The organism is Legionella lansingensis (assembly GCF_900187355.1).
Lineage (GTDB): Bacteria > Pseudomonadota > Gammaproteobacteria > Legionellales > Legionellaceae > Tatlockia > Tatlockia lansingensis.
Genome location: NZ_LT906451.1, coordinates 372,501 through 487,843, shown reverse-complemented (window position 1 = coordinate 487,843; position 115,343 = coordinate 372,501). Strand labels below are relative to the sequence as shown.

The following is a 115,343-nucleotide window of genomic DNA, read 5'->3' as shown; positions in this document are numbered from 1 at the left end:
ATAGATAGATGTCCATGACGATTGAGAATCAATCGAGACTCAGGATGTTTTTCAACGTAACCTTCTACGAAGGTAGCTTCAGGAGGAACAATAGCATCTTCTTCAACAGCCACAAAAAAATAGTTATTTTCTGATTGTGAAATTTTTTTATTCAGTCTAGCTAGAAACGAGCTATTAATTTGCATCTCTTCTACTGAAGTTGAAAATAATGATAACGGTTGTATGGCCAATGGAGAGCCACCATGAGGTGCGCAGATAGAGACAACACCATGCACCTTAATCCCTTCTGCTGCTGCGCGATATTCTGTGGCGTCGGCAATAATTATCCCCCCTCGTGAATGCCCCATAAAAATGACATGGCTATGGCCATTTGTCTTTATCTTTTCTATTAATTTTTTAGAGAAATAACGAATCCCTTTACCCTGATATCGGTGATCAAAAGCCACAAGATGGATTTCTGAGACATAATCAGGCACCCCTTCTGCCAGCAGACGGCTTGCAATGCGAGCAAATGAGCCAGGTTGGTCTGCAGTGCCATAAACGCAATAAATAACAATACCCTGTTTAAGAGAAGGATCCTCAGTTTCAGGTGGTTTAAAGTTTGGATTCTTATAAACAAAGTCACCGGATCCGAGCCATGTAAGCCAATAGTAGGTATGAGCCAAGACCCCTGTTGTGCTAACTGGCTGATAATCCTTTAACATTTTCCAAAAAGCAGAACGCATAGCACCTCCATGCAGCCAAATGCCCATTGCCATTAAGTTAAGCGTTCTCGAATCCCCGCTCCCGGACTCGCTCCGGGAGCAGTAATTCGAGAATAGAAAAATCGTTAACTTAACGCCTACTCTCAGAACCAAGTGCCTATCTACTTTGCTTTAACTCAAAAGGATCGCGCAAGATGACAGTAGAATCTCGTTCTGGTCCAGTTGAGAGCATGTCAACGGGTACCCCAAGCAAATTTTCGATACGCTTAATGTAAGCGATGGCATTTGCAGGCAACAGCTTCATATCGGTAACATCAGCTGTGGACTCAGACCACCCTGGCATTTCTTCATAGATAGGTTCCAACCCTTCGAAATCTTCTGCCGCCTGTGGAGGACGAGAAAGCAATTGTCCACTAGAATCCCGGTACGCTACAGCGATTTTGACGGTGGCCAAACCATCTAAAACATCAAGTTTTGTCATGCATAAACCAGTAATGCTATTGAGCTCAATAGAGCGTCGTAGCAAAACTGCATCCAACCACCCACAGCGACGAGGCCGACCAGTAACTGCACCAAATTCATTGCCGCGTGCTGCTAAGCCTTTACCTATCTCATCTTGGAGTTCAGTAGGAAAAGGCCCACCACCTACTCTCGTGGTATAGGCTTTAGTAATACCCAGGACATAGTCAATGTATCGAGGACCAAAGCCTGCGCCGTTCACTACACTACCTACACAAGTATTAGAGGAAGTCACAAAGGGATAAGTACCATGATCAATATCAAGATAAACCCCTTGAGCACCTTCAAATAGGATAGCATCACCTTTTTCCCTGTGCTCATGCAAACAAGTGGTGACATCACAGATCATGTCTTTTAATTCATCTGCCCAAATCCTAGCGTCATCTAATAATTGCTGTAAATCAACCTCGGGTTGCTTGTAATATTCCTTCAAGACAAAATTATGGTACTGCAATAGTTCAGTAAGCTTGTTATGGAAGCGTTCGGGGTAGAGCAAATCCCTAACTTTCAGTGCCCGTCTTGCAACCTTATCTTCATAAGCGGGACCAATACCACGACCTGTTGTGCCAATGGCTGCCGTTCCCTTTTGATTTTCGCGCGCCTTATCCAAAGCAATATGATAAGGTAAAATTAGGGGACAAGCTTGGCTGATGCGCAAACGATTACGAACATGAATGCCTTTTTGTTCCAGTTCCTTGATTTCATCCAACAAAGCTTGAGGTGATAACACGACCCCATTGCCGATATAACACTTGACATGAGGTCGCAACATTCCCGAAGGAATCAAGCGCAACACAGTCTTTTCACCCTTAATTTTGAGCGTATGACCAGCATTATGTCCACCCTGATAGCGGACAACCACCTGTGCATCATGAGTTAACAAATCAACAATTTTACCTTTACCTTCGTCACCCCATTGTGTTCCAATGACGACTACATTTTTACCCATAATGGACTCTTTATTCTGCAAATTGATGAACAATGGCGAGCAAAATAGCTCCCACCAGCATGCTGATAAACCCGGTTATACGCAAAGTCCTTTCATCCTGTTCAATAACTTTGCGCAATAGTTCCTTCCATTTCGCGGGCGAAGAAAATGGCATTAAACCCTCAAACACAAGCATTAATGCAAATGCCGAGAGGAAATTAATGATCACCAAACAGCCTCCAACAAAAAAGGGTTAAGCGTATTACTTAACCCAATTTAGAAAAAATTGGGCATTATAATGTCTTTTCTGGCTTAGTGCCATTACCCTTTGTCAATGCATTCCTAAAGTAATCAAAAAAAGCACTGCTTTGATCCAACACAAGGACAGATTGTTTACTATTGAAACTACCTTCATAAGCTTTCAGACTACGATAAAAAACAAAGAAATCTGGATTTTTATTAAAAGCGTCTGCATAAATTTTAGCCGCCGTAGCTTGACCTCGCGCTCTAATTTTTTGACCCTCACTCTGTGCTTGCGCCAACAAAATCGTTACCTTTGCATCAGCAGCCGCTTTAATAGCCTCTGCGGCTGCACTGCCATCAGCACGATGACTATTTGCTATCCTCTGCATATTTGCTCGCATGAACTGAAAGATGTTATTACTCGTGGTTTCAGGAAACTCAATTCCTTTGATCCGCACATCAACGATTTGAATTCCCAATTGATTTGCTTGCTGCTCTGCTTTATCACGGAGCTTTTCTGTAAGATCTTCGCGTCCACCAGACACTTCAGAAATCAAACGCTTACCAAATTCTGCTCGCAAAGAGGTATTCAATTGTTGCTCGAGCAACGTTTCCGCTTTGAACTCATTACCCCCCGTGGACTTATAGTATTTGGCCAAGTCAGCAATACGCCATTTGACATAATAGTCAGCGATAACGTCTTTTTTCTCCTTAGTAACGATACGGGAGGATTTTATATCCAAAGTTTGAATGCGAGTATCAAAAATCCGCACACTTTCGATAAACGGTGTTTTTATATGTAACCCTGGACCCAAAATTTTAACTTTTTGCGTGTTAGCATCAACGACTAAACGTCCGAGACGAAGCAAAATTCCATGCTGTCCTTGGGTAATCGTAAAAACGCTCGCGAACACCACCATTAAGATGACAAACGCAAGAATGCCTAGTGTTGTTTTTGCTGCATTCATTTAGTCATTCCTCCCCGGTCGATAAGTGCGTCTACCGATGTTGCGATCAGTGACTATCGTGCCTTCTGCTTCATTACTAACTGTACCTTCTTTAGCCACTCCTGCCTGCATAGGAGTAGCTAAAGCAGTTTTAGTGCCTACTAATTTATCCAAAGGTAAATAAAGCAAATTCCCTGCTTTATTATCAACGATAATTTTGCTGCTCTTATTTAAGACGTACTGCATGGTTTCCAAATACATTCGCTGGGAAGTAACGAAGGGCGCCAAGACATACTCAGGGAGTAACGCTAAAAATTCTGCGACTTCCCCTTGCGCACGAAAAGTTACTTGTTGTGCAAAAGCCTGTGCCTCTGCAAGAATACGCTTCGCATTACCTTCCGCTATGGGGACAACGCGTGCTTGATAAGCCAAGGCTTGCTCTTTAAAACGCTTCTCATCTTCTCTTGCTTTGATAGCATCATCAAAAGCATCTTGAACATTTTCAGGAGCACGGGCAGGTTGTGGGGATACATTCACAATAACAATACCCGCTTTATATTGGTTAAGGATTTTAACTAAAGTGTCTTGAACATTGGTTCCCCAAGCTTCACGACCTTCGGTGATAATTTGATCAAACGTAGTGGTTCCAACGACCTGTCTTAGCGCACTTGAAGTGGCCTGCTGCAAACTTTCTTGCGGATCGGAGACATTAAATAAATATTCTTCAAGATCGCCAATACGATACTGCACCACGACAGAGACCGAAACAAGGTTCTCATCCTTGGTTAGCATTTGCGCAGAGTACGAATAATCCGAAACTCGATCGACGTTTTTTACAATTTTGGAAGAAATGATACGCGGAATCCAATGAGGTCCTGGACCTACTGTTTCGACATATTTGCCAAAGCGTAATATGACAGCCTGCTCAGCGGGATCGACAATGAAAATTCCGGATAAAGCCCATAAAACAAAAACAAGTAGGGCAATCATTAGGGCTAGTAGACCACCACTTTTAGTACCAGAAGAACCGCCTTCAGGTTGATTGGAGCCGCCAAAAAAGGTTTTCTTGAGTTTTTCTTGAAAACGCTTCAGTGCCTCATCCAAATCGGGTGGCTGATTTTTACCACTCCATGGATCCTTGCCCTTATCCGGCTCATTCCAACTCATCTATATCTCCCGCCTTAACACAGAAAATTAGAATTCTATGGGGTATACTCGCTTTAAGCAAGCAAATGACGGGAGTCTTCTCAATAGATTAAGTCTTAAGGATTGCACCATTCTCCTCTCTAGCATTAAAATCCTCATGAAGAGCCTCTGTCGATTTCATCATTTGTTTAACTATCTTATCAGTACGTGTATCAGGATGTGTTTCAGCGTGGTTAACTACATGCTGCCAACAAGTGACCTTTCCTTCCGCAATTAAATGAAGCATCTCACTCCAGGGATTAAATAGGGTCCATTTCCATATCTTCATACGATCATTAATTGATTTTTTATATTCCTTTACGAACTGTGCAAAGAGAATTTCATCTCTCTCAAATAGCGTTTCATCTTCCCGGTGGTGTTGCTCTTTGGGTTCCTGGGTTTGTTTTGGAGAATTTTCATCAGGCAGCGGTATCAGCGCTTCCATCTCAAAGGCCAAGTCATCTGCTCTACCAAATAAATGTCTTAAAGCTTGGCTCCAGGAATTCTTGGCATACATAATCTCATGCAAGGGGTCTTTTTTATTATGACAACGACGCAGAAAAGCAGCAGCTAATTTGGGATCCCCTTTAGTGTACTCTTTTACTTCCTTAAATAACGCTTTGCGATTATCCATGAGCAAAGAGTGAAGCAGAGGTTCGGCAGGTACATTGGCTCCATTACACAATAGCACAGCTATACCACGTATGGCTTCCTGTGGTTCTTCCTCGTCATGCAACCGCATACATAGAAAACCAATAGCAGTATATTGCTTATTATTTGACTTGTTTAAGAAGATTTGATCCTGTTGTTCTGGAGGCAATCGCCGCCAAAAAGCAAGTATTTCCTCGATGACTTTGACTGCTCCCGTACGTGCAGCTAGCAAGAGTGCATTGTCGTTTGCAAAACCAAAGGGATTATTAAGCTGTGCTCCTACCCGCAGTAATGCTGCAACAGCCTCTGGTAAATTATGAATAACTGCTTGATGCAACGGTTGCAGCTCCACAGATTGGGTAAAAAGGCTGGGCTGATTAACATCAATGCCCTTGTCAATCACGATTGTGAGAGATTCAAGATCCCCTGCCTGAAGAATCCTATAAATCAGGGTCTTCCCTTCGTGATCACGAGAATCAAGATCTAGCTTTTTTCCGGGCTCTTTTACAGACTCGACAACACACTTTTGCAGAATAAGACGTACCAAATCTAATTTTTCAAGTTTTAGTGCAAGATGCAGTGGTTGATTTAAATTAATATTTACATCGTGCTGCAAAAGCCATGCAATAGCCTCTTGTAAATTAAGCTCATCGCTATGCAAATCAATAAGGTAATTCAGAATTGTTTGCTGCTTACCGTCTCGGCAAAAACAGTTCTTTAAAAGGTTTCTATCTAATTTTAATTTTTCTTCAAGTAAACGAAGGCAAGCTTGTACGCTTTCTCTAATCGCCTGATTAATTTCATCAAATAGATCCATAATTTTAATCCCTTAAAAATTGAAAAGCTGATAATTGTTGCACGACCCATTTTTACATATTGGGCAAATGAAGATCAAAATTGTTTTATTCATAGCCTCATATCTTTTTAAAAATCAAATCCCATACCCCGTGCCCGAGCTTATGACCACGTTGCTCAAATTTGGTTAACGGCCTAGTCTTTGGCCTTGGGGAAAAACCACCCTTCTCGTCCATATTTCTTAGTTCAGGTTCCACAGACAATACAGCAAGCATATGTTCAGCATATTCTTGCCAATCCGTGGCACAATGAACGAATCCACCAGACTTGATGCTCGCAATTAACAACTTAATAAATTCCGCTTGTATTAATCGACGCTTGTGGTGACGCTTTTTGGGCCAAGGGTCAGGAAAAAAAATTTGCACGCCAGCCAAAGTCTCTTTTGGCAAACAATGTTTAAAGACTTCTACCGCATCATGAAGAATAATTCTTACGTTCTTGATTCCCTTTTCATGCAAACCTGCTGTTAGACTACCAACACCTGCCCGATGAACTTCAATACCTATAAAATTAAATTCAGGATGTTCTTCTGCCATCGCTTGTAGGGAGGCGCCCATACCGAAACCAATTTCGACGATAGTATCGGCCTGCCTACCAAATATTTGCTCGAGATTCCAAGGTATCTCTTGCAAAGAAAGCTCGTAATCCTTTAACCAATGGTCTAAAGCGTATTGCTGACGTTTACTGATACGTCCACCGCGGACCACAAAGCTTTTAATTGTTCGCATTCACATTACACCTTCATTTAAAAGGAGCGAATTATAGCCTTTACTGACAAGTTTGTGACCATGTGATAAGATAAGATATAGTTTTTTGTTCTACTTACACCGTTGTAACTTCTTGAGAAGCTATGGGTGTGATCATAAGAGCATTGCATAATGAGCCTTTTTTTGCTATAAAACCGCTCTTGTATTTTGCACCCGGCCGATTCGCCTGGCGAATGCCTTGAATTTATACAGAACTGAATTATAATTTATCGAATTTGGAGTCACCACCATGTCAAGAGTATGTCAGGTTACTGGCAAGCGACCAACCACAGGTAACAATGTGTCGCACGCCAACAACAAAACAAAGCGACGCTTTTTGCCCAACATTAAACTTCATCGCTTTTGGGTCGAAGAAGAAAATCGTTTCGTAACACTTAAAGTTAGCACCAAGGGTATGCGAATTATCGATAAATTAGGCATCAAAGCTGTTCTGGATAAACTCAGAGCTAAAGGCGAAAAGGTTTAATTGAGAGGAAAATACCATGGCAGCCGTTACTATCAAAGTAAAACTGGAATCAAGCGCAGGAACTGGATATTACTTAACCACAACCAAAAATCCGCGCAATAACCCTGAAAAGCTTGAGTTGAAAAAATATGATCCTGTTGTGCGTAAGCACGTGATTTTTAAAGAGAAGAAAATTAAGTGATGGAAGAAGGCCTGTAGCGGCCTTTTTTTTCCCAACGCTGGTAAATACTGCGATTTTTTGAGCGTGTTTACCAACCCGTGTCATCCCACGTAGGCGGGGATCCATTCCTGATTAAAGTCTCAGCCATTCCCGGAAATGGATTCCCGCCTTCGCGGGAATGACACAGAATAGTCTCGATTTCTCTACTGGATAATCCTCTTGAATCAGTTAAACTTAGTAAATAGTGTTGAGAGACAAAGAGGATTTGCATGAAACCATCGTTGCAGCTGAGCATCAGTCAACAATTGACCCTTACACCACAACTCCAACAAGCTATTCGTTTGTTGCAACTGTCTACCTTGGATTTGCAGCAAGAGATCCAGCAAGTTGTTGAATCCAACCCGATGCTTGAAATCCTCTCCAATGAAGAAAAAGAAGAAAAGGAGGAGCCACGTGTTGAAGAAGCAAAGCAAAATCAGGAAGAATTTGTTGATTTTCAATGGGCACAACTCTACTCCAGTCAAAACAAAAGAAGCAGTTTTGATGATTTAGATTTCAACTATGAGAACCTGTATTGTACAACGACTAATTTACAGGATCATTTACGCTGGCAATTAGATTTAACGCCAATGAGTGATGTGGATCATGTGATTGCCACAGCCATCATTGATGCCATTGATGATGATGGGTTTTTGACCTTACCAATGACAGAATTACATGCAAGTTTAGACAGTGAAGCTCATCCTCTGGATATTGAAGAAATTGAAGCTGTTCGTCATCGCATTCAGCATTTTGATCCAGTGGGCTGTGCTTCCATCAATTTAGCAGAGACGTTATTAGTACAGCTTGATCAACTGCCCGATGGTAACGGTGATATAGCCTTGGCCAAACACATCATTAGTGAGAATATTGACTTGCTTGGACAACATAACTATCGACAGTTAATGAAAAATCACCAAGTAAACGAAGCCACTCTTGATAGAGTTTTACAAATTATCCAACGCTTAAATCCAAAACCTGGCAATTTAATTCAACAAAACACTACAGAGTACATCATTCCAGACGTGATTGTTAAAAAAATTGATGGCGTCTGGGAAGTAGCATTGAACCAAAATACATTGCCGCGTCTGAGCATTAACACACATTATGCTTCCCTTATCCAACGAGCGGATAATAGCGCAGATAACCAGTTTTTAAAGAATAATTTGCAAGAGGCAAGATGGTTTCTGAAAAGCATTCAAAGCCGTCAAGAGACGCTACTAAAAGTAGCTCAGTGTATCGTGGAATATCAGCAAGATTTTCTGGAGCATGGTGAAGAAGCCATGAAACCTCTTATCCTCAATGATGTAGCTCTTGCCCTCGATATGCATGAATCAACGATTTCCCGTGTTACCACGCAAAAATTCATGCACACGCCACGGGGCGTCTTTGAATTGAAGTATTTCTTCTCAAGTCACGTGGCAACGGTTACAGGTGGTGAATGCTCATCTACGGCTATTCGCGCAGTCATTAAGAAATTAATTGCAGCAGAAAATCGTAAGAAACCTTTAAGTGATAGTAAGATTGCGCAGTTAATTGGAGAGCAGGGTATTCAGGTTGCTCGGCGGACTGTTGCGAAATACCGCGAAGCAATGGGAATTGCCCCATCCAATGAACGCAAAACGATTCGTAGTTAGTAAATCATAGGAGAACGTTATGCAAATCAGTTTCACAGGCCATAATGTGGATGTTACACCTGCCCTGAGGGCTTTTACTGTGGATAAATTCAACAAGCTCGAAAGGCATTTTGACAAAATCACTTCTATTCATGTGGTTTTTGATATCGAAAAGTTAAATCAGATCGCTGAGGCTTCTATTCAAGTAGCTAAAGGGGAATTACATGCCCGAGCCGAATCTGACGATTTGTACTCAGCAATCGATGCTTTAATAGACAAACTTGATCGACAGTTAATCAAACATAAAGAAAAGCTTCGCGAACATCGCGATTAGGTGTGTGTCGGGCCCCATGGCCCGACGTTCATTCTCCCTACTCCCCCAACCAAAATTTTGTCTTTGCAGGCTTCAATGTGAAGATTTTCTTGTCATCCTGTTATTGAAAAAGTACAATTCCGGCAAACTTAATGTGGCATTTTGGGAATAACAACCAGTGACTGCCTCTAACAAGTGCGCCAAAGAACATCAAAAACCTAACTATCTATATCAACTTGCTAAAAATACGGATGCTGCAGGCCGCGAACTCGCAAAAAAATTTTATTTTCACTCCCTTTGTGTGGCGATAGACAGTGGCAAACTGTCTGTGAGCATGATTAGATATTCTTTTGACGTCTTTCTTGCCGATAGTGATTTAGCTGCAAAAGCGATGCAAGAGTGGTTGAAAACCACTATTGGCATCACAACCACAGCGTCAAGTGCTCTTGCTCTTATCACTTTCTCGATACTCGCTAATCATTGGAAAACTGAGAATAGTAATCTTTTTAAACATTATGTAGCCATCACGTGGCCCTATGTTCGTGATTCAATGAAAGGCTTCAGAAATACCTATCGCGGTGTCAGCAGTTACCTCACTTTACTTCACTTGCTTAATATTCAAGATCTACGTCAGCTGACTGTTCCTCTTGCTTTAGTGCTAGGTGGTTCATCGGTGCTTAATCGCATATGGTTCCGACATATGTCTGAAAGACGCCAAACCATATTGGCAGAGCATAAAAGTCTACTTGCAGATATTCAGGCAATGACAGTACCAACATCAGAACAAATTGCCGCTATACGCATCAAGAGAAATGTAGAGTATGGGCAAATGAACATCCCCGCATTACTCTCCTCGGCGTGCAGCGGTGTAATTGATGGTCTTAATCCTTACATTGGCGCCCTGACAATGCTTACATTGACGCAATCCATGCTGATGTTCATAACAGCTTTTTGCGCGATTTACTTCCTCACCTATTTGACGATGCGCATTTATGAAGAAATCAATTTACAACGCCAGTTAAAGAATCTGCAAACAGAAATCGAGGTAACATTATGTCAAAAAGAAATTAACGTTATCCTTTCTAAATTAGTAGGGGCTAAAGAGGTCCCCGAAAACCTGCGCAACCAGCTTCACCAAAAAAGAAATTTTCTGATACAAAATGCTCAATCATTAAAGAAACCAGAGATACCACCCTTTTTTACTGGAATAAAAAATGGCTTAGCTGCTTACAAATATATCATGTTGACGATAAGCACCTTTCTATTCTTATCACCGATAAAATTCAAACCCCTATCGCCTACCAATCGCGCTCTTTTAGGAACAACAGCACTGACAACCTTTCTTACTCACGCGTTCATTACATCTTACAAATGCCAAACCAAACAGGAGAAAAATTCCAGTCAAACTCATAAGAAGAAAACAGCGCGAGGAAAACCAACTTCGCCAGTAAGAAACACTCATGCGTTTTGGTCAACTAAAATTCACCATTCGCAACGCTATGGTAAGTGCACTAACAAAGAAAGACTGTTTTTAATCCATCAGCAACGCCCAGGCCATCCTATATAAGATAGATTCCCTACCACAAAAGAGATCCTGCTGTTGCACCGCAAGTAAGTGACTCAGAATCTCCAGTCTAATCAAATGTCATACAAAATGGCATTTATATATCTATACTCAAAGTATATGTATCGATGTGAGATGTATTCATGCCTAGCTATGGAGAAATTACTTCAAAGCTTAAGAAAGGACCTCGATTAAAAAGTGATGCTACAAAGGATTTAGAAGACGTTGTAAGAATTTTCTTAGATACCAGTCAGAAATCAATATGTCAATTTAATCATTATGGCGAACTCGAAGTGAGGGCCAATGGTAAAATTTTTAATTTAACGCAAATATTACTGCATCAACCTGATTTTGAGCATTTTCAATTTACTGAACAAGAACTGAAAAAATATGAACCCTTTGTGAAAACGGCTAAGCATCTTCCATCACTAGCTGGCTCCCCTACCTTGCCCAAAGAACAAGATTATGACCATGCTGATCGTGAGAAAAAAATACACGCAACTCACTTATGCAGAAAAACTGGCCATCACCTTATACACGTCGCAATTTTATGAAGAAATAAATAATTTTCTCCGCTCAAATGGTCAACATAAGGATTTTCAAAAATTGGATCCCGTTGAATTAACAAAAATAGTCAAAGAAATTATCTTAGGTACATGCATAGCCTCCCATGGTTTAACTAGACTTGACGCCTTTAAACCTAGCAGAGATGAGGAAATTCCATTTGAAGAATTGTATCGTGCTGAAAGTAGTTATCGTATACCTGAACAAATACTAAAAGAACGAATACGCAGAGCTACTAAAGGGGATTTCACACCATTAAAACAACAGGGGTTTACCAGTACCTCGCAAACACCACAGGCAATGAAAGTAGGAGGAACTGATACCACTGTTCGCATTTTGCAACCTGCAAATAATCCTATGGGTAAAGATGTCAGTCATATTTCTTACAAGAAAGATGAGGAAGAATCGCTATTTGTTCCAGGAGTACAATTCGTATATAGCGAGTACAAGAGCGAAGGGAGAAAAACATTCCAGGCTGTTCCTGTGAGAAGCCTCGATGATATTCATCCCCGTTCGTACTCTTCCAAAGACGCTGCTATCAGGAATCATTTGATCGAAGCAAATGAAATGTTAAATAAAACGCTTGAGAACACACCTAAAAAATCTTCGTTTTTTAAGATTAAAAAAAGCAATGAGGAAAAATTATTTCTCTTAAATGTAAAACTTCGAAAACTAATAGAACTTTTCGAAAACAGTCATCCAAATCTTGCAGCCGATAAGAAACAAGCTTTAGTTTCTTTTTATGATGAAGTGTACAAACTGCAAAAGAGCTTTAAGGGTTCTCCGACACCCGTTGATGATCTGCTAACAATTGTTAATAAATTGGGTGTTGAACAAGAACTTGGTGATCAATCTGCATTGATTAATCACGCAATTTATGTCTACACGCACTACTTATCTAAGCCCTATAAGGAAACTCACTTAGATCCCACAGATGACAAGATAACCATTGATGGAAAGGATATTTATCGCCCGAATCATGGGTTGGCTCATTCTCTACGCGTCGCAACCTATGTTCCTGCCGTAGTTGATTATTTTTAACATTTTGCCAACCCAGAATTAAAACGATTTTGCGAACACTTAAGCGCAGAACAAATTAAAAATCTGCAACTTTGCATGCTGTTTAGCGTTTCAGGAAGAGAGTCGGATCTTGGTTTTAGCTCAAATCCAGATAAATATCGCGAGTACAGAAAAAAATGCGCCGAACAATTCATCCAATATGCCAAAGAATTAAAAATGAATGCAACTGACATAAAGAACTATTCTCAATTGATACTTTATATGGGAAACCCAGATTTTCTAAAGGAGTATAGTCATTCTCCGGAAATGATTAATCTTTATCATATAATGAACCTGGCTCACAAATTGGATTTGATGCGTTGCTATCATTTGCCACAATATGAACGTGCTCTTAAAGCAGGTCATGATCCCTTGGTAGTACCCTCAGAAGAACAACAACAGGGTTTCAACAATGTACTGAAGATGGTTAGCGATCGAATTACCGCAACAGGAGACAGACAATATTGCGTTTTTGATAAAGATAAAGGCAGAGTTATACAAAGCACTAGGGATTATGATAAGAAAGTTTTTGTTAAAGCGAACACCGACCCCGAGGAATGCTTGCGCTTATGCATAGAGGCCAGCAACACTGCTACCTTGGCGGCCGAAGCAAAAGAGCAGCAAGTAACTTCTTTACCCATCATACCAACTGAAGAATTGCAATATTATTTCCTACCCATTTTGGACCACCTGAATAGGAATCTTGGTAAGCTTGGCATTAAAGAACTTGATAATCTAGACAGTAGCTATTCAGTATCAAAAATCACACAACAGGGTGAAACATTCACGGTTATTGCCGAGACTAACTATAATGATAAACCGACTAAAAATATTACTATTACATCAGTTCAACTGAATGAAATCATTCGCAAGATTGACCCTGCAAAATTACCACTTATCTTTGATCCAATTAGCGTTGCAGAGTACATCAGTAAAAATATAGGCCATCTTAACATCTCAGCATTGGATAAAATTGATAGCTCGTATCTAATCCAAAAGATTGAAACGACAAGTAATCCTAACGAATTTAAACTTACTGCCGAAAGTCCTTATATGAACAGTGGTAGGGTAGAAGTTACCCTTTCAATAAGCGAATTGCGGCAAACAGTCCAAAGAATCCATAACAATGCAGCCATATATGTAGTACAGACCACTCATAGCTTTGACGAAAAGCAAACGCTCACCTATACTTTCTGATCAAAAATATTCATTTTGATTTGGTAGCTATCTGACATCAAGTTTTTTGTTGAAAAAATTATCCTCTACAGAACTCAATCGCCAAAAAATAACGCCGATCCCTAGTGAAATTAATGGCGTGCCGACCGATGTTATTAAAATGTCACCTATTCGTCCGGCACAGCAACCACAGTAGGCATTCCCAGTGGTATTGCGTGAACCTGTATTTCCTCAAAAGAATCAATTTTTCCAGGACCTACTTACTATCGTTAAAAAACGTGATGATCAAGAATTATTAGAACGTGTATTCGTTCTTGTCCGTTATGGCTGTCTCTATACAGGTACTTTTAAAGCCAACAATGTTCCTATTGGATCTTGGAAACATTTCTTCTTTGTGCAAACCGTTAATATTGCACCGTCAGGAATGAATCCGCTTCTTGCTGCCCAAATTATTGGTGGCTTAACCGTTTCACAGAATGCCCAGGCGGATTTAGATATCGCTTGCGGTCCACTTATTTGGGAAGACGGCGAATTTGATATTGAATTGATTTAGCCTCCTGTTGAGAGGTAGAATACAAGGCGTTTTACTTTCGATCTGTCGTCATGCAACTTGCTCATGTCCTTAACGCACGAACTGTCTGTATTGATTCAACCTGTCAAAGCAGGACGGCGGTGCTTTTGAAAATTAGTCAATTAATTAGCAATAGTTACCCAGAGCTTGATGCGCAGCAACTATTTGATGCCTATTGGAGAAGAGAAAACTTAGGAAGCACCACCATTGGGCAGGGAGTTACTATCCCCCATATTCGCACTGGTAATATTAGCACAGCTAAAGCCTGTGTGCTTAAATTATTAAATCCTATTGATTTCGGAGCTGAAGATAAACAACCTGTGGATTTGGTCATTGCCCTTGTGGTGCCAGAGGATAAAATTGATGAACATTTGCAATTATTACGCACCATTATCAAGCAATTTAGTGACGCACCCTTTCGCGAGCAATGCCGCCATACCGCTTCTGATGAACACCTCTATAAACTATTGATAGGACGTTCGATAGGAATGGAATTAGCCTAGCTCTGATTCAGCCCATTTGCACTTCTTGGGATTTGCTCCTATACAATAAGTGAAATCGCTAATAGGAATGACGTAGCGTTTAATACCATGACTAACATTGCTTCTTTAAGGTGGTTAACCAGGGGACATCATAAACCACCCCTTATCCAATATATGTTGTTGGATAAACACCTAGAGTATCTGATTTCGCCTAAAGAGATTGTGGTTACCGATCTTAAAAAAAATCTTAATGATATTTTTTTAAATATTCAAAAATTTTCCAGAAGCTATCCGCTTGAAATTCGTTATAAATCAATTACCCATAGCTATGGTGGGCATAGAAAAGATTCAGAGCAATTTCATTTTCTGCTTAACAAGATTTTAGAGAAAAAAAATCTCCTGCAACCCAATTGTAGAATGGCATCTTTATTGAAAAAAGAAGACCTAACGTTATTCAAGAATGCTTTATACCTTCTTGATATTGATAGTAAAACAAGAGGTCGCGCTTTCGTGGCTCATCTATGGGCTATCGCCCTGAAAGCGACAAAGAGTCGCATTATCCCAGTAATCAAAAAGATATGGAAAATTAGACATGGAATAACGAGATTAAATAAAGCCTCTACTGCCAAATTTTCTGAATTTTATTCTCATCTTTAATGAACTTTTAATGACAGTCGTAGAGTATACGGGCATTGTAGAAAATTGCAGCACATGATACATTCTACCAATATGATTAGAACTAAAGTTACAATTATCAATAAATTGGGTTTGCACGCTCGAGCTTCTGCGAAATTTGTCTCAACCACATCGAGATTTCAAAGCCACATTGATATCATCAAAGACACTCAAACCATCAATGGAAAAAGCATCATGGGGGTGATGATGCTCGCCGCCAATAAAGGGACAGAATTAACGCTACAGATCGAAGGTCCTGATGAAGTTGAAATGGAACGAGCCATTGTTAATTTAATCAATGATCGTTTTGGTGAAGTGGAGTAAACATACTGCTTACCCTTTATGATTCTCATTGATTGAACGCTTGCGTTGTTTACGCAGCCGTCGTAAAGCAAACAGTGTTTGTACCGGTCCCGATAAAGCATATATAACAAAACCAGTAAATAAGACAACGGAAGGATTTGCCGCGATGGCAACAAATAATATCACCATAACCAAAAGGTAAAGAAAAGGTACTTTACCTTTAAAATCAATTTCCTTAAAACTATAGTAGCGAACATTACTGACCATGAGAATCGCAGCAAATATGGCGATAATGGCTGTAACAACGGCTACAAGGTAATGATTTAGATCATTTTGATAACAAAACCACACAAGTGCTGAGACAATAGCAGCAGAAGGTGGGCAAGCCAAGCCTTGGAAATACCGTTTATCTGCCGTTTCAACCTGGACATTAAAACGGGCTAAGCGCAAAGCAACAGCAGCGGTGTATATAAAGGCAACTAACCATCCCACTTTGCCTAGCTTGTGGAGATTCCAGCTATATAATAATAAGGCTGGTGCCACTCCAAAGGTAACCATATCTGATAAGCTATCATACTGTGCTCCAAAGGCAGTCTGCGTCTTCGTTAAACGCGCGATCCGACCATCAAGACCATCAGCAAGCATACCAATAAAGATAGCGATGACCGCTACCTCATATTGCGCTTTTAGGGAGGCGACAATTGAATAAAATGCAGCAAACAAACTAGCTGTAGTAAATAAGTTCGGCAGCAAATAAATCCCGGAATGACTCTCTTTTTGATCCACAATCTGTGCTCAATTTAAATAAATCGCTAACATGCTACCATAATCCTTCTCTCGCTTGCTATGCCTCGGGATGTGATTAAAACTACAGTTTCTGTCAGATCTCTCAGGAAGGTATAGAATTTGTGACGTGTTTAGAAAAAACGTTGAAGGCCAGGGACGGCCTTCATCGAGCCACAGGGATGTTTTTGGCGTTTTTTTCTAAACACGTCACAAATCCTATACCTTCCCCCATTGCAGTTTCAATCACACCCTATGCCTCGTGGTTTTTACAAGATGATGCTATACTAGGCATACTGTTTTTAAAGTGTAACCTTTCAAAGTATCAAGCATGACCGACTCGAAGAGTAAAAAAATTGTCATCGAAGGGATTACGGAACAAGGTAAACCTTTCCGCCCAAGCGATTGGGCAGAACGGATGAGCGGCACCTTAGCAAGTTTCAAAAACAGACGTATTCACTACTCCCCTCTTTTACAACCAAGTATTAACAGCGATGGCTTTAAATGCGTTTTACTTGACCCAAAACTCAAAGAATCAAGCCCACAGGTCTACCAAACTATTCTTGATTTCGCGAAGGCTAATAATCTTAAGATTTGCGGTGAGGATGATTAATCTTTCTGCTTGCTGCATACAATACGGGTATAAACTAAAATCCTGGAAAATTTCGTATACTCAAACTCACACTTTGCAACCAACCCATTGCTGCAGCTACCATATTGACAGTATTCTGGTAATTCATAGCCAAGATCCCAGCACAGAGAAACACGAGACCCTTAGGTCCCCATTGAACGCCTGGCTCACTCGCATGCACCAATAAAACACAACCGCGGATGAACCAAATTAAGCCCGCTGTTTGAATTAGGTAGCCCATTGAATTATAAATATCATAAGGATTATATTGGCTATATTGCAGAATGTTACCCGTGCCGAAGGTGGAGTTGGCAAGAACACTTACTGCAGAGGGTAGATAAAGTAACGCACCCGCACCAAGCAAATAAACCAAAGGAACAAATACACGCTCGGAAGATCGACGACCGCCGGATTCGCCAATTTTTTTTAGTTTGAATATGGCAGTAATAAATAAAAGAATTCCAAGCACATAAGCACCGCCACTGAGAAGGTACTGTATGGGGAAGAGAGATCGGCTTACATTGCCGATTATTGTGACTAAATCAGGGCTACTCATAGTCTAATTATATACCAATTCATCTTTTGCTCTTGCAATGTACGATTTTTCGCCTAATATTAGCAATTTCATATATTAAGTAACCCATGATGCAAATTAAAACCTTTCAAATTACTCTAGAAGAGACCTTTATGCTCTCTCCGAAAGTAAAACACTTTATTTTTCGGACAGAACAGTCTCCTCCTTTTCATTATCTCCCGGGACAATTTATTACCATTCATTTTGAACGAAATGAAAAAATACTTAAACGAAGCTACAGTATCGCTAATGTGCCTTCCCAAGACAATCGCATTGAATTTGCAGCAGGTTATGTCGAAGGCGGTCCAGGAACGGAGTTACTTTTTAATTTAAAACCGGGTGATCATCTTGATATTACTGGCCCCTTTGGTCGCTTGATCTTAAAAGACGAATTGCCTAAGCGCTATATTTTGGTAGCTACAAGTACTGGCGTCACACCCTATCGTGCTATGATAGAAGAATTGAAACGTCGTTTGCAAAATAATCCAGAATTGAAGGTGGTTATCTTACAAGGTGTGCAAAAGCATGAAGAAATTCTATACCCCGAAGAGTTCCTTATTTTTGCACAAGAATACCCCCAAGTTACTTTCCGCGCTCATTTAAGCCGCCAAACTACAAATTTACAACATTATGAACATCACGGTTATGTACAGCTTGCCTTCCCTGATCTTTCCTTGGATCCGGCAAATGATGTAGTTTATTTATGCGGGAATCCCGGTATGATCGATGAGTCTTTCAGTTATTTGAAGGAACAAGGCTTTAGCATGCAACAAATTATTCGAGAAAAATACATATCAGGCAAATAGGGGCTGCCATTAACAGGAGAAAAAAATACTATGTCTTATGATGAATTATCAACCACCATGGAAAAATTACTGCAAGATGGGAAAGGCATTTTAGCAGCGGATGAAAGCACCAGTACTATCGGGAAACGATTTGATTCCATTGGAATAGAAAACACAGAAGAAAATCGTCGCGATTATCGATTATTACTCGCTACAACTCCTGAGCTGGAGCAATATATTCATGGCGTTATCCTTTATGAAGAAACATTCTCCCAGAAAGATGACAAAGGTAGGAGCATTGCCGATTTGTTCGCTGATAAAGGAATTCTTCCTGGTATTAAGGTAGATAAAGGTTTAACAATTCTGCCCAACACAGATGATGAAAAAGTAACTCAAGGCCTAGATGGTCTAATTGAACGCCTGGAGCATTTTAAAAAGTTAGGCGCAAAATTTGCCAAATGGCGAAATGTTTATTCCATCACAGAATTTACCCCAAGCCTCACTGCAATAAAGGCAGGTGCAGAACTTCTTGCACGCTATGCTGCAAGTTGCCAATCAGTGGGCATTGTTCCCATTGTTGAGCCCGAGGTATTAATGGATGGCGATCATTCTATTGAACATTGTGCTGAAGCCTCGGAAATGGTACTCCACGAACTCTTCCATGCCTTATTTATTCATCAAGTTGAGTTAGAGAACATCATACTGAAACCCAGCATGGTGACTTCAGGAAAAAGCGCAAAACCGTTTAGCACCCCAGAAGACGTTGCCGATTACACGATTAGTGTTTTCCGTAATAATGTCCCTGCTGCCGTTCCAACAATTAATTTTCTTTCTGGTGGACAATCCCCACAACAAGCCACAGCAAACCTGAATGCTATTAATAGCACCGGTTATCAACCATGGATGTTAAGCTTTTCTTATGGAAGAGCACTGCAAGAAGATTGCTTGCAAATCTGGGCTGGCAAGAAGGCTAACATCAGCGCTGCACAAGATGCTCTTTTAAAGCGGGCTCGATTAAATAGTGCCGCCTGTTTTGGTGAGTACCACAGCGACATGGAATAAAAGAGCTCACTACGTGATTCTCGCCTACGCGGGGATGACACAGAAAAAGTAGGTTGGGCCTTGGCCCAACATTAAATGGTACAATGTTTTAGAATTTGTTGGCGCCCAAGGCCCAACCTACAAAATTATCCCATCGAAGTGTTTGTAAATTGAACTATGATGAAATCGCCCTACTTCTTTACACTAAATTCAAAACGGGCTAGTAAAGGTACATGGTCAGATAAAAGCCGCCATGGTTTTCCCCGCAAACATTTGACATCCGCCACTTCCATGCCACGAAAATAAATACGATCAACACAAAAAGCAGGGCTTATTGCAGGGAAAGAACGTGCATGCTGACCCTCTAAACGATAAAATGCTTCATGAATACCAAGTTCTTCAGCCAGCGGTTTGGATAAATGATGACGCCAATCATTGAAATCACCAGCCATAATTAGAGGCTCGTTTTCAGGCACTGCAGCACTGATTCGATGCATTAACGCTTTACATTGTGAAGCACGTTCTGCCTTGAATAAACCCAAATGTACGCACAATAAATGAATGGTTGTGGGAGATTGCTCCCCTATTTTGATTTGCCCATGCAAAATGCTGCGAGACGCTCGATTCATTAACGATAAATTAATATTTTCAAAATCTTCAAAAGCAAATTTGCTTAAGATGGCATTACCGTGATGACCAGACTGATAAACTGCATTTTTAGCATAGAGATAATGAGGCCAAATTTTTTCAGCAATATATTCGAATTGGGGTAGGTCAGGCCAGGCATCAATCCGTTTTTCCCGTCGTCTATGTTCCCCTTGGACTTCTTGGAGGAAAACAAAATCAGGATTTAATGCGGATAATGCCTCCCGCATTTTTGGTAATAAAAATCGAATTCTGCCTAAGCTAAATCCTTTATGAATATTGTAAGTGATCAAGGATAGGCTGCGCTTTTTTTGCACCATATATTTAAAAAAAGATCAGTCTCTTATCTACATCATATACTAAATAACGTGAGTTCGACATAAAAGGCATAAAATGACTTTTATACCACTAAACGAACGTTATCCCGTAAAATGCGCAGCATTTGTAGGGGATCCGACTCTAAACATTTAAAGGTCGACATCAATTCAGATAACCAGCTTGTAGATCAAGCTTAAAACTTTCTTCAATTGTTATTTACTGTAACATATAGACTATTATATGAGAACGTTGAGAGTGTTTACCGAACCGTGTCATCCCCGCCTACGCGGGAATGACACAAGTCTCGAAAAGTTTGGGTGACTTATGACATCATTCACCGTTTCAATTCCTGGTTTTACAATCGCTGGCAAAGCATGGGGAAAACCTGATTGCGCCCCCATGCTCGCCCTTCATGGTTGGTTAGATAACGCTAATTCTTTTGATTTATTAGCTCCCTATTTAGCAGATAAGTTCTATTTATTAGCCATCGATTTGCCAGGACATGGCTATTCTTCTCATTTACCCGAGGGCTGCCATTATCATTTTACAGATGGCATTTTTACAATTTTAGAGATTATTAATGCGCTAAAACTGAAACAGGTTCACTTGCTAGGTCACTCTATGGGCGCCTGTCTTGCAAGTCTTGTTGCAGGAGTTGCACCGGAAAAAATACTTTCAATGGCTTTAATCGAGGGTTTAGGCCCTTTTTCTAAACCTGAGGAAACTTGCCGTAATCAACTCGCACAGTACTCGCAACATCTGTTTAAAGCGCAATCCAAAAGCGCGAAGCCCTACCCATCAATTACTTCAGCAGCACAAGCACGAGCTAAGCGTGGCTACTTATCGCTTCAGCATGCAGAAATCCTTTGTCAAAGAGGAACCCACGAACAACATGGAAGGATTTACTGGCGCCATGATAAACGACTTTTAACCCCAACATCAATGCGGATGACAGAAGGACAGATTCTTTCTTGCTTGAGAAATATAACAGCCAAAAGTTGTCTTATCTGGGCAGAAAATACCTCTGTTTTTGACGGCTATGATATGAACACACGCATAAAAGCAGTTGCTAATTTGAAAACACATTACTTAAAAGGTGGTCATCATTTGCACATGGAAGAACCAGGCGCTGTTGCACAGTGCCTGGCTGAGTTTTATGAACGTTAATTAGCAGAGGCCATCTCGCATGCATCATACTTGATAGCAACCTCACTCAGAGATGCTTTTATATCCTCTAAAGGATACTTGCCTCCGGCATTATTAAAGTCTCTAGCAGCGTAAAGCACTCCGCAACCACCTTCATCAAAGGTGGACGTGGGAGTCCAATAATCTATATTAGCTTTCACCATAACATCAAAGGCTTTACGAGTATTCCAATCGGGTTTATGAGCCAAAATGTAAAATAAATGGTTGTAAACACCGCTGGAATAATGAACATCCAGTCCACCATAATACTCATCTGCTCGATCAATAGACATACCATCACGACTTGGCTTATCCATATAACGCAAGGCCTCCCAACCACTATCTTCTTTCATGATCTCAGGACCGATTTGCCAACTATTTGAGCCAGTAGAATAAAATTCCGCGGCCTGCGCAGCCATGTCGGAGAAAGCCTCGTTCATGCCCCCTGATTGACCATAATAAGCAAGATCTGAATGTTGTTCAGTAAAGCCATGGCTAATTTCGTGTCCACCAACACCTAAGGACACCAAAGGATACATCATGCTTTCACCATCGCCAAAAGTCATCTGCTCACCATCCCAATAGGCATTTTCATAGCCCTGACCGTAATGAACTCGCATTACCAGCTGCATTGGTGAACCATCCGGGTTCTTCAATGCTTCAACGCCATACCAGTCATGATACATATGCTTAATCACATGACCAGCATAAAGTGCATCATTCGTGGGAGAGTAAGCGCCGTTGTCTCTGTCATAACCATCCCCTTTATAACCTGTCCAGAAGGTCATAGGGTCACCACCATTCACCGCTTTCTTACAGTCAAATTTCATGGGCTTATTGTTGGAAAAGTACTCATGTTCCATGTCGACTACCTTAACATCGGTGTTTTCCATGAAGCAGGTTGCTGTTCTTTTCTCACGGGTAATCTCTAACAGCGGATAATTCTTACCATAAGCATATTCACCAATCTTGTGATTACCACCGAAGCCCATTCCTTTTGCGGCAGCACGTCTTGTCTTGATATCATTCCATTGCACAAAAGGTTTATAGGACTTGGCATCAACAATCGCAGTGGGTCTTTCAGGAATTTTGTCAGTATGACGAACAAAAATACTCACTTTATAGGCCCAATGTGCCTGATGTTGTTCATCAATATAAACGACAGGGGTTACTTGTTCTGCACTAATATCTTTCCCTTGATATTGCTCTTTAAATACTTTCAGCGCAGCTTCCCCATTTTTTGCAAAATCGGCACTAGGCTGCCCTAGTTCTTTTTGCAAACCTCGATAAACAACACCATTCATCATCACAGTCTGTGATGAATTTAACAGCCCTTTCCCGGCGCTGCTGCTATGAAGAATCGCATAACCACCAATCACAGGGAATCCCGCATACTGTTGCTGTAAACGGATGTGATTGATGTGATTTTTATCCGTGTGCTGCTGAAGAAATTGCAGACTGTCAACAGACACGTTGGCGGCTGGCTTGACGCCAGGAAGCGCAAGGTGAAATTGGTGCTGCAAGCTTTTGAATGATTCCTTTTGTAAGGGAAGCGGTTCGGCTGCTTTAACAGAAGAAGCCATTGTTAGTGCCAGACAAGCCACCAACGGGGACAAATAGACATTTGGATGCATTAATCTACTCCTTAATTATAGAGGCAATCTCATCCGGGAGTGCCCAGGTTGTTAACAATTTCCATGCTCACTAACGAATAAACATCCTTTGTTATGAGAAGCGTGGTAACAACTAATCCGCTAAAAGCGAATCCCATTGAATTGAATTTTCGAATTCTAGATTAAGCAAAAATTTCCTGAGGTTGGCCTAGCTAAAATCCGAATATCAATCTTAACAGGTACCAGTCAAACTAACATAGTTTTTTTTATTTTAAAATTGAGAATTTTTCTCAACAAAGAAAAGACTAATGGACAAGCTGCCGTTTTTTTATTGCTGCACAGATATATAAGTGTTTGCTCAATGGCCGTTATCGGTGATAATTCGTTATCAATCCTTGAGCAAACAATAAACCATTTTATGAGCACGATTACCACAAACATCGATCTGGCTCTTGTCTACCTAAGACGGGGTGAGATTGTGGCCATTCCAACAGAGACAGTATACGGCCTGGCAGGAAACGCAGAAGATGAGAGCGCCGTTCGCAAAATTTTTGCTCTGAAAAACCGCCCTCTTAACCACCCTCTTATCATGCATGTGGCCGAGGGTTGGGATTTGTCAAAATGGGTGTCTTTTATACCTGACTACGTTCCAATCTTAACAGCCAAATTTTGGCCTGGCCCGCTGACATTGGTCATGCGGTGTAACCCAAAGGAGGTTAGCCCGCTAATAACGGGGGGGCAGGATACCGTTGCCTTGCGTTGCCCCAAGCATCCTATGGCCCAAGACTTATTGAAAACATTCGGTTCGCCTTTGGTTGCTCCATCGGCTAATCCCTTTGGCAAAATCAGTCCCACCACGGCTGAACATGTTCGCGATAGTTTTAAAGAAGCTGATTTGCTCATCCTTGATGGCGGACGTTGTGAGGTAGGCATAGAATCAACCATACTTGCAGCAACAGAGCCAAGCAGTTATCAAATGTTGCGTCATGGGACGATTGATGAGGTAGTCATCGCTGCCATCCTGCCCAACATCAACACATTCGATGAAAGTTCAATCAGAGTACCGGGGAAATTAGCAAGCCATTATCAACCTGAGAAGCCTTTATACTGTTTTGCGGATGTGAAAGGTATTGAACAATTTTGTCAGGAAGCGAACACTTCTGTGTACGTTATTTCTTTTGCTGATTTAAAGGACTTTCCTTCGCACCTTTACTACAGGCTACCAGCATCGCCAGCTAAGGCAGCTTTTGAATTATACTATCAGCTTCGCCGTGCTGATCAGTCGGTCGCTTCCGCTATCGCCATTGAATTACCTCCTGACAATGATGCCTGGCAAGGGATTAGAGAAAGAATTTTAAAAGCTGGGCAGCGTTGACAAGCTTCGCAAAGCTTGAGTCTTTTCAAGAATATTCCTTGCAGCAGAGTATCTGACAACGGCTATTACACCTTTGCTGTAGTAAATTCTTGTTTGGGCTCTTTCTCCTTTAAGGCTCCATCTTCGCCTATGTCGAACTTCTCTTTGAACTTCTCAGGGTCAGCCTTGTACTCTGCGATCTGTGCTTTAGTTCCTTGCACGAAATTTCCTTTACCATCAGAATACATGCAGTGGTCCACGTCTTTATTGGCATTGTAGACCTCAAAGGCACGACCTTTTTTAGCTTGGTCTTGAAAAAAGCTGACGGCTTCTTCCTTGCTTTTAAATTTAAAAACAATTCCTTCTTCCGTTTTCTCAACCTTTCTACCCTCACTTTCGAATTGCTTTTCATATTCGCGCTGCATTAGATCAATATGGATAGTTTGAACAACATAACTAACTTCTTTCTCTTCTTTTTTCACTGTTTTCAGGAGATCTGGATTTTTAATTATTTCGTCACCATATTGAGCCAAAAGTTTTTGATATGCCTCTTCTTCCTGTGCATTTCTTTTACGATTCTCTTGCAGTAAAACAAACTGTTGAAGCGCTTCTTCTTTTTCTTTTTGTTGCTTTTCTAAATCTTCTTTTACATCTTTTTTTGCATCTTCTTTCTTAGTGCTCATCTCTAATCTCCAATTCATACAATTATCTATATAAATAGCATAGTCTATTTTCAATAAGCTCCGACTCCATCGAAATTTTACTCAATTTTTTCAATCGGGATGGTTCAATGGAGAGCGTTTACCGAACTGTGTCATCTCCGCGTAGGCGGGGATCCATCCTGATTAAAGCCTCGTCCCACCCAGAATGGATTCCCGCCTACGCGGGAATGACACAGCTAAATGAACAGTTTCATTCAAAACGAGCCCGCACAGGGATAAGTTTTAAAGTGTTATTGCTTCATGCAAGCTTACTCTTGTTCCGGCGAAAATGGAACGTAAGGAGTTACTATTTCTGGAATACATAGTTCCCTGGAGCCGAAGGAAGCTTGCTATCAATGTGAGGTGCTGACACACGCCTTGGGCTATCATATTTTACCAGCCATTCATGCCAACCGCGCCACCATGAACCCTCTTGCTTTTCGGCCACCTCTAACCACTTAGATGTATTTAGATAGGCCGAACCTTTCTTGTGTTCATGGACTAAGTAAGAACGATCCGGATGTCCTGGTTCACTGATAATGCCAGCATTATGTCCACCAACAGTCAGTATAAATGTAATGTCACTGTTTGCCATCAAATGGATTTTGTAAACAGACTTCCAGGGCGCCACGTGGTCTTTTTCAGTACTTACAGCAAAAATGGGGATCTTAATATTCTCTACAGCAATAGGTTTTCCTTCAACCGTGTAATGTCCTTTGGCAAGATCATTATTCAAAAACAATTTTTCTAGATATTCACTATGCATTTTGTATGGCATACGCGTGGCATCAGCATTCCAAGCCGTCAAATCAATCATGCCGCGATGTAGACCATGCATATAGTCTTGAACCATTTTAGACCAGATAAGATCATAAGACCGCAGCATTTGAAATGAACCCGCCATTTGTTTGGTATCAAGATAACCTTGGTCCCACATCATATTTTTGAGGAAAGAGACTTCGCTATCAGTAACAAACAGCATCAATTCCCCTGCATCGGTAAAATCCCCTTGTGCAGCCAATAAGGTTAGGGTATTTAAACGGTCATCATTCTCTTCTGCCATGGCTGATGCAGCAATTAGCGCCAGTGTTCCACCTATACAATATCCCATGAGATTAATTTTGGTTTTAGGAAATCGACAAGAGACTTCATCGATGGCTGCCATGGCACCAAGACGAAAATAATCGTCCATCCCTAAATGACGATCGTCGTGGGAAGGATTGCGCCAAGAAACAATAAACACCGTGTGCCCTTGCTCTACCAGCCATCTAACAAGAGAGTTATTGGGAGATAAATCCAGAATGTAGTACTTCATAATCCAGGCTGGCAATATGAGCACAGGTTCTTTATAAACTGTTTTTGTCTTAGGTTTGTATTGAATGAGCTCAATTAAGTGATTCGTATAAACCACTTTTCCTGGTGTAACAGCAACATGTTTACCAGGAATAAAATTATTTACCTCTTCAGGCAGCATGCCACTTACACGAGCCATCACATCTTTTATGGCAAGTTCGGTGCCACGAATAAGGTTATACCCACCTGTTCGCATCGTTTCATAAAAAAGATCAGGATTGGTAAAAATAAAATTGGAAGGAGAAATAGCATCCAGAATTTGACGCACACAAAACGAAACGGTGCGCTTTACGGGTCGCGGCAATCCCGGAACATCTGTTGTGGCTCTTCGCCACCAATCCTCTAGCTGGAGAAACCCCTCAGCCCAAAGACGCCAAGGCATCGCCTGCCAACTGTCCTTATGGAAGCGAACATCTTCACCTTTAGCAACACGCTCCAGGCATACGATGTTATTCACACAATCCTGAGCATGAACAAAGGGGTAACAAGCCAATTCTAACAAAAGTCCGGGGGATTGTTGTAGGTGAACAAACCAGGAGAAAAAAGAGGCTCTAACAGCCGCAGGACTAATACCAGCCGTTATTTTTGCCAGATTGGCTTGATAAAGCTTATTGAGAAAACGAAAAAAATGATCTACCTCATTCATAGAACCAGGCTCATGCCAATAAGTAGACGCATCAGAGGTTTTTTCCTTTTTACTCATTTTTTTGGCTCGTCCATTCATTGTTGATATCCTTAGGGTCTAGTCGCTATTTGGCTAACTGCATTAATATTTGTCCCGGCATAACTTTATCACCTTTCTGACAAAATACCTCTTTCACAATACCAGCAAAAGGTGCCTGGATCTCTGTTTCCATTTTCATGGCCTCAAGGACCAATAATGCCTGTCCAGCCATAACTTGTTCTCCGACGGTCACGTTAACATTAACTATATTACCAGGCATCGCCACGGTAATATCACCGAAACCGGGGCTTCTTTTTTTGTTGTTCATCCCATTCGCAACAATAGCCTCCTCCTGAGGTTCTTCTTCAACATTTATGATGACTTCTTCGGGAACACCGTCCACCCATAAAAAACAAGCTTGCTGTCCCCTTTCTCGCTCGCCATATCCAGCAACTTTAATGTGATAATTTTCACCGTGTAGAGTAATATTGAATTCAGAAAAATTATTTCCCTTCGTTACAGCTGGGGTTGTCATTAATGGTTCTGGCCGCAGTGCATTACTTTTTCGCTCAGCCAAAAATTGCTTACCAATTTCAGGAAACATGGCATAAGAAAGAACATCTTCATCGGTTTCTGCTAACTCGCCAATTTCATCACGTAAACGGTGTAATTCATTGGGAATCAAATCTGCCGGTCTTACGTCAATGACTTCAGTATGGCCTATAGCTTTTTTACGCAAGCGCGGGCTAATTTTTCCCGGCGCGGCACCATATTTCCCCTGACAATAAAGTTTGACTTCATTGGTTATTGTTTTATAACGTTCGCCAGTTAAAACGTTTAACACTGCCTGGGTTCCTACAATCTGCGATGTAGGTGTCACCAAGGGTGGGTAACCTAAATCATGACGTACACGAGGGATCTCTGCGTGTACAGCACTCATTTTATTTAATGCTTGTTGCTCCTTTAATTGACTATATAGGTTGGAAATCATCCCTCCGGGCACTTGATAGACCTGGACACGTGGGTCAATCTCACGTGCTTCACCTTCAAATTGCTGATATTTTTTGCGAACTTCCTTGAAATATTCACCAATATCAAGCAACAAATTCAAATTAAGACCTGTGTCAAATTCAGTCTCGACCAAGGCAGCTACTAAAGCTTCAGTGGCAGGATGAGAAGCACCACCTGAGAAAGAAGAGATTGCCGTATCAACATGATTACAACCTGCGAGAATTGCTTGATAAAGGCTTATGCTTGCCAGTCCTGCCGTTGCATGACTATGGAGATGAATTGGCAATCCGGTTGCATCCACTAAAGCCTTATATAAAGACACCGCTGCCATTGGTGTCAGCAAACCAGCCATATCTTTTATGGCGATACTGTCGCAACCCATATCAGCCAATTTCTTACCCAGATCGACAAAGCTTTCTAAGGTATGTACTGGGCTTGTGGTATAACAAATAGCCCCTTGAGCATGTTTTTTTTGGCGCTTAACTTCCTCCAAAGCCACACGTAAATTGCGAACATCATTTAGCGCATCAAAAACACGGAATACATCAACCCCGTTTTTTGCAGCAAGTTTTATAAAACCCCGGACCACATCATCGGCATAATGACGATAACCCAAGAGATTTTGGCCACGCAATAACATTGACAAGCGGGTGTTCGGTATGGCTTTTCTTAATAGACGCAAACGAACCCAGGGGTCTTCTTTTAAAAAACGCAAACAGGCATCGAATGTAGCTCCTCCCCAAACCTCCATCGCCCAAAAACCGGCTTTATCCATTTTTTGACAAGCCGGTAGCATATCTTCCGTGCGCATTCGGGTTGCAATCAAACATTGGTGTGCATCACGCAAAGTTACATCAGTTATGTATGTTTTAGCCATAATCAATCCATTGCTTAAGAAGCTCTTTCAAGAGTGTTTACCAAACTGTGTCATCCCAAAATGGATTCCCGCCTACGCGGGAATGACACCGTTTAATGAACAATCTCCTTTTCACTAACTTATTTTAAAGCTTGACTGAAGTACAGCTTTTACAAATCTTTAGGGGCTATTAACATTTTAAATCTCCGTTAATTTAAAATGTTCAGTATCCAAATAGGGTGAAGTACCGTAATATCCACACAATGCTTCCCTAAACAGTCGCGCTCGCGAAGCCAAGCCTCGTTCACAATAATTTAGCACATGTTGATAGATAGCTTGTTTAAATGCCTCAGTATCCAAAGGTGGACCATTTAGGTTATCAATACTGATACGAAAACGATATCCTGCCGCTATGGAAAGTATCCATTCCAAAGCTTGAGGTTTTGCCTCAACCTTCTGAAAAAATTGTTGCTGTTCGGCTGTACGACCATCAGGAGCATACCAATAACCATAATCAATCTGTTTCCTGCGTTCTTTACCAGCAATTAACCAGTGCGCACACTCATGAAGAGCGCTGCTAAAAAAACCATGAGCAAAAAAGATAGCATGATAAGAACGTTCCTCATCTGCAGGAAGATAAATGGGCTCCTCATCACCTTTAAGCAGTCTTGTATTGTATCGGGCTGCAAAGCAGTGATTAAAAAGTACAATTAAATCGTTATAGTCGTGTTTTTGATTGCTCAATATAAACCCCATAAAAGCAGAGATTTTAATTTGAACCCGCTAGAATGACCAGATTTAGTTTCTATTAAAACTCGCCATTATGCCGACATCATGCCGATATCCTCTTATATCTGGACATTATTGCAAAGATCAGGCAGAATCCACTTCAATTTTGCCGAATCATCTTGACAATGAAGAAAATACTTGTACTACATGGTCCAAATTTAAATAGACTGGGGTTACGAGAACCTGATATTTATGGCTCAACAACATTAAAAGAACTTAACGCATTGTTAGCACAACAAGCGCAAGCGGCTGGTATCTCGCTAACCAGTAAGCAAAGCAACAATGAAGCAGAACTGATCGAAATCATTCACCAAGCCACTGATGATAAAATAGATTACCTGATTATCAATCCAGCTGCCTTCACTCATACGAGCATTGCACTTCGCGATGCCTTGTTGGCTGGGAAACTTCCCTTTATTGAGGTTCACATTAGCAATATTTATTCACGAGAAGCATTTCGTCATCATTCTTATTTTTCCGACATTGCAACAGGTGTCATTAGCGGACTAGGAATTAACGGTTATTCCCTAGCCCTGCAAGCCATTATTGATGAATTAATTTAAATTAGAGAGTAATCAATGGATATTCGTAAAATCAAAAAGTTGATCGAGTTATTAGAGGAAACGGGTATTTCTGAAATCGAAATTAAGGAAGGTGAAGAATCCGTTCGTCTAAGTCGTCATTATCCGGAACTACCACCGCAGGTGCGTTACATTACTTCACAGCCACAAACGCCCCAAGCACCTGCGCCAGTAGCGCCCACTGTAGTAACCAATGAAAGCGGCAAAACAACCACTCCACCTAGTGCTGGTCATAAGATCCGTTCTCCTATGGTTGGAACCATGTATACCTCACCTTCTCCTGATGCCGCTCCTTTCGTTACTATTGGGCAGTCTGTTAAAGTCGGAGATACACTTTGTATTGTTGAAGCGATGAAGATGTTCAATGAAATTGAAGCTGATCGCGCCGGTAAAATCGTTGACATTTTAGTAGCTAATGGTGAACCCGTTGAGTATGACCAACCTTTGTTTGTCATTGAAGAATAATCATAGAGAGTCGATTGATGCTCAGTAAAATTGTGATCGCCAATCGTGGCGAAATTGCCCTTCGTATTTTACGTGCCTGTAAAGAACTTGGCATTCAAACCGTTGCCGTGCATTCTGATGTTGATAAAGATTTACTCCACGTACGTCTCGCCGATGAAACGGTTTGCATAGGACCAGCCAATTCACAAAAAAGTTATTTAAACATACCTGCTATTATATCTGCGGCTGAAATTACTGATGCTGTGGCTATTCATCCGGGCTACGGTTTTCTGTCAGAAAATGCAGATTTCGCTGACATCGTTGAACAAAGTGGTTTCCGTTTTATCGGCCCTCGAGGAGACACCATCCGTTTAATGGGAGATAAAGTATCAGCCATTGCTGCAATGAAAAAAGCAGGAGTCCCCTGTGTGCCTGGCTCTGATGGCCCCTTGCTTGAGGATGATCAACACAATCTGGGATTAGCCCACAACATTGGTTACCCGATCATTATTAAAGCAGCTGGAGGTGGTGGCGGCCGCGGCATGCGTGTTGTGCATAGCGAAGCAAACTTGTTAAATGCCATCGCTTTAACGCGTAGTGAAGCGAAAGCTGCCTTCAATAACCCCACCGTTTACATGGAAAAATTTCTGGAAAATCCGCGACATATTGAATTTCAAGTGTTGGGTGATGGTAAGGGCAACGCTATTCATTTAGGTGAACGTGATTGTTCCATGCAACGCCGACATCAAAAAGTGGTAGAAGAAGCGCCTGCTCCTGGCATTAGTCCTGAATTGCGCGCGAAAATTGGAGAATCAGTGGTCAAAGCTTGCCGTGAATTAAACTATCGCGGCGCAGGAACGTTTGAATTCTTATATCAAGACGGTTGTTTTTATTTTATTGAAATGAATACACGTGTTCAGGTTGAACATCCCGTTACTGAAATGATTACCGGCATTGATATTGTTAAAGAACAAATAAAAATCGCCAGTGAAATACCTTTTACCTTGCGTCAAGAAGATATTACATTGCGTGGTCATGCCGTTGAATGTCGGATTAACGCCGAAGATGCCAAAACCTTCATGCCTTGTCCTGGAACAATAAGATTACTTCATCAACCAGGTGGACCAGGTATCCGCTTCGATTCTCACATCTATAGTAGTTATACCGTCCCCCCTCACTACGATTCCATGATAGGTAAATTAATTAGCTATGGAGAAAACCGCGCTGAAGCATTTGCAAGAATGCGTAATGCCCTGGATGAAATCATCATCGATGGCATAAAAACAAATATTGAATTACATCAGCGTATTCTTCGCGATAAAGCATTCAAACAAGGTGGCACAAATATTCATTACTTAGAAAAAATGCTGAAGGAATAAGTTAGTGTGGTATCAGTTACAAATTGATCATTGTCATCGCGATGAAGCGGAGCAGTTAAGTGAAGCACTAGAAGAAACTGGCGCCTTATCTGTCACGTTTGCAGATAAAAACGACGTACCCGTGCTTGAACCTGAACCTGGAACAACCCCACTTTGGCCGGACGTCATAGTCACTGCGCTTTATGATGTAGAAGATACTGCAACCAAGGCCTTGGAGTCACTTCGTCTGCAATATACACATTTACAGTTCTCTATGGATGAATTGGCCGACGAAGACTGGGAGCGTGTCTGGATGAAAGACTTCAGACCTCAGCGCTTTGGTAAAAACTTATGGATTTGTCCCTCATGGATTGAACCACCGGAACCAGAAGCGGTTAATTTAATTCTTGACCCAGGATTGGCTTTTGGTACCGGGACACACCCAACAACCGCACTTTGCTTAACTTGGCTTGATCAAGCTGAATTAAAGAACAAAACAGTCATTGATTATGGTTGTGGTTCAGGTATCCTTGCCTTGGCTTCTTTAAAACTGGGTGCTTCTAAAGCATATGCGGTGGATATTGATGAGCAAGCGTTACAGGCAACACAAAATAATGCCATAAGTAACCATATAACTCTTCAACTAGAAATAGGCTTCCCTGACAGTTTAACCACTCAAGTTGACTTGATTATTGCCAATATTTTGCTTGCGCCCTTATTAAATTTACGAACCAAATTTAAAGATTTGCTGAAAAAGGAAGGTACCTTGATAATTTCCGGAATTTTGGATAACCAGGCTCAATCACTGATTGAAGATTACCAAGCTGATTTCCATCACAAAATTTCGAATACTATGGAAGGATGGTCTTTGCTGGTTTTCACTCGTCGCTGAGTGATTTTTTATATAGAGTCTAATAATGACAGATCAAGAATTTATTCCCTTTGCACCTAAAAGAGCACTCATCAGTGTTTCTGATAAAAGAGGAATCGTTGAATTAGCAAAAGCGCTTGCAAAGCAGGGTGTGGAGATCGTCGCGACAGGTAACACTGGCGCACTTTTAAGCAGCAATAATATAACAGTAACCGATGTTAGTGCTTGCACCAAGTTCCCTGAAATGCTTGATGGCAGAGTCAAAACCCTACATCCTGCTATTCATGCAGGCTTATTAGCCAGAGGTAAAGAGGATGATAGCATTTTAAGAGAGCATCAGATTAGCCGTTTTGATTTATTGATTGTTAATTTATACCCCTTTGAACAGGTCATTAGTACGCATGATTGTGATTTTCAAACCGCCATTGAAAATATTGATATAGGCGGGCCTGCGATGATTCGTTCCGCAGCAAAGAATCATGCACATGTGTTTGTAGTTGTAACCCCAGACGACTATCAATTGCTTGAAAACTATCTTAAGACAAAAAAAATACCCAAAAACTGGGGGTTTTCATTAGCTAAAAAAGCCTTTGCTCACACTGCTGCTTATGATGCAGCTATTGCCAATTATTTAGGAATGCTTGACGATTCTAGGGAACCTGCAGGTTTCCCCTCCGTTTTTACTTGCCAGTTCAACAAACAATATGAGTTACGCTATGGGGAGAACCCTCACCAACAAGCCATTTTTTATAGTGACAAAAATCCATCCCATACCTCTTTAGCAACTGCAAAAACAATACAAGGGAAGCAACTTTCTTATAACAATTTACTCGATGCTGATGCCGCGTTTGATTGTGTAAAATCATTCCCTCTTACCATCGCCACATGCGTTATCGTAAAGCATGGTAATCCTTGCGGGATCGCCATAGGAGATGATCCCACTCATGCCTATTTACGAGCTTTTCAAGCTGATCCAATATCTGCCTATGGTGGAATTTTGGCTTTTAATCAACCTATCGATGAAGAAACAGCCAAAACTATTCTTGAAAAGCAATTTGCTGAAGTCATTATTGCCCCAGGTTTAACCCAGAAAGCTGAAGCCGTTTTTGCCACCAAACCAGCTATTCGTGTGTTAAGCATAGGAGAATGGGCAACAAATAACTCGCCTAGATTGGATATGCGCACTGTCCATGGAGGCTTACTTGTGCAAGAACATGATGACATTTTACTCATTGAGCAAAAATTGCAATTCGTCACTGAACAAAAACCATCCCCACAAGAAATGCAAGATCTAATGTTTGCCTGGCTTGCTGCCAAGCACGTTAAATCCAATGCCATTGTTTTGGCTCAAAACGGAGCAACAATAGGTATAGGTGCAGGACAAACTAGCCGTGTTATGAGTACTCGAATCGCATTATGGCAAGCAAAGGAAGCAGGCTTTCCTACAACGGGTGCCAGCATGGCATCAGATGCTTTCTTTCCTTTTGCGGATAATATCGCCATGGCTGCTGAGGCGGGCATTTCAGCCATTATTCAACCTGGTGGGTCGATACGTGATGAGCAAGTCATCACTGCTGCCAATGAAGCGGGAATTAAAATGGTATTTACCGGTTATCGACATTTTAGACATTAAGTTTTCATAAATCTTTCAGTAGGTTCACTAATAGATTAACAGAATTTGCCAGAACAATTTGTTCTTCTTCGCTTAAAGCCTGAAGGTTTTCATTTAACCGATTATGAAGAAGATAGGGGGATGCAAAAACAAACTCTCTCCCCTTTTCCGTTATATCAATGAAAATGATTCTACGATCTTTACTGTCTCTAACACGATTTACGAATGTCTTTTCTTCTAATCGGTCAATGATACCTACAAGCGTGCTCATGGATAAATAAACTCTTTTAGACAACGATGAGATCGTAATGGCTCCATTTTCGTAAATTTCATATAAACAGATAATCTGTGGAATGGTTAATCCATAGGTTTTGTTCAGCCGCCTGGAATGAAAATCCATGTGTTGCATAATTTTTCGTAAAGCAAGAACTATCTTTTTAGAGCGCTGTTCTGACTGCACATCACTAGATTTTTTCTCTTCTATCTGGGTTTTGTCGGTATTACTCATGGATACTCATCTAAACATTAGAGTTGCAATACATTTTTGAAACCGTTAGTATCAAAAATATTTTGTGTACGAAATATTTCTATAGGTAGAAATCAAATTCACATTAAAAGCCTCTAGATTGTATCTGACTATTCAATGCACCAATAGAAGGGGCAACAAAAATCCCTAGGAATTGGCCGCTCCTCTGGAACAATTCCCAAATAATAACAAGTAGGGAGAATCGACATGCAAAACCATCAAATCACTTCACCGTGCGAATCTTTTTTTGAGGGAAATGAAACCAATTTTATAAGTAATGGAGTACTTACTTTGGGTGTGGAGCTTGAACTTCAGTTGATTGATGCCACAAATTATAATTTATGCTCACGAGCACAAGAAATTTTAGACGCTACAACTCATTTAAAAAAGATCGTACCTGAATTTTACTTAAGCACAATAGAAATTAACACAGATAAATGTGATACCGCTCAACAAATTGAAAATGACATCTCCCAAACATTATCCGAATTGCAACTGGCGACAAAAAATCTGGGCATTCTATTCTCTACAACAGGCACACATCCTTTCTCTAAATACTCGGATTGGGTCATTTCTCCAACAGCCCGTTATTTGGACTTAATCGATCGAAATCAATGGCTGACACGTCGAATGAGTGTTTATGGCCTGCATGTTCATTTAGGCATGTCAAGCGGAGAAGAGTGCATTCGATTTAACAATTTTTTTATGTACTTTTTACCGCATTTATTAGCTCTATCTTCAAGCTCACCTTTTTGGCAAGGCATTGATACAGGCCTTGCTTCATGTCGTCCAACGACCTATGAATCGCTTCCAACCGCAGGTCAACCTTATAATGTACGTTCTTGGCATGACTTTGAACAACTTTACCGAACGTTAAAAACGTGTGGTTCAATTAAATCACTTAAAGATTTATGGTGGGATTTGCGGCCAAGTCCTGGTTTTGGGACATTAGAAATTCGGGTTTGTGACGGTACAGCCACTTTGGCAGAGACAATGGCCTTGGTTGCTTTTATTCACACTCTGGCTAATTGGTTCATTGATAATGGAAGTTGGCTTGAATCAGTAGCTTATCCGCCCTATTGGCTTTCCCGAGAAAACAAATGGCGCGCTATTCGTTATGGTTTAGATGCCGAATTGTTAATGAATACTGAAGGTAAAACCAAATTAATGCGAGAAGACATTAACGAATGGATTGAAAAATTAAAACCATACATCGAACAACTTGATTACCAAACATATTTTGCCACACTAAAAACCATGATGGAATTTGGAACAAGTTCTGAGAGACAAAGAAAAATATATCAAAACCGTTCTTCTTTTGAGGATGTAGTGAAATACAATGTCAGTGAATTTTTAGCGAGAGCTCCTCTCTATAGACACGAAAGTGATTGTCTCATCGCATAAATCTATCTTTTTCCTCAACCTCGAGAACAATATACAATTAAATTCTCCACAACTGATTTTCATCGGAGGAAATCTGAGTTATTTTACGAGTGAAAACGCCCTCTTAAAACTCAGAACGATTATGCAAATTAACTACATCGAAGGTTTTAAAAAAATAATCATCATTTTTTGGATGCTATGGTGGTTTATTGCATTATGGACAGATATTGTAGGCGCGATGGCACATGCTGGATTACTCACAAAAAGTTGGGCGCAAGACCTCAATTATCCTTTTCTGGTTCAATCTTTAAAAATTTATCCTATCCCTGATTGGCTTCCTGTCTTGCTGTTCTTAGGCATTCTTCTGTGGTCATTTGTTGCCACTATTGCTTTTTTTTGGGCATGTATGAGCTTGCACAAAAATTCTGCTATTTGGATGAAACGAGCAGATATAGCTTTTGTCATTTCCATTACCTATTGGCTTGCTTTTTTTCTGTCAGATCAAATTGTTATGAAATTTGATCTGGAAGAAAATCATATGGTACAAGGCGGATTCCAGTTACTAACCTATTTGACACTATATCTACTGCCCTCTGAAAAGAGGACCAGCGTAGCCTAGGTGGCAGTCCGAAGGGCTGAAACCCGGGTTTTCACTTCGTTTCACCCAGACTACTTGCTAGTATATACTACCCTCTAAAAAGAGGGTTGTGTTAATAGCGATCACGGTCGAGAACTTTATAAATATCCATAAAGGTTGAAACCTTCGTGATATCGAGTGGGACGTGCAAGCGACGAGCAATATCACTTGCAGAGATGATGCCACGAATACGCTTACCTTGTTCATCAACAACGAGAAAATGTTGACTGCCCTCATTCCTGAGGGCCTCCACCACGTCTTTTACCTTTGCTCGTTTAAGATCATCAAACCGAATAGCCTTTAACCGGTCCTTGGGAGTCATGATGTCACTGACTAAAATTTGACTTCTGGGCGTATGATGAGAAAGAGCCATCATCTTTTCGCCAACCAAATCCGCATAGGCAAGTGTACCCACAAAGTGCCCATCACTCATAACGAGTTTTAATCTGACGTGTGTTTTTTTCATTAAATCTTCAGCAGTAACCACATCGAGCGACTCATCAATAACCAAGGGCTCCGTTTTTTGAAAATCCGTGAAGATATCCAAGGCTTGTGAATCCAAAGTTATCTCCCTGCATGCTTCAGGTGTTGCTATATAATCTATCTCGTCCACTTCATATGTAGTTAAAATCATGATTGCTTCCTTAATACACATCTTTCATTTCTAAGTATTTCATAAAATGACTTTTTTGTCTTTTCAGGGTAGCCAATTCTTGACTAAAGTTGAAGTTAAGCATATACCCTACAATGGATAGGTATCTTATGAAACACAACTCTATGGATAAATCATCAAAACACAAAGAACACAGCTGCCATGTGCATCACGCGCCAGAGAAAGCCAGAATCGATGCTAGCAAGGCGTCTGGTCCTATGATTTACACCTGTCCCATGCATCCAGAAATCCGCCAAGATAAACTGGGCAATTGTCCCATTTGCGGGATGGCTCTGGAACCGCAAGCAATCACTCTTGAAGAGGCGGAGAATCCTGAGTATGTTAACATGCGTCGGCGCTTTTGGGTGGCATTGATTTTAACTTTACCTGTATTCATCCTTGCGATGAGCGAGCACTTGATAACCTATCGTCCAGCAGCACAAATATCGTCATGGATACAACTTGTTTTAGCAACACCCGTTGTTCTATGGGGTGGTTGGCCTTTCTTTGAGCGCGCTCGACACTCGCTGAAAACAGGCCATTTAAACATGTTTACCTTGATTGCTATCGGCACAGGTGTAGCTTGGATCTATAGTGTTATCGCCACCCTATTTCCAGGACTCTTTCCTGAACATTTTCGCAATGAGGCAGGGCTCGTTGCTGTGTATTTTGAGGCCGCAGCAGTCATTACCACGTTGGTGTTGTTAGGCCAAGTACTGGAGCTTAAGGCTCGAGAAAAAACAGGCGGTGCTATTCGCGCACTACTAAGATTAGCACCCGATACAGCTCATAGACTTGATAAAGATAACAATGAAAGTGAAATAAACTTAGATGAGATAACTGTAGGCGATCACTTACGCGTCCGCCCGGGAGAAAAAGTACCAATAGATGGTGAAATCGTTGAGGGACATAGTAGCATTGACGAATCCATGATCACTGGAGAACCTATCCCGGAGAGGAAAGAAATAGGATCTCGCGTTATTGGCGGTACCATTAATCAAACGGGAAGCTTTATCATGAAAGCCACTCATGTGGGTGGGGATACCATGTTACAACGCATTGTACAGATGGTCAGTGAGGCTCAACGTAGCCGAGCCCCTATCCAACGTCTGGCTGATGCCGTTTCCTCCTGGTTTGTTCCAGCAGTCATCTTGATTGCCATTGTGGCCTTTGGACTGTGGTTTATGATAGGCCCGCCACCAGCTTTTAGCTTTGCTTTGATTGCGGCCGTTTCCGTGCTTATCATTGCTTGTCCTTGTGCACTAGGATTGGCTACACCTATGTCAATTATGGTTGGCGTCGGTAAAGGAGCAGGGAATGGAGTATTGATTAAAAACGCAGAAGCTTTGGAGCGTATGGAGAAAATTAATACGCTAGTGGTAGATAAAACAGGCACGTTAACCGAAGGGCATCCCAAACTAACCCAAATCATTACTCTCAACACTTCGGAAAATGAGATATTACGTGATGCTGCAGCTATTGAAAATCAGAGTGAGCATCCTCTTGCCCATGCAATCGTTTTGGCAGCCAAAGAGAAAAATTTAACCCTACCCTCAGTTGGTGATTTTGATGCACCTACTGGAAAAGGGGTGCGCGGTGTCATAGAAGGCCGGCGGGTTGCCATAGGGAATATCAAATTAATGGAAGAGGAACAAGCTGACCTCACTGAGGTCAAGACTAAAGCAGATGAATTACGCGCAAATGGGGCATCCGTCATGTTTGTGGCAATTGATAAAAAAATGGCTGCCATTTTAGTTATCGAGGATCCAATCAAAAGTACCACGCCTGCAGCGATTAAAGCACTTCAACAAGAAGATATTGAGATTGTCATGCTCACCGGAGACAGTAAGAAAACAGCAGAAGCTGTAGCTGCAAAACTTGGTATCAACAATGTCGTTGCTGAAGTATTGCCTGCTGACAAAAGTCAAATTGTTGCATCCTTGCAACAGAAAAAAAGAATCGTCGCGATGGCTGGCGACGGTGTAAATGATGCTCCGGCCCTAGCAAAAGCAGACATTGGCATTGCAATGGGTACGGGCACAGATGTTGCCATAGAAAGTGCGGGTATTACCTTGCTCCACGGAGATTTACATGGCATCGTTAAAGCTCGACATCTTTCTAAAGCAACCATGCGCAACATTCGTCAAAACCTTTTTTTTGCCTTTATTTATAATGCCTTAGGCGTCCCAATAGCTGCTGGCATCTTATACCCTGTCATTGGTTTATTATTAAATCCCATGATCGCAGCTCTAGCGATGTCTTTAAGTTCAATATCAGTTATTGTTAATGCATTGCGCTTGCGATGGATTAAATTATGAAGATGAGAAATTTTTCTCGCGAGGCTGTTTTTTGTTTTTTTATACTGATGAATTGCATTTCTGCTAAGGTATTCGCTCTTCCTGCTCTAACTTTATACCAGTTAACCAACATCGCAATACAAAATAATAAAGATTTAAAGGCGGCACAATATAATATTTTCCTAGCCACTGCGCGTTTAACACAAGCCGGCCGCTTCCCAAACCCAAGCTTACAACTCGGTACCATTGATGATCGGCTCTTGACTGATGAGGGGGAATACACACGCAGCATTGGATTTAGCCAAGCATTCCCCATCGCAGGACGGCTTGGCAAAGAGAAAACTGTCGCTCGTGTGGATATTGCTATTGCCATGGCAGAAGTCAGGAATGCAAAACGCCAACTTAGGGGGCAAGTTGCTGATAATTTTTTCGCCTTACTCATTACTGACAAACGCTTACAACAATTAAACAAATTGCTTGCAATTAATCAACAATTAATGCAAGTAAGCCAAAAGCGCTTTCATGCTGCCGAAGTGTCAGAATTAGATGCCAATACAGCAAGACTTGAATATCAACGTATTTTACAGGAGAAACAGGCGTTGAATAGCTTGCGCATTAGTCAGTCAGCGCAACTTAACCAATTACTGGGACGAACGCAAAAATCGCAGTTAATCGTAGACCATCGCTTGCCTAAAATAACAAGGCTCCCCAGTTTGACCGAACTGCAGCACATTGCCCTATGTAAACGACCAGAGATACAAATGGCATGGCTCAATGTTAATCGTGCTCAAGCAAACCAACAATTAGCTCGTGCTGAACGATGGTCCGACTGGACAGTCGGTTTAGGTGTTCAGCAGCAGAAACTGGTGGTGGAAGGAGCACCTAATCAAACTCAGGATCGAGCTGTAACCGTCAATATCACCATACCACTCCCATTATTTAATGCTAATCAAGGGCGCATCCTCGAAGCCAGTATGACTGAAACCCAAAATCTCATGAAACTGCAGGCACTTAAATTAGCGATTGAAACCGAAGTGGCAAGTGCCTATGGTCAGGTAAAAGAATTGCAAACTGCACTCAAACAATCTCAAAACGGAGACACCTTAAAACTGATCACTCGCAATGTTAAATTGGCCAGAGAAGCTTATAAAAATGGACAAATTTCTTTGCTTGAAATCTTGCAGATACAGCGCCAGCAAAATGAACTACAAATAGCAAAGCTTACCATTCTAGAGAAATACTTACAGGCTGTAGCGAAATTATGCACAGCAATAGGGAATAGGAGTATCGAACTTTGCCCCGCATTTTCTGGTAAAAGGACTTTAAATGCATCTACTCAACAACACGTTTGTTAAACGACTAGAGGCTGTTGACTCTTCATCTATAACGTCTACGTACCGCGGCTTGTCCGCGATGTCCAGAAATCTCTTGGATGCCGCGGACAAGCCGCGGCACGTAGGCAGCGGTATGAGTTGTCAACACGTCCTACAGAATAAGTTTATAGTTTGCTTAATTCTTTTAATTACCGCGCTACATACCCTTACCGCTTTCGCTCATGGTGAAAAAATTGAAATCTCCGATAAACCACGAGGTCCAGTTTATTTAACAAAGGCACAAGAAAAAATTATAGATCTGAAGCTTGCCAAGGTCAGTGAACGTCCACTTGCACAACTGCTTACTCTCAACGGAGAAATACAACTTTTGCCAAACGAGCAAGCCGATGTTACTGTTAGAATCAGTGGTAACGTATCAGCACTTTATGCCAATTTGGGTGATCAAGTTAAAAAAGGCCAACCTTTGGTGAAAATTCAGTCACGATTGATCGGCGATCCTCCTCCAAGCATTATTATTAATTCGCCCATGACTGGTGTCATTGATGCGCGAAATATTAGTCTTGGGCAAGCCGTGGAACCCAACACTACTCTCTTCCACATTAGTAACCGTAATCGCGTTATTGCTCTCGCGCAAGTTTATGAAGAAGATTTGGAGAAAGTTGTTGTTGGACAAACGGCCTACGTTCATGTTTTAAGTTACCCTAAAAAAACCTTCCCTGGTAAAGTTATTTTGATAGAGCCTAATCTTAATTCCGTTACTCGCACAGTCAATGTGCAAATTATTTTAGATAATCAGGGGAACTTACTAAAGCCCGGCATGTTTGCTCGTGCTCAGATTGTTTTGCAAGAAAGTAAAAATGCCTTAACTGTTCCAAATGCCGGAATTTTAGAGGGCAATGATGAAAAATTTGTATTTAGGTCCCAAGGCAATAAATTCGAACGCATTGTGGTCAAAACCGGAATGAGTGACGAGTTTTACACTGAAATTTTAACAGGCCTCGCTGTTGGTGATGAAATTGTCATTCAGGGTAATCGCCAGCTCTATACTCTCTGGCTAACAGGCAGTTCTTCACCAGCAAAGGAGGATCATCACTAGATGTTTACGCGTCTAATTGCATGGTCACTCGCTAATCGAGCCCTCGTACTCGCTTTAACATTAGGCCTATGTATCTTGGGTGGCTATACCTTACAGAAAATGCCTGTGGATGTTTTTCCCGAGTTTGCACCGCCTCAGGTTGTTGTGCAAACCGAAGCACCAGGTATGGCACCACAAGATGTCGAAGCCTTGATTACTTACCCTCTAGAAAGCGTAATCAATGGAACGCCTGGAGTTACTGATGTGCGGTCAAGAACGTCTGCTGGCCTATCAACTATTGTCATTATTTTTGATGATAAAACAGATATCTACCGTGATCGCCAACTGATTAATGAGCGAATTCAACAGGTTGTTGGGAAGTTACCCATAGGAAGCAGAACACCAGTCATGTTACCCGTGATTTCAGCAGTGGGTTGGATGGTTAAATACGCTTTAGTCAGTGACAGCGCGTCACCGGAAGAATTACGTACCATTTCAGATTGGATAATTCGTCCTCGGATACTTGCTTTAGGCGGGGTCGCCTCCGTCGTGTCCTTAGGAGGGGAAGTCAAGCAATATCAGGTCTTATTGGATCCCGCACGTATGCTTTCTTACCGCATCAGTATAGAGGAAGTGCGTCAGGCTTTAGAGAATTCAAATCGCAATGTTCCAGGGGCGTTTTTACAAAAATCAGGTGCAGAATTGATCGTTGGTGCCGTTGGTCGCATTAAAACGCTGGAAGATATAAAAAGAACCATCATCACCACGCGCGAAGGGATCCCAATCACTATCGCTAATGTTGCCTCAGTCACTTTTGGTGGTGAGATTAAACGCGGAGATAGCGCTTTCGGCCTCAAAAATGCAGTTATTGGTACCATCTCAAAATCCTATGGTGCTGATACCCTGGCAACCACGCATAAAGTTGAAGAGACGTTAGCCGAGATAAAAGCCTCTTTACCTCCTGGAGTACAATTGATTACCAGTGTCTTTCGTCAAGCTAATTTCATTGAAGCAGCGATTAAAAACCTTAGCATCGCCCTTCTGGAGGGAGCTTTAATCGTCATTATTGTGCTTTTTATTTTTTTAATGAATGTTCGTGCCTCTTTTATCACCTTTCTGTCAATGCCAATTTCTTTTGTCATTGGTATTTTAATTTTGCATTTATTCGGTTTCGGCATAAATGTCATGACGCTTGGTGGCATTGCCATTGCTATCGGGGAAGTCGTGGATGATGGTATCATTACAGTAGAGAATGTACTGCATCGTTTGCGCATAAACCGCTTGTCGTCTCGTCCTCAACCTACACTAATACTTATTTTTGATGCCGTTCTAGAAATTAGACAGTCGGTAGTGTACGCAACAATAATCGTCAGTCTGGTGTTCATCCCCATTTTTTTCTTGTCTGGTGTTAGTGAGAAAATTTTCAGCCCTTTGGCCATTGCCTATATTGCTTCTGTCCTTGGTTCACTTGCCGTTTCTATCACAGCTGTTCCTGCACTGTGCTATCTGCTTTTGGTTAGCAAAAATGAAAAGCAAAACGATGCAAATCTTCCCGCAACAGCATTACGATCCAAGGAAAGAGCTTTAGGGCTTCGCATCAATGAGCATGAGAGAACGAAGTATCAAGAGAAAGAAACGATTTTCGTCAGCTGGATTAAACAGCATTTTCAGACGATTTTGTCTTGGTCTCTTAATCATTTTAAGCTGGTTATGGGTTCTGCCTTAAGCATCTTGGTATTTACTTTAGCCTTATTACCCTTTTTTGGGACATCTTTTCTACCTGAGTTTCATGAGGGAAATTTCATCATCGCAATGACAACCTTACCAGGGACTTCTTTAGAAGAGTCCATGCGAATTGGCAAACAAGTTCGCCAACAATTATTGAAATATCCGCAAGTTGTTTCCATTGCCCAGCGCGCTGGCCGCAGCGAACTTGACGAAGATGCTCTACCTCCGAATGTGAGTGAGTTTGATGTGAATCTTAATTTCGATAAAGATAAGCATATGTCAGCCTTAGAATTACTTGAGCATATTCGTCAAGATCTAGCTTTAATTCCAGGAGCTGCTTTTAACGTAGGTCAATTTATTGCTCACCGGATGGATGAAGTTTTGTCAGGCGTTCGCGCTCAAGTCGCGATTAAAATTTTTGGGGATAATTTAACCGTATTGAATGAACTAGGAAGCTCCGTTGAGAAATTACTTAAAACGATTCCTGGGATCGTGGATATCAATCGCGAACAGCAAATTAACGTACCACAGTTAATCATCAAAATTGATCGCAACAAGGCTGCCTATTATGGGATCAATGTTGGTCAAATTTCCGAGGATGTACAAACCTTACTTAATGGGGTACGTGTTTCAAGTGTCTTAGAAGGTCAACGCAGTTTTGATTTATTCGTGAGGTTAATCCCATCTGGTCGCGATACCGTTAAAGCTGTTCATGACATGTTAATTGATGCCCATGGAATCAATATACAAAGAAATGAAAAAATCCCCTTACGGGCAGTAGCGCAGATCTCAGAAGAAGAGCAACCTTTTTTGATCAACCGTGAAAACGTACAACGCATGGTCGTCGTGGCATTCAATGTACAAGATGAAGCGCTGGGCAAGATAATCCCCAAGGTTAAGCAACTAGTGAAGGAGGAAATCAAGCTTCCTCCTAATTATTTCATTGAATACGGCGGGCAGTTTGAGAATCAACAACAAGCGGCACGTACGATAATGATTCTTGGGAGCCTGACCATTGTCGCGATGTTACTTCTCTTATATAAAGCTTTTGGTACGTTTAGAGAAGCCTTCTTAGTCCTATTTAACTTACCTTTGGCCCTCATTGGAGGAATCATATCATTATTCATGCTAAGTGGAGAGATGAGCATTGCTGCGATGATCGGTTTTATCACACTCTTTGGTATTGCAGCCCGTAATGGTATCATTCTCATTGCTCATTACAATCAATTGCAAAAAGAAGGAAAGCCTTTGCATAATGTGGTCATGGAAGGCACTCTTGACCGTCTTATTCCTGTTCTGATGACAGCTGCAACGACGGCTTTGGGGTTAATTCCTTTGCTATGGGGATCCCCCGTGGGCAAAGAGCTTGAGCGACCATTGGCAGAAGTATTATTAGGAGGGCTTTTTACCTCAACGTGTTTGAATATGATTGTTGTACCTACCATGTATAATTTCATCGAGCAGCGGCGAGCACAGCGAGTAAAAAAGCCCGATCCTCTTACTAGGGAACATCCCTAATTTAATTGATAGAAAAATGTCGGAGATATTGTGAAAAACGTTAGTCATCATTTTCTTGTTAGGTACCTTTTAAGCACCGGCTTAGTGCTTATAACGTTGATGTTTCAACCTTTAGCTATCGCAGGGAAGACTACTCATCATCACCAGCAACAGCCAACTCAACCTGCAAATCCTAGTATGCGCCTATCCGTTGAAAAAATAATCGATAAAAATGATAAAAAAATTGTTATTTTCAAGTTAACTGATGCTAAGACCCATCAACCGGTTCGTTTAAGTGACCTTGATGAAGTTCATACACAAAGAATTCATGTCCTGATTATTGACGATAGCTTGACTGATTACAGTCATGTTCATCCCAAGGCACTGGAAGAATTAGGGATTTATGAATTTGAGTGGAAGCCCAGTCAGCGTAATGCTAGTTATCGAGTCTGGGCAGATCTTTTACCTGTTAAAACAAAAACTCAAGAATATCTGGTGGCAGATTTAACAACCAAACCTCATCATCAAGCAAGTAGAGTTAATAGTCATCCATTCTATGAGAGCATTGTAGATGGTTATAAGTTTCAATTGTCCTTCGATAAAAAAGAGCTTAAAGCAGGTAAGCCTGTGACAGGGAAAATTCTTGTCACCAATGTTAGAGGCAAGCCCATCCGTACTTTAGAACCAGTCATGGGTGCTTTTGCACATATCGTTGGTTTTAATGACGATTTAAAAACAATTGTTCATATTCATCCTATGGGACAAGAACCCAGCCAAGCCACCGATCGCGGTGGTCCTGAGCTAGTGTTTCATTTGGAACCCGAAAAAGCCGGTTTTGTTAAGATTTTTGCGCAGGTTAGGATTGAAGGTAAGGAACTGTTTGTACCTTTTGGGATTGTAGTGAAAAAAGCTTAAGACCCATGAGCTTTATATAATTAATAAGACATATTACTTTGCACAGGACAAAAATTTTATTGACATCCTTGCGAACAAAGTGAAGCAATGGATCCAAGAGCAGATTTTTAATCAACCCTCGATCTGGGTTGCTTCGCTAACGCTCGCAAAGACTCGACGCTCAAATTTGTTCTGCGAAGAGAAGACATTTAGACAGATATGAGCAACCCAGATTTTGACACAATTAATGCTCTCCTAAATGAGGCTCGAGAATCTTTGGCAGCCTCTCAGCAAATCATGGACGATATTCTTCATGAGTCCGCTGCTGACGAGACGTCCTCTTTTGAAGAGATAGCTATAAGTATTCAATTGACCCTGCAATATCGTTTAAATTGCCAAAACGCTCTTGCCTTGCTTCTCAGTCTTGATCATCATTTGCTTTATATTTTGGGCATTCAACCTCAACATTCAGCAACGACAAATCTCGAGCGTATATCCTATGCATTAGGCAGTGATGACTTGAAACAGATTCTGCATGCCTTGTGTCAATTGGTCGACTCCTTGTTACGTATTGCGCGACGTCATCAAGCGAATTTTAGTTTGAAAACCCAAAATCAAGATCGCAAACCAAATCCCATAATAAAAGGAATGCAAAAACTCTCTCTAAAACACAATCAATTCTTAAGCTTAATGCACAAACTTGAAGACAATATTAAGCAGATTGTAAAGCTTGAAGCCATAGGCCCGATCCATGATCATATCGCAGCGCTTAGAGGTCCAATTTCTCAATTTCATCAGGCAATTTTAAATGGCCTTGCCCAAGCAGAACTACTTTATCAAAAAATTAATAAAAACCAGACCCTAAACTATCGTTTTGATACTCTATTAAAAAAGGCAGAGCAGGTACTCAACATAATGCCTTCCCTCTATCAACCTTCACCTAACTATTCTTTAGGGCATTTTGCCACTACGTCTTCAGAACAATTGGAACAGCGAGCCGCGGCAAAACGCCTGCGTCCTTTCTTTTAGTCATTTGATTAATTTGTCGCTTCAAGGGAAGAAAATTTTGCGGGACCTTAATCGCTCAGCTTCAAGGCCCCCGTCTATCAATAAAATTCTATATAAGGCTTCATACAAAAAAACCATTAATCAAGCAAACCTAAAGCCTTAACCGTATCACGCTCTTGGCGAAGCTCTTCTAAGGTCGCATTAAACCTGGCCTGGCCATACTCATTGAACGTTAAACCTTCGACCACTTGGATTTCTCCATGGCTGAGACGGCAAGGGAAAGAAAAGATCAACCCTTCATCCACACCATATTCGCCTTGTGAACATAAGCACATGGAGAATGATTCATGTGCGGACGTGTCATTAATGAGATGATAAACACCCTGAATAGCCGCATTAGCAGCCGAAGCAGCTGATGAAGAACCACGAGCTTTAATAACCGCAGCACCCCGTTGTTGCACGGTAGTAACAAAGGTTTCTTTTAACCATTTTTCATCATTGATCACTGAAGCAGCGGAAAGACCATTAATCTTTGCGTTATAAAAATCAGGATATTGGGTAGAGGAATGATTTCCCCAAATGGTCATTTGACTGACCTCTGTAATATCGACACCGGCTTTTTTTGCAAGTTGTGAACGCGCCCGCAATTCATCAAGCATTGTCATTGCATAAAATCGCTCATTAGGTACATCTTTTGCGTGATTCATGGCAATAAAACAATTGGTATTACAAGGATTACCAACAACAAAAACACGGACATCGTCAGCAGCATAATCGTTAATGGCCTTCCCTTGTTTTGTAAAAATACCGCCGTTGATTTGCAATAAATCAGACCGTTCCATCCCCTGTTTACGTGGCACTGAGCCAACCAATAAAGCCCAATTTACACCGTCCATCGCTTTACTAAGGTCAGCTGTATAAACAATCTTTTTCAATAAGGGGAAAGCACAGTCTTCTAATTCCATGACTACACCTTCCAAAGCAGGCAAAGCCTCTTCTAATTCAAGTAAATGCAATTCAATATCTGTATGAGGGCCGAACATTTGCCCGGATGCGATTCTAGGTAACAAAGCATAACCAATTTGTCCGGCAGCACCAGTTACAACTACTCTAACTCGTTTGTTCATTATTCTTTTCCTTTTTCCACCATTGTTTAACTAAGAAAAGCGCAGCAATACTTCGCGCCTCCGAAAAATCAGGACGTAGCAGCAATTCGTCAGACGCATGCAATGGCCATTCCACCACTTCGAGCGGCTCAGGTTCATCACCTGGTAAGGGAGCAGGATATAAATCATATGCCACTACTAAATCTAATGCTGCACCAAAATAACCAGGTGCTAAAGTTATTCTCCGCAAAAATTGCAATTTCCTCGCAGCAAAACCTACTTCTTCACGCAATTCACGATTCGCCGCTTCTAAAGAAGTTTCTCCCTGATTGACTACTCCCTTAGGGAAAGCCAGTTCATAAGCATCTATTCCTGCCGCATACTCCCTTACCAACAGAACTGATTCACCTGGAGTGAGAGCGACTATCAACACAGCACCATGCCCATGACTACGGATGCGCTCATAAATTCTTTCAGCACCATTGGCAAAATGAAGATGCATTTGCTCAATGGTGAACAAATTGGATTTGGCAATAACCAATCGTTTAGAACAAACTGGTTTTTCTCGCATCCTCATCTTATCCTTATTCGACTACAATAAAAATACTTGGAATTTTTAAAGAAATCACCAGACCACGAGCATGCTTGGTAGAGAGTGTTACCAAATTGCGTTATCCCCGCGGAGGCGGGAATGACACCATTTAATGAAATAGTCTCGCTCGGTAAAGGTTCTGTAAAAATTATTGTCATGATACTATTGTGAGCTTAAACAAGCCAGTCCGATTGTTATGATGTTGCCTACCTCTTTGTATATCCACATTCCTTGGTGCATTCGTAAATGCCCCTACTGCGATTTTAATTCGCATAAATCACCCACTACCTTACCAGAAGAAAGCTATATTGCCGCACTAATTGCCGATTTTAGGAATGACTTAGCCTATTTTCCGGCACGCGAAATTCATACCATTTTTATTGGGGGAGGCACGCCAAGTTTATTTTCCCCTGAAGCATTCGCATCCCTGTTTCAGCAGTTGCAGCAGCTCGTTTCTTTCCATAAGGACATAGAAATCACGCTAGAGGCAAATCCAGGAACGGTTGAGCAAGAGCGATTTAAGGCTTATCACGACGTTGGTATCAATAGGCTCTCTTTAGGTATACAGAGCTTTAATTCAAGGCATCTGACACTCCTTGGGCGCATTCATGACGATAAACAAGCTCATCGTGCCGTTGAGTCAGCACGTCGAGCCGGATTTGACAACATTAATCTTGACCTTATGCATGGCTTACCACAGCAATCCATAGCAGAAGGCTTGCATGATTTAAACACAGCGTTAGCCTACGATCCCGAACATTTATCCTGGTATCAGTTAACAATTGAACCAAACACTATTTTTTATAAGCAGCGTCCCCATTTGCCAAATGAGGATACTGCCTATCAATTGGAAGAAGAGGGATTAGCCATGTTAGTAACTAAGGGTTTCAGACGTTATGAAATCTCTGCATTCTGCAAACCTGAAAGAGCCACCCAACATAATCTAAACTATTGGCTTTTTGGAGATTATTACGGAATAGGCGCCGGTGCCCATGGGAAAATAACCACTATAGACGGTAAAATTTACCGCACACGGAAACATCGTCAACCCAACGATTACTTAGATGGCAATAAGGCTTTCTTAGCAGCCAAAGATTTAGTAGAACCCAAGGGCCTGATTTTTGAATTTATGCTGAATACCACTCGTCTACAACAACCTATCTCTAATCAATTATTTTACGAGAGAACTGGGCTTCGCTTTGGAATCTTAAAACCTTACTTGCAGAAAGCTGCCGATAAAAAATTAATAAAAATGCAAGAAGATCAGTGGCAAGTGACTGATTTGGGGCGCCGTTATACCAATGATTTGCAAGCCTTGTTTCTACTAGATTAACTATATACTTCCGCATACTTCTGCTGTTAATTTTTTAAGCTATAATTTTTACATGTCTTCACAATGAGTTGGCTTTCATTAATAATGAGGCTCTTTTCCTTTTATTAGGAGGCGTAATGTTAGCTGCGCTGTTGTTTCTTTTTGTCGTAATCGTTGGTTATTTAGCTGGCTCGGTCTGCTCTGCTATCATCGTCAGTCACCTCTTTTCACTACCTGACCCAAGAAGCAACGGTTCTCAAAATCCAGGCGCCACCAATGTCCTTAGACTCTCTGGTAAAAGATATGCCGCTATTGTTTTGCTTGTAGATATGTTGAAAGGGGCTTTGCCCGTGCTGTTAGCCAAAGTACTAGGCGCTGGACCGATAGCACTCGGTTTTACTTGCTGGGCAACAGTGATGGGGCATATGTATCCTATTTTCTTTGGTTTTCGTGGTGGGAAAGGGGTAGCAACAGCTTTAGGAGCGTTACTGGGACTTCATTTTATACTTGGCGTTTTAGTGATAGCTACCTGGCTATTAGTAGCTAATTTTAGTCGCTACGCTTCCCTTGCTTCAATGGTTTCTATGGTTATGGCTCCCTGGTATGCTCTATTTCTTCCAGAAGGCTTACTCATCTATTCGCCCCTGTTTTTTATTGCTCTCTTCATTATTTATAAACACCGCCATAACATTACCCGTTTAATCGATCATACAGAGCCTAAAATCCAATTCAGAAGAGCCACCTCTTTGGGTGAAGAAATTGATGCAGTAATACTGGAGCAGGCTGCAGAGGATCAAGAAGAACCCCAGCAAGAAGCAACCGATCAACCAGTCACTAATCATTCACCTACAGAGTCAGAGGAACAAGCCGAAGCACCTAAAAAGACATCCTAGATTTGGATGTACTCAGTGGTCGTCTAATTTTGACAGGTAAAAAAGCTTCTTTTAATCGTTCTTTAAAGAGGGTTCCTCGCCTCGGGGTCCTGTCGCTGCAGGTATCCCTCCGTACTCGCAGGCTGCGCACGGTAGGAGCCCTCCTTCCGCGCCACCCCTCGTTCAAGATCGTTACTTGTCAAAATTAGACGACCACTGTAGTACTTCTGATTATTTATTTTGTGCAAGTGACCAGCGTGCTTTTACATCAATAAGCTGGCTGTCATCCTTTTGACCTTGTTGTAAATGCAAGCATCCGGCATAAGCCACCATAGCACCATTATCCGTACAATATTCTGGCCGGGGAAAATAAATCTTCCCCCCTGTGTCTTTTATTAGTTCTGTTAGCGCTACCCTCAATGCACGGTTCGCCCCTACTCCACCTGCAACGACCAAATGTTGGTTTCCTGTTTGTTTAAGAGCTCGCTTGCATTTAATCACTAGAGTATCAACCACAGCATCCTGAAATGCTCGTGCAATAGCTATCCTGGCTCTCTCATCTTTTTGACTATTGTTCCAGACCGTCAAAGCATGTGTTTTAAGGCCGCTAAAACTAAAATTCACACCGGGTCTATCTGTCATTGGCCGTGGAAATGCAGGTAAAATTTTAATGTCAGCAATGGAAGCTTGATCAGCAAGACCAGCCAAAAGAGCACCCCCAGGGTAAGGCAGTCCCATTAGCTTTGCAGTCTTATCAAAAGCCTCCCCTACTGCATCATCTAACGTATCACCGATAACATGATAATCACCCAAGGCACGTGCCTCAATGAGTTGTGTATGACCACCTGACACCAGGAGTGCTAAAAAAGGAAAAGCAAGATCATCGGACTCTAGTTTTGCTGCAAGTAAATGAGCTTCCAGATGATGGATACCCAGGGCAGGTACATTAAGTCCTAACGCTAAACTTTTGGCAAAACAAGCACCCGTTAATAAGGCGCCAATAAGACCAGGCCCCGCTGTATATGCGACAGCTTCAATATCTGTTTTTTTCAAGTCTGCTTGCTTTAACACCTCGTCCATGAGAGGGACAATGTATTTGACATGATCGCGAGAAGCGAGCTCGGGCACTACCCCTCCATAACATTGATGTATTGCTACCTGTGAATGAAGGGTATGCGCGAGCAATCCCAGTCTGGAATCATAGATAGCCACTCCTGTTTCATCACAGGAGGATTCAATACCTAGTACTCGCATCCCAATCTCACATTATGGTCAAAAAATTTTCTCATTATACGTAAAACACGCTTCCAACACCAAGAATAGCCCATACTATTCAACAACTCCTGATAAAGATGGCATCAAAATGGCGTCAAATAAACTTGACGAGTACCTTAACTGGCACTAGAATTGCCACCCTATTATGTTAAATTTTAATCGAGGAACTAAGTTAATGCCTACCGTTCGTGTGAAAGAAGGCGAAAATCCTGAATATGCATTACGTCGTTTTAAACGCTCCTGTGAAAAAGCAGGAATTTTAACTGAATTACGTCGTCGCGAATTTTACGAGAAACCAACCGCTGAGCGTAAGCGCAAACAAGCTGCTGCTATTAAGCGCCACTTGAAAAAAATCTCTCGTGACGTTGCGGTTTCTGCTCGACGCAATGCGAAACACAGACGCAAATAATTATGACCATTAAAGACCGTATCAGTAATGATGTAAAGGAAGCGATGCGTGCCAGAGATAAAGCCAAGCTCGACACACTGCGTCTCATTACTGCTGCAGTCAAGCAAGTTGAAGTTGATGAGCGCATTACTGTTGATGAAGGACGCATGTTAGCCATCCTGGATAAGCTTGCCAAGCAACGCAAAGAATCCATCACCCAGTTTGAAGCAGCCGGCCGCGATGATTTAGTTGCTCAAGAGCAATTCGAATTGGACCTTATCAATCAGTATTTACCCGAACCTTTCTCGGACGCGGAAATTGAAGAACTCATTGCTAAAGCAATAGCTCAAGTAGGCGCTGAAAAAATGAGTGACATGGGTAAGGTCATGGCTCTCCTGAAACCTGAACTTCAAGGTCGAGCTGACATGGCTAAAGTAAGTGCGCTAATCAAGGCAAAACTGAGCTGATCCCCTATCATGTCTGGCTTAATCCCACAGCCATTCATCGATGAGTTACTTACACGTACCGATATCGTCGAATTCATTGATAGCTATGTTCCATTAAAAAAAGCAGGCCATAGCTTTGTTGCCTGCTGTCCTTTTCATAATGAAAAAACCCCATCATTTAATGTGGTAGCCAAGAAGCAGTTCTATCATTGCTTTGGCTGCGGTGCGAGTGGCAATGTTATCAGCTTTGTGATGAACTATCTCAATCAAAGTTTTGTTGATGCCATAGAAACCCTGGCCTCTCGTTTAGGTTTACAAGTTCCACGAGAAGGTCGTTCTGAGAAACAACAACAATCACTTAGCCTGTATCAAGTCTTAAGTGAAGTGAATCAATTTTATCAGCAAAATCTTAAAACAAATGGACAAGCAGCAGTCACTTATTTAAAGCAACGTGGTCTAAGTGGCGAAATAGCCAAACTTTATCAAATTGGCTATGCACCTCCCGATTGGCAAAATCTTGAAAAGCACTTCAAGCGGCATCATGATGAATTAATTGCCACGGGAATGCTTATTCCCAAAAAAGATGGCAAAACGTATGACCGCTATCGTCATCGAATTACCTTTCCCATTCACGATAGGCATGGGCGTATTATCGGTTTTGGTGGGCGAGCAATTGATGCATCTCAGAAACCTAAGTACCTTAACTCACCTGAGACAATCATTTTTCAAAAAAGTCGAGAGCTCTATGGCTTACACCAAATTTTAAAAAACCAGAAAATCATTGAGAATGTTCTTATTGTCGAAGGATACATAGACGTCATTGCTCTTGCACAACATGGGATCACCAATGCTGTAGCAACTTTAGGGACGGCAACTAGCATCTATCACATTCAACTCTTAGCTAAATACACCCAACATATCATTTTCTGTTTTGATGGTGACATGGCAGGGCGTCAAGCGGCTTGGCGGGCATTAGAAAGTTGTTTACCGCAATTAAATACCGGCTTGAATGCCAGTTTCATTTTTTTGCCGGAAGGCCATGATCCCGACAGTCTTGTACGCGAAGAAGGTAGCGTGAACTTTATAGAGCGATTAAAACAAGCGAAACCTCTGAATCATTACTTCCTTGAGACGATTTCGCATAATCTTGACTTGCGTTCTGTGGCTGGAAAAAGCCAACTCGTCAACGCTGCTAAACCCTATCTTCTTAGGATTCAAGACGGTCCTTATAGGCAGCTTTTGTTAGAGGAAATTGCCCGAATTAGTCATATTGAAGCACATCGACTCAATCAACTTATAGCCGATAAAGAAAAACCAAACGTAAGCGCCACACCCATTACACGCTCTCCGATTCGCCTGGCTATTGCTTTACTCATTCAGCACCCTGAAATTTTTATCGCTTGCAAGGATCATATTAATCCTGATTTACTAGAAGGTAGCGAGCAAGAGATCTTGCAAAAGCTGCTCCAGCAGATTGCTAACGCTCCTAAAGCCAGTACAGCCACCTTGATTGAGCAATGGCGCAATACACCGATGTTTGAGGCGCTAAACAAATTAGCGGGCTGGGACACCCAAGTCCCTGAACAAGCTTTAGTTAAAGAATTTATTGATATTATTTTATTTTTGCAAAAACAGAATTTAGAAAATAAAATTAATCTATACATTGCAAAATCGCGAAATCAAGGCTTAACTTTATCAGATAGACTTAAATTACAGGAGATGCTCAAACAGAGGCATCAAACAACTGATGATAAAAAATAACGCAAAAGATACTGGCAAGTTTGCTAGGGCAGGTTTATAATCAAAACCTTTTTGCAGCCTTTTAACCTCACCAATACCTATGACGACTATGAATGATCAAGAACAGCAGCACTCGCAAATCACTAAAGTCATTAGATTGGGTAAAGAACAAAATTACCTAACCTATGCGCAGATTAACGATCTGCTTCCTAACATTGTCGATACTGAACATTTTGATGTCATTATCAGTATGTTAGAAGGTATGAATATTAAAGTCTTCGAAGTCTCTCCAAGCGAAGATGAGCTAGCGTTATTAGGCACAACTGAAGAAGCTCCGGAAGATGTTGAAGAGGCTGCAGCTGTGCTTGCCTCTGTGGACAAAGAGACCGGGCGAACGACTGATCCTGTCCGCATGTATATGCGCGAAATGGGCACGGTTGAGTTGCTTACCCGCGAAGGTGAAATTCGTATCGCCAAACGTATTGAAGAAGGTATTTATCAGGTTCTCAAATCGCTTGCTCATTATCCTGAGACCGTACAATTAGTTCTCGAAGATTATGATCGTGTTTTGGTAGAAGAAATTCGTCTAAGCGAAATCATTAGTGGCTTCGCTGATGTCGAAGAAGAAGCGCCAGCAGCCAGCATAGGTTCCATGCTCGAGGAATCAGACGAACTTATCCTTGGTGCTCTTGATGAAGAGGAAGAAGGGGAAGAAGGTGAAGGTGGGCTGGGAGATGGTGATGAGGGCCCAAATCCAGAGCAAGCCAAAGCTTACTTTGACGAATTACGTGAACATTTTGAGCATGCCATGAAGGCTTTAAGGGAGCATGGACGTACTTCAACTCAAACCATTGAATTTTTAGATAAAATGTCGGATTCTTTCTTGAAGTTAAAATTGACTTCAAGACAAGTTGACCGCCTGACTCGGCATTTCCGTCAGTTGCGCAATCATATTCGCGAATTTGAACGTAGCATCATGCGTCTTTGCATTGAAAAAGCGCGCATACCTCGCAAGCTTTTCATTGATACCTTCCCAGGTCAAGAAACGGATTTAGCATGGTTAGAAACCATCATCAGCAAACATGCCAAAAAGCTTGATCTTGATCGTCTTGAAGAGTTCAGCGAAGAAATCAAGCGTTTACAATCTAAATTGGCAACATTCGAAGAAGAATATGGCCTAACCATTAGTGAGATCAAAGACATTAATCGAAAAATGTCCATTGGCGAAGCAAAAGCCAGACGTGCTAAAAAGGAAATGGTTGAAGCCAACCTGCGCTTAGTGATCTCCATTGCTAAAAAATATACCAACCGTGGCCTGCAATTCCTCGATTTAATTCAGGAAGGCAATATTGGCTTGATGAAAGCAGTTGATAAATTCGAATACAGACGCGGCTATAAATTCTCAACTTATGCCACTTGGTGGATACGCCAGGCAATCACCCGTTCCATCGCTGATCAGGCTCGGACGATTCGTATTCCAGTCCATATGATTGAGACAATTAATAAGCTCAATCGCATTTCACGCCAAATTTTACAAGAAACAGGCCGTGAAGCCACTCCTGAAGAATTAGCGGCCAAAATGGATTTGAGCGAGGACAAAATTCGCAAAGTCTTGAAGATTGCCAAAGAACCCATTTCCATGGAAACCCCAGTGGGCGATGATGATGATTCACATTTAGGCGATTTCATTGAAGATGGCAACATCGAATCCCCAATTGATCGTGCAACTGCCGAGGGTTTACGTGAGGCGACTTTAGAGATCTTGGAAACCCTAACTCCTCGAGAAGCTAAAGTCCTGCGTATGCGATTTGGCATAGAAATGAATACCGATCACACCCTAGAAGAGGTTGGTAAACAATTTGACGTCACCCGTGAGCGCATCCGTCAAATCGAAGCCAAAGCATTACGTAAGTTGCGCCATCCTTCACGCTCAGAAAAACTGCGTAGCTTCTTGGAAGGCGACGAGACTTAAAAATAACGAATAATTTTGCTATACTGGCTCTGGTGTTGAATGGTCAACATTTAACACCAGAACCAGCCAGTTTTAAAATCATCCAGCAGTTACCCTGGCTTCATAAAAAAATTAAAAATACGGTGGTATTAAGCCACCACAGCGATTACAATGACAACTCTTCGGGCCCATAGCTCAGTTGGTCAGAGCAGCGGACTCATAATCCGTTGGTCCTAGGTTCAAGTCCTAGTGGGCCCACCAATAAAATCCTTTAAAATCAATAAGTTGCAATTGCCTTCTATATTAGTCGATTGGACCAGCTGCTGATGACCTATGCCGATACCATCCTCCCCAATCACTATCCCAACTACCATCAAGAGATTGAAGGTATTATCGAGGAGCCTTCCTGTCAGACCTGGTTTCTACAGCTGGTAAAATCTACAAAGAACCCAACGCCCAAATACACTTTAAATCTGCATTGTGATGAACTATCAGAAATTATCCAGGATTCATTTGTGAAGATTCTTAATAAAGCCGGTGAAGCTGGGTTTCAGGTCACTGCTTATGCTCAGACTATTCAGGATATGGAAGTTGCACTTAGTTCCAGGGATAAGGCTGAGGTTTCTGAGGGGAACTTAATACCCTTATTATGTTATGTGTTAAAAATGAAGAGACAGCCAATCTATTGGTGAAGATGTTGCCACAAATCGGTGTTATTGGACACACTCAGGTATCTATGGTTAATGATACGCCACATGGTGAAGATGGGGTTTATTTTTATACGACTAATGAGGATCGAGTGCAGACCTCCTCAGTTCCTATGATTGGGGTTGAAGATATTGTTTCATTGCCTAAGGGACAAGCTTTTGTTTTAGTGAATGGAGGGAATGTATACAAAATTAGGATTCCGTTGTCCTCAAATAGATAATACTTAGCTCCAATATTTCAAAGCAACCATGGTCTTCATCTTGCTAGAGCTATTGTTTTGTTACTAAACGTGCTACTTTTCCCAACCACGATAGGTATTTTTTGAATGTGTTGCAAATTTTAAGTGATGGGAAGATCATGAATCAGAGTCTTAATGAGTATATCCAACTAATTGAACAATCTTATTCTAGCGACCATGTCAAAAAATTTGCAGATAATCACATAAATAACAATCAAGTTCTTATTTTACAAAAATCTTGCCAAGAGATACTGCAAATGATTCCGCTTCAACCATTTGCCTGTGCTCTTTTAAGCGCAATGCTAGTTGAATATTCCAGGCAGAAAGGAATTCATTCTTATTTGGTTGCTGGAACGTTAGATTTCAAAGGTAAGCGACTATTTAATTACGATCCTATCATTGAACAGAAGAGTATAGTTGAGAATTGGGATGGTCATTGTTGGGTTATATTTAATGATGCTATCGCGGAGATATCCTTATTCAGAACAGCTTATTCAGAGCAATCACCTATATGGCTGAATGATATGATCACTAATACTTTTGGCAAACAACGTGGTGCTATAATTGCGAGTCACCCTGAAATGGAACAGATGGGATTATCTTATACTCCTCGATATATTTTTAATGACTTACAAATTAGTGGGTTATTAAATTTTGTGGAGCAAATTATTTCCAAAACATGGAACATTCCTATAGATTCCACCACAAGCCGCATTGTTTGTCCTGTTCCTGGATTCCCGCACGCCGATGCAATATTAGATATATAAGGAATTTATCCTTACTGTCATACTATTACAATTTCTCAGCAAGCATAGCCCGGATTAGGCGCAGCCGTAATCCGGGAGTTGGCTTCGAACATCCCGGATTTCGTTTCACTTCATTCGGGCTACGCTTGCTAATATTAATAACTAAGAATTAATACAAAATACGAGGAAAAATAAATGGATGAATTAATGGATTTTTTTAACGAACTGCTCCGAAATACAAACCTTAATAACGTACATCCTAATATAAACATAGAAGAGAATGAATTTTTAGATATCCGAATTGATTTTCCTACCCCCACGAAAAATCGTCCAAATAGAAGATCACGAATGTTAATTTTTAGATTATCAGAAGAATTTATAGCTGATCATAGAAACAATATGATTAATAACATTCCAAGAGAAGAAGTCATAAGAACAATAAATAGTTTTGATTTCCAAAATCGAACGCGAACAAGAAATGAGTCTCAGCCTTCTCAAGTATTTCTAATAACGACAATGGGTGAAATACAACCCATAATTATTTAATCAAGAATTTGTTCTTGGAAAGCGACTCTGCCAACTTAAAACCCACCCATTAATTTTTTGATATTTATCACTACTACTCTAAATGATAAAAGCAAGCGTAGGCTGGGCTGTAAAGCCCAGCAGTGCCCAGTTGCTTGTGACCGGGAATTAAAACATACATCAACATCAAACAGATCCCGTCTGCAAGCAGCCGGGATACGTTCGCTGGTTTCTTTGCAAAAAATCATGCTTCCGTTAATCCAGACTCAACAGATGATTTTAAATCATTGAAATTTGGCGAGTAGCATGCTGGGCTTTACAGCCCAGCCTACGCTTGCTGGATCATCTACACTAAGCAAACTCAGATTTGCCTGAAAATTCTGATTTACGAGACCTTGGATGGACTTTCACATGCCAGAGTGGCAGCATCATAAATAATGGAATCAAGCAGCAAATAAACAATGTGAGGAAGAAATTATCCCAGCCGTAATTTTTGATAATTGCCCCCAAAGGAGCACCAGCTAGAACAGCACCTAAACAATAAGCAAAAAATCCGGCAAAGCCAGTTGCAGTTGCCGCTGCTTTTTTATGTGCTAATTCCGCACACGCCATACCAATCATCATTTGTGGTCCAAAGATAAAAAACCCAAAGAAAAAAAGAAACAAAGAATCGAGGAATGGTGTATATTCCCTCGTCAACGTAAATAGCAACAAAGTGGCAAATACACCTGCTGTAAAAAGAACATTGATTGGATTGCGTTTACCTTGAAATATTTTATCAGAAGACCAGCCGGCAACCAAACTTCCAAAAAAACCACCAACCTCAAACCATATGACACAACTACCTGCTGTGATTAAGGAATAATCCTTCACTTCCGTTAAGTACAACATGCTCCAGTCATTAATGGCCGTTCGGACAATGTAAATAAACAAATAAGAAATGGACAGTATCCAAATATAGGGGTTGCTTAACACATAATTCCAAAGAATTTCTTTGACTGAGAGTTCTGCTTTTTCTTGGTGGTGATTTGATAAACCAGAAAAATCTCCCTGATATTGCTCTATCGCAGGTAAACCAAGCGACTGCGGAGTATCTCTTAAACGATTGATTAAAAAAATACCTCCTAAAATGCAGATGATCCCAGGCACAAACATGGCTGAACGCCAGCCGAAATACTGCGCGCACATAGCAACAATCAATGGAATTAATGCACCACCCACGTTATGTGATGTATTCCAAATACTCCACCAACGACCACGTTCGGATTGAGAATACCAATGTGTTAATAATTTAGTACATCCTGGCCATCCCCACCCTTGAAACCAACCATTCAATCCCCAAAAAATAGCAAATAGCCACCAGGTGGAAGACAACCCAAACAAAATATTAAAAATACCTGTCAAAATTAGCCCAATCGCCATTAAATAACGAGGGTTTGACTTATCGCCAAGAATTCCACTCAAAAATTTGCTGATGCCATAACTTAAGCTCAAAATGCTAGCAATCATTCCCAGTTCAGTTTTAGTCATCCCCATGGCGCTTTGTAACGCAGGCATCGCGAAGGTAAAACTTTTTCGCGTAAAATAAAACAAAACATACCCTATATACATTGCATAAAAGGTGCGAATACGCCAATAACGATAGTGCCGTTTAACGATGGTTTTATCCTGAATTTCATCAAGATAAGGAGCAGGTTTTAGAAAATTCAAAAATGCCATGATTGTCCATCATCATGTTAAAAAGCAAGATTAGAATGTAACGTGCAAAGTATGTCAAATCATTTCTAATGAAAATGATAACGGTATCATACCTATTGATAACTAATTAAAAAATTTAAATGGAATTCTTGTGAAATTATAAATAAGCTACGTGATTTGCATTAAAAAGGGATTTGTCGGAATGAAAGAAATAGTTAGTTTATTAGAACAAGATCACATCGATTTTGCTATTCATAAACGTCCTGAAGTCATAATGGTTTTAAAAAGAAAATTTCGTACTCAAAAAGATTGGATTATTGCTTCTTTCAACCAATATCAATTTACTGCAGACGAATCGCAAAAAGTCCAACAGGCCATTCTAAATGGGGATCTTCGAATAACAGATCTTTTAAAACGCCCGTTCTCCCACTATTTTTGGAGTTTCCTTACCTTTAAGTGGGGAGAGATACTTTCGGGTGGAAAAAGATTATCTAAGCAAGAGATCTTACAAATTGCTACCTACTCTAGCAATGGCCAAGAATTTGCAAGAACCCCCATGCAAAATAGAAATAGGCTGATAAAAGGGGTGCCATTAGTCACTGGCAAAGTCGTTACTTCCATGGCGCTTTGTATGGTATTTTGCCTGGGATTATTAAGTACTTTAGGAGTTCCCTTTGGCGTTAGCCTCGGCTTAGCGGTAGTCCTTTCCTTCTGTAATGGAGTAGTTTGTTTATTAAGTCGTGGGCAAGCCATGCTGGATAGTGCTGGCTTTCATCCTAAAAAACAAAAAACGTTTACGACCCTTGAAGAAAATATAAAAGAAAAAACGGTATTCGATAGAGGTCAGAAATTATTTTTTGGTATCGTGACATTGTTGGCATGTATTTCTGCGGGCATTTCTGGATACGCTGGTCTCGTAGGACTTCTCACTTTTTTGGGGGCAGGTCTGCTCGCCTCTAACCCTCTAGTTTTGGCAGTTACGATTGGGTTATCTGTGATTGCAGCTATCTCTTTTTATTCGTTTCAAGCTGTAGGTATACGTGAAAATTATGCAAAATTTAAAAATCTTTTTATTGAAGATTATAAAAAGCCCTATGGTCTTTTGCGATGTGTCTTATTAGGAGTCGTAAGTACTCTCTTTTTAGCTGTTTATGCGACGCTCACTTGGTTTACTACTGTATCAGGGGTTAATAAGCTTTTTAATGCTTTAGGTGCGACTCCTGATACCCTTTTAGCACATGTTATTGCTATGATATGTACTTCGACAACCATGGTTGTTAATACTTTTTCACAAGTATATAAAGTCTTTAACCCGAAAACCTATGTCGATTTAAAAGAAAAATTTGCATCAATACATCAACCACTGGAAGAAAACCAAACAAAAGCACAAAAGATAAAGCATGGAGCCATCAATATGCTCAAATTATTTGCTTTGATAGGTGATTCTCTTGCTTATTCTGTTGCCGGTGGAATCCGAAGCGGAATTCATGTTGGTGAAACACTGGGAGAAACAATAGGGGCAAAACTTACATTGACCATTACCATGGCAATATTGTCTCCAGTCATTTTAGTATTTGTATCGATAGCTTTTACTTGGCCTACCGTTTTTCATAGAAAAAAATCGACTCAATATCCTTCACAGATGGAGAGGTCATTGATAGCAAACATGAGTCCGAGTCATACTCCAGATGCACTTCAAAATAATTCTCTATTACCAACATCAGACGATAGCTCTAAAATTAGGCGAGCTGGGCCAAGATTTTTTGATGCGACGTTGAGTGAGGAGTGTATTCTTGAGTCCAATTATAGCCCTACTTTAGAAAGCGGAACAGTTTTGAAATCCTAGTTACAAATAATGTATTGGAGGCGGGCTACGCTTGTTAAGAAATTAAGCCATGAACACCCGTGAGGAAATCAAAAAGCAACAACAGGTGCAATCCTGGAGCTAAGGTTTTAATTATTTAAAGAAGATTATTTTTTTAGATACTTATAGCCAGCGTAGCCTTTTACTAGCTGAAACTATCCTGTATAGAGATTTGCTTTATAATAAATATATCTATTGATCATTTTCAATACATTATGCCTAAACTATCTATTGATGCATTACAAAAAATAACAGAGTCTACTCATGTTCCAGCCGTAGGTTATGCTTATGTTGAACCCAAAGAAGAAAGCAAGCATGAATTTACAAGCACTTCACTCACTGTTGGCAAAAAAAAATCCACCGATGAAAAAACTACCGTAGATGCTGATACTCGATTTCCAGCAGCCTCGTTGAGCAAAATTGTATTTACTTATTTGGTGTTACAATGGGTCAAGGAAAATCAAATTAATTTGGATGAACCATTACATGACATCATTAAGAAAAAACAAACTGGATTGGGTAAATCATTAGATCATGTTCTTAAATATGACAGATTTGTGGCAAAGGGTGAATATCCTGAACAAGCTAAACAAATAACGATTAGGCATATATTGTCCCATACCACAGGCTTGCCAAATGTGGGAACTGATCCAAGTTCAACACTAGCGTTTATTTCAAAACCGGGTGAGAAATATTCCTATTCAGGTGAGGGGTTTATTTACTTACAAAAAGTCATTGAGGCTACAACGGGGAAAAATTTAGAAGATTTGGCTCAACAGTATGTATTTACTCCCCTAAAAATGGACCATTCTACATTTTTGCCTCAACCAGAGGGCGACCCCAATATTGTAGCGGTTCATACTCACCTGGGAAAACCGACCTCAATCAATGAGAGCATCCCTCACCTTAGGTATGAACTCGAATTGAGGTCATCATTGTCGGATCTTAGTCAAGCTGAAAGAGGTAAAATTTATTTATCTGAAAATCCTCGTGAGTACTATGTAAAAGGAATGAATGGACCAGCCCCCATTCCTCTTGAGATTGATTTAACAAACTTAACAACAAAACTTAATAATCTTTCATTCAAAAGCGATATCTTGGCAATGACATCAAAAGCAGGTCATACCCCTCATCTTAATGCTGCTGGATCACTGCTTACAACGGCCGATGATTTTTCGAAATTCATGACTGCCTGGTTAGAGAATATGGAGCCGCTCATCGGGTGTGACCTCCATTTGATGTCCGAATTACCTCAGAGTTCTACACAATATAAAAACAGCTATATTTTTATCAAAAAGAACGATACTCAGGAACTGTATTATATTAAGCCTGACGGGGAATATGAAAAGATAAAAATTATTAATTTCAATTTATTTGAAAAAAAAATAAACGACATTAAAAATAAGGATGAGACTAAATTACATCTCAGTGAGGAGCAAATTAAAGAAATTATAACATCAAACGGAGGTCACATCCGTCTTCAGGTGCTTATCCAACAAGCATTTAAGCCAACCATCGCGGAGGCTGAGGAATTCAAGACATGTGGTTTAGGTTGGCATCTATATAGAACTAAAGATACAGATGAGTTAATCGCATATCAATATGGTGAAAACACCAATATGCGATCTTTTGTTGCGATCAACGTCAACAATAAAAAAGGGGTTGCCATTTTTACAAATTCGGAACATGGGATGTCTATTGGAAACCAACTGTTGATAGGCCCTATTGGTAACATGCAAGCAGTACTTAAAGACCTGAAGTATAGTCAAAGTGATGAGCCTGGATGGAAAGAAATGCTTGAGGGTGAGATCGCCGAAGAACAGGCAACAGATAACGATGGGTTTGAAAAGGCTCGAGGTTTTTTTAAAAAAGCCCTTGAGTTAGCACCTGAAGGAGAATCCAAACAACGTTTAGAGCAGCGTTTAGCATGGTTTAATGAGGCACATCCAACCTCTCAAGAAAAACAAGCATTTACCGATCCATTGTTGGAAACGTTTGTGGGAAAGTATACGAACCCCCACGAGGAGAGAGAGATATTTCTCAGAGATGGAAGCTTAATCCACAAGCAATTGGGTCATGAAATCAAACTTGTGCGAATTTCAAAGACCGACTTTGTACCTGAAAAGAATCAATCTTTCCGAATAAGCGTTAAGGAAGGTCAAATGAGCGTTCTTTCTATCGAGGGTTGGAAGAAATCCCTAGATAAACAGCCAAAACTTGAGGAAGAGGTCACTGAATCAATTGATAGTACACAAAAAATGTTCCAGATAATGCCACCTAGACCAAAATCGGAACTAAAAACGATTGAATCGCAGAAACAAGAAACCAGTTCAAATAAACTCGTTCAAGAAGTTGAGGAAAGAAAGGAAGACAAAGTACAAGAGGAACAAAAATTTAATCTTACCCCATTTTCTACTTCTGATGATCCTTATAAAGCCTAAGTCATTTTTAACGCGCATAAAGCGCGGTATGTTGTTTGAGGATAGATGAGCTTAACTTAACGCCATTGGCCCTGCCCCCTTTTGAAGACATTCGCCCCAAAATATAATCAAACACTAAAATATAATTTAATGTTCGCCTTATTATTAATCATGGATTGTTCCAATTTGTCTGGGTAGACTCCAGTGAGAAAGCAAGTGTAGGCTGGGCTTTAAAGCCCAGCCTACTGCTTTTATGGCACTTATGATTCGATAGAGTATCTCGAACATTTTTTTAAACTTGTGCAATAATTAAATGGGATTTTAATATAAAAACTATATCCAGCCTGAGATATGGAGAGCATATGACAAAAAATGGAGATAAGTCTGGAAAGTTTAACATTTCTTTTACTCAACTTAAGGAATGCGATTCAAAGCTGGATATCAACAGGGAACCGTCTGTTATTAGATACAGTCAGATTTCCCCAATAATAAAGCATGATAAATACGGCAAGAAAAATCTCTATTTTAATCCTTATCATCCCTTTCAGAATTTGACAGATAAACAGAAGGAAAGTGCATCAAAAAAAATTGCCGCAACTCTTCATGACAAGATTCCTATTATCAAACAGATAAATTCTGGTCTGTTACCTGACCCGTCTTCAAAAAATAGGGTTAAAGAAAAAATACAGTTACTAGCCAAAAATAAAATTTTAACCCCGAAACAAAAAATAAATTTTGACGAAAATGAAGTACACAAAATCTACCAACAATTTATAAACGATATCGAGAAGAATCAAAATAAATTGTTTATTAATAACATCCATCCTGTCATTCAAATTTCTGAAAAAGATTTACTTGATACTGATAAATTGTCTAAAGCAATATCGTCGAGTACATTGTTCCAGCCTTATTTTACCTATTCATCAAAATATTCAGTCGGATTATTTGTTACCTATGAACAGGAATGGCATCACCTTGGATATTCACGCGGGGAATTAATAAAAACATTGGAACTTGCTCCCGGAGAAACCGTAACGTTGGAATATCACTACTGGGATAAATCAATTATTAAAAATGAAAATGAATTATCCACCGAACTTGAACTGAAATCGAGTTCGACTTTAACCCAGCGTGATACAAAGCAAATTTTGGATGAGCTCACATCCAATAATCAACTGCATCTAAACGCTCATGAGGGAGGAGGTATCAAAATTCCTGATACCCCTATCAGCCTGGAGGCAAGTGCTGATGGTGGTATTTCGTCTCAACTCCAACCACACATTTCAAATACGATAAGTAATACAACCGAAAGTGTCGTTAGCACTACCAATGATTTTAAGCAAAACAGAAAAATAAGAATAGAAGAAACCAGAGACTCTGGGATCGAAAACAAACAAACCCGTGTCGTTTCAAATACAAATAGATGCCATACAGTACAATATAATTATTTTGAAATCATTTCTAATTATCAAATTGTCACGCGATTATCGACAATCCGCCCCTGTATTTTACTTCCTTATTCTGTAATCTATGATAAAAAACCATTAACACCAAAACGCATTAATTATAATTTCATTTTATGTCATGAACATGTTCTTAAAAGTGCATTGTTAGATAAACTATTTCTTCCTGGATTTGAGGCAGCAAAAAAAATTGCTTCATTCAATAAAGTTAAAAAACTGATTGAAGGTGAATTTGCGCAAACTGGAACATCTGATTCAGCTTCAACTTCAACGACTCAAAATTTAGAAAGTGAGTTTGCAGAGTATAGAAAACAGATTATCGATGATTTTAATAAAATATTAGACTCACAAAAACCCTTTGTTGATTTTGCAAATGATTTGGATTTATCAAAAGTCGATGACACGGTTATCAAAGTTACCAATTTTATTATTGAACTTCTGAATCATCCCAGTCAAGCCAGACACGTTTTATATCTGATTTCATTATCTCTCAAGAATGATGCCTTTAACGCTTTAAAAGCGTTAAAAAAGTCTAAGGATGACAATAAACCCGCTGAAAGAGCAATGATCGATTTCTTTGCAAAGGTTGACGAGGATGACTATCAATTTCTCGACCCGGTTTCAGGAGAGATTTCTAAATTCTTCCAGTCATTTGGGGTTCCGAATGATGCAGCAGATTTATTAGCGGGTATTGTTGAATTCTTTTTAAGCACAGAAGCAGCAGCTATAGCAGGAGCTATCATTGGAACATTGATTGAGCCTGGGATAGGAACCGTAATTGGAGCAGGTATCGGAGCAGCCGTAGGTGCCGCACTTCAAGTCGGTGGAGGTACATTACTTGCCTCTCTCCGAGACGACGCCGGATTGCATACTGACGTCGAAGCGGCTCAGTCATTTTTTAAAAACACTAAATTATCACCCACCGGTGCAGTTAATGAAAATTTATCAAGCACTTCGCCAGACTCCTCCCCTGCTGCCTATGTTAAAACAATAGCCGATTTTGTCTCTGTTACTGACATTGCAGATGCTAACGTGGAACTGGAAAGATTAATTTGCCACATAAAATGCAACTTTGAACATTATAAACAGGCACTGTGGTCAAGCAAGGATGCCGATTACAGAACATACGAATTAATTAAAAATGGCTTCTATGATTATGTCATCAATGAAGTACTTGGCTTTGCAAGCGGATATGTTGCATATCCTCTGCGAAATATGGATTTTGTTGATGAACTTATAGATGTTAATATTTTGAAAAAAAATCTAAAGAAAATTAAAGAGGAATCAAAAGAACAATCAGCCGTTATTATGATACCAACGTCTTCGACCATTATTACCGGTCAATTGGGCGAGTGCGATTTGTGCGAGGACTATATCGATCGCAGCAGGGATGCCGATATCAGACAACAAAATGCTAAAGCAGCTTTGGATGAAGCAGAAATCGAATACAAGAAAGCTAAAACAAAAGTTATTGAGCAGGAAGCCTTACGAATTGCAGCGCGCCTGAACGCCACCCCTCCTGATTTAACCGATCCTATAGAGCATAACCATGCTAAGTTCGATATTACTATTACACATCCTGATGATAATCCGGGGGAATAGGTCAAATGGCAGATATAAAAAAACCAAACACTGAAACAGGTGTTTCTCCAGGAGAAGCAGGGACTACAAAGGATAAGGGCGTAAATGTAGTAAAAGGTAAACCCATACCATCAGGACATGATTCTTTGGGTGGCGCTTCATCTGAAGAATTAAATAGAAAATTTTACAGATGGCAAAATGGAACGTTAAAACAGGTAACACAAAGACCCCCGGTAAAAGGAGTAACTTACTTTGAAGTACTCGACAGGGGCGGCGAAAAAATATTAGCTTTGTCTGAGGGCGCTGACCTATCGGCAGGAGAGGTCGAAAGAGTAAAACAAGCCTTGCTTAAAGATTTTAAAATTAAAATCAGTAACAGCCGATTCAGTTACAAAGGGGTTGCAAGAGGATTTTCGACTTTAGGAGTATCGGGAAGTTTAATGATTTTAAGTGGAATACTCGAGGCTATACAATTATTAGAAATACCTGAGCAGATAGATGCAATAAAAGAAACTCAAATAGACCCAATTATTGTTGATTTAGCTTTGGGAAAAAGTAAGTTCAGCGCTTTATTAAACAATAAAAGAAGCAGTTTGCAAAAAATTTCATGGGAAGAAGGTAGCGAACTACACTCCACCAATCTTTTAATAGATACTGAAACTGGGAATATTGCGGCTGTAGTGCTCGAAGCGACAGATGACCTTGAAGTTGGCCAGATTGTTGGTATTGGTAGAGCAAGATTCGTAGCAGAAAATGTTTTGATGAAGTCCAATATGTATAAAGACAATCGCACGAATGATGTTTATTTTCAATCTGAAAGGGGAAATTGGTTAGTCATTGGACCATCCACAGGTTCATGGGAATTGTTTCCGTTTCAATAACTTAATATTTTCATAATAATTAAATTGTACAATGTTTGACTCAAATGCAAACAAATAGGTTATTTTATGAAATGGTATACTGATATTTTACACAAAATGGTGGATGATTATTTTTCAAAACACTCTCAACAATCTCAAGATTCATCACTTGTTAAAGCTAATATTGATCAAACAATACAGGCCCTTGAAAAACTTTTTGCATCGGATGGTGAAATACCTATAGAAACACTCATAGGTCTGGTACATAATACCTTCAATTTATTAAACACCACGGACAAATTAACCTCTGGAGATATAAGCCAAAAAGTATTGGGTTATGCCATAATATTTGCCAAGACTGCTTGTGATCAAGCTATCTGGACAATTGATTTTACCGCCTACCACCCCATAAAAAATGTTAAGACTTTAAACAAATATGAGCAAGAAGCATTACAGCAACTAGACTTTAATACCAATATTAATTTATCGGTGATTCAAACATTTGAAAGTATTTTGAATAAATACGCTACTCATCAAGATAAATTACAATTAGTTGAAACCATTGCAACCTATAACAATAAAGGACTCTTGGGTGATTTATATAAAAATTTAAGAGATCAAACTCGTCATCCATTAGTATCTCGTTTCTTAAATCAAGAAAATCTAATTGATGACCATATAAAAAATGGTACCGGTGAAGCGAAAGGATTGACCATAGGCCGCCTATTAGGCTAATTCTCCTCCTTTTTACCGCTTGGGAAGCAAGGTAGGTTGGGGGTCTTTAGCAAGCATAATGAGATGGATCCATTTCATTACGCTTGCTACTTTATGACTTGTTAGGTCAGCATAGTTCCAAAAAACTTATCTCTGGACGTAACATGCAATGTTGAATCGTCATCGCCTTTTTTGACAAATTGAAGGTCGTAATTTGAAACAAATTTAGCAATAGCCACTTTAAATAAAGCTTCTGTCACTGCAAATGCTGGGCAATTACGCAGCCCTACAGAAAAAGGCACAAACGGAAATTGGCCTACAATATGACGATTATTTTTAGCACTTGTACCTTCCTCTTCAGCAACGTGCTTTTGCTCAGGTTGCAAAAAGCGTGTAGGGTCAAACTCCTCAGGATTAGTCCAGTATTGTTCGCCTCTGGATAAAGCCTGCAAATCAAATATAACCATGGTATTGGGTGGTATGGTCATTGAATCAGATGAATATCCACTTTGGGTATACCTGGGCACCACAACGGGTGCATCAAACCGTACGGATTCCTTATAAAAAGCATCTAATATGGGTAACGATTTAAGAGCTCTAACATCTAATCCTTCTTCTATCACCAAATTCGATCTATCAATTTCATCGCGAAGTATCTCAAGTTTACTGGGATCTGATGCAATTTGTAGCAGACATAGTACAATGGCATCAGTTAAGTTGTCTGCAGCCTTTAGTATCATCGGAAGTGATTGAACGATGGGATTTTCAAAATATCTTCTAATCTCTTCAGTAGATAACGATTTTATGGCAGACGACAGTTCCCCATCTGAAAGGTCTGGGTTTTCGTCTCTAAATAAACCAACTACAGAGGCAGCAATTAAATTTGTGTTTCCCGGATGCTCGTCTGTATGAAGTACTTCAACAAGTTTTTCAAATTCTTGCTCCAAAATGCCTCTCGAAAAAGTTCTATAAGCATCTCGTTTTTGTCTTAAACTCGGCATAAAATTAAGCAATTCAGGGAAAGGGAACGCGCCCCAGCGCTTTACATCATTCCTATAAGACTCCATCACATTATAAGTATTGTCTGGTAATTGCTTGATGCTCAGCATATTTTCCACCATAACAGCGCGAACGATACCACAGACGGCATGACGGATTTGGATATCTGTATCAGAATCTACACTTTTTTCTATTTCTGTAATAGTGGGATTAACTAGTCTGGATGGGGTAAGAAAACGAGACAAATTTTTTCGCGATGACATAGCATTATGTCCCGTATCTGAAATAATAAAAAATTCGTTGCCAGAAAAAAATTTAAAAGAGGCATGTCCTCTTCGACCCGATTTTTCTTTGTCAAATTGATTTAGTAATTCAACAAGTTGAGATTGAGACTTTGGCGTGATAACTGCATAGTTTCCACCCAAATATCCCAAGCTAACAACGCTATAACCCGCCTCACTGCTTCGTGCATTAGACGTTAATGTTTGGATCATCGATTTAGGATCATGAAAAAATTCTCTAGTATAGCCAAATCCAAATCGTTCCATTTGTCCTAGAAAACCTACTGCAGCCTGATAAGTTTGACTTGAGTAATACTGAATACTTAGCATTATTGAACTTTTGAATAAATCGCCAAACATAAACAACCTCAAACGCGCATTAATCAATTTGGCACATTTTAAGTCACGAGGTATTTAGTGTAAACATTTGTGTCGGCTTTTAGCTATTGTTTGATAATCATTAAAAGCAAGGAATCAAGGTAGGTTGAGTCTTTAGACCCAACAAAAATCTAAATTCACCATAGCTTGTTGGGTCAAAATGACCTGAGGTATCGTCACTTTTTGTGATAAAATTTATTTAAATAACATTTAGTTATTAAAAAAACTGAATGACAGACATGAACATCCCTGATCTAATTGAATTTTCGACGATACAACTAGAGGTATTATCATGTCTGTCAGCAGTATTCTATACACTTTACTTCAACATTCAATTCATTTAAGTCGCATTAGCTCTCTTTCACCCTTAATTGAATCTATTATTTGCACTAAAAAGACAAAGCTTACTCTCGTAGGAAGAGATTTAAGTGGCAAATTAGGTACCCAAGAGCGTTCATGTATACGCCGCGTGGATCGTTGTCTTGCAAATACTTATTACCAAAATAACTCAATAGAGATATATATTCTTCGCTTTCTCACTGGCTTTTAGAGCCTACCCTCATCCCATTATTGTTGTCGATTGGTCTTCTGTTCCAAACTCCAGCTAGAGCTTTGAGCAAGGAGAATTTTGCATTTTAAGAGCATCTCTTGCTTCTATCGGTCGTGGTATTGTTCTATATGAAGAAATCCATGAGAAACAGTATGAAAATAATCCGAATGTTCATCAGAAATTTTTAGAGCAGTTAAAGAAGGTAATACCTTCCAAATGTAAGCCGGTCATAGTTACTGATGCTGGATTTAAAAACCCTTGGTTTAAAGCTGTGGCTTCTTTAGGTTGGGACTATGTTGGACGTATTCGAGGTCTTACAAGCATACATGATGGAGCAGATTATTTACCAGTTAAGCAATGGTTTGGTCATATAAAGAATAAAGCAGCTTATTTAGGTGAGCTTCTTGTGGCCAAAACAAACCCCATAAAAGCGCACTGTTATAGCTATAAACATATACTTAAAGGACGAAAGAAATACGGAAGGATAAAACGCGACCAAGTGGCAATAAAAGCCTCTAAGGGATATCGAGAGCCTTGGATATCCTATCCTTGAAATAAGCTCTCGAAAGATAGGGAGCAATTTATGAACTGTATAAAAAAAGGTGACGATCACTCAGGTCTTTTAGACCCAACAAAAATCTAAACTCACCACAGATTGTTGGGTCAAAATGACCCCAACCTTGTGTCTTAAAACTATGATTTAATAGAGTCTTATTACTGTCGTACAGTAATAATAAAGAGAAGCGACGGTTCGTCCCAACCTTGGGCTAATAAACCCGCAGCGTAGCATGAACGTCGCTTCACTCCCTTAACCACTCGAACAGTTGCTTGGGACCCACGGGATCCCGTACCTACAAGGCTGAGTTTAAAGAACTTCTATTATTATGTTTCAAGAAGAAAAAATCTATATAGGCATAGACGTTTCTAAAGCAGTTCTCGATATATTTATACTGCCAACAAGAAAATATATGCAATTTAAAAACACCGAAACCGATATTCAAAAGCTAATAAAAAAAATTGCATTGTTTTCTAATGTGCTAGTCGTACTCGAATCCACTGGGGGTTATGAGAAACCACTTACGTATGCACTGAGTGAGACTAAGGCTGACGTATGTGTTATGAATCCTCGCCAAATCAGGGGAGGCAGGGCAGCCGTAAGAAAAGCACTCTATATGCCTACCCTAGTGGCAATAAAATACAATTTGCAAATTAGAACTTTCTATCAGCGCTTATGTAATGCCGGTAAATCTAAAATGACTGCTCTCATCGCTTGCATGCGTAAGTTATTAATTACTATGAATGCATTGATTAAAAAAAATCAATATTGGAGCGAGGGAACTTAAGTAGGCAAATAAATAGCTCTGCCTTAAATATAAGAAAACTATTTAAGACAGTTGCTACTTGCTATATTTCACTACGCTTGCTTATAAATACCCCGAAAATGTTAGTATAATATCTTTATGAGTAAAAAGAACATAAAACTTTGTAGAGTTTATGAAACGCCGCCTCCCAAGGAAGGCTTATGGCTTTTAGTCGACAGATTATGGCCACGAGGGCTGAAGAAAGATGCTCTTCCATTTGACGCCTGGGTAAAAGACATGACACCCAGCCCATCGTTGAGAAAATGGTTTAATCACGAACCAGATAAATGGTTAGCGTTTGCCAATCGATATCTTGATGAACTCAAAGACAAACCTGAGTTAATTACAGACATTTTGAAGAAAGCGAAAAACTCGGAAATTGTGTTATTTTATGCCGCAAAAGATAAACAATACAACCATGCTCAGGTTTTGAAGGCCGTTCTTGAGTCCTGGCCAAAATGGCCTGAGTTCAATGAATAGCTTTACTTCATTTCAATTTACAAAAAATTATAACCCAAGCATCTCAATGGCAAGGATGAATATAATAAATGCGCCAATTAAATTAAAAATTGGAGACAACTTTTTAGGTGCTCTTCTTGCGATGGCCATACCTACTATCGTTGAAATAAATGCCCAGCCACCGATAGAAAGAATATACGGAAATAAAGGCTTTTCTGATACGCCTATACTGACGCCGACAGCAAGCGCATCCAAACTTGTTGCCAAAGAAACAATTAAAATTTTTACAAGACCATGAAATTTAACAGCCTCAATATGACCCGTTTTATTCTTTAACGCTAAAATCCCTTCGTAGGCCATATGTAAAGCTACTGCTAATAACAATAAAAAGGCAACCCAATGATCAATTGAACTATAGCGAGAAAGAATTTTTTCTCCAGCCATCGCCCCTATAAACGTTGTTAAGGCTTCTGCACCGCCAGATGAAAAGGCAAATTTTAAGGAGTCACTGATTTTATGAGGTCTAAACCCCATTGCTATCGCAGCAGAAAATGAATCAGCACTCAAAACCAAGCCGATGATTATTGGTTCAATTAAATACATTGAGAATTAATTTATATAAAACTCACGATTATACATCTTAAACTATGAGAAAAATATGATAGCAACGAGGCTTGACTCCATCTATGCCTGAAACCTTATTTAAATTTCACTTGAAATTCAACCCTTGCAAGATGATCCCTAATGGTTTCTAAGGTGTTATAGTCGCTTCGATTCAAATAACCGATGATGACATCTGTTGTTTTATTCAGTTGTATCTTTATTCCTGCAAGAATCCTATTTTGACTAATCGTTTTTTAGAAACCCATTCTGGATGATTCAGATTAAAAAATATTTCATCAAAAACCAGAGGAGAAATGCCTTTCTTAATCATGTTATTAAACGTTATCACGGCTCGAGCACGATCTCTTACTGCAGTTCCTCGTCCAATTGTACTAAATCGTTCATCAAGCCGGTTGCGCACATGATGCTTAGTGATTTAGAATCAATCATTTTAAGTTCGCCTTGCTCCCAAATCGCTCGATGAATTCTTTTTGGTCTATGAATCGATTGGACAAAATCATAACCCAACCATAAACTAAATTTCTTATTGAACATATACCCCCACTGCGTGACGCATTAATAATTCGTCGATAGTATGGTCATTGTAAAATCGACCTTCGGTTTTAAAATAATAAAAAAAGTGTTTTTCTCTTGTTTTGAAGTGAACGTGATTGCGTCCCAATTACCTCGATATGTTTTATCCGCAAAAACCTCATTACTCATAGAAATAGAATTAAATAAACAAATTTTTATGTTCATCATTTTTTGCTCCAGCAATATAGCACTGATACAGCGAAGCACTCTGAGCAAGAGCCGCTTTGTTGGGACTAATGCCTATACTACACTTAACTGTTACAATACAAAATTTGATTTAAGCGTGTCTTACTTTTTAGTCAATTTAATCGTTTTAATGGAATGGTGATGTCTTTACTAGTCAATATCATAGGCGCTGGTCATCTTGGGAAAACCATAGGGTATTTACTTGCTAAAAGCAGGGGAATTAAAATCGGAGCCATTTGTAATCAATCTCTTGAAAGCTCTAAAGCAGCAATACAATTTATTGGCAGTGGTAACTATTGCACCTCAATTAATAAATTACCACCAGCAGATATTACTCTCATAACAACACCTGATGACATGATATCTCACGTATGCGAGGAACTAAGTAAGAATGCGTTTATTAAGAAAAATAGTGTCGTTTTGCATTGCAGTGGTTCTCTCACTTCAGATGCCCTAAGTACGATAAAAGATAAAGGATGTTATGTAGCAAGCATCCATCCAATGAAGAGCTTTGCCAATCCGGAATTATGTGTAGAACAATATAATGGTACATATTGCGCTGTAGAAGGAGATAAAATGGCAATATCTACTATCACTCCACTTTTTAATTCTATAGGCTCAATTACTTATGCAATTGATAAAACAAAAAAATCACTATACCATGCCGCAGGTGTGTTCGCTTCGAATTATCTGGTCACGCTTGCAGAACAAGCTCTTATATGTCTCAAAGATGCCGGTGTCGAGAACGAACTAGCCATGCATATCATTACGAATATCATGCGAGGAACAATTTCTAATCTTGAAAAAACCTTATCTCCTGCGCAATCTCTAACGGGTCCAATTCAAAGGGGTGATATTTCAACGCTTAAGAAACATATGGAATCATTTTCAGCCATTGAGCAGAAAAAATTATATTCTAGTCTTGGTAAAGCAACACTTCCTTTAACCTCCCATGGGAAAAATAAAAAAGAGAGGATTGAAACTGTCCTTCAAGCTTAAGTAGGAGTGGCCTCTCCAAGAGCTTTGACGACGCTTAACACATGTTCTTCGATAGTACCGCTATCAGAACTAAGCGAAAAACTAGCCACTTGCTCATATAAGGCATCACGCTCATGGCGAAGTTGTTCCAAAAACCCTTTATAGTTGTCTAGCGGTAAAAGTGGACGATTATACGAAATTCGCCCCATTTGCACAGGAATACTTACTTTTAAGTGGATGGTAAATTCTGATGATAGTAATTTCCGATTTCTCTCATCACAGACGATGCTATCATCCGTTGCCACAACAATATTTTTTTGAGTGATCTGATATGACAAAATGGCGGATAAACAACGGTGGAACTCTTCTCGTCCGTGATTCCCTAAAATTTCAGTCATCGTACGACCAATAGATGGCTCTAACGCAAAATCGGCATTAACATATTTCCAACTCAGTTTTTTAGCCAGTGCCTCAGCGAGAACCGCTTTACCAGCACCCGAATGACCAATGATAAAAATGCGCTTAGGTTGACTCATGTTATATTTCTCCTGTTCTAATAACGCAGTTTTGTCTAGAGGTGGGTCATTATAGCAGTGATCCTTGGCAACAGCATATCACCATGTCACTTGAGTTAACGGTAGTTTACTCGTATCAAAACAAGCATAAATTAAATCATCTGCTGGCTTCCCCGTTTTACAATCCAAGCGGTGATGATGCAGCCTTGCCTCAAGTGCAAAACCACATTTCTCAGCGACACGAATGCTTTTAAAGTTATCTGCTTGCACGCAAATTTGCACGCGAATGGCGCTTAGTACTTCAAAAGCGTATCTTGTTAAGGCGACGGTTAATTCTGTTCCTAAACCAAACCCCGTGTATTGGGTGTCAAGCCAGTATCCGATTTCATAAAATGGTACCTGAGGATCACTTTTTTCATTGTAGCCGCTAGCACCAATAATCAATTTATCTTGTTTGTGTATAACAACCATGGGGAATAATGTTGGCTGTTTGGAGTTCCATTGTCTCATCGAACTTTTTACGAACGCTGTTGTTGTTTTCAAACTTGGATCACTTGCCCATGGCATCCAGCGTTGTAACTCCTTTAAAGAGCGATTAACGGCTTGATTAATAGGAATTTCATCGCCCAATTGTGGTGTTCTAATGAGCAACCGTTCGGTTTTCAGAACTGGTTTTACGGATGTCTCATGCATGAAGAAGGATCCTGCTTATGTATTTCATTGACTTAAAAACCCTGTTTCATCATCTCATATTCTTCCCTTATAGAACGGTCGATATTGGCCAACGCTTTGGCTGTCCATAATCCACAAAAACTGAAAATACGGGGATCCCTCAATGCTGCGCGAACATCTTCATTCAGTCGAACATCTGTACTTGCCAATTTCGCTTTCTTTAAAGCGTCCTCAATATCATCTGCTTTACGGTGAGCACTAGCACTGAAAAAGCCCGTTTTATTCCTTAACCGTTGAATTTCTTTTTGAACGGCTGCAATGCCCTTTGGGGGATTAGCTTGGAGAATTGTTGTATCGTCTGCATCAGGACTAGTGAAGTCATTTAAAAGCTTTGTAGATTCCTGTCGAACGTCTTCTGATTTCGTAATAATTTCCAGTGCATTTTTCTTTCCTAACAGAGGCTTATCATCCTCATGATTAATTTGCTCATCAATGTCTTCATCGGTTTGCTCACCGGAAAAGCTCTTCTCACTTTGTTCATCGGAAGGGTTCTCTTCATCCTGATCGGAAAATGTCTCACTAATATCATTAAAATCATCGGACTCAGCAATGAGAGCAAGCTTAGCCTTTCGTTGAAATTCCAAAGCTTTGTCGATTATATAGCTATTTGTTGCAGCATAAAATTTTTCAATGACAGGAAGATCCTCGTCAGAAATCGTCCCGAGAAGGTTATCATGTTTCAGACGCAAGGCATCTAAATGATCGTGGTATTCTGAGTCAGAATAGTCGCGGTATGCGAGAAGTGTACCAGGTAAAGCGAAATCTTCGTCCAAGTCAGCAAGCTTGTCGGGATTGTTTAATGCATATCCGATAAATTCAATGCCTAAAGGCCCACAAGACACCAATGTGCCACCGTCCTTATTTTCGCTCTGTATCTGGTGAGGAGACAAAATCAAGCGCATGCCACCAACCCAAATGGGACTTGGCAATTGCAACCGCTTTTGTGCTTGCTCTTTCGCCTCTTTATCTGGATATCCTACAGGATTAAATAAAAATAAACTGACTTGACTATCCCGTTCTCTGCGTAAAATGCCAACCATGTAATGAGCACCACCCTTCTCTGGTTTCAAAATAAAAGGGAAATAACGTTTGCCAGATTTAAGTAGTAATGCTTTACACCAAGCCATCACATCGTCAAAGGGTGCTGTTAACCCATCAATGAAAACATAGGGTTCTAGGAACTCTTTCTTTTTTTCTTCTGGTAGGGATCGATAAATTGACCATACCATTCTTTCTGCATCGATAACATGATACCAAACTGCAAATTTTCGACTGTCTTGGCCATCCCGGTTTCTGAACTGTTGTTGTGCTTTAGTTGGCATTGGAAAACTCCTAAATCTAGTTGTCGATCAGGGTACCCATCTTCTCAGGAGAAAAAATAATTTATGTGGTTTCTAAACTAAAGGCAGTGTTGTACTGAACAATCATTAACTTAAAATTAAGCAATAAGATTATGTTCAGATCAATTGATTAATACTAATGTAAAGAACTTAAGGATACAAGAAAAGTAACAACGGTCGTGAATATTAAAAACTTTCTAGCTCAACGTAATAGCGCGCAAAGACTTCTCAGGCGCATCAATTTTTTTGCATATCTTTATATTTCTCTCATCCTTTCTACTGTAATATGATTTGAGATTTTATAGGGAGATGATAATGAAGTGTTATGCAGTAGGAACCCGTTTCGGAAAAACCCCTTTTCAGTGGGTTATACCTGGAAGTGATGTGACGCGTTTTTTCGCTCAAAGAGCATTGGAGACTCGTAAGAAAGAAATTATTTCTTTTTGCGATGAGCTAGAAGACAACGAAACACACCGAATTCAAAAGGATGGCTATTTTGTACATATTAAAAAAATCGGCAATGATGTTTGTGCAATCATCGTTGATAAGGAGCTATCTGATAAGGAAATGCTCTATTTAAGTTTTCACTTATTGAAAGCAAATGTGGAAATGAGTGAGATCGCCGAAAATCCGGATAAATATACTGAGGATCCCAAAATTGCAACCATCAAGCGGGATTTGGCAGAAACACTGCAAATCATGTTAGAGAATCTTGAAAAAACGAAACTTCGCGGCGAGAAGCTTGAACATCTGGTAGCTACGACTCAAGATTTGGAAGCAAGCTCTTTTCGTTTTAAAAAATCCGCTGAGGATTTAAACAGCTGCTGGCCACGTTTTTGTACACTTATCTAAACACTTTTCTGGTGAGTCATGAAAGAAATCATTTTAGCCACTGCAAATAAAGGAAAAATTGCTGAACTCGAAGCGATACTTAAGTCTTTCCAATGCATCCCTCAGGCGACCTTAGGGATAGCTTCCCCCAAGGAAACCGGCTTAAGCTTTATTGAAAATGCCATTATCAAAGCCAGACATGCAAGTCAGGTAGGCAATAAACCCGCTTTGGCTGATGATTCTGGTTTAGTTGTTGATGCTTTGCATGGTGAACCAGGGATTTACTCCGCGCGTTACGCCGGACCTAAGGCCACAGACACCGAAAATATTTCTTTACTGTTGAAGAACCTTACCGGCGTGAAAGACCAGCAGCGCCAGGCATATTTTTACTGTGCTATAGCCTTAGTCACTCATGCAAATGACCCAACACCGATCATTGCCACAGGCAAACTCGACGGTAGGATTGCCACCATTCCAGCTGGAGATCACGGTTTTGGTTATGATCCTGTTTTCTTCCTGGATTCATTACAGTGCACGATGGCACAATTACCTGCTAACATTAAAAATACAATCAGCCATCGTGCACAGGCTTTGAAACAACTGAGCATTCAACTTTTTGAGATGACTCTTTTATAGAAGTGTTTGCTGTTCATCTGCTTCAGGTGTTTCAGGTTCTGTTTCCTTCATTTTATTAACAATATCATACAAACGGTGTGAGAACACACCCTTTGGCCAATCACTTACTTCCTCAGATGTTAAATTTTCCTCAGCTTTTTGGATACAACTTTCAATATAGTCCTTGAAGCTTTGTTCAGGTTCAGGTTTAGTTTCAACCAGAGCCTGAATCAATTGCTCACTAAAATGACATTTACTGGCTTTACGCTTATCTTTCAGGTTAATACCTAAAGTATCTGTTTCATCGAATAGGGTTTCTCGATAAATTAATAATCTTTGAATAGCCTCATCTCTTTCGCGAGAATACTGTTGCTCTGTAAAATCATTGCTAGACAATTTATCCTGTAAATTAATGATATTTTCATTATCAAGCTCTTTTAGAAATTTTGGAAAAAATCGTTTACGGACTTCTTCTTTATTCTGCTCCTCCTCTTGACTATATCGTTGTGCAGGTTTGAGTTTATCAACCCAAGCAAGTACGGTATCGATAGCCTTAAAAGCAATGGCCTGAGCCCTTTCTGTCAATTCCAAAAATCGTTTTGCGTGCTGACTGAAAAAAGTGGGGTTATGATGACTGTGTAGCAAGTTATTTAATGCATCGTAAGCAGTTTCGTTCTCTTTAGAACTGATGTACTTATTAAGTGCATCAGCTAAGACTTGACCTCTAAGTTCACCATTACCACTATTTCGAAAGTCAAGGACAGCATAAACATCTTTATCGTTCTTATCCCTAATGTATAATCCCTCGTTGGGCTTAAACTCGACTACCATATTCTTAATGGCGATCATTTTCAATGCTTTACACTGAGCATTAGCATAGCTAGTTTTTTCCTGATTTCCACGAATATTATCCCAAAATGTTGAAAAGGTTTCTGGCGTCTGGGTATTTTCGACGAATAGATCGATACCCCATAGACTTTCACTGTTTTCTTGGAATTTTTTATCACGATAAAAAAAGAGTTCATCTTTGGCTCTCATCATACACCTCTCGAAGGATTTAATTATCTCAGTTTAGTCAGCCTGACTTTAATTACTCCTGAGTTATCCTTACTCCAGGTTATTTAGAGAATATTATAGTGGCAAAAACCTATCAAATCACTTAATGTTTGGCCGGTTTTCCATTACAGTGCACAATGGCGCAATTACCTGCTAACATTAAAAAATACAATCAGCCGAAGAATGTAGCGATTAACTTTTTTCACTAAACCAAGTAAAAGCTATCAATGGAAATCCCATCGCTATGAATGGTAAAAAATCAACTAAACAAGACGAGGAGGCTCTATTTGCGGAAGCTTATCTGCTGCAGCGGCAAAATCAATTGCCAGAGGCTATCAAGCTGTATGAGAAATTGTTAGCTGCAAAGCCTAAACATAGTCAAGCATTGCATTTCCTAGGTTTAGCTCATGCTCAGCTCGGTGACATTGAAACGGCTATTCATTTTTTACATCAGGCTTTAGACTTGGACCCTAAAGATGCCAGTTTATACAATAACTTAGCCAATGCTTATAAAAAAAATCATCAATTGCAAGAAGCCATCGAATATTATGAAAAAGCCTTAGAACTTGCGCCAAATTACGCGCAAGCTCATCACAATTTAGCTACCGTTTACGCCTCTCAAAATGAGTACCTTAAAGCCTTGCATCATTACCGCCTTGCTGTGCATGCAGAACCCGATTTTGCTACAGCTCATTTTAATCTAGGCTTATTGTTACTACACAATAATGAATTAGCTGCAGCCAAAGTTCAGTTTAAAAATGTCCTTGCTTTATCTCATGATCATCTGGAAGCGAATTTTTATCTTGGAGTATTGAATTTAGAGGCTAATCGGCTTGATGAGGCGGAACAAGCTTTCCAAAATGTGCTGCGTATGGATAACAACCATGTTGAAGCACTCACTAATTTAGGTGTCATCGCATTAAAACGCAATCAAGGTCAAATTGCAGTGGATTATTTTACCAGGGCTTTAGCCATTGATAATGATCACACTGATGCACGCAATAACCTGGCTGCAACATTTATGCATCATGATCGTTTTGAGAATGCATTAATGCATTATGACGTTTTATTAAAAAAAGAGCCGAAGAATATCGAATACCTTTATAATTCGGGCGTAGCTCAGATGGCTTTAGGTCATTTGAGTGAAGCCATTACCCACTTTGAAGATATTTTACTTCAGATTCCTGAGCACTTTGCCTCCTTAAATAATCTAGCTGCAATCTATATTCGTCTGGAAGATAAGGAACGCGCTCGTAAATTGCTTGAACGAGCAGTAGCCACCAATCCTGCTGATAAAGTCAGCCAGCATATGCTGCATGCCCTAAGTCATGATGAATTGAACCCTAAGACCTGCCCTGAGTATGCCGCCAATTTATTCAATAATTATGCCCTCTATTATGACCAACACATGAAAGAGCAATTGGTGTATGCTTTGCCGCAACTCATAGGGCGCACACTGCATCATTTAACTATTACTCACGTTGAAAACGCTTTGGATTTAGGTTGTGGGACAGGATTATGTGGGGTCATTTTAAGAGAAATTGCCACAACGTTAACTGGTGTAGATATCTCAGCTAAAATGCTTGCGCAAGCTAAGCAGAAAGAAATCTATGATCGATTGATAGAGTCTGAACTTGTCAATTTTCTCAAACAAGAAAAGCAAAACTACGATCTTATTCTAGCCGCCGATGTACTTCCTTATTTTGGTGAATTAGACAGTGTATTGGCGGCGATAACCGAGCGTCTGAGTCACCAAGGCTATTTTATTTTTTCTGTTGAGATCAGTGAAGATAAACCTTGGCAGCTACAAGCGACCGCTCGTTTTTCTCACCAACCTGCCTATATCAAAGCGTTGGCTGATAAGCACTCACTCAAGATAATTCATGAAGAGAAAGTGATAGCAAGGCACCAAAATCAAGCTCCTCTTGCTGAAATATTGTTTGTTTTACAAAAGTAGCGGCCTCGAAAAGTAGGTTGGGCCGAGGCCCATAGCCGTCAGGCTAAGAAAGAAATTGTTTGTTTAACTTATTGAAATAATAATAAAAAAAGCTAGAGTACCCTTTTAAATTTTTTCCCGCCAGGAAAACAACCAAAAGGGACTCTATGCTGCTGGATACCCTATCAAATATTCCTCAAGAAATCTTTAAATTTTTTACTTATGAAGCGGATCGGATAGGAAAGGAAACAGGTTTTCAGAAACGCCGTTCAAAATTGACACCTAGTGTTTTTATAAAATCATTGATAACGCTCTGTTTTTCAGAACATTTTAATTTGGAACTTTTCTGTGGATTGGTAAAAACGCAAAAAGTTTATATCAAAAAACAATCATTACATGAGCGATTTAACGAACGAACAGCCGGATTTCTTAAAGCCTTTTCATTATTCTGTTTAAAGCACTTTCAAATGAAAAAGTTACCTCAACTCCAAGGATTGGAGCAATTTAGTAGCCTTAACATCATTGATAGCAGTACTATATCCTTACATCAGGCGCTGAATGAGCTTTTTAAAGGCAGTGGCGGAGCCGCATCCAGTTCCGCTATGAAAATCCAAATGATGTTTGATTATCTTGGTGGACAAATAAAAGAGCTTACTCTAACTTCGGGCTGTGATAACGATCAGGGCTTTGATAATTATTTTAATACTATTGAAAAAGGAGCTCTTTATTTAATGGATTTAGGTTATTTTAAACTGAACACGTTTAAGAAAATTATGGAAGAAAACGCTTTCTTCATAAGCCGCTTGCTCACCGGAACTAAACTTCTAACACAAGATAAGAAACCTTTTGATTTACTCGTTACCTTGGAGAATGCTGCACCATTCTTTTCTCAGCAGGTCCTTATGGGAGCAACGCATAAAATTCCTGTCCGCTTGGTCGCTCAACGATTACCACCAGTCATTGCCGAGCAAAGGCGGAGAAGACTTATAAAAGATCATCGTCGCCGTGGTTCCACACCAAACCAGGAATCGTTGGCTTTACAAAGTTGGTCTATTTATATTACCAATACCTCTGAAACTCAAATCAATAATAAAGCAATTCATCAAACGTATGCTTTACGATGGCAGGTAGAACTCCTCTTTAAATTAAGTAAATCCTTAATGCATATTGACTCTATCAAAACTAAAAAGTTTGCTCGAGTGATTATTGAAACCTATGGTAAGTTTATTGCAATGATGCTTTTGTTTTTGCTATGCAATCCCATGCGCAACATAGAAGGCAAACAACTCTCTTTTTATAAAGCCTGTCACCAACTAAGTTCCAAGGCTACTGGATTGATTATCGCCCTCATGTCTCCTTATCGATTAAAGCATTTCTTGAATGATTTCTATGAAAATCTCTCCCTCTTTGCTATCAAAGATTCAAAAAAGAAACCTCTTTTGACCTTTGACTTCTGCGAAGGAGAGTGCTTTTAAACTCTTAGCCTGACGGCTATGGGCCTTGGCCCAACCTACTTTAAAAAGAGAGCACTAACCCCCCATCCAATCGTTGTAGTTGTACTCTAAATAGAGTCTGAATTTGCTCAAGACTTCTTTCGTCCTTCGCTTCAAATCGTGCTACAAGGCATGGTGTGGTATTGGAAGCACGCAATAATCCCCAACCGTCAGCAAACTCCACGCGTAAACCATCAATGGTAATGAGCTCAGCTTGAGGAAATTCCGCTTCAGCACAAAAACGCCGCATGAAAGAAAATTTTTTTTCTTCAGCGATGGGGATCTTAATTTCTGGTGTATTGATGCTATTGGGGACCGCTGTAAATTGCTCACTTACTGGGATTGAGCTAAAACTTAGAATTTCCAACAACCGGCAGGCACTGTAGAGAGCATCATCAAAACCATACCAACGATCCTTAAAGAACAGGTGACCACTCATTTCTCCCGCCAAAGCGGCTTGCTCTTCTTTCATAACAGCCTTCACAATGGAATGCCCAGTAGGACACATCTTGGCAATACCGCCAGTTGCTTTAATAACAGCACCCAAATGACTGGAACACTTCACATCGTAAACAATGGTTGCCCCTTTGTTCCGGTCCAAGACATGGCGTGCATAAAGCATAAGTAAACGATCAGGCCAAATAACCTCTCCCTTGTCAGTCACAACCCCAAGTCTGTCAGCGTCACCGTCAAAAGCAATGCCTATATCGGCTTGATTAGAAAGAACGGCTTGCTTTAAATCTTGTAAATTTTTCTCAATGCTTGGATCGGGATGATGATTAGGGAAACGACCGTCAACATCGCAATAGAGAGGAAAAACTTCACAGCCCAAGGCAGCAATCACTTTAGGGATGAAAAAACCACCAATACCATTCCCGCAATCAATGACAACCTTCAATGGGCGCTGCAATTTGACATCAGTCAAAATACGCTGACAATAGTTGTCCATGATATCAAAGGTCAAATATTCTCCCTGTCCTGGCTGGCGCCTTTTAGCGAGTACCATTTCATACAGGCTATCGATATCATTTTGTACCAGTGTTTTTCCAGCCAACACGATCTTAATGCCATTATAATCCGCAGGATTATGACTGCCTGTCACAATCAAACCACTGTCAACGTCTTGCGTATGGGTAGCATAATAAAGCACGGGGGTCGCCACAGCATCTAAATCCAAAACGGTAATACCACTTTCCATTAATCCTTGTTGGATCGCTTTTGCGAGACGCTCACTCGTTAGTCGCCCATCACGCGCCACAAAAATTTTATTGCGCTTTAATTCATGTAAACGACAGCCAATCGCCAAACCAATGGTATAAAAAGCATCCTCATCCAATTGTTTGCCAACGATGCCGCGAATGTCATATGCTCTAAAAACCGAGCGCTCAACCTCTCTTTGCCTGTACATCACAACTACTGCCTCCCTGAGCTCCCAAAACCACTTTCGCCACGACTGCTTTCGGTAAATGAGTCAACAATCTCAAAATGCGCTTGAACCACTGGAAGAAAAACCAATTGCGCAATCCGATCACCGGGATTGACGGTAAAGTGTTCGTGGTTTCGATTCCAACAAGAAATTTTGAGTTCACCTTGATAGTCCGAATCAATCAAGCCCACTAAATTACCCAAAACAATCCCATGCTTATGGCCTAGACCAGAACGAGGCAAAATAACTGCTGCAAGCTTGGGATCCATGATGTGAATCGCCAGACCTGTCGGCAATAAAACCGTTTCCTGGGAGGCGATTTGAATAGGATGATCCGTGCAAACACGCAGATCAAGTCCTGCAGAGCCTGGTGTTGCGTAATGAGGTAATTCAATCGTTTTGCCAATACGTTCATCCAGAATTTTTACTTGAATGGTCTGTTTCATATTATTGTCCTACATGTGCATGGCTGTCATTTTGAATGCTTGTTGCAAGGATTGCAATAATTTGCCCAGCAGCGCGTACCTTATGAATTAAAGGGAGCTCGAATTGCTTATCCTTTGTCAACACGGTCACTTGGTTATAGTCGCTGCCAAAAACTTTACCCTCGCTTACTTGATTAGCCACGATCATATTAAGTCCTTTAACGCGCATTTTTTCTTCTGCATGCTTGATAACATCCGTGGTTTCCGCTGCAAATCCTACGACAAATGAGGCTTTTCCACTTGCTGCAACATCGGCAATGATGTCAGGATTTAGAGTCAATTTGAGCTCTAATTTGTCACCATCTTTCTTTTTGATTTTTTCATGTGCCGGGGATTCAATGTGATAATCAGCAACTGCTGCCGTCCCAATAAAAATCATGCCTTCCTGAAGATGCTTCATGACAGCGTCATGCATTGCTTTTGCTGAGTCTACGTAATGCATTTCAACCTCTGCAGGAGGAATTAATGATGTGGGACCACTGATTAAAATGACTTTAGCACCCGCTCGACTGGCGGCTTCAGCCAAAGCATAACCCATTTTCCCTGAACTGTGATTACTCAGATAACGCACGGGATCAACTGCTTCGCAAGTGGGGCCAGCGGTCATAAGAATGGTTTTTCCTCTTAGTATCCCGTTGATTTCATAAAGGCGCAACGCATTAATGATGGATTCTATCTCTGCCAAGCGCCCTAATCCTTCTTCTCCACAAGCTTGAGTTCCCTCTTCTGGTCCCACCAACATCACCCCCCTACGTTGCAATAATGCGCAGTTTGCCTGCGTTGCAGGGTGCCTCCACATGGATCGATTCATTGCAGGGCAAGCGATAACAGGGGTTTCCGCCACAAGGTATAGCGTTGTTAATAAATCATCAGCCAAGCCATTTGCCATTTTAGCCAAACAATTGGCTGAGGCAGGTGCAATGATCAGATAATCAGCCCAGCGAGCAAGTTCAATATGGCCCATCCCACGTTCAGCTTGTTCATCAAACAAATCGATACCCACCTGATGACCACTTAAGGCCTGGAATGTTAAGGGTGAAATGAATTGTTGTGCAGAAGCTGTCATCACCACCCGTACTTCAGCGCCTAAGTTTGTCAGCTCACGAACAAGATAAGCCGATTTATAAGCAGCAATCCCACCTGAGATACCCAACACTATTTTTTTCGTAGCAAAATCTTGCATGGCTTTTGGTTTTTAATAAGAATATTCGCGATCAAACCATAAACCTCGCAAGAAAGGAATAAAAATGACAAAATCCGCCAGTACTCGGGCGTTAAATATGCGTGAAAAGCTATTGACTCAAGGTGCAAAAAGCCTATCGGATGTCGAATTACTTGCTGTTTTAATTAGTTCAGGGAGTAAGAAAAAATCTTGTGTGCAATTAGCCTTTGATTTACTCAAGCAATTAGGAGATTTACGCACCATATTAAATGCTGATTATCAAACATTTAAACAAGTATCAGGACTAGGGATAGTACGTTATGTGCAACTCCAGGCCGTGCGAGAAATTTGTCTTCGTAGTGATTTCATCAGCTTACAAAAGGATATTCAATTAAATAATTCACAACAAACCTATGCTTACCTTAAACGTCAGTTAAGAGATAGGAAAAATGAAACCTTTGTCGCCTTATTTTTAGACAGCCAACATCGAATTTTAGCTTATGAGGAATTGTTTACCGGTACGATTAATTTGGCCACGGTTTATGCGCGACCTATTGTCGAACGTGCATTAAAAATAAATGCTCAAGCACTGATTCTTGCACATAATCATCCATCAGGCTTATCAGACGCAAGCCCTCAAGATATCGCTGTGACGAAGCATTTAAATCGTGCTCTGGAATTGATTGATGTGACATTACTCGATCATTTGGTGATTGGTGACAATGAGGTCTATTCCATCTTGAATCAAATGAAATGGAGCTGCAATTGATAGAGGTCTCATTGGAAAACCTCCATTCGGCATTAAATTGCAATCATGCATATTTAATTTTATGCTAGCTTAAATAGCCTAAAAGGATTTAGTGAACTTATGCCGAAAAACAAGGGAAAAGAAGCAATAACATCTGAGACCACGTTTATTATCGTAGGTGCCGGTCCCTCAGGTCTTTTTAGTGCCCGTGCTCTGAAAAAGCTTGGGGTGCCCACTCAAAATATAACAATTCTGGAACAACAACCCTGGGTGGGAGGAAAATGTCACACCTACACCGATCCCGATAACCCCGATCTCACTACTGAATTTGGAGCAGAACTCATCGCCCATAACTATGGTGTAGTTCTAGACGCCATCCAAGAAAAAGGTGTTCAACTAGAAGAGGTGCTTCCCACAAAAATAAATTCTATAAATTTCATGAAGCAATTTTATGAGAAGGATAAATTAGGCAAACTGACCTTTTCGGCACAATTCGCACAGGAATTGATTAGTTATGAAGCAGCTTTGCGTAACTATGAATATATTCGCGATAATCAATTGCCTTTGCCCAAAGAATACGAACTGCCTTTCGCTGAATTTGCAAAGCTTAAAGGTTTAACCAAGCTAAATGATTTGCTGCGACCACTGGTTACAGGTTTTGGTTATGGTGCCATGCAGGTTTGTCCCACCTTTGCTATTTTTGAATATTTGGGACATACAACCATCCCTGCCATGCAAATGATCCCGACGCTGTTAAGCGAAGGTCCTTTCTATGGTATCAAAGGGGGGTTTCAACGGTTAATGGAAGCCGTGGCTGCTGATTTTAACGTCCTGACCTCGGTAGAAATATTCTCTATTGATCGCACGGATGGAATATGTGTCAGTTTCTTACAGCAGGGGGAAAAAATACAACTTAAAGCTGACTATCTGATCTTGGCCTTATCCCCCTTGCATTGGAAAAAGCTTGGGCTCAACCTAAGTGAAACTGAAAAGGCGTGTACAGAGAACTTGTCCTACTATCGCTATAATGTCGCAGTGTGCCATTTAAAAGGGTATCCACCACAACAAGAATTCTTTGAACATGGACTCCAACCCCAGGGGTTTGGAGATCTCGCTCTCATTACTTCTCGTGATGCTCGTCCCGATCCTGAAGAAGGTCGTCTATGTAGCGTCTATATCAATCTGCCACCGGGTGAAAATAATTATCATCTTGAATTAGGTGCTCCCGAATGTCAGAAACTAGAATCTGAACTAACCCAGGTAGAAGGAGTAACAGAAGCTAAAATTATCAAAATCAAGACATGGGAAGATTACTTGTCCTTGGTTCCTTGGAAACTTCGTCGTCAACTACACGCTGAGCAATTTACATCAGACCTGCATACAGGATATGTCAATTCCTGTTTATCCTTTGAAGATGTGGCTTGCGTTGCTAACTTTGCTACCGATTTAATAGCTAAGCAATTTGCACTCAATCCCAAGCAAATTTATGATGTTTCATTGGGTACAGAAATTCGGCGGATGTGGACTCTTTTCGCTGCCAAGAAAAACAAGCCAGTTAGCACGGATCAAAAAATAACCTTTGATTCCCCAAAGGAGACAGAACAAGAAATAATCTTGGCTTCCCAAGAAGAGGTTGGGAACGACATTTCTTACTCTTTCCCCAGAGCGCCTTATGGGTGAAGTGATAAGAATTACACATCTACTTATTGCTGTCAGGCATTTTAGGGAGTAAGTCGTTATGGCTGTGCAAATGGATGTTCTTGTTGTTGGCGCGGGGCCTGTTGGTTTGTTTTGTGCGAATGAATTACATCGCCATGGCTTACGCTGCCGTATCGTTGACAAAAAAAGTGAGTTAAGTGATAAATCAAAAGCTTTAGCGATTCATATTCGCTCTCTTGATGTCATGGAAGATTGTGGCTTTATCGATGAAATTCTTAGTCAAGGTAGCCAGATTCTCGGCGCCATTGTTAAATCCCAAGGCGAAATCCTCGCTGATGTTACCTTCGCCCACGTGGAAGCCAGTCGGCATTTTTTAATTGATTTGCCACAAGATAAAACTGAAAGGATTTTAAACCAGGGATTGGTCAACAAAGGATTACGTGTTGAGTGGCAAACCGAACTTCTTAGTGTTGAACAAAGCCATGATGGGGTTACCGCTTTATTAAAACACCATGATGGGAACACTGAGAAATTCAATGTCTCCTGGGTCATTGCCTGTGATGGTTCTCATAGCACCCTACGAGAGCTTGTGGGTGCCCAATTCACTGGTGAAAGTTATAAGCAAACATGGTGGCTTGCTGACCTTCTCATTGACTGGAGTCTACCTAAGAATAAAATGGTTATGTATATTAGCGAGCAAGGACCCGTGGCTTGTTTTCCAATTGGAGAGAGCCGCTACCGGCTAGTTATGACTGCTGAAGAAAAAATCTCCTATGTAGAACCTACCATAGCAGACATTCAACGCGTCTTCACGGTACGCACTGGCGAAAAAGCGACATTATCTGATCCAATATGGATTACACAATTTGGCATCGCTCACCGGCAAATTGACAACTATCGCTATAATCGCATATTTTTTGCAGGGGATGCAGCGCATGTTCATAGTCCTATGGGTGGTCAAGGTCTCAATACAGGTATGCAGGACATCTATAATCTCGTGTGGAAACTTGCCTTAGTAGAAAAATTTTCTGCACCGACGACCCTCTTGGACAGTTATCATCTCGAGCGTCACCCTATTGGTGAGCAGGTCCTAAAAAAGACAGATGTTATGACAAAGATGATTTTAATTAGACACCCTTTGTTAATTGCATTGCGAAATAAGTTTTTTAGGTTCCTTACCTCCTTTGATTTCGTTAAAAAATACATCACCACAGATTTAGCTGAATTAAATATCTCTTATGCCAAAAGTCCCATCGTAAAATGTTTAGGAAAAAAAACGGTGTTTAAGATTGGTGAATTTTCTGCAAATTTTCCTTTAACTGATGGGGAAACGAAAGCAATTAAACAATTGCATGAAATCACTCGTGGCACAATGCATCATCTGTTTTTGTTCGCAGGGAAAGACAATGTTTCTTTGCCAAACACCTTAAAAACAGCGATTACTATGAATGAGCGCTTTAATACGTTAATGAAAACCCATCTTGTCCTTACCAATGGGAGTGAGCTTCCAAAGTTTACTTCCATTTTTTTAGAACCCGATGCAACCATTCATAGACAATTTGCCATCAATGAACCTACTGCTCTACTCATTCGTCCTGATAAGTACGTAGGTCTGACGCAATGCCCCATCGAGGAGAAGGAATTAATAAGTTATATGGAACACGTTTATAGCAAATAAGGTAGAACTATCATGATGACCGTTTTGTTTCTTTTCTATTTCATTGTTGGGTTGCAAATTGTGTTTAAACCCAACCGTTTTATCAAATTGCAATTTTTATTATGCTTGTTTTTAACCATGCTCTTCTTTAATTACCATAGTCATCTGGTGCAAATATGATCACACAAAATAAGTTACATCGATTGGGTAATATGCTCGGTCTGCTGCTGAGTTGTTTTATTTTAGTATTTGCATTCTATCAACAGTTAATCGATCATGACTTGCCCTGCCCCCTATGTTTATTGCAGAGGATTTGTTTTATCGGTGTGGGGTTATGCCTTTGTATGAGCTTAATGAATGGGATTAGAATCAGTTATTATGGTTTGATGATACTGTCATCTTTACTTGGGCTTGGTATCGCTTTACGGCAAATTTTTCTGCATGTATCTCCTGGAGACCTAGGGTATGGTTCGCCGTTATTGGGATTATATCTCTACACCTGGTCTGCGATTGGTTTTGCTATCATTATTGGTCTGGTAGCAATAGGGCTTTTATTTGAAAGGGGTTTTTATGAGCCAAGCCAACCCCCAGGACGGTGGCTTTATGCATTAATGAGTTTCTTTCTCCTCTTGATTCTTGCTAACGGAATCAGTACATTTCTCGAATGTGGTCCTTTTATATGCAAAGATCGCCCAGCTCACTACTACCTATTCGACACAATGGGCTAGGGTCTGTTACATTTCTACTATCTTGGCCAAAATGGCATGATTGTCTGTGCTCCGCTACTCACATACTCTTATATGTATGCTGCGTTGCGGTGCTCGATAATCATGCCATTTTGACTCAAGCTAGCGAAATGTAACAGACCCTATACTTCTAGGAATAACTATGCGCCTTTTAGTCTTCTCATTTTTTTTACTATCTACGTTAGCCGCCAGTGCGGATACGATGGAGCACTACATGAACATTTCCAATAGCATTCCACAAATGGAGATCAAAGCCGATCCCCAAGCTCAGGCATGGGCAAGATCGGCGCGGAATGTGTTATTTATAGCCGATGAAAGCATTGCTGAAACAATACTGCAAGCAAATGAATTAGCAAAAGCGCAAGGAAAGCCACTATTTTGCCTTCCGCAAGGGGTAAAACTCAATGCAATCATCTTAAATGGAATCATCTTGGAAACTTATCGCGAAATTTCTAGTCAACAGAGCGACAAAGATAAAATGACTGTTTCTCAAGTTGCGTGGCTTGGCATCACCAAAAAATATCCTTGTCAATCTGATACGCACGCAAAACAAATGGAACATATGGCTTCTTTACTATCACACTAAGGCAGTGGTTTACGCAAACAAATTGTAAATTTTTTTGACAATTTGACCGCAACGGGGTATAGTACCACTAGTTGCAGTTATGGAAGGACTATGAATCCATTACTACCCTTAATGCAAGCCCAAGAAGCTCTTAGCTTAGATGAACAACTAGAGACAGGCACTGTCTCTGATGCTCTGCATGATGCATTTTTTACGCTCGCAAAAGCCTTTGGCCTACCTTCCAGTTCAGCATCCCAAGTATCCTTCAGTGTGGACAGCGATGAAACAGCGCTAGGAATCTTAAGGTTAGAGGACCGCTTTGCTGAAGAGGTTGTTATAAAAATAGGAACACCTAACGCTAAGGTTTGCCATATGAGGCTTTACGCCGATGACCAGGGGCACGCCCACTGGCACAGTCTCTTCGCTGAAATGGATGAAAATGGTGATCTTAAGCAGATAACTATTACAGACTCCAGATTAAAGGGTGGTGTAGGGATCACTGCGCAGAAGGATATTGAAAGCAATGAATTTTTAAAATCATATTCCGATAAAATTAGATTTCTCGCTGGTGCACAACAGCCCATAGGCATTTACATTTGTTGGATACATTGCTTAGCTAACTTAGCGTCACTAGCAGCAACAGGTCGCGTTTATCAACCTAAAACTGCAAGCCTTGGAATAGAATTAGCCAAGATCATTGAAGAAGCCGATAACCCTCAAGAAAAGCCAATCAAGCACGAACAGATTATTACCATTGAGACACCACCGCCATCACCACTGAGCGTTGAAAAATCTTCTCCAGAAGTGCTACGCAACAGCTCGAATCCCTATCAACTTTTTCCTCCGAAAGTTGATTCCCAGATAGATGAAGATCCTTCTATTGCTCTCATAAAAAATACACGTCAAAGCTCTTTAGACTTCAAAGCAACTGGTGCCACTTCTCTATTTATGGGAGCGAGTACGATGATTATTGGTGGATTGAGTTTGACTCCTCTCCTCCCCTTAAGTTTTCCTGTTAGTATGGGTTTAATAGGAATTGGGCTGATACTAGCCTTAGCGGGATTAGCCTTATTGATTGGGAATTCATTAGGAAAAACGACTTCCAAGCTCCCAGAGCCTAATGAAGACTCTGTCCTATATATTTGATTGCAGATCGAACTCTGCCATAAAAAAAGTTTGACATAGAACGGGATGACAGGTAACGATCTTGATCGAGCTGTAGGTCGGGCTTCTAGCCCATAGCCGTCAGGCTAAGAGTTTAAAAGCACTCTCCTTCGCAGAAGTCAAAGGTCAAAAGAGGTTTCTTTTTTGAATCTTTGATAGCAAAGAGGGAGAGATTTTCATAGAAATCATTCAAGAAATGCTTTAATCGATAAGGAGACATGAGGGCGATAATCAATCCAGTAGCCTTGGAACTTAGTTGGTGACAGGCTTTATAAAAAGAAAGTTGTTTGCCTTCTATGTTGCGCATGGGATTGCATAGCAAAAACAAAAGCATCATTGCAATAAACTTACCATAGGTTTCAATAATCACTCGAGCAAACTTTTTAGTTTTGATAGAGTCAATATGCATTAAGGATTTACTTAATTTAAAGAGGAGTTCTACCTGCCATCGTAAAGCATACGTTTGATGAATTGCTTTATTATTGATTTGAGTTTCAGAGGTATTGGTAATATAAATAGACCAACTTTGTAAAGCCAACGATTCCTGGTTTGGTGTGGAACCACGGCGACGATGATCTTTTATAAGTCTTCTCCGCCTTTGCTCGGCAATGACTGGTGGTAATCGTTGAGCGACCAAGCGGACAGGAATTTTATGCGTTGCTCCCATAAGGACCTGCTGAGAAAAGAATGGTGCAGCATTCTCCAAGGTAACGAGTAAATCAAAAGGTTTCTTATCTTGTGTTAGAAGTTTAGTTCCGGTGAGCAAGCGGCTTATGAAGAAAGCGTTTTCTTCCATAATTTTCTTAAACGTGTTCAGTTTAAAATAACCTAAATCCATTAAATAAAGAGCTCCTTTTTCAATAGTATTAAAATAATTATCAAAGCCCTGATCGTTATCACAGCCCGAAGTTAGAGTAAGCTCTTTTATTTGTCCACCAAGATAATCAAACATCATTTGGATTTTCATAGCGGAACTGGATGCGGCTCCGCCACTGCCTTTAAAAAGCTCATTCAGCGCCTGATGTAAGGATATAGTACTGCTATCAATGATGTTAAGGCTACTAAATTGCTCCAATCCTTGGAGTTGAGGTAACTTTTTCATTTGAAAGTGCTTTAAACAGAATAATGAAAAGGCTTTAAGAAATCCGGCTGTTCGTTCGTTAAATCGCTCATGTAATGATTGTTTTTTGATATAAACTTTTTGCGTTTTTACCAATCCACAGAAAAGTTCCAAATTAAAATGTTCTGAAAAACAGAGCGTTATCAATGATTTTATAAAAACACTAGGTGTCAATTTTGAACGGCGTTTCTGAAAACCTGTTTCCTTTCCTATCCGATCCGCTTCATAAGTAAAAAATTTAAAGATTTCTTGAGGAATATTTGATAGGGTATCCAGCAGCATAGAGTCCCTTTTGGTTGTTTTCCTGGCGGGAAAAAATTTAAAAGGGTACTCTAGCTTTTTTTATTATTATTTCAATAAGTTAAACAAACAATTTCTTTCTTAGCCTGACGGCTATGGGCTTCTAGCCCGACTAGATACGTTCGTCATTAATATTATCATTGAGCTTACAAGCCCAACCTACTTAAAATAGCTAGATTAAGTGATTTAAGCATTAAACTCTTCATATGCTTCCAAAGCCTCAGCAGCATACATTAAAGAAGGTCCACCACCCATATACACCGCCATCGCTAACGTTTCCATTAACTCTTCGCGAGTAGCTTTCAACTTGATCAACGCTTGCGAGTGAAAACCAATGCATCCTGGACAATGATTTGCTACAGCCAGAGCCATGGCAATAAGTTCTTTCGTTTTTTTATCTAATGCACCATCTTTGGTTGCCGCTTGCGAGAGTGCAGAAAAACCTGCCATCACCTCTGGCATTTCTTTTCGCATTTTTGCTAATTGGGCACTGATTCCTTTTGTTACCTCATTGAATTTATTTGACATGGTTTTGCTCCTTTTATTAATGGCATGAGTCGTCGCGTGATTTTATATCATGCTTATGGTTCAGGAACAATGAGTACTAAAAGAAGAGGAACACTAGGACGTATCTTATTCACCCGCCTGACGACATTCATTTTTAGCGTTTTCCTGGCAAGCTTGTCTGCAGTCAATATCATCTTGGTGTTTGCATTTTTCAATACATGGATTCAGGATTTTTTGTACGCATGCTTCCTGGTCATATTGTTGAGACTGTATTTCTTCTTCTGAAGGTTCTGTCGCATAAACAGGGAACAAAACAAGGAGTAGCAGCATAGTATTAATCAATTTGTGCATAGTAAATATTCCTTATTGGTTATGAACAACAGTATTGGTCTTTGCTTTTTCTTCTGATTCACCACTCAAAGCGAACTAATTTTGAACATTGCAAGGTCAGCCCAAAGTCTTTCTACAATAGGACCATAAACAGGTTTCTGCAAGCGAATCGCGGATAATGTAATGAGACGCTCATCGAAATGATTCCCTATTAGCCTCTGTAGCGCTCCTCGGGTCAGCTCTTTAGCAACCAAATGTTCGGGTAAGCGCCCCCAGCCTAATCCCGCAAGAATGATGTGTTTCTTAGCCACGACATCACTTACCGTCCAATGACGACAGTGCTCAATAACCCCAAATGAAAAATTTGTCTTTGAGGAATCACGTAAGATCACTTGCATGCATTCGCTTAAGCTATCTAAATCAGCCAACTGTTCTTTGTGCCGCAAGATAAATTCTGGGGTTGCAACAGCAAGCATACGTTCATTGCGCAAAGGGAGAACTTCGATAGCCTGATGACTCATCAAATTTTCGCTGATAATAATATCGGCATCATGCTCAACCAATCGTTCACAGGCCCCACCCAACGATTCAGTAAGGAAATGGAAATGCGTTTGCGGATATTGACTAAGCCAGGTAGTAAATAAAGGCTTTAACGTGATCAGCGGATAAAATACATCAATCGCTATGGTAATATCACTTTCCATTTCAGCCTGCAAATTATCGGCAAATTCATTCAAATGTTGCCAGTGCCCGACTAATACCTTGGCGCGTTGATAAAATTTATCACCTTTATTGGTCAACTGGGGTCGATACGTGCTGCGATCAAATAATGGGAAACCCAGTTGCCCTTCTAGTTTTTTAATGGCATTCGTTACCGCGGGCTGTGTTTTGTACAGTTTGTGAGCAGCCGCATTGAAACCACCGCTTTCCACAACAAATGTAAACATTCGTAGGGCGTCAAAATCAATCATTATAAAAAAATATTATTAAATTTATAAAAACTTAATATTATCAATTTATTAAAAAAATACCTAGGCTAACTGCAGAGAAATGACCAAGGACTCTCTATGGACACAACCATCATCGACAAGGCACAAAAAATTCTTGCGTTACTCTTTACGAATGTTCGTCAGGCAGAAAGTAATAGACTTTTTTCAACTCACGTTCATGGTTTTCCCTGCAGCCATTGCCAACAGCCCCATCTTAAACGACTGCTTAATCTAATCGAGAAGAAGGAAATGATTACGCTTATTCTGCCAGCTTTCCCGGCTAAATCAGCCAATCGACAAAAAACACTTTCCTCAGACCCCGATCTTGGGGAAATAATGAGCTTAAATCGTCTAAATGAGTTATGTCGATCCATTAATCAATTGCATCAAACTGGAGTAAAACTGATTATTTGCTCAGATGGCAGAGTCTTTAATGATTTGGTGTTAGTCAGTGATGAGGAGGTCAATCGTTATCAGCAGGGGATTAAACAGATCATTGCACAACAAAAACTGCGTTTTCTGGCAGTTTTTTCTCTGGATGACGTTTACGAGACACAAAATTATCAACTGATGCGCAACCAATTGATGGCTGCCTACGGCGAGTCTTTATCTTCACTAAAACAGCGCCTCATCCTAGATAATCATGCCCTTTATCAATTTAACGGCATTCATCGTTTCGTTGTTGAAGATCAGCTCGCTTTAAATGAGCATTTATCGAAAAATCAAATCAGAAGACTAGCCAAAGAAACAGCTTATGAAGTGGTTAGACGCTCCAATGCTTGGTCTCGCTTACTGGCAGAACACTTTCCTGCTGCACTTCGTCTATCCATTCATCCACAACCCTGCGGATCTGACAAACTTGGCATCCAGTTTTTGCCGGCTGCAAATCGTTGGGCAACCCCATGGCACAATGTTCTGCTTAAAAAAGGCGATTCCTGGGAATTAATCAAACGTAAAGAAGCTGAGCGATTGGGAGCGAAACTCAACCATGATCATTACGTTTTGGAAGGATTAAATGGCTAAGTTAACACACTTTGCACCTTATGTGGTGCATACAGCAGATCATTTTGATTTAACCCATTGGCAATTAAAGATCATCCTTGAGTTGACTGCCAAACACAAGGTAGTCCTACTAAGAGGTTTTGCAGCGATGAGTCGCGACGACTTATTAGCCTATTGCCAATCACAGGCACAATTACTGTTCTGGGATTTTGGCCCAGTGATGGAAATGAAAGTAGACAAAAACAGTAAGAATTATTTATTTACTGAGAGTGATGTCCCCCTGCATTGGGATGGAGCCTTTCATCAAGAACCACGTTTTTTATTTTTCCATTGTATTGAGGCACCTCTAGCAACGATGGGTGGAGAAACCTTATTTGTCAATACGGAAATGGTTTGGGAAAAAGCCAGTGACCAGCAGCAAAAAAAATGGCTTAACTATCGCCTGCAATTTACCACAGAAAAGCTTGCTCATTATGGTGGCAATATTCAGCGTGATCTAGTGACAAAGCACCCGCAAACTGGACGCACTATTTTGCGCTTTGCCGAACCTGTTGGGGAAGATTATTTAAACCCGGTTTCGGTCAGGGTCTTGAATAAAGAACCGCGGGAATCTCTAGACATTTTGGCTGAGCTTAGTCAATGCATGCGCAATGAAAACAATTGTTACCTGCATCAATGGCAGCAAGGTGATTACTTGTTCGCTGATAATTTTTCATTACTCCATGGACGCAACGCATTTAAACAGCAAAGCCCTCGTCACTTAAGAAGGATCCAAATTCTATGAAAAAGACCTATACCTTGATGCAGTTAAAACAGACATCCACACCTGCCGAATTCAGTCAGCATTTGCGTGAAATGGGGGAACTCTATTGGTGGGAACCAGGAAAATTTTGGGTGGTTACTTCATATGATTTGGCTAAAGCGGTTTTGACTAGTGAAGATTATAGTTGCGATCGAACCCCCTTCTTCATCTCACGCATGCCAGAGATGAATTTATCGCTGATAGAAGATTTTTTTAAAGTGGTCAGCAAAATGATGGTCATGAGTGATGCACCCCTTCATGTCAGTAGAAGACGAATTTGCTACCATGGATTTACTTCACAATGCATAGATCAGTTAAAGCCTCTAATTCAAAAAACGGTCGCCCAATCTTTAGCTCCATTAAAGAATAATGCCCCTTATGATTTTGTGAAAGAATTGGCACAAACCATCCCTTCAACCACTTTAGCAGAACTTTTTGCTATCCCTGAAAACGAACGGCTCGATTTCTATCATTGGTCAAATAACATGACACAATTTTTCGGCGGCTCAACGAGTTACTATGATGCCGATGGAATCAAAGTCAACCACAGTGCTAAACAACTCTATCAATATTTTGCTGACCTGATTGCAGTACGCCGCAAAACGCCAGGAAAGGATTTTTTAAGCACCCTTTTAGCTCATCAAACCCATTTTGGTTTAACTGATGAGGAGATTATTTCTCAAGCAGTGATGATGTTAGTCGCAGGACAAGTAACTACCACGGATCAAATGTGCAACAATTTATATCTTCTTTTAAGCATGCCAGGGTTATGGCATGAAATAAGGCAAAATCCAGGACAACTTGATGATTACTTAGAAGAATGTAATCGCTTGGATCCAGCAGTAACCTTCATTTTTCGCGTTACAAAAAGAGATACGATACTAGGTACAGAAGAAATTCCCAAAGGGGCTGTCATTTTTATCTCTACTCACGCCATTAATCGCGATCCTGCTTATTTCCCTGAACCAGATAAGGCGAATGTTAGTAGGAGAAAAAATCAGCACTTCAGTTATGGTTATGGTAGTCATTTTTGTTTGGGGGCTAAGTTAGCGCGTGTTGAAATGCATGAAGTCTTTGAAGTAATGCTGCAACAATTCTCTGAACTCAATTTTTCCAAGCGTATCCCACCTATTAGAAAACATCATAGTCTTTCTTTTTCGGGTTTCGAGCAGTTAGGGTTAATGAGACAGTAGGGAGTTTTTTAAGATTTCATGTAATTACTCGTTCACTCCCGACTTCCCGCGGCTTGATCGCGGGAAGTCGGCGACATAGATAGGGACAAGCAGCTACGATTTCCTACTATAAAGCCCAATCAATTCACTACTCTCAAGGACATGATTTTGCATGGCTTTTAACACATCCTGCTTATTAGCGGATGAGGTTAACGTCAAGACAGTATCTAGGGCATATAATTTGAAGAAATAACGATGGGTTCCACTTGGAGGACAAGGTCCACCGTAACCTACTTTTCCCCAACTGTTTTTACCACTTTCAGCACCTGCTGGTAGTCCTGATCCATTCAGTTGTTTAACATCAGCGGGTATATTAAATAACACCCAATGTACCCATGTTCCAGCAGGTGCATCGGGATCATCAACAATTAAAACATAAGATTTTGTTTGCACTGGCGCATCTTTCCATAGCAGAGGAGGCGAACTATCAGCACCATCACAAGTATATTGCACAGGTATAAATCCATTATTTGCAAAAGCCGGACTTTCGATTGATAAACCCATTAGCTTTATCTCCCTATATTAAAATCTCTATATGAATACTTCCTGTAAAAAATTGGTCATTGCTTGTAGGGCACGGCGTTCTGCTTTAGCGTTATAAACCGTTCCCAGTTGGGTATCATGGGCATGTGGATTAGCAAAAGCGTGTTGTGTATGCCCATACATGTGTACTTGCCAATCAACGTTGGCCTCTGTCATTTCGCGACAAAATTCTTGTACTTGCTCAGGCTTCACCATGGGATCATCATAGCCGTGTAAAGCTAATACTTTTGCATGAATGGTTTTGTTGGGAATATCTTGAGGCTTATTCAATAAACCGTGGAAACTCACTACTCCTCGCAGATCGGCGCCACTACGTGCCAAATCTAAAGCGCAGAGCCCACCAAAACAAAAACCAATGACTGCGATTTTATTCATATCGACTTCAGACATCCCTATCAAAGCATCGTAGGCTGCGCGGATGCGGGCGCGAAGTAATAACCGATCATTCACAAGAGGCTCCATGAGCGCCATTTTTTCATGGGTACTGGCTCCCTGGCGACCCTGTCCATACATATCAAGTGCAAAACCGAGATATCCCATCTCAGCCAACATTTGTGCTTTTTCACAAGCGAAATCATTACGCCCAGACCAATCATGAGCAACTAAAACCGCGGGTCTTGGCTGATCACTTTTTTCATCATAAGCTAAAAATCCATGTAACTCTTGTTCACCATGGTGATATAAATAGTTTGATGTATCCATAGACTAAATCCTTGCAGCTATAATTGCTTTAGTCTAATTTGATATTTATAAAAGTCTAGTGGCATTTTTTACTTTAATGAAGAAATCAAACTTGTTTCCAGGACAAAGCTATGTTTCTTAATGGCAACAAATAGGGGTAAAAGCTATGGTTGCAGACAGTTTGACACTATTTAAAGACTTGGTGCACGCGCAATTATGTTATCAGCTATTTATTACCCCCATTCATCTACCTATCGAGAAAGAATACCGTGATTTTGCCCGTCAGGCCTGTCAGTTTTTCTTAGAAGCGCGTACTGAAGTCACTCATTGTGATACGCCACGACATCATGTTATTCATCATTTTGCATCACTAAGACAGCAAGAGTCTAAAAAAGTGTTAATAACTCACGGTTGGATGTCACGAGCAGCTTATATGATGCGTTTGATCAATGCTCTTAGACAGCGCTTTGACGTTTATGCTCTGGATTTCCCAGCACACGGAGAAGCCAAAGGGGTGCAGCTAACCTGGACAGACGCAGTTTTGCTGCTTAATCAAGTAATCAACAAATTAGGACCTTTTTATGCAGTCATTGGTCACTCTTTTGGTGGATCCATGCTTCTAAATACCTTGAATCTTGCCAATCAATTTCCTCAATGGCGAATTGATACAGAACCGGAGCGTGTGGTTTTGATAGCATCTCCCACTCGCATGCGTACCCCTGTGGGCAAATTAGCAAGGAAACTACGATTAAGTCGCCAAGGCTTCCTATTTTTACGTGATTTATTTCAACAAAATGCAGCCGCTGATATAAGAAATCTTGATTTTCATCATTTTATTAGTCGCTCACAGACCCCCGTTTTGTGCATTCATGGGGAAAACGATGAGTCCATTATGCCATCGGAATCAAGATTGTTCTGTGAGCAATATCCTCATGGTTATTTAGCAATGCTTCCAGATGCCGATCACGTTAGTGTTTTATTGGATCAGCGGGTGGAAAAAACAGTCTCTCAGTTTTTATTCTAGGTCTGTTGACATTTCGCTAGCTGAGCCAAGATAGTAGAAATCTAATCTAATGTTTGACGATAACGTTTAAAACCGATCACCATAACGACCAGTGTAAACATAATAATTGGGATCACTTCTCGCCAAACATCAAGCAGGCCATTTCCTTTGAGCAAAATACCACGAACAATTATCAGGAAATGCGTCAAAGGGAGAACATTCCCTATCCATTGCGCCCAATCTGGCATTCCACGGAAAGGAAACATAAAACCAGATAATAAAATAGAAGGTAAGAAGAAAAAGAATGCGCCTTGCACAGCCTGCAATTGATTTGTGGCAAGTGTTGAAAAGGTCAAACCTACAGATAAATTGGCGGCAATGAAGGGTAAGCAAAGAGTAAATAAGAGGAAAATACTACCCTGCATCGGCACCCCAAAGACAAATTTTGCCATCAATAAAATTAAGGTTACTTGGGTATAACCTACAATGATATAGGGGATAATTTTGCCTAACATCACCTCCAGAGGCTTTACTGGCGTCGCCAATAAATTTTCCATCGTGCCTCTTTCAAATTCCCGGGTGAGAACCAAGGCCGTAATAATCACCATCGTCATGGTTAAGACTACCCCTAGTAAACCAGGCACGATGTTGTAGGACGTTATTGCAAGCGGGTTATAAATAGCATGAATGATAGGCCGATAGGGAGTGGCACTCCCAGACAAATTTTTTAGAGGGCCTACTAATTCCTCCTTGAGCACAGAAGAAGCAAGCTCCTGGAACACAGAAAGCGCTCGGCTGGTAGCAGCTGGATCAGTAGCATCTGCCTCCAGGAGCAAGGTGGGCTTTAACCCTTTAACTAGATCACGAGAAAAGTTGATCGGAAAGCTTACTACAAATTGCACTTTGCCTCTCTTGAGTAAATCCCTTGCCTGCGCTTCGGTTGTTGTCGGTTCTAGGAAGTGAAAATACGTGGAATTCTCCATAGCACTTAAGATCCGACGACTAAACGAGCTATGATCCGAGTTAATGATTGCTGTCGGCAAATGTCGTGGATTCGTGTTAATAGCAAAACCAAATAAGATCAATTGAATAAGAGGAATACCGATTATCATTGCAAACGTAGCTTTATCTCGACGCATTTGAATAAATTCTTTGGCAATGACAGCATTCAATCGTGGAAAGGAGAAAATTTTCAACCGATTTCCCCCTCCGATTTCTTTACAAGACTAATAAAAGCGTCTTCTAAGGTAGGTTCTATTGCTTGGCAAATGAGAGATTTATTTTTGACTAATACCTTTAACTCTGACTCTACCAAGCGTTGATCATAGCCTGAAATATGAATCTTATTCCCGAACAGTGCAGCCTGAGTGACTCCTTTTAATTCCTTTATTTGTTGTAATAAAGTGGTGGTCACATCACCTGTAATTTCCCAGGTGTATAAGTTTGTTTTGGCAATGACATCTTTAATAGACCCAGAAACCAACAGATCCCCATAGGCAAGATAGGCTAAATTGGTACAACGCTCTGCCTCATCCATATAATGAGTAGAAACCAACGTTGTGATTCCCTGTTCACTTAATCCATGAATCTTATCCCAAAACTCCCGTCGAGCAATCGGGTCCACACCCGCAGTTGGTTCATCTAAGAGTAATAGGTCTGGCTGATGTAATAAACAGGCCGCCAGCGCAACACGCTGTTTCCAACCACCAGAAAGTTGTCCTGTCAGTTGCCTTCGTCGATGAACCAAACCCAAATCTTCCAATGCACTGTGCACACGTGCTTTTCTGTTATCAACGTTATAAACCCGAGCAATAAAGTTTAGGTTTTCCTCAATGCTCAAGTCCGTGTAGAAACTAAACTTTTGTGTCATATAACCCACGTGCAGCTTTATTTTTTCTGATTCCGTAAGAATGTTGTACCCCAAGCAGGTGCCCTCACCTGCATCTGGAGTCAAAAGCCCACATAACATGCGAATAGTAGTCGTCTTGCCACTACCATTCGGACCTAAAAAACCAAAGACCTCTCCTTTCTTAACACACAAGGCAATATCATTAACGGCGACCTTGCCGTCAAAGGACTTACGTAAGTTGTGAACGTCAATTACAGCATGACTCATGGCAAAATTACCGTTACAGGTTGGCCAGGTTTAAATTTATCAGGTTGTTCGATTCGCGCCTTTATCCTGAAAACCAATTTATCATCATTTTCTCGGCTATAAACGAGGGGCGGAACATATTCTGCTTCAGGAGAAATATAGGTAATGATGGCGGTGCCAGAATAAGAACAACCATAGCAATCAAACTGGATTTTTTGGCCTCGATGCAATTGGGGCAAAACATCAACGGGCACAAAGAACTCGATCCTTATATTCTCTGGTGGCAATAAAGATAAAACGGGTTGCTGTGATCCGACGAATTCACCGACACGATAATACGTATCATAAATGTAGCCATCTGCAGGGGCATAAATTTTCTTTTGTGCCAGTTGCCATTTCGACTCATTCACTTTAGCAGCAAGTGAAATTACTTCAGCTTGTTGCGCTTTGATTTGCTCATCACGGCTTCCAAGTCTTGCTAACTCTAGATTTGATTCGTATTGCGCTTTAAGATGTTGTTGTTCTTTGTAATTTGCTATTGCGGCATCGAGTGAATCCTTGTCTATCGCTTGTTTGTTATAAAGTTCTTGCATGCGATGAACTCTAATCTGTGCGAGCTTCAACCTGGCATCCGTTTGTTCTATTTGTGCCTTAATTGCCGCAATCTCAGGGTTACGACGCGGCTTTTCTAAATCATTCAGTAATTTTTGAGCCTCCAGCAATCTTGCTTCATCTTGTCTAACAATGAGTACTTGGGGATTCGGATCAAGTTGAAATAACGCTTGTCCTTTTTTTACTTGCTCGCCGCGATGTACAAACAATTGCGTCAAATCCCCCGAATTAGGGGATGCTAGATAAACGTTTTCTCCTTCAACATAGCCTTGATAATGGCGCCCCTTCCAGTTATCACAAGCAGTAATAAAGAGAGACCATAGGGTAACGAGCAGCAATCCCTTCATGATATAAATAAATTCTTTGATATAAAGTTAAGTAACGTGAGTTCGACATGAAAGGCATAAAATGCCTTTTGTGTCGCTAAACGAACGTTATCCCGTAAAATGCGTAGCATTTATACGGGATCTAGTTCTATATCTAAGTATAATGAAAGGCCCCAACTATTTCAGCTATTGTCGATCTAAAGTATTACTCCAATACCATTTTCAATGGTACAGTCAATAAAGTTTAATTTGGGATTGAAACGATGAAATTTGACTTGCTCGTTTTAGGCGGTGGTAGTGGTGGCATTGCCAGCGCGGTGCGTGCTGCTCGTCATGGGGCTAATGTCGCCGTTATTGAAGAAAAACATTTAGGAGGCACTTGTGTAAATCTTGGTTGTGTCCCCAAAAAAGTGATGTTTAATGCCTCTGCGGTTGCTGAAATATTGGCTAAGTCTCCTGACTATGGTTTTCGCCCAGTAGATATTGCATTGGATTGGCCTGTGCTGGTTGGCCGTCGTAACACCTATATTGAAAGATTACGTGAAATCTATGCGAAGCGTTTTGATGAATACAAGATGACCTATCTACATGGTACAGGCATTTTTGTGGATGCTAAAACGGTTGATGTTGGTGGAACGCATTACCAGGCGGATCATATCATTATCGCGACTGGAAGCGAGCCACTGCTTCCAAATGATCTGTTAGGTATCGAATATGTTATCGACTCTGATGGCTTTTTCTCTCTCGCTGCAAGACCCAATAGGATCGCAATCATTGGCAGTGGGTATATTGGCGTTGAATTAGCAGGTGTATTGCATAACTTGGGAGCCGAAACACATCTTCTTATTCGTGGTGCTCGTCCCTTGACTCGCTTCGACTCCATGTTAGGTGATACCCTTCTAGAAATCATGCAACAACAAGGAATTAAAGCTCATCTCAATCACCAAGCCCATAGCATTATCTTACAGCAAGACAATCGTAAAACGATTAAATGTAAAGACGGTTCCATTCTTTCTGATTTCGATACGGTGATTGCAGCTGTAGGACGATCTCCGCGCACCTTTGATTTAAATTTGGACGCTATCGGAGTGGCGAAGAGCAAAAGAGGGTTGATAACAGTTGATAAGTATCAAAACACCTCCATTCCAGGCATTTACGCCATTGGTGACGTCACCGATGCACCAGCACTAACTCCAGTTGCAATAGCCGCTGGGCGCAGGCTTTCTGATCGTCTTTTTGGCGGGCAAGCAGATGCTCATTTGAATTATGAGAACATTTGCTCTGTCATTTTTAGTCATCCACCCATAGGATCTGTCGGTTTAAGCGAAGAAGAAGCGATTGCTAAATTTGGTGAAAATGAAATTAAAGTATACCGAACACGATTTAATCCAATGTTTGATGCACTTAGTGAAGAGAAAACACCAACAGCAATGAAACTCGTAACGGTAGGCAAAGACGAAAAAATCATTGGCCTGCATGTGATTGGTTATGGTGCCGATGAAATGCTACAGGGTTTTGGTGTTGCTGTTAAAATGGGCGCCTGTAAGCGTGATTTTGATAACACAGTTGCCATTCATCCGACCAGTGCTGAAGAATTTGTAACCATGGTATAACTATGCATAACATACGCACATTTGAGGATAAACACCCCACCATTGGTGAACGTGTTTATATTGATCCACAAGCAACTGTCATCGGAGATGTCAAACTAGGACAAGACGTGTCTGTTTGGCCCACAGCCGTGATTCGAGGTGATGTAAATGCGATCTCGATAGGCGAAGCCTGCAATATTCAGGATGGAGCCATCTTGCATGTGACCCATGATGGTCCTTATACACCAGGCGGTGAGCCGCTTATTCTTGGAAAAGGAATAACCGTTGGTCATAGGGCGATTTTGCATGCTTGTCATATAGAAGATTACTGTTTGATTGGTATCAATACAGTTGTTTTGGATAAAGTTTACGTTGAACATCACGTTATGATAGCCGCAGGCAGCTTAATCCCTCCAGGAAAACATCTGCAGAGCGGTTATCTATATCTTGGCAATCCAGCGCGTGCAATCAGACCACTAACTGAGGAAGAGTTAGCTCACTTAGAATATTCTGCGCAACATTATGTGAGACTTAAAAATAAATATTTATAACAAGATCTAGGGACGTTCTCTATCGGGATGGCAAGCAATGGACTATCTTAGAATTTATGAGCAAAACTGCAATATCAATTGATTGATCTTCTGTGATTGTTCTATTGGACTTGAATGAGCGCCGGGAATCAACGTGAACGTGGCATCGGGCAGCATCTTAGCCAGTTCCTCGCTTTCTGTCGGTAAAGTAATGATATCTTCTTCGGCTGCAATAACGAGGGATGATGAATTAATTTCTTTAAGCCAGGGCCCTGGAATCAAAAGATAACAAGGCTTTAAATTGACGCGCTTGATCAGCGATCGAATGATTTTCTTAAAGTCAAAATAACGAAATTTCAATATACTATTTTTTGTTATTATAGTCACAGATTTATAATCCCTAGTTGAAACGTTATCATTGCCATTTGAGATATTTGGGAACGGTTGATTAGGATGAAAATGAGATTACACATCACTACTATGATAGCTATAGCTTGTTTCATTGCAGAACCAATCATGGCCAGGGAATGTAACTTACCAAACGAATGGCAAAGATTATGTCCTATTTTACAAACTAGAGTGGCTCAAAAGACTCATAAAATGAAATTACAGGAATCGGAAGCGCAATCATTAGAACATTATTTACAAACCGTGCATTTTAATTTTTTGTACTTGTCTCAATTACAAATCCTAATGCCCAAAACCACAACCGAATTACTCATTGCAACTTATAGGAGGGGTTTAAATAAGAATGAAGCTGAAAAAATGGCAGATTATTTAATGGAACAAGTTAAATTTTATAAATTTAAAAATCTCTCTGCTTTTGATAACAATACCTCCCATATCATAGGACGTGAATGGTATGAAATTGACTATTCGGGCGAAAACATGACTTGGCAAAAACAAAAGCAAAAATACGCTCCTTATGGAATATCTAATTTTAAGTCCTTGGAATGCCTTAAAAAATTCTTCCCAGTGGAATCAAAGCTTCCTTATTTCAATAAAATATACCAACCAATGAATTCACGGTGAATATAGAGACTACAGAAATGATTATCCCTTTAATTCCATCAAAATAACGTCAACGTGGGATTGATCTGCCTCTTTATCTTCTAAATAAACTTCGGCTAAAGAAGTAATACCGTCAACGACTCGTTGGACATCGCCTTTGGTAAATACATTGTAAGAATCAGTCATGTATTTTGAATAAAGCATAGCTAACGGGAAAACCACAGAGCTTAAGACCTGCCATAAAGAGTCACAAAAATATTGTAATGTGTCGAAAAAGAAGGCAGGACTACCGCAGTATTCAGAAAAAGAACACCAGTAAGTGATAGAACAAAATGCACCAACAAGCAACATCATTGGGGCATGGACAAGTCCTACGAGACCCCTAAAAAAATTGACTAATAAATTACCGCCCATAATAAATCCCACCCCAATGGTTATAGGATCTGCACTAATTACACTAGGAACGGTAAGGGTGCGACCTTTTATATCCTTGGCAGCTTTAATAATTTTCTGATAATCGGGAGATGGATTATTTAATTCAGCAACAATAAAACGTGCTTGTTTTAGAAGCCCACTGTAATACCAATATTGCCCGGCGGCATTGATCTCTACCCAAATGGGGTGTCCATTAGAGAATGGTTCATCCATACGCCAAGAGAAGTGTTCTTTCGAGCGCCAAATTCCTGGAGTAGCAAAAAGTTTTTCTTTATCGATATCTGTTGCTAGATGATGATTATATCGAATAGAGTCAGCTGAAGGCACAACATTAAGATAATGCGTCCACCGTTCCCGGCAAAGTTCCTCAAGTACGGACTCCAAGTGCATAGTGATACGTTTGATTTTAGGCTGCTTAAAAAACATGGGTTATCTAGCAGAACAACAATTTGGCATTTTACTATAAGTACAGATTGAAAAGTATAGAGCAGCTAATACAATTCATGTTACATCTGATAAACAAATATTCCATCTAGAATTTCATATACTCAAAGATCGAACTCACATTCTACTAAATGAATCATTTTTGTCTTCCGAATCCACTTATGGCCAAGCCACACAACCAGAAAAAGCGGCAAACCTATATATGAGATAAGCAAACCATACCAATCAATATGTTGACTCATAAAAGCGGCATAGTTCTGACCACCGATAATCATTAGACATAGTCCCAATGCACATAGGGAAGTATAAGGGTAACCTTTGGCCACGTAAGGGAGTTTACTGAGATCCTTTCCTTGGTGAACATAGGCCTTACGAAAGCGATAGTGGCTAACAGCGATGCCCATCCAGGCTATGAAACCTGAAAGACTTCCTGCATTTAGTAGCCAAAAATAAACCAATCCATTGCCGAATAAGGAAGATAAAAACGCCAACATGGCTACACAGCTCGTTGCCACCAAAGCATAGAGCGGTACGCCTCGTTTGTTCACTTTAGAAAAAATCCGCGGCGCATGCCTTTCTTTCGCCATATGCCAAAGCATTCTGCTTGCCACATAAAGACCAGAATTGGCTGTTGACAGGATAGCGATAAGGATCACAATGTTCATGAATGTAGCTGCCGAAGCTTGGTTATATTGTTTAAACACGAGGGTGAAAGGACTCATGATTACATCGGCGTGCATCAATTGCGTTGAGGTATAAGGAATTAAAAGACTAATGACAAAGAGAGATAAAATAAAAAATAATAAGATTCGCCAAAACACCAATTTGACTGCTTGCGCAACATGTTTACTCGGATCCTGGCTTTCACCGGCGGCAATACCAAGTAATTCTGTTCCCTGAAATGAAAAACCAGCGACCATAAAGGCGCTGATGATACCAACCCAACCACCATGAAAGGGCGCATCTCCAATTGTCCAGTATTGAAAGCCTACTGGCTGGTAATTGGTTGCTCCTAAAATCATGGCAGAGCCAGCAATAATGAAAAGAATGATTACCGATACTTTCAAAAATGAAAGCCAATACTCAGCTTCACCAAAAACTCGAGTCGATATAGCGTTAAAGCCGACAGTAAAGATTAAAAATGCTGCACACCAAATCAGTGGCGAACTTCCAGGAAACCAGAACTGCATCACTAAAGAGGAGGCTGCGATTTCGGAGGCGATCGTGATGGCCCAACTGTACCAATAGTTCCATGCCAGGGCATAACCTAAGGATGGATCGACAAACTTTGCAGCATACACCGAGAAAGAGCCAGACGTGGGCATAAATGCCGCCATTTCACCTAGACCACTCATCAGTGCATAAACCAAAAGCCCCATAATAAAATAAGCAAGCATGGTCCCACCAGGACCTGCTATAGATAGTGCATTACCACTTCCTAAAAAGATACCCGTGCCTATCGAGCCCCCAAGGGTGATCATACTTAGCATGCGTGCATTAAGCTTGCGCTGTAATGAACGTTCTTGAGGCTCCTCCTTCATATCCAGTCATCCTTGATTCATTAAATGATTACTACTTAATCATTAAGGAATTCACACAATAGGCGCTGGAAATGATGCGTCCCCTGTTCTTTTGTTGGTGAGAATCGACCAGTGTCATAAAATCGGGAGCGGATCCCCTTTTGAACAGACTCTACAACAGCTTCATCTTCACGTTCGACCTTATCAAGCTCACCTCCAGCGCCTTTCCCCAATTTAGTTGGGTCAAGCACGTAAGGCAAAAATGTAACCTTGGTTAAATCAGGTGCAAGTGGTTTTACCACATTAACTGAACATCCCCAAGGATAGAAATTGAGCATGGTGTTTGGGAATATCCAGTAATAATAAGCCGCCACCCGTTTTCCATAATCCATGGCATCTTTAGGCAGTTCAAAGCTTTCTTCTCCATCATTGGCTAGAGCTAACTGTAAATTACAATAGCGATAACGCTCGGTAGTATAAGTGCCGCAATCGATAACTTTTCTTAATGAATGATGCACAAAAGGGATATGTAAAGCTTCCAAGTAATTTTCGCAATATAAAGCCCAGTGAGCTTTTACCAGATAATCCCGCGAACGATTGACATCCAAGCGCATGTCCTTCATAGGAAACCAAAAAAGGCGTTCCTTGATATCTGCAAATACCTCCTGGAAAGACATGCGAGGAGATAAAGATGCAAAAATAAACGGCTCTAAACAATCGAAAGGCACTTGGGAAAGATTATCCTTCGAGGTAGGGAAATCTTTCGTTTTTTCAAACTCAGGCATATGCTGCAACTCACCACAGAGATTGAATCTGCGACCATGATATGTACATCTTATTTTTTGTGCTGTACAGGGGGCATCAACCAGAATATTGCCTCGGTGTGTGCAAACATTACTTAAACAGTGTAAAGTCTCTAGTTCATCACGAACAAATAGTAAAGGCTCATCCAGTAAACCTGGAAGTAAGGTAAAAGGAACAAGTTGTCCACTTAATTTCAAAGCTTCTGTACTTAAACAGAATTGCCATGTTTTAGCGAATATCTTTTCTTTTGATTGTTCAAACCAATCTGGAGAGGTATAGAAATGTGTTGGGAGGGTCGATGCTTTCTCAATATCAGGGTCAACATAAAACGTTTCCATGGGTACTTCCTTATGCTAAATCAATCAACTCGATCCAAAGTTCAAGCTCCATATTTCTACCTAAGCTTTCTATCTAAGAAAGATAAAAAAAAAAGCGGCACGAGGGCCGCTAGTAAAAAGCCCTGGCGATGACCTACTTTCACATGAGGAAACCTCACACTATCATCGGCGCTGGTCTGTTTCACTACTGAGTTCGAGATGGAGTCAGGTGGTTCCAAACCGCTATGGTCGCCAGGAAAAACGGTATTCTGCTGGTTTAATCACCAGTCAGGTTGGTAAAGATAATATTCGGTAACACAAGCTTTTCTTCTGTCTTTTATTGTTTGGCCATACACCCAAAGCAATTCAGGTTATATGGTCAAGACAATCAGCCAATTAGTACGAGTTAGCTTCACACATTACTGTGCTTCCACACCTCGCCTATCAACGTCGTCGTCTTCAACGGGCTTCAGGGGAAAACTCATCTTGAGGGAGGCTTCCCGCTTAGATGCTTTCAGCGGTTATCCCGTCCGAACTTAGCTACCCGGCAATGCAACTGGCGTCACAACCGGTACACCAGAGGTTCGTCCACTCCGGTCCTCTCGTACTAGGAGCAGCTCCTCTCAATTTTCCTACGCCCACGGCAGATAGGGACCGAACTGTCTCACGACGTTCTAAACCCAGCTCGCGTACCACTTTAAATGGCGAACAGCCATACCCTTGGGACCTGCTTCAGCCCCAGGATGTGATGAGCCGACATCGAGGTGCCAAACACCGCCGTCGATATGAACTCTTGGGCGGTATCAGCCTGTTATCCCCGGAGTACCTTTTATCCGTTGAGCGATGGCCCTTCCATTCAGAACCACCGGATCACTAAGACCTACTTTCGTACCTGCTCGACCCGTCAGTCTCGCAGTCAAGCACCCTTTTGCCTTTACACTCTTGGTACGATGTCCGACCGTACCGAGGGTACCTTTGTGCTCCTCCGTTACTCTTTGGGAGGAGACCGCCCCAGTCAAACTACCCACCATACACTGTCCTCATCCAGGATTACTGGACCAAGTTAGAACCTCAATAATAACAGGGTGGTATTTCAAGGTCGGCTCCATGCGAACTAGCGTCCGCACTTCTTAGCCTCCCACCTATCCTACACAGTCATCATCAAAGTCCAGTGCAAAGCTGTAGTAAAGGTTCACGGGGTCTTTCCGTCTAGCCGCGGGTACACTGCATCTTCACAGCGATTTCAATTTCACTGAGTCTCGGGTGGAGACAGCGTGGCCATCGTTACGCCATTCGTGCAGGTCGGAACTTACCCGACAAGGAATTTCGCTACCTTAGGACCGTTATAGTTACGGCCGCCGTTTACCGGGGCTTCGATCAAGAGCTTCTCCGAAGATAACCCCATCAATTAACCTTCCGGCACCGGGCAGGCGTCACACCCTATACGTCTTCTTTCGAATTGGCAGAGTGCTGTGTTTTTAATAAACAGTCGCAGCCACCTGGTCTCTGCGGCCTTCTTCAGCTCATTGCGCAGGCAACTCACCAAAAAAGGCGTACCTTCTCCCGAAGTTACGGTACCATTTTGCCTAGTTCCTTCACCCGAGTTCTCTCATGCGCCTTAGTATTCTCTACTTGTCTACCTGTGTCGGTTTGCGGTACGGTTCTCTATAAGTTATGGCTAGCAGCTTTTCCTGGAAGCAGGGCATCAATGACTTCTCTGCACCCCGAAGGGTCAGAACCACTCAGCACCTCAGCGTTAACAAGAAACCGGATTTGCCAGGTCTCTCCGCCTACATGCCAGTACCGGGACAACCACCGCCCGGCTCACCTAGCCTTCTTCGTCCCCACATCACCACTTATAGAAAGTCCAGGAATATTAACCTGGTTCCCATCAGCTACGCTCTTCAGCCTCACCTTAGGAGCCGACTCACCCTGCTCCGATTAACGTCGTGCAGGAATCCTCAGACTTCCGGCGAGAGGGTTTTTCACCCCCTTTATCGTTACTCATGTCAGCATTCGCACTTCTGATACCTCCAGCAAACTTCTCAATCTGCCTTCATCAGCCTACAGAACGCTCCCCTACCACGTGTATCTCTACACATCCGCAGCTTCGGTGGATGGTTTTAGCCCCGTTACATCTTCC

Annotated in this window: 107 protein-coding genes, 1 tRNA gene, 2 rRNA genes and 2 pseudogenes (2 of these 112 cut by a window edge); 66 read left to right on the top strand and 46 right to left on the bottom strand. The window is 40.7% G+C overall.

Going from position 1 to position 115,343, the window contains the following annotated elements; all coding sequences use genetic code 11:
* The 7 genes from CKV79_RS02360 to trmB all read right to left on the bottom strand — a co-directional run.
* On the bottom strand, window positions 1–725 hold the 5' portion of the coding sequence (locus CKV79_RS02360; RefSeq protein ID WP_157737125.1) for an alpha/beta hydrolase. Its footprint begins 313 nt before the window's first position; the window shows 725 of its 1,038 coding nt (coding positions 1–725); it begins with the start codon at window positions 723–725; the stop codon falls past the left edge of the window.
* A 136-nt stretch (window positions 726–861) separates the two neighbouring features.
* Entirely contained in the window at window positions 862–2,172 is a 1,311-nt protein-coding gene (locus CKV79_RS02355; protein WP_028372164.1) for an adenylosuccinate synthase, read from the bottom strand.
* Window positions 2,173–2,182: 10 nt separating this feature from the next.
* A complete protein-coding gene (locus tag CKV79_RS02350; RefSeq protein ID WP_028372163.1) occupies window positions 2,183–2,380 on the bottom strand; it encodes a DUF2065 domain-containing protein in 198 nt (65 codons plus the stop codon).
* Window positions 2,381–2,444: 64 nt separating this feature from the next.
* The gene (hflC, locus tag CKV79_RS02345; RefSeq protein ID WP_028372162.1) at window positions 2,445–3,362 is read right to left on the bottom strand and encodes a protease modulator HflC; all 918 of its coding nucleotides are present in this window, start codon (window positions 3,360–3,362) and stop codon (window positions 2,445–2,447) included.
* Window positions 3,363–4,508 (bottom strand): FtsH protease activity modulator HflK, encoded by a 1,146-nt coding sequence (hflK, locus tag CKV79_RS02340; protein ID WP_028372161.1) that lies wholly within the window; start codon window positions 4,506–4,508, stop codon window positions 3,363–3,365.
* Between the two features lie 88 nt (window positions 4,509–4,596).
* Entirely contained in the window at window positions 4,597–5,994 is a 1,398-nt protein-coding gene (gene ankC / locus CKV79_RS02335; protein WP_028372160.1) for a Dot/Icm T4SS effector AnkC/LegA12, read from the bottom strand.
* 97 nt (window positions 5,995–6,091) lie between these two features.
* Window positions 6,092–6,760, bottom strand: coding sequence for a tRNA (guanosine(46)-N7)-methyltransferase TrmB (gene trmB / locus CKV79_RS02330; protein WP_028372159.1), 669 nt, complete (start codon window positions 6,758–6,760; stop codon window positions 6,092–6,094).
* Window positions 6,761–7,028: 268 nt separating this feature from the next.
* Between trmB and rpmB the strand changes: the two genes are divergently transcribed.
* The 11 genes and pseudogenes from rpmB to CKV79_RS02270 all read left to right on the top strand — a co-directional run bounded on the left by rpmB (window position 7,029) and on the right by CKV79_RS02270 (window position 15,808).
* The gene (gene rpmB, locus CKV79_RS02325) at window positions 7,029–7,265 is read left to right on the top strand and encodes a 50S ribosomal protein L28 (protein WP_028372158.1); all 237 of its coding nucleotides are present in this window, start codon (window positions 7,029–7,031) and stop codon (window positions 7,263–7,265) included.
* Between the two features lie 16 nt (window positions 7,266–7,281).
* Window positions 7,282–7,446, top strand: coding sequence for a 50S ribosomal protein L33 (rpmG, locus tag CKV79_RS02320; RefSeq protein ID WP_028372157.1), 165 nt, complete (start codon window positions 7,282–7,284; stop codon window positions 7,444–7,446).
* Window positions 7,447–7,694: 248 nt separating this feature from the next.
* Window positions 7,695–9,101: an RNA polymerase factor sigma-54 gene (locus tag CKV79_RS02315; RefSeq protein WP_028372156.1), complete on the top strand. Its 1,407-nt coding sequence runs from the start codon at window positions 7,695–7,697 to the stop codon at window positions 9,099–9,101.
* A 19-nt stretch (window positions 9,102–9,120) separates the two neighbouring features.
* A complete protein-coding gene (gene hpf, locus CKV79_RS02310) occupies window positions 9,121–9,414 on the top strand; it encodes a ribosome hibernation-promoting factor, HPF/YfiA family (protein ID WP_028372155.1) in 294 nt (97 codons plus the stop codon).
* 157 nt (window positions 9,415–9,571) lie between these two features.
* Window positions 9,572–10,960 (top strand): ADP-ribosylation factor GTPase-activating family protein, encoded by a 1,389-nt coding sequence (locus CKV79_RS02305; RefSeq protein WP_028372154.1) that lies wholly within the window; start codon window positions 9,572–9,574, stop codon window positions 10,958–10,960.
* Window positions 10,961–11,100: 140 nt separating this feature from the next.
* Window positions 11,101–11,511, top strand: coding sequence for a hypothetical protein (locus CKV79_RS02300; protein ID WP_028372153.1), 411 nt, complete (start codon window positions 11,101–11,103; stop codon window positions 11,509–11,511).
* Window positions 11,423–13,777 (top strand): annotated as a pseudogene (locus CKV79_RS13975) (SidE phosphodiesterase domain-containing protein). Before CKV79_RS02300 ends, CKV79_RS13975 begins: the two are co-directional and overlap by 89 nt.
* A gap of 184 nt (window positions 13,778–13,961) precedes the next feature.
* The gene (locus tag CKV79_RS02285) at window positions 13,962–14,309 is read left to right on the top strand and encodes a hypothetical protein (protein WP_028372150.1); all 348 of its coding nucleotides are present in this window, start codon (window positions 13,962–13,964) and stop codon (window positions 14,307–14,309) included.
* Window positions 14,310–14,428: 119 nt separating this feature from the next.
* Entirely contained in the window at window positions 14,429–14,830 is a 402-nt protein-coding gene (locus CKV79_RS02280; RefSeq protein ID WP_231950178.1) for a PTS sugar transporter subunit IIA, read from the top strand.
* A gap of 87 nt (window positions 14,831–14,917) precedes the next feature.
* A complete protein-coding gene (locus CKV79_RS02275) occupies window positions 14,918–15,466 on the top strand; it encodes a hypothetical protein (protein WP_231950177.1) in 549 nt (182 codons plus the stop codon).
* 72 nt (window positions 15,467–15,538) lie between these two features.
* Complete coding sequence (locus tag CKV79_RS02270) at window positions 15,539–15,808, top strand: HPr family phosphocarrier protein (RefSeq protein ID WP_028372147.1); 270 nt, start codon at window positions 15,539–15,541, stop codon at window positions 15,806–15,808.
* Between the two features lie 9 nt (window positions 15,809–15,817).
* On the opposite strand, the gene pssA is transcribed toward CKV79_RS02270, so the two are convergent.
* Complete coding sequence (gene pssA / locus CKV79_RS02265) at window positions 15,818–16,573, bottom strand: CDP-diacylglycerol--serine O-phosphatidyltransferase (RefSeq protein WP_028372146.1); 756 nt, start codon at window positions 16,571–16,573, stop codon at window positions 15,818–15,820.
* Between the two features lie 328 nt (window positions 16,574–16,901).
* On the opposite strand from pssA, the gene CKV79_RS02260 reads away from it, so the two are divergent.
* Entirely contained in the window at window positions 16,902–17,183 is a 282-nt protein-coding gene (locus CKV79_RS02260) for a DUF3579 domain-containing protein (RefSeq protein ID WP_028372145.1), read from the top strand.
* 34 nt (window positions 17,184–17,217) lie between these two features.
* Here CKV79_RS02260 and CKV79_RS02255 read toward each other — a convergent pair whose 3' ends face one another.
* Window positions 17,218–17,757 (bottom strand): hypothetical protein, encoded by a 540-nt coding sequence (locus CKV79_RS02255; RefSeq protein WP_028372144.1) that lies wholly within the window; start codon window positions 17,755–17,757, stop codon window positions 17,218–17,220.
* A gap of 89 nt (window positions 17,758–17,846) precedes the next feature.
* On the opposite strand from CKV79_RS02255, the gene CKV79_RS02250 reads away from it, so the two are divergent.
* On the top strand, window positions 17,847–18,581 hold the full coding sequence (locus CKV79_RS02250) for a ferredoxin--NADP reductase (RefSeq protein WP_028372143.1): 735 nt from the start codon (window positions 17,847–17,849) through the stop codon (window positions 18,579–18,581).
* Between the two features lie 30 nt (window positions 18,582–18,611).
* Window positions 18,612–19,622, top strand: a complete 1,011-nt coding sequence (locus CKV79_RS02245; RefSeq protein WP_028372142.1) for a class I fructose-bisphosphate aldolase — start codon at window positions 18,612–18,614, stop codon at window positions 19,620–19,622.
* Window positions 19,623–19,792: 170 nt separating this feature from the next.
* Here the strand turns inward: CKV79_RS02245 and CKV79_RS02240 are convergent, their stop codons facing one another.
* Window positions 19,793–20,566: an endonuclease/exonuclease/phosphatase family protein gene (locus CKV79_RS02240; protein WP_028372141.1), complete on the bottom strand. Its 774-nt coding sequence runs from the start codon at window positions 20,564–20,566 to the stop codon at window positions 19,793–19,795.
* Window positions 20,567–20,888: 322 nt separating this feature from the next.
* On the opposite strand from CKV79_RS02240, the gene CKV79_RS02235 reads away from it, so the two are divergent.
* Complete coding sequence (locus CKV79_RS02235; RefSeq protein ID WP_028372140.1) at window positions 20,889–21,731, top strand: alpha/beta fold hydrolase; 843 nt, start codon at window positions 20,889–20,891, stop codon at window positions 21,729–21,731.
* On the opposite strand, the gene proA is transcribed toward CKV79_RS02235, so the two are convergent.
* Entirely contained in the window at window positions 21,728–23,383 is a 1,656-nt protein-coding gene (proA, locus tag CKV79_RS02230) for a zinc metalloprotease ProA (protein ID WP_028372139.1), read from the bottom strand. The two genes, CKV79_RS02235 and proA, sit on opposite strands and share 4 nt — an antisense overlap.
* A gap of 397 nt (window positions 23,384–23,780) precedes the next feature.
* On the opposite strand from proA, the gene CKV79_RS02225 reads away from it, so the two are divergent.
* On the top strand, window positions 23,781–24,737 hold the full coding sequence (locus CKV79_RS02225) for an L-threonylcarbamoyladenylate synthase (protein ID WP_028372138.1): 957 nt from the start codon (window positions 23,781–23,783) through the stop codon (window positions 24,735–24,737).
* 65 nt (window positions 24,738–24,802) lie between these two features.
* Here the strand turns inward: CKV79_RS02225 and CKV79_RS02220 are convergent, their stop codons facing one another.
* The 4 genes from CKV79_RS02220 to CKV79_RS02205 all read right to left on the bottom strand — a co-directional run bounded on the left by CKV79_RS02220 (window position 24,803) and on the right by CKV79_RS02205 (window position 30,057).
* Window positions 24,803–25,399 (bottom strand): hypothetical protein, encoded by a 597-nt coding sequence (locus CKV79_RS02220; protein WP_028372137.1) that lies wholly within the window; start codon window positions 25,397–25,399, stop codon window positions 24,803–24,805.
* Window positions 25,400–25,724: 325 nt separating this feature from the next.
* A complete protein-coding gene (locus CKV79_RS02215; RefSeq protein ID WP_028372136.1) occupies window positions 25,725–27,494 on the bottom strand; it encodes a PHA/PHB synthase family protein in 1,770 nt (589 codons plus the stop codon).
* Window positions 27,495–27,519: 25 nt separating this feature from the next.
* Window positions 27,520–29,322, bottom strand: a complete 1,803-nt coding sequence (gene oadA, locus CKV79_RS02210) for a sodium-extruding oxaloacetate decarboxylase subunit alpha (protein WP_028372135.1) — start codon at window positions 29,320–29,322, stop codon at window positions 27,520–27,522.
* Between the two features lie 177 nt (window positions 29,323–29,499).
* Window positions 29,500–30,057 carry an elongation factor P hydroxylase gene (locus CKV79_RS02205; protein ID WP_035914730.1) on the bottom strand — a complete coding sequence of 186 codons (558 nt, stop codon included), beginning with the start codon at window positions 30,055–30,057 and terminating at the stop codon, window positions 29,500–29,502.
* Between the two features lie 158 nt (window positions 30,058–30,215).
* On the opposite strand from CKV79_RS02205, the gene aroQ reads away from it, so the two are divergent.
* The 5 genes from aroQ to purH are packed head-to-tail and all read left to right on the top strand — an operon-like array spanning window position 30,216 to window position 34,977.
* Entirely contained in the window at window positions 30,216–30,653 is a 438-nt protein-coding gene (aroQ, locus tag CKV79_RS02200; protein WP_028372133.1) for a type II 3-dehydroquinate dehydratase, read from the top strand.
* A gap of 15 nt (window positions 30,654–30,668) precedes the next feature.
* Window positions 30,669–31,136, top strand: a complete 468-nt coding sequence (accB, locus tag CKV79_RS02195; RefSeq protein ID WP_028372132.1) for an acetyl-CoA carboxylase biotin carboxyl carrier protein — start codon at window positions 30,669–30,671, stop codon at window positions 31,134–31,136.
* Between the two features lie 17 nt (window positions 31,137–31,153).
* Window positions 31,154–32,494, top strand: a complete 1,341-nt coding sequence (accC, locus tag CKV79_RS02190) for an acetyl-CoA carboxylase biotin carboxylase subunit (RefSeq protein WP_028372131.1) — start codon at window positions 31,154–31,156, stop codon at window positions 32,492–32,494.
* 4 nt (window positions 32,495–32,498) lie between these two features.
* Window positions 32,499–33,365, top strand: coding sequence for a 50S ribosomal protein L11 methyltransferase (gene prmA, locus CKV79_RS02185; RefSeq protein ID WP_028372130.1), 867 nt, complete (start codon window positions 32,499–32,501; stop codon window positions 33,363–33,365).
* Between the two features lie 22 nt (window positions 33,366–33,387).
* Complete coding sequence (purH, locus tag CKV79_RS02180) at window positions 33,388–34,977, top strand: bifunctional phosphoribosylaminoimidazolecarboxamide formyltransferase/IMP cyclohydrolase (protein WP_161634052.1); 1,590 nt, start codon at window positions 33,388–33,390, stop codon at window positions 34,975–34,977.
* A gap of 4 nt (window positions 34,978–34,981) precedes the next feature.
* Here the strand turns inward: purH and CKV79_RS02175 are convergent, their stop codons facing one another.
* A complete protein-coding gene (locus CKV79_RS02175) occupies window positions 34,982–35,464 on the bottom strand; it encodes a MarR family winged helix-turn-helix transcriptional regulator (protein WP_028372128.1) in 483 nt (160 codons plus the stop codon).
* 225 nt (window positions 35,465–35,689) lie between these two features.
* Here CKV79_RS02175 and CKV79_RS02170 point away from each other — a divergent pair, with 225 nt between their 5' ends.
* Both CKV79_RS02170 and CKV79_RS02165 read left to right on the top strand, forming a co-directional pair.
* On the top strand, window positions 35,690–36,886 hold the full coding sequence (locus CKV79_RS02170) for a carboxylate-amine ligase (RefSeq protein WP_035914727.1): 1,197 nt from the start codon (window positions 35,690–35,692) through the stop codon (window positions 36,884–36,886).
* 121 nt (window positions 36,887–37,007) lie between these two features.
* The gene (locus CKV79_RS02165; protein WP_131796038.1) at window positions 37,008–37,484 is read left to right on the top strand and encodes a hypothetical protein; all 477 of its coding nucleotides are present in this window, start codon (window positions 37,008–37,010) and stop codon (window positions 37,482–37,484) included.
* 91 nt (window positions 37,485–37,575) lie between these two features.
* Here CKV79_RS02165 and CKV79_RS02160 read toward each other — a convergent pair whose 3' ends face one another.
* Window positions 37,576–38,136: a CBS domain-containing protein gene (locus tag CKV79_RS02160; RefSeq protein WP_035914725.1), complete on the bottom strand. Its 561-nt coding sequence runs from the start codon at window positions 38,134–38,136 to the stop codon at window positions 37,576–37,578.
* 128 nt (window positions 38,137–38,264) lie between these two features.
* On the opposite strand from CKV79_RS02160, the gene CKV79_RS02155 reads away from it, so the two are divergent.
* The 6 genes from CKV79_RS02155 to CKV79_RS02130 all read left to right on the top strand — a co-directional run bounded on the left by CKV79_RS02155 (window position 38,265) and on the right by CKV79_RS02130 (window position 48,008).
* On the top strand, window positions 38,265–40,472 hold the full coding sequence (locus CKV79_RS02155) for a copper-transporting P-type ATPase (protein ID WP_028372125.1): 2,208 nt from the start codon (window positions 38,265–38,267) through the stop codon (window positions 40,470–40,472).
* Window positions 40,469–41,806, top strand: coding sequence for a TolC family protein (locus CKV79_RS02150; protein ID WP_231950175.1), 1,338 nt, complete (start codon window positions 40,469–40,471; stop codon window positions 41,804–41,806). Before CKV79_RS02155 ends, CKV79_RS02150 begins: the two co-directional genes overlap by 4 nt.
* Window positions 41,778–42,881: an efflux RND transporter periplasmic adaptor subunit gene (locus tag CKV79_RS02145; RefSeq protein ID WP_231950173.1), complete on the top strand. Its 1,104-nt coding sequence runs from the start codon at window positions 41,778–41,780 to the stop codon at window positions 42,879–42,881. The genes CKV79_RS02150 and CKV79_RS02145 overlap by 29 nt, the downstream gene beginning before the upstream one ends.
* A complete protein-coding gene (locus CKV79_RS02140; protein WP_028372122.1) occupies window positions 42,882–46,106 on the top strand; it encodes an efflux RND transporter permease subunit in 3,225 nt (1,074 codons plus the stop codon).
* Window positions 46,107–46,136: 30 nt separating this feature from the next.
* Complete coding sequence (locus tag CKV79_RS02135; protein ID WP_035914722.1) at window positions 46,137–47,000, top strand: hypothetical protein; 864 nt, start codon at window positions 46,137–46,139, stop codon at window positions 46,998–47,000.
* A gap of 198 nt (window positions 47,001–47,198) precedes the next feature.
* On the top strand, window positions 47,199–48,008 hold the full coding sequence (locus CKV79_RS02130) for a hypothetical protein (RefSeq protein WP_028372120.1): 810 nt from the start codon (window positions 47,199–47,201) through the stop codon (window positions 48,006–48,008).
* A 116-nt stretch (window positions 48,009–48,124) separates the two neighbouring features.
* Here the strand turns inward: CKV79_RS02130 and CKV79_RS02125 are convergent, their stop codons facing one another.
* The gene (locus CKV79_RS02125) at window positions 48,125–49,114 is read right to left on the bottom strand and encodes a malate dehydrogenase (protein ID WP_197697234.1); all 990 of its coding nucleotides are present in this window, start codon (window positions 49,112–49,114) and stop codon (window positions 48,125–48,127) included.
* Complete coding sequence (nudE, locus tag CKV79_RS02120; protein WP_028372118.1) at window positions 49,098–49,664, bottom strand: ADP compounds hydrolase NudE; 567 nt, start codon at window positions 49,662–49,664, stop codon at window positions 49,098–49,100. The genes CKV79_RS02125 and nudE overlap by 17 nt, the downstream gene beginning before the upstream one ends.
* A 220-nt stretch (window positions 49,665–49,884) precedes the next feature.
* On the opposite strand from nudE, the gene hemW reads away from it, so the two are divergent.
* The gene (gene hemW, locus CKV79_RS02115) at window positions 49,885–51,018 is read left to right on the top strand and encodes a radical SAM family heme chaperone HemW (protein ID WP_028372117.1); all 1,134 of its coding nucleotides are present in this window, start codon (window positions 49,885–49,887) and stop codon (window positions 51,016–51,018) included.
* 116 nt (window positions 51,019–51,134) lie between these two features.
* The gene (plsY, locus tag CKV79_RS02110; protein WP_065236349.1) at window positions 51,135–51,890 is read left to right on the top strand and encodes a glycerol-3-phosphate 1-O-acyltransferase PlsY; all 756 of its coding nucleotides are present in this window, start codon (window positions 51,135–51,137) and stop codon (window positions 51,888–51,890) included.
* Between the two features lie 210 nt (window positions 51,891–52,100).
* Here the strand turns inward: plsY and tsaD are convergent, their stop codons facing one another.
* Window positions 52,101–53,123, bottom strand: coding sequence for a tRNA (adenosine(37)-N6)-threonylcarbamoyltransferase complex transferase subunit TsaD (gene tsaD, locus CKV79_RS02105; RefSeq protein WP_028372116.1), 1,023 nt, complete (start codon window positions 53,121–53,123; stop codon window positions 52,101–52,103).
* A gap of 196 nt (window positions 53,124–53,319) precedes the next feature.
* On the opposite strand from tsaD, the gene rpsU reads away from it, so the two are divergent.
* The 8 genes and pseudogenes from rpsU (at window position 53,320) to CKV79_RS02065 (ending at window position 59,907) form a co-directional block, all read left to right on the top strand.
* Window positions 53,320–53,553, top strand: a complete 234-nt coding sequence (gene rpsU / locus CKV79_RS02100; protein WP_028372115.1) for a 30S ribosomal protein S21 — start codon at window positions 53,320–53,322, stop codon at window positions 53,551–53,553.
* Between the two features lie 2 nt (window positions 53,554–53,555).
* Window positions 53,556–53,999, top strand: coding sequence for a GatB/YqeY domain-containing protein (locus CKV79_RS02095; protein WP_028372114.1), 444 nt, complete (start codon window positions 53,556–53,558; stop codon window positions 53,997–53,999).
* A 9-nt stretch (window positions 54,000–54,008) separates the two neighbouring features.
* The gene (dnaG, locus tag CKV79_RS02090; protein ID WP_028372113.1) at window positions 54,009–55,739 is read left to right on the top strand and encodes a DNA primase; all 1,731 of its coding nucleotides are present in this window, start codon (window positions 54,009–54,011) and stop codon (window positions 55,737–55,739) included.
* An 88-nt stretch (window positions 55,740–55,827) separates the two neighbouring features.
* Complete coding sequence (gene rpoD, locus CKV79_RS02085) at window positions 55,828–57,690, top strand: RNA polymerase sigma factor RpoD (RefSeq protein WP_028372112.1); 1,863 nt, start codon at window positions 55,828–55,830, stop codon at window positions 57,688–57,690.
* A 163-nt stretch (window positions 57,691–57,853) separates the two neighbouring features.
* Window positions 57,854–57,930: transfer RNA gene (locus CKV79_RS02080), tRNA-Ile, on the top strand.
* 29 nt (window positions 57,931–57,959) lie between these two features.
* Window positions 57,960–58,597 (top strand): annotated as a pseudogene (locus CKV79_RS02075) (TraM recognition domain-containing protein); the annotation flags it as partial.
* A gap of 137 nt (window positions 58,598–58,734) precedes the next feature.
* A complete protein-coding gene (locus tag CKV79_RS02070; RefSeq protein ID WP_028372109.1) occupies window positions 58,735–59,382 on the top strand; it encodes a hypothetical protein in 648 nt (215 codons plus the stop codon).
* Window positions 59,383–59,556: 174 nt separating this feature from the next.
* Complete coding sequence (locus CKV79_RS02065; protein WP_028372108.1) at window positions 59,557–59,907, top strand: hypothetical protein; 351 nt, start codon at window positions 59,557–59,559, stop codon at window positions 59,905–59,907.
* A 330-nt stretch (window positions 59,908–60,237) separates the two neighbouring features.
* On the opposite strand, the gene pgtP is transcribed toward CKV79_RS02065, so the two are convergent.
* Window positions 60,238–61,605, bottom strand: a complete 1,368-nt coding sequence (pgtP, locus tag CKV79_RS02060) for a phosphoglycerate transporter protein PgtP (RefSeq protein ID WP_028372107.1) — start codon at window positions 61,603–61,605, stop codon at window positions 60,238–60,240.
* A gap of 181 nt (window positions 61,606–61,786) precedes the next feature.
* On the opposite strand from pgtP, the gene CKV79_RS02055 reads away from it, so the two are divergent.
* From CKV79_RS02055 to CKV79_RS02035, 5 genes are all read left to right on the top strand, one after another.
* The gene (locus CKV79_RS02055; RefSeq protein WP_028372106.1) at window positions 61,787–63,430 is read left to right on the top strand and encodes a hypothetical protein; all 1,644 of its coding nucleotides are present in this window, start codon (window positions 61,787–61,789) and stop codon (window positions 63,428–63,430) included.
* Between the two features lie 233 nt (window positions 63,431–63,663).
* Complete coding sequence (locus CKV79_RS13970) at window positions 63,664–65,889, top strand: serine hydrolase domain-containing protein (protein WP_028372105.1); 2,226 nt, start codon at window positions 63,664–63,666, stop codon at window positions 65,887–65,889.
* A gap of 341 nt (window positions 65,890–66,230) precedes the next feature.
* The gene (locus CKV79_RS02045; RefSeq protein WP_028372104.1) at window positions 66,231–68,933 is read left to right on the top strand and encodes a hypothetical protein; all 2,703 of its coding nucleotides are present in this window, start codon (window positions 66,231–66,233) and stop codon (window positions 68,931–68,933) included.
* A gap of 5 nt (window positions 68,934–68,938) precedes the next feature.
* The gene (locus tag CKV79_RS02040; protein WP_028372103.1) at window positions 68,939–69,793 is read left to right on the top strand and encodes a hypothetical protein; all 855 of its coding nucleotides are present in this window, start codon (window positions 68,939–68,941) and stop codon (window positions 69,791–69,793) included.
* Between the two features lie 66 nt (window positions 69,794–69,859).
* On the top strand, window positions 69,860–70,507 hold the full coding sequence (locus CKV79_RS02035; RefSeq protein WP_028372102.1) for a hypothetical protein: 648 nt from the start codon (window positions 69,860–69,862) through the stop codon (window positions 70,505–70,507).
* A gap of 101 nt (window positions 70,508–70,608) precedes the next feature.
* Here CKV79_RS02035 and CKV79_RS02030 read toward each other — a convergent pair whose 3' ends face one another.
* Window positions 70,609–72,126: a cytochrome P450 gene (locus CKV79_RS02030; protein ID WP_028372101.1), complete on the bottom strand. Its 1,518-nt coding sequence runs from the start codon at window positions 72,124–72,126 to the stop codon at window positions 70,609–70,611.
* Window positions 72,127–72,776: 650 nt separating this feature from the next.
* On the opposite strand from CKV79_RS02030, the gene CKV79_RS13715 reads away from it, so the two are divergent.
* From CKV79_RS13715 to CKV79_RS02010, 3 genes are all read left to right on the top strand, one after another.
* The gene (locus tag CKV79_RS13715; RefSeq protein WP_131796039.1) at window positions 72,777–73,247 is read left to right on the top strand and encodes a transposase; all 471 of its coding nucleotides are present in this window, start codon (window positions 72,777–72,779) and stop codon (window positions 73,245–73,247) included.
* Between the two features lie 331 nt (window positions 73,248–73,578).
* The gene (locus CKV79_RS02015) at window positions 73,579–74,037 is read left to right on the top strand and encodes an IS110 family transposase (RefSeq protein ID WP_058387158.1); all 459 of its coding nucleotides are present in this window, start codon (window positions 73,579–73,581) and stop codon (window positions 74,035–74,037) included.
* 117 nt (window positions 74,038–74,154) lie between these two features.
* On the top strand, window positions 74,155–74,535 hold the full coding sequence (locus CKV79_RS02010; RefSeq protein WP_028374206.1) for a DUF488 domain-containing protein: 381 nt from the start codon (window positions 74,155–74,157) through the stop codon (window positions 74,533–74,535).
* 27 nt (window positions 74,536–74,562) lie between these two features.
* On the opposite strand, the gene CKV79_RS02005 is transcribed toward CKV79_RS02010, so the two are convergent.
* Window positions 74,563–75,117 (bottom strand): manganese efflux pump MntP, encoded by a 555-nt coding sequence (locus CKV79_RS02005; protein ID WP_028374207.1) that lies wholly within the window; start codon window positions 75,115–75,117, stop codon window positions 74,563–74,565.
* A gap of 217 nt (window positions 75,118–75,334) precedes the next feature.
* Window positions 75,335–75,538, bottom strand: a complete 204-nt coding sequence (locus tag CKV79_RS13710) for a DUF2490 domain-containing protein (protein ID WP_157737122.1) — start codon at window positions 75,536–75,538, stop codon at window positions 75,335–75,337.
* Between the two features lie 500 nt (window positions 75,539–76,038).
* On the opposite strand from CKV79_RS13710, the gene CKV79_RS01990 reads away from it, so the two are divergent.
* Window positions 76,039–76,896, top strand: a complete 858-nt coding sequence (locus CKV79_RS01990) for a Rossmann-like and DUF2520 domain-containing protein (protein ID WP_035916243.1) — start codon at window positions 76,039–76,041, stop codon at window positions 76,894–76,896.
* Here CKV79_RS01990 and CKV79_RS01985 read toward each other — a convergent pair.
* The 3 genes from CKV79_RS01985 to CKV79_RS01975 form a co-directional block, all read right to left on the bottom strand.
* Window positions 76,893–77,411 (bottom strand): shikimate kinase, encoded by a 519-nt coding sequence (locus CKV79_RS01985; protein ID WP_051546274.1) that lies wholly within the window; start codon window positions 77,409–77,411, stop codon window positions 76,893–76,895. The genes CKV79_RS01990 and CKV79_RS01985 overlap by 4 nt on opposite strands.
* Window positions 77,412–77,489: 78 nt before the next feature.
* Window positions 77,490–78,083, bottom strand: coding sequence for a GNAT family N-acetyltransferase (locus CKV79_RS01980; protein WP_051546277.1), 594 nt, complete (start codon window positions 78,081–78,083; stop codon window positions 77,490–77,492).
* A 32-nt stretch (window positions 78,084–78,115) separates the two neighbouring features.
* Entirely contained in the window at window positions 78,116–79,444 is a 1,329-nt protein-coding gene (locus CKV79_RS01975; protein ID WP_028374211.1) for a hypothetical protein, read from the bottom strand.
* A gap of 333 nt (window positions 79,445–79,777) precedes the next feature.
* Between CKV79_RS01975 and CKV79_RS01970 the strand changes: the two genes are divergently transcribed.
* Both CKV79_RS01970 and rdgB read left to right on the top strand, forming a co-directional pair.
* A complete protein-coding gene (locus CKV79_RS01970) occupies window positions 79,778–80,314 on the top strand; it encodes a synaptobrevin family protein (RefSeq protein ID WP_028374212.1) in 537 nt (178 codons plus the stop codon).
* Window positions 80,315–80,332: 18 nt separating this feature from the next.
* On the top strand, window positions 80,333–80,929 hold the full coding sequence (rdgB, locus tag CKV79_RS01965; protein WP_028374213.1) for an RdgB/HAM1 family non-canonical purine NTP pyrophosphatase: 597 nt from the start codon (window positions 80,333–80,335) through the stop codon (window positions 80,927–80,929).
* Here rdgB and CKV79_RS01960 read toward each other — a convergent pair.
* Window positions 80,924–81,949: a hypothetical protein gene (locus tag CKV79_RS01960; protein WP_131796041.1), complete on the bottom strand. Its 1,026-nt coding sequence runs from the start codon at window positions 81,947–81,949 to the stop codon at window positions 80,924–80,926. The two genes, rdgB and CKV79_RS01960, sit on opposite strands and share 6 nt — an antisense overlap.
* 259 nt (window positions 81,950–82,208) lie before the next feature.
* Here CKV79_RS01960 and CKV79_RS01955 point away from each other — a divergent pair, with 259 nt between their 5' ends.
* Both CKV79_RS01955 and CKV79_RS01950 read left to right on the top strand, forming a co-directional pair.
* Window positions 82,209–83,921, top strand: a complete 1,713-nt coding sequence (locus tag CKV79_RS01955; protein ID WP_035916247.1) for a tetratricopeptide repeat protein — start codon at window positions 82,209–82,211, stop codon at window positions 83,919–83,921.
* 146 nt (window positions 83,922–84,067) lie between these two features.
* A complete protein-coding gene (locus CKV79_RS01950; RefSeq protein WP_095141691.1) occupies window positions 84,068–85,375 on the top strand; it encodes an IS4 family transposase in 1,308 nt (435 codons plus the stop codon).
* Between the two features lie 40 nt (window positions 85,376–85,415).
* Here CKV79_RS01950 and CKV79_RS01945 read toward each other — a convergent pair whose 3' ends face one another.
* From CKV79_RS01945 to coaBC, 3 genes are read right to left on the bottom strand one after another with little or no spacing between them, the layout of a single operon-like run.
* The gene (locus CKV79_RS01945; RefSeq protein WP_231950172.1) at window positions 85,416–86,801 is read right to left on the bottom strand and encodes a phosphomannomutase/phosphoglucomutase; all 1,386 of its coding nucleotides are present in this window, start codon (window positions 86,799–86,801) and stop codon (window positions 85,416–85,418) included.
* A 5-nt stretch (window positions 86,802–86,806) separates the two neighbouring features.
* Window positions 86,807–87,265 carry a dUTP diphosphatase gene (dut, locus tag CKV79_RS01940; RefSeq protein WP_028374223.1) on the bottom strand — a complete coding sequence of 153 codons (459 nt, stop codon included), beginning with the start codon at window positions 87,263–87,265 and terminating at the stop codon, window positions 86,807–86,809.
* Window position 87,266: 1 nt separating this feature from the next.
* Window positions 87,267–88,487, bottom strand: a complete 1,221-nt coding sequence (coaBC, locus tag CKV79_RS01935; protein WP_028374222.1) for a bifunctional phosphopantothenoylcysteine decarboxylase/phosphopantothenate--cysteine ligase CoaBC — start codon at window positions 88,485–88,487, stop codon at window positions 87,267–87,269.
* A 64-nt stretch (window positions 88,488–88,551) separates the two neighbouring features.
* Between coaBC and radC the strand changes: the two genes are divergently transcribed.
* From radC to CKV79_RS01905, 7 genes are all read left to right on the top strand, one after another.
* On the top strand, window positions 88,552–89,235 hold the full coding sequence (gene radC / locus CKV79_RS01930) for a RadC family protein (protein WP_028374221.1): 684 nt from the start codon (window positions 88,552–88,554) through the stop codon (window positions 89,233–89,235).
* Window positions 89,236–89,334: 99 nt separating this feature from the next.
* Window positions 89,335–90,894 carry an FAD-dependent oxidoreductase gene (locus CKV79_RS01925; protein ID WP_051546281.1) on the top strand — a complete coding sequence of 520 codons (1,560 nt, stop codon included), beginning with the start codon at window positions 89,335–89,337 and terminating at the stop codon, window positions 90,892–90,894.
* A gap of 58 nt (window positions 90,895–90,952) precedes the next feature.
* Window positions 90,953–92,551 (top strand): FAD-dependent monooxygenase, encoded by a 1,599-nt coding sequence (locus CKV79_RS01920; RefSeq protein ID WP_028374220.1) that lies wholly within the window; start codon window positions 90,953–90,955, stop codon window positions 92,549–92,551.
* Between the two features lie 12 nt (window positions 92,552–92,563).
* Window positions 92,564–92,710, top strand: coding sequence for a DUF5993 family protein (locus tag CKV79_RS14105; RefSeq protein ID WP_207385265.1), 147 nt, complete (start codon window positions 92,564–92,566; stop codon window positions 92,708–92,710).
* A complete protein-coding gene (locus CKV79_RS01915) occupies window positions 92,707–93,258 on the top strand; it encodes a disulfide bond formation protein B (protein ID WP_028374219.1) in 552 nt (183 codons plus the stop codon). The genes CKV79_RS14105 and CKV79_RS01915 overlap by 4 nt, the downstream gene beginning before the upstream one ends.
* 160 nt (window positions 93,259–93,418) lie before the next feature.
* Window positions 93,419–93,862 (top strand): hypothetical protein, encoded by a 444-nt coding sequence (locus tag CKV79_RS01910; RefSeq protein ID WP_028374218.1) that lies wholly within the window; start codon window positions 93,419–93,421, stop codon window positions 93,860–93,862.
* A gap of 90 nt (window positions 93,863–93,952) precedes the next feature.
* Window positions 93,953–94,987, top strand: a complete 1,035-nt coding sequence (locus CKV79_RS01905; protein WP_028374217.1) for a hypothetical protein — start codon at window positions 93,953–93,955, stop codon at window positions 94,985–94,987.
* Between the two features lie 112 nt (window positions 94,988–95,099).
* Here the strand turns inward: CKV79_RS01905 and CKV79_RS01900 are convergent, their stop codons facing one another.
* The 4 genes from CKV79_RS01900 to CKV79_RS01885 form a co-directional block, all read right to left on the bottom strand.
* A complete protein-coding gene (locus CKV79_RS01900) occupies window positions 95,100–96,407 on the bottom strand; it encodes an IS4 family transposase (RefSeq protein ID WP_095141691.1) in 1,308 nt (435 codons plus the stop codon).
* Between the two features lie 204 nt (window positions 96,408–96,611).
* Entirely contained in the window at window positions 96,612–96,953 is a 342-nt protein-coding gene (locus CKV79_RS01895) for a carboxymuconolactone decarboxylase family protein (protein ID WP_028374138.1), read from the bottom strand.
* 105 nt (window positions 96,954–97,058) lie between these two features.
* Window positions 97,059–97,283, bottom strand: a complete 225-nt coding sequence (locus tag CKV79_RS01890) for a hypothetical protein (protein WP_028374137.1) — start codon at window positions 97,281–97,283, stop codon at window positions 97,059–97,061.
* A gap of 65 nt (window positions 97,284–97,348) precedes the next feature.
* Window positions 97,349–98,209, bottom strand: a complete 861-nt coding sequence (locus CKV79_RS01885) for a LysR family transcriptional regulator (RefSeq protein ID WP_231950171.1) — start codon at window positions 98,207–98,209, stop codon at window positions 97,349–97,351.
* Window positions 98,210–98,329: 120 nt separating this feature from the next.
* Here CKV79_RS01885 and CKV79_RS01880 point away from each other — a divergent pair, with 120 nt between their 5' ends.
* From CKV79_RS01880 to CKV79_RS01870, 3 genes are read left to right on the top strand one after another with little or no spacing between them, the layout of a single operon-like run.
* Window positions 98,330–99,274 carry an isocyanide synthase family protein gene (locus CKV79_RS01880; protein ID WP_051546259.1) on the top strand — a complete coding sequence of 315 codons (945 nt, stop codon included), beginning with the start codon at window positions 98,330–98,332 and terminating at the stop codon, window positions 99,272–99,274.
* Window positions 99,267–100,037 carry a TauD/TfdA dioxygenase family protein gene (locus CKV79_RS01875; RefSeq protein ID WP_028374135.1) on the top strand — a complete coding sequence of 257 codons (771 nt, stop codon included), beginning with the start codon at window positions 99,267–99,269 and terminating at the stop codon, window positions 100,035–100,037. The genes CKV79_RS01880 and CKV79_RS01875 overlap by 8 nt, the downstream gene beginning before the upstream one ends.
* Complete coding sequence (locus CKV79_RS01870; protein WP_028374134.1) at window positions 100,034–101,248, top strand: cytochrome P450; 1,215 nt, start codon at window positions 100,034–100,036, stop codon at window positions 101,246–101,248. The genes CKV79_RS01875 and CKV79_RS01870 overlap by 4 nt, the downstream gene beginning before the upstream one ends.
* A gap of 93 nt (window positions 101,249–101,341) precedes the next feature.
* On the opposite strand, the gene CKV79_RS01865 is transcribed toward CKV79_RS01870, so the two are convergent.
* Together CKV79_RS01865 and CKV79_RS01860 are read right to left on the bottom strand one after the other, a co-directional pair.
* Window positions 101,342–101,791: a YbhB/YbcL family Raf kinase inhibitor-like protein gene (locus tag CKV79_RS01865; protein WP_028374133.1), complete on the bottom strand. Its 450-nt coding sequence runs from the start codon at window positions 101,789–101,791 to the stop codon at window positions 101,342–101,344.
* Window positions 101,792–101,818: 27 nt separating this feature from the next.
* Window positions 101,819–102,532, bottom strand: coding sequence for a dienelactone hydrolase family protein (locus CKV79_RS01860; RefSeq protein ID WP_028374132.1), 714 nt, complete (start codon window positions 102,530–102,532; stop codon window positions 101,819–101,821).
* Window positions 102,533–102,677: 145 nt separating this feature from the next.
* Here CKV79_RS01860 and CKV79_RS01855 point away from each other — a divergent pair, with 145 nt between their 5' ends.
* Entirely contained in the window at window positions 102,678–103,535 is an 858-nt protein-coding gene (locus CKV79_RS01855; RefSeq protein WP_028374131.1) for an alpha/beta fold hydrolase, read from the top strand.
* A gap of 41 nt (window positions 103,536–103,576) precedes the next feature.
* Here the strand turns inward: CKV79_RS01855 and CKV79_RS01850 are convergent, their stop codons facing one another.
* From CKV79_RS01850 to CKV79_RS01840, 3 genes are read right to left on the bottom strand one after another with little or no spacing between them, the layout of a single operon-like run.
* Window positions 103,577–104,710: an ABC transporter permease gene (locus CKV79_RS01850; protein ID WP_035916114.1), complete on the bottom strand. Its 1,134-nt coding sequence runs from the start codon at window positions 104,708–104,710 to the stop codon at window positions 103,577–103,579.
* Window positions 104,707–105,630, bottom strand: a complete 924-nt coding sequence (locus CKV79_RS01845) for an ABC transporter ATP-binding protein (RefSeq protein ID WP_028374129.1) — start codon at window positions 105,628–105,630, stop codon at window positions 104,707–104,709. The genes CKV79_RS01850 and CKV79_RS01845 overlap by 4 nt, the downstream gene beginning before the upstream one ends.
* Window positions 105,627–106,568, bottom strand: a complete 942-nt coding sequence (locus CKV79_RS01840) for an HlyD family secretion protein (protein WP_081778122.1) — start codon at window positions 106,566–106,568, stop codon at window positions 105,627–105,629. The genes CKV79_RS01845 and CKV79_RS01840 overlap by 4 nt, the downstream gene beginning before the upstream one ends.
* A 233-nt stretch (window positions 106,569–106,801) precedes the next feature.
* Here CKV79_RS01840 and gorA point away from each other — a divergent pair, with 233 nt between their 5' ends.
* Entirely contained in the window at window positions 106,802–108,160 is a 1,359-nt protein-coding gene (gene gorA / locus CKV79_RS01835; RefSeq protein WP_028374127.1) for a glutathione-disulfide reductase, read from the top strand.
* A gap of 2 nt (window positions 108,161–108,162) precedes the next feature.
* Complete coding sequence (locus CKV79_RS01830) at window positions 108,163–108,690, top strand: gamma carbonic anhydrase family protein (protein ID WP_028374126.1); 528 nt, start codon at window positions 108,163–108,165, stop codon at window positions 108,688–108,690.
* A gap of 54 nt (window positions 108,691–108,744) precedes the next feature.
* Here CKV79_RS01830 and CKV79_RS01825 read toward each other — a convergent pair whose 3' ends face one another.
* The gene (locus tag CKV79_RS01825) at window positions 108,745–109,056 is read right to left on the bottom strand and encodes an alpha/beta fold hydrolase (RefSeq protein WP_028374125.1); all 312 of its coding nucleotides are present in this window, start codon (window positions 109,054–109,056) and stop codon (window positions 108,745–108,747) included.
* 72 nt (window positions 109,057–109,128) lie between these two features.
* On the opposite strand from CKV79_RS01825, the gene CKV79_RS01820 reads away from it, so the two are divergent.
* A complete protein-coding gene (locus tag CKV79_RS01820; RefSeq protein ID WP_058387154.1) occupies window positions 109,129–109,701 on the top strand; it encodes a profilin in 573 nt (190 codons plus the stop codon).
* Between the two features lie 21 nt (window positions 109,702–109,722).
* Here the strand turns inward: CKV79_RS01820 and CKV79_RS01815 are convergent, their stop codons facing one another.
* The 5 genes from CKV79_RS01815 to CKV79_RS01795 form a co-directional block, all read right to left on the bottom strand.
* Window positions 109,723–110,541 carry a hypothetical protein gene (locus tag CKV79_RS01815; RefSeq protein WP_028374123.1) on the bottom strand — a complete coding sequence of 273 codons (819 nt, stop codon included), beginning with the start codon at window positions 110,539–110,541 and terminating at the stop codon, window positions 109,723–109,725.
* 122 nt (window positions 110,542–110,663) lie between these two features.
* Window positions 110,664–112,100, bottom strand: a complete 1,437-nt coding sequence (locus CKV79_RS01810; RefSeq protein ID WP_028374122.1) for an amino acid permease — start codon at window positions 112,098–112,100, stop codon at window positions 110,664–110,666.
* 35 nt (window positions 112,101–112,135) lie between these two features.
* Window positions 112,136–113,221 (bottom strand): SRPBCC family protein, encoded by a 1,086-nt coding sequence (locus tag CKV79_RS01805; RefSeq protein ID WP_028374121.1) that lies wholly within the window; start codon window positions 113,219–113,221, stop codon window positions 112,136–112,138.
* A 120-nt stretch (window positions 113,222–113,341) separates the two neighbouring features.
* Window positions 113,342–113,457, bottom strand: a 5S ribosomal RNA gene (gene rrf, locus CKV79_RS01800).
* Window positions 113,458–113,575: 118 nt separating this feature from the next.
* Window positions 113,576–115,343, bottom strand: a 23S ribosomal RNA gene (locus CKV79_RS01795) (it continues 1,125 nt past the right edge of the window).

Excerpts from the sequence above, each read along its gene's own strand:
- CKV79_RS02355 (WP_028372164.1), bottom strand. The coding sequence starts at position 2,172 with ATGGGTAAAAATGTAGTCGTCATTGGAACACAATGGGGTGACGAAGGT.
- hflC (WP_028372162.1), bottom strand. The coding sequence starts at position 3,362 with ATGAATGCAGCAAAAACAACACTAGGCATTCTTGCGTTTGTCATCTTA.
- hflK (WP_028372161.1), bottom strand. The coding sequence starts at position 4,508 with ATGAGTTGGAATGAGCCGGATAAGGGCAAGGATCCATGGAGTGGTAAA.
- ankC (WP_028372160.1), bottom strand. The coding sequence starts at position 5,994 with ATGGATCTATTTGATGAAATTAATCAGGCGATTAGAGAAAGCGTACAA.
- trmB (WP_028372159.1), bottom strand. The coding sequence starts at position 6,760 with ATGCGAACAATTAAAAGCTTTGTGGTCCGCGGTGGACGTATCAGTAAA.
- rpmB (WP_028372158.1), top strand. The coding sequence starts at position 7,029 with ATGTCAAGAGTATGTCAGGTTACTGGCAAGCGACCAACCACAGGTAAC.
- rpmG (WP_028372157.1), top strand. The coding sequence starts at position 7,282 with ATGGCAGCCGTTACTATCAAAGTAAAACTGGAATCAAGCGCAGGAACT.
- CKV79_RS02315 (WP_028372156.1), top strand. The coding sequence starts at position 7,695 with ATGAAACCATCGTTGCAGCTGAGCATCAGTCAACAATTGACCCTTACA.
- hpf (WP_028372155.1), top strand. The coding sequence starts at position 9,121 with ATGCAAATCAGTTTCACAGGCCATAATGTGGATGTTACACCTGCCCTG.
- CKV79_RS02300 (WP_028372153.1), top strand. The coding sequence starts at position 11,101 with ATGCCTAGCTATGGAGAAATTACTTCAAAGCTTAAGAAAGGACCTCGA.
- CKV79_RS02275 (WP_231950177.1), top strand. The coding sequence starts at position 14,918 with ATGACTAACATTGCTTCTTTAAGGTGGTTAACCAGGGGACATCATAAA.
- CKV79_RS02270 (WP_028372147.1), top strand. The coding sequence starts at position 15,539 with ATGATTAGAACTAAAGTTACAATTATCAATAAATTGGGTTTGCACGCT.
- CKV79_RS02260 (WP_028372145.1), top strand. The coding sequence starts at position 16,902 with ATGACCGACTCGAAGAGTAAAAAAATTGTCATCGAAGGGATTACGGAA.
- CKV79_RS02255 (WP_028372144.1), bottom strand. The coding sequence starts at position 17,757 with ATGAGTAGCCCTGATTTAGTCACAATAATCGGCAATGTAAGCCGATCT.
- CKV79_RS02250 (WP_028372143.1), top strand. The coding sequence starts at position 17,847 with ATGCAAATTAAAACCTTTCAAATTACTCTAGAAGAGACCTTTATGCTC.
- CKV79_RS02245 (WP_028372142.1), top strand. The coding sequence starts at position 18,612 with ATGTCTTATGATGAATTATCAACCACCATGGAAAAATTACTGCAAGAT.
- CKV79_RS02240 (WP_028372141.1), bottom strand. The coding sequence starts at position 20,566 with ATGGTGCAAAAAAAGCGCAGCCTATCCTTGATCACTTACAATATTCAT.
- CKV79_RS02235 (WP_028372140.1), top strand. The coding sequence starts at position 20,889 with ATGACATCATTCACCGTTTCAATTCCTGGTTTTACAATCGCTGGCAAA.
- proA (WP_028372139.1), bottom strand. The coding sequence starts at position 23,383 with ATGCATCCAAATGTCTATTTGTCCCCGTTGGTGGCTTGTCTGGCACTA.
- CKV79_RS02225 (WP_028372138.1), top strand. The coding sequence starts at position 23,781 with ATGAGCACGATTACCACAAACATCGATCTGGCTCTTGTCTACCTAAGA.
- CKV79_RS02220 (WP_028372137.1), bottom strand. The coding sequence starts at position 25,399 with ATGAGCACTAAGAAAGAAGATGCAAAAAAAGATGTAAAAGAAGATTTA.
- CKV79_RS02215 (WP_028372136.1), bottom strand. The coding sequence starts at position 27,494 with ATGAATGGACGAGCCAAAAAAATGAGTAAAAAGGAAAAAACCTCTGAT.
- oadA (WP_028372135.1), bottom strand. The coding sequence starts at position 29,322 with ATGGCTAAAACATACATAACTGATGTAACTTTGCGTGATGCACACCAA.
- CKV79_RS02205 (WP_035914730.1), bottom strand. The coding sequence starts at position 30,057 with ATGGGGTTTATATTGAGCAATCAAAAACACGACTATAACGATTTAATT.
- aroQ (WP_028372133.1), top strand. The coding sequence starts at position 30,216 with ATGAAGAAAATACTTGTACTACATGGTCCAAATTTAAATAGACTGGGG.
- accB (WP_028372132.1), top strand. The coding sequence starts at position 30,669 with ATGGATATTCGTAAAATCAAAAAGTTGATCGAGTTATTAGAGGAAACG.
- accC (WP_028372131.1), top strand. The coding sequence starts at position 31,154 with ATGCTCAGTAAAATTGTGATCGCCAATCGTGGCGAAATTGCCCTTCGT.
- CKV79_RS02175 (WP_028372128.1), bottom strand. The coding sequence starts at position 35,464 with ATGAGTAATACCGACAAAACCCAGATAGAAGAGAAAAAATCTAGTGAT.
- CKV79_RS02170 (WP_035914727.1), top strand. The coding sequence starts at position 35,690 with ATGCAAAACCATCAAATCACTTCACCGTGCGAATCTTTTTTTGAGGGA.
- CKV79_RS02165 (WP_131796038.1), top strand. The coding sequence starts at position 37,008 with ATGCAAATTAACTACATCGAAGGTTTTAAAAAAATAATCATCATTTTT.
- CKV79_RS02160 (WP_035914725.1), bottom strand. The coding sequence starts at position 38,136 with ATGATTTTAACTACATATGAAGTGGACGAGATAGATTATATAGCAACA.
- CKV79_RS02155 (WP_028372125.1), top strand. The coding sequence starts at position 38,265 with ATGAAACACAACTCTATGGATAAATCATCAAAACACAAAGAACACAGC.
- CKV79_RS02150 (WP_231950175.1), top strand. The coding sequence starts at position 40,469 with ATGAAGATGAGAAATTTTTCTCGCGAGGCTGTTTTTTGTTTTTTTATA.
- CKV79_RS02145 (WP_231950173.1), top strand. The coding sequence starts at position 41,778 with ATGCATCTACTCAACAACACGTTTGTTAAACGACTAGAGGCTGTTGAC.
- CKV79_RS02140 (WP_028372122.1), top strand. The coding sequence starts at position 42,882 with ATGTTTACGCGTCTAATTGCATGGTCACTCGCTAATCGAGCCCTCGTA.
- CKV79_RS02130 (WP_028372120.1), top strand. The coding sequence starts at position 47,199 with ATGAGCAACCCAGATTTTGACACAATTAATGCTCTCCTAAATGAGGCT.
- CKV79_RS02125 (WP_197697234.1), bottom strand. The coding sequence starts at position 49,114 with ATGAACAAACGAGTTAGAGTAGTTGTAACTGGTGCTGCCGGACAAATT.
- nudE (WP_028372118.1), bottom strand. The coding sequence starts at position 49,664 with ATGCGAGAAAAACCAGTTTGTTCTAAACGATTGGTTATTGCCAAATCC.
- hemW (WP_028372117.1), top strand. The coding sequence starts at position 49,885 with ATGTTGCCTACCTCTTTGTATATCCACATTCCTTGGTGCATTCGTAAA.
- plsY (WP_065236349.1), top strand. The coding sequence starts at position 51,135 with ATGTTAGCTGCGCTGTTGTTTCTTTTTGTCGTAATCGTTGGTTATTTA.
- tsaD (WP_028372116.1), bottom strand. The coding sequence starts at position 53,123 with ATGCGAGTACTAGGTATTGAATCCTCCTGTGATGAAACAGGAGTGGCT.
- rpsU (WP_028372115.1), top strand. The coding sequence starts at position 53,320 with ATGCCTACCGTTCGTGTGAAAGAAGGCGAAAATCCTGAATATGCATTA.
- CKV79_RS02095 (WP_028372114.1), top strand. The coding sequence starts at position 53,556 with ATGACCATTAAAGACCGTATCAGTAATGATGTAAAGGAAGCGATGCGT.
- dnaG (WP_028372113.1), top strand. The coding sequence starts at position 54,009 with ATGTCTGGCTTAATCCCACAGCCATTCATCGATGAGTTACTTACACGT.
- rpoD (WP_028372112.1), top strand. The coding sequence starts at position 55,828 with ATGAATGATCAAGAACAGCAGCACTCGCAAATCACTAAAGTCATTAGA.
- CKV79_RS02070 (WP_028372109.1), top strand. The coding sequence starts at position 58,735 with ATGAATCAGAGTCTTAATGAGTATATCCAACTAATTGAACAATCTTAT.
- CKV79_RS02065 (WP_028372108.1), top strand. The coding sequence starts at position 59,557 with ATGGATGAATTAATGGATTTTTTTAACGAACTGCTCCGAAATACAAAC.
- pgtP (WP_028372107.1), bottom strand. The coding sequence starts at position 61,605 with ATGGCATTTTTGAATTTTCTAAAACCTGCTCCTTATCTTGATGAAATT.
- CKV79_RS02055 (WP_028372106.1), top strand. The coding sequence starts at position 61,787 with ATGAAAGAAATAGTTAGTTTATTAGAACAAGATCACATCGATTTTGCT.
- CKV79_RS13970 (WP_028372105.1), top strand. The coding sequence starts at position 63,664 with ATGCCTAAACTATCTATTGATGCATTACAAAAAATAACAGAGTCTACT.
- CKV79_RS02045 (WP_028372104.1), top strand. The coding sequence starts at position 66,231 with ATGACAAAAAATGGAGATAAGTCTGGAAAGTTTAACATTTCTTTTACT.
- CKV79_RS02040 (WP_028372103.1), top strand. The coding sequence starts at position 68,939 with ATGGCAGATATAAAAAAACCAAACACTGAAACAGGTGTTTCTCCAGGA.
- CKV79_RS02035 (WP_028372102.1), top strand. The coding sequence starts at position 69,860 with ATGAAATGGTATACTGATATTTTACACAAAATGGTGGATGATTATTTT.
- CKV79_RS02030 (WP_028372101.1), bottom strand. The coding sequence starts at position 72,126 with ATGTTTGGCGATTTATTCAAAAGTTCAATAATGCTAAGTATTCAGTAT.
- CKV79_RS02015 (WP_058387158.1), top strand. The coding sequence starts at position 73,579 with ATGTTTCAAGAAGAAAAAATCTATATAGGCATAGACGTTTCTAAAGCA.
- CKV79_RS02010 (WP_028374206.1), top strand. The coding sequence starts at position 74,155 with ATGAGTAAAAAGAACATAAAACTTTGTAGAGTTTATGAAACGCCGCCT.
- CKV79_RS02005 (WP_028374207.1), bottom strand. The coding sequence starts at position 75,117 with ATGTATTTAATTGAACCAATAATCATCGGCTTGGTTTTGAGTGCTGAT.
- CKV79_RS01990 (WP_035916243.1), top strand. The coding sequence starts at position 76,039 with ATGTCTTTACTAGTCAATATCATAGGCGCTGGTCATCTTGGGAAAACC.
- CKV79_RS01985 (WP_051546274.1), bottom strand. The coding sequence starts at position 77,411 with ATGAGTCAACCTAAGCGCATTTTTATCATTGGTCATTCGGGTGCTGGT.
- CKV79_RS01980 (WP_051546277.1), bottom strand. The coding sequence starts at position 78,083 with ATGCATGAGACATCCGTAAAACCAGTTCTGAAAACCGAACGGTTGCTC.
- CKV79_RS01975 (WP_028374211.1), bottom strand. The coding sequence starts at position 79,444 with ATGCCAACTAAAGCACAACAACAGTTCAGAAACCGGGATGGCCAAGAC.
- CKV79_RS01970 (WP_028374212.1), top strand. The coding sequence starts at position 79,778 with ATGAAGTGTTATGCAGTAGGAACCCGTTTCGGAAAAACCCCTTTTCAG.
- rdgB (WP_028374213.1), top strand. The coding sequence starts at position 80,333 with ATGAAAGAAATCATTTTAGCCACTGCAAATAAAGGAAAAATTGCTGAA.
- CKV79_RS01960 (WP_131796041.1), bottom strand. The coding sequence starts at position 81,949 with ATGATGAGAGCCAAAGATGAACTCTTTTTTTATCGTGATAAAAAATTC.
- CKV79_RS01955 (WP_035916247.1), top strand. The coding sequence starts at position 82,209 with ATGAATGGTAAAAAATCAACTAAACAAGACGAGGAGGCTCTATTTGCG.
- CKV79_RS01950 (WP_095141691.1), top strand. The coding sequence starts at position 84,068 with ATGCTGCTGGATACCCTATCAAATATTCCTCAAGAAATCTTTAAATTT.
- CKV79_RS01945 (WP_231950172.1), bottom strand. The coding sequence starts at position 86,801 with ATGTACAGGCAAAGAGAGGTTGAGCGCTCGGTTTTTAGAGCATATGAC.
- dut (WP_028374223.1), bottom strand. The coding sequence starts at position 87,265 with ATGAAACAGACCATTCAAGTAAAAATTCTGGATGAACGTATTGGCAAA.
- coaBC (WP_028374222.1), bottom strand. The coding sequence starts at position 88,487 with ATGCAAGATTTTGCTACGAAAAAAATAGTGTTGGGTATCTCAGGTGGG.
- radC (WP_028374221.1), top strand. The coding sequence starts at position 88,552 with ATGACAAAATCCGCCAGTACTCGGGCGTTAAATATGCGTGAAAAGCTA.
- CKV79_RS01925 (WP_051546281.1), top strand. The coding sequence starts at position 89,335 with ATGCCGAAAAACAAGGGAAAAGAAGCAATAACATCTGAGACCACGTTT.
- CKV79_RS01920 (WP_028374220.1), top strand. The coding sequence starts at position 90,953 with ATGGCTGTGCAAATGGATGTTCTTGTTGTTGGCGCGGGGCCTGTTGGT.
- CKV79_RS14105 (WP_207385265.1), top strand. The coding sequence starts at position 92,564 with ATGATGACCGTTTTGTTTCTTTTCTATTTCATTGTTGGGTTGCAAATT.
- CKV79_RS01915 (WP_028374219.1), top strand. The coding sequence starts at position 92,707 with ATGATCACACAAAATAAGTTACATCGATTGGGTAATATGCTCGGTCTG.
- CKV79_RS01910 (WP_028374218.1), top strand. The coding sequence starts at position 93,419 with ATGCGCCTTTTAGTCTTCTCATTTTTTTTACTATCTACGTTAGCCGCC.
- CKV79_RS01905 (WP_028374217.1), top strand. The coding sequence starts at position 93,953 with ATGAATCCATTACTACCCTTAATGCAAGCCCAAGAAGCTCTTAGCTTA.
- CKV79_RS01900 (WP_095141691.1), bottom strand. The coding sequence starts at position 96,407 with ATGCTGCTGGATACCCTATCAAATATTCCTCAAGAAATCTTTAAATTT.
- CKV79_RS01895 (WP_028374138.1), bottom strand. The coding sequence starts at position 96,953 with ATGTCAAATAAATTCAATGAGGTAACAAAAGGAATCAGTGCCCAATTA.
- CKV79_RS01890 (WP_028374137.1), bottom strand. The coding sequence starts at position 97,283 with ATGCACAAATTGATTAATACTATGCTGCTACTCCTTGTTTTGTTCCCT.
- CKV79_RS01885 (WP_231950171.1), bottom strand. The coding sequence starts at position 98,209 with ATGTTTACATTTGTTGTGGAAAGCGGTGGTTTCAATGCGGCTGCTCAC.
- CKV79_RS01880 (WP_051546259.1), top strand. The coding sequence starts at position 98,330 with ATGGACACAACCATCATCGACAAGGCACAAAAAATTCTTGCGTTACTC.
- CKV79_RS01875 (WP_028374135.1), top strand. The coding sequence starts at position 99,267 with ATGGCTAAGTTAACACACTTTGCACCTTATGTGGTGCATACAGCAGAT.
- CKV79_RS01870 (WP_028374134.1), top strand. The coding sequence starts at position 100,034 with ATGAAAAAGACCTATACCTTGATGCAGTTAAAACAGACATCCACACCT.
- CKV79_RS01865 (WP_028374133.1), bottom strand. The coding sequence starts at position 101,791 with ATGGGTTTATCAATCGAAAGTCCGGCTTTTGCAAATAATGGATTTATA.
- CKV79_RS01860 (WP_028374132.1), bottom strand. The coding sequence starts at position 102,532 with ATGGATACATCAAACTATTTATATCACCATGGTGAACAAGAGTTACAT.
- CKV79_RS01855 (WP_028374131.1), top strand. The coding sequence starts at position 102,678 with ATGGTTGCAGACAGTTTGACACTATTTAAAGACTTGGTGCACGCGCAA.
- CKV79_RS01845 (WP_028374129.1), bottom strand. The coding sequence starts at position 105,630 with ATGAGTCATGCTGTAATTGACGTTCACAACTTACGTAAGTCCTTTGAC.
- CKV79_RS01840 (WP_081778122.1), bottom strand. The coding sequence starts at position 106,568 with ATGAAGGGATTGCTGCTCGTTACCCTATGGTCTCTCTTTATTACTGCT.
- CKV79_RS01830 (WP_028374126.1), top strand. The coding sequence starts at position 108,163 with ATGCATAACATACGCACATTTGAGGATAAACACCCCACCATTGGTGAA.
- CKV79_RS01820 (WP_058387154.1), top strand. The coding sequence starts at position 109,129 with ATGAGATTACACATCACTACTATGATAGCTATAGCTTGTTTCATTGCA.
- CKV79_RS01815 (WP_028374123.1), bottom strand. The coding sequence starts at position 110,541 with ATGTTTTTTAAGCAGCCTAAAATCAAACGTATCACTATGCACTTGGAG.
- CKV79_RS01810 (WP_028374122.1), bottom strand. The coding sequence starts at position 112,100 with ATGAAGGAGGAGCCTCAAGAACGTTCATTACAGCGCAAGCTTAATGCA.
- CKV79_RS01805 (WP_028374121.1), bottom strand. The coding sequence starts at position 113,221 with ATGGAAACGTTTTATGTTGACCCTGATATTGAGAAAGCATCGACCCTC.